The sequence below is a fragment of the Nonomuraea sp. NPDC049419 genome (assembly GCF_040676995.1).
Classification (GTDB): Bacteria; Actinomycetota; Actinomycetes; order Streptosporangiales; family Streptosporangiaceae; genus Nonomuraea; species Nonomuraea salmonea.
Window position 1 is genome coordinate 732,523 of sequence record NZ_JBFAQB010000001.1, and the last position, 115,343, is coordinate 847,865.

General features: G+C 71.8%; 89 protein-coding genes, 1 tRNA gene, 2 pseudogenes and 1 riboswitch (2 of these 93 only partly in view). Of the genes and pseudogenes, 53 read left to right on the top strand and 39 right to left on the bottom strand.

What is annotated here, in order from left to right:
- Positions 1-864: the start of a DNA polymerase III subunit alpha gene (gene dnaE / locus AB0K12_RS03480; protein WP_364555250.1), read on the bottom strand. 2,691 nt of this gene lie to the left of the window's left edge; the window shows 864 of its 3,555 coding nt (coding positions 1-864); the start codon lies at positions 862-864; its stop codon lies off the left edge, out of view.
- 283 nt (positions 865-1,147) lie between these two features.
- Between dnaE and AB0K12_RS03485 the strand changes: the two genes are divergently transcribed.
- Positions 1,148-1,297 carry an Arc family DNA-binding protein gene (locus tag AB0K12_RS03485; protein ID WP_364555251.1) on the top strand — a complete coding sequence of 50 codons (150 nt, stop codon included), beginning with the start codon at positions 1,148-1,150 and terminating at the stop codon, positions 1,295-1,297.
- A gap of 79 nt (positions 1,298-1,376) precedes the next feature.
- On the opposite strand, the gene sbnB is transcribed toward AB0K12_RS03485, so the two are convergent.
- Positions 1,377-2,402 carry a 2,3-diaminopropionate biosynthesis protein SbnB gene (sbnB, locus tag AB0K12_RS03490; RefSeq protein ID WP_364555252.1) on the bottom strand — a complete coding sequence of 342 codons (1,026 nt, stop codon included), beginning with the start codon at positions 2,400-2,402 and terminating at the stop codon, positions 1,377-1,379.
- Positions 2,403-2,513: 111 nt separating this feature from the next.
- On the opposite strand from sbnB, the gene AB0K12_RS03495 reads away from it, so the two are divergent.
- Positions 2,514-4,673: an MMPL family transporter gene (locus tag AB0K12_RS03495; RefSeq protein WP_364555253.1), complete on the top strand. Its 2,160-nt coding sequence runs from the start codon at positions 2,514-2,516 to the stop codon at positions 4,671-4,673.
- A 52-nt stretch (positions 4,674-4,725) separates the two neighbouring features.
- Here AB0K12_RS03495 and AB0K12_RS03500 read toward each other — a convergent pair whose 3' ends face one another.
- Entirely contained in the window at positions 4,726-6,312 is a 1,587-nt protein-coding gene (locus AB0K12_RS03500) for an MBL fold metallo-hydrolase (protein ID WP_364555254.1), read from the bottom strand.
- A gap of 30 nt (positions 6,313-6,342) precedes the next feature.
- On the bottom strand, positions 6,343-7,086 hold the full coding sequence (locus AB0K12_RS03505) for an AfsR/SARP family transcriptional regulator (protein ID WP_364555255.1): 744 nt from the start codon (positions 7,084-7,086) through the stop codon (positions 6,343-6,345).
- A 440-nt stretch (positions 7,087-7,526) separates the two neighbouring features.
- Between AB0K12_RS03505 and sbnA the strand changes: the two genes are divergently transcribed.
- From sbnA to AB0K12_RS03565, 12 genes and pseudogenes are all read left to right on the top strand, one after another.
- A complete protein-coding gene (gene sbnA, locus AB0K12_RS03510) occupies positions 7,527-8,564 on the top strand; it encodes a 2,3-diaminopropionate biosynthesis protein SbnA (RefSeq protein WP_364555256.1) in 1,038 nt (345 codons plus the stop codon).
- Positions 8,552-9,472, top strand: a complete 921-nt coding sequence (locus AB0K12_RS03515) for an ornithine carbamoyltransferase (RefSeq protein ID WP_364555257.1) — start codon at positions 8,552-8,554, stop codon at positions 9,470-9,472. Before sbnA ends, AB0K12_RS03515 begins: the two co-directional genes overlap by 13 nt.
- 77 nt (positions 9,473-9,549) lie before the next feature.
- Positions 9,550-10,632 (top strand): annotated as a pseudogene (locus AB0K12_RS03520) (MFS transporter); the annotation flags it as partial.
- Between the two features lie 64 nt (positions 10,633-10,696).
- Positions 10,697-11,920 carry an FAD-dependent monooxygenase gene (locus AB0K12_RS03525; protein WP_364555258.1) on the top strand — a complete coding sequence of 408 codons (1,224 nt, stop codon included), beginning with the start codon at positions 10,697-10,699 and terminating at the stop codon, positions 11,918-11,920.
- Positions 11,921-12,006: 86 nt separating this feature from the next.
- On the top strand, positions 12,007-12,690 hold the full coding sequence (locus AB0K12_RS03530) for a hypothetical protein (RefSeq protein ID WP_364555259.1): 684 nt from the start codon (positions 12,007-12,009) through the stop codon (positions 12,688-12,690).
- Positions 12,687-14,012, top strand: coding sequence for a hypothetical protein (locus AB0K12_RS03535; protein ID WP_364555260.1), 1,326 nt, complete (start codon positions 12,687-12,689; stop codon positions 14,010-14,012). The genes AB0K12_RS03530 and AB0K12_RS03535 overlap by 4 nt, the downstream gene beginning before the upstream one ends.
- Before the next feature lie 44 nt (positions 14,013-14,056).
- Entirely contained in the window at positions 14,057-14,887 is an 831-nt protein-coding gene (locus tag AB0K12_RS03540; protein WP_364555261.1) for a hypothetical protein, read from the top strand.
- A 189-nt stretch (positions 14,888-15,076) separates the two neighbouring features.
- Positions 15,077-16,354 carry a histidine kinase gene (locus AB0K12_RS03545; protein WP_364555262.1) on the top strand — a complete coding sequence of 426 codons (1,278 nt, stop codon included), beginning with the start codon at positions 15,077-15,079 and terminating at the stop codon, positions 16,352-16,354.
- Complete coding sequence (locus AB0K12_RS03550) at positions 16,339-16,983, top strand: response regulator transcription factor (protein WP_364555263.1); 645 nt, start codon at positions 16,339-16,341, stop codon at positions 16,981-16,983. Before AB0K12_RS03545 ends, AB0K12_RS03550 begins: the two co-directional genes overlap by 16 nt.
- Before the next feature lie 88 nt (positions 16,984-17,071).
- Positions 17,072-17,284, top strand: a complete 213-nt coding sequence (locus AB0K12_RS03555; RefSeq protein WP_355411624.1) for an MbtH family NRPS accessory protein — start codon at positions 17,072-17,074, stop codon at positions 17,282-17,284.
- The gene (locus AB0K12_RS03560) at positions 17,281-20,697 is read left to right on the top strand and encodes an amino acid adenylation domain-containing protein (RefSeq protein WP_364555264.1); all 3,417 of its coding nucleotides are present in this window, start codon (positions 17,281-17,283) and stop codon (positions 20,695-20,697) included. The genes AB0K12_RS03555 and AB0K12_RS03560 overlap by 4 nt, the downstream gene beginning before the upstream one ends.
- A complete protein-coding gene (locus AB0K12_RS03565; protein WP_364555265.1) occupies positions 20,694-32,366 on the top strand; it encodes an amino acid adenylation domain-containing protein in 11,673 nt (3,890 codons plus the stop codon). Before AB0K12_RS03560 ends, AB0K12_RS03565 begins: the two co-directional genes overlap by 4 nt.
- Before the next feature lie 43 nt (positions 32,367-32,409).
- On the opposite strand, the gene AB0K12_RS03570 is transcribed toward AB0K12_RS03565, so the two are convergent.
- Entirely contained in the window at positions 32,410-33,411 is a 1,002-nt protein-coding gene (locus AB0K12_RS03570) for a methyltransferase (protein WP_364555266.1), read from the bottom strand.
- 167 nt (positions 33,412-33,578) lie between these two features.
- Here AB0K12_RS03570 and AB0K12_RS03575 point away from each other — a divergent pair, with 167 nt between their 5' ends.
- The 8 genes from AB0K12_RS03575 to AB0K12_RS03610 all read left to right on the top strand — a co-directional run bounded on the left by AB0K12_RS03575 (position 33,579) and on the right by AB0K12_RS03610 (position 47,752).
- Positions 33,579-34,592 carry a 3-oxoacyl-[acyl-carrier-protein] synthase III C-terminal domain-containing protein gene (locus AB0K12_RS03575; RefSeq protein WP_364555267.1) on the top strand — a complete coding sequence of 338 codons (1,014 nt, stop codon included), beginning with the start codon at positions 33,579-33,581 and terminating at the stop codon, positions 34,590-34,592.
- 25 nt (positions 34,593-34,617) lie between these two features.
- The gene (locus AB0K12_RS03580; RefSeq protein ID WP_364555268.1) at positions 34,618-36,477 is read left to right on the top strand and encodes an HAD-IIIC family phosphatase; all 1,860 of its coding nucleotides are present in this window, start codon (positions 34,618-34,620) and stop codon (positions 36,475-36,477) included.
- Positions 36,470-36,709, top strand: coding sequence for an acyl carrier protein (locus AB0K12_RS03585; protein WP_345397000.1), 240 nt, complete (start codon positions 36,470-36,472; stop codon positions 36,707-36,709). Before AB0K12_RS03580 ends, AB0K12_RS03585 begins: the two co-directional genes overlap by 8 nt.
- Positions 36,706-37,134, top strand: coding sequence for a VOC family protein (locus AB0K12_RS03590; protein WP_364555269.1), 429 nt, complete (start codon positions 36,706-36,708; stop codon positions 37,132-37,134). The genes AB0K12_RS03585 and AB0K12_RS03590 overlap by 4 nt, the downstream gene beginning before the upstream one ends.
- A 66-nt stretch (positions 37,135-37,200) precedes the next feature.
- Positions 37,201-43,848: a type I polyketide synthase gene (locus AB0K12_RS03595; protein WP_364555270.1), complete on the top strand. Its 6,648-nt coding sequence runs from the start codon at positions 37,201-37,203 to the stop codon at positions 43,846-43,848.
- Positions 43,845-45,353 (top strand): condensation domain-containing protein, encoded by a 1,509-nt coding sequence (locus tag AB0K12_RS03600; protein ID WP_364555271.1) that lies wholly within the window; start codon positions 43,845-43,847, stop codon positions 45,351-45,353. Before AB0K12_RS03595 ends, AB0K12_RS03600 begins: the two co-directional genes overlap by 4 nt.
- Positions 45,354-45,727: 374 nt before the next feature.
- Positions 45,728-46,504, top strand: a complete 777-nt coding sequence (locus tag AB0K12_RS03605) for a BTAD domain-containing putative transcriptional regulator (protein WP_364555272.1) — start codon at positions 45,728-45,730, stop codon at positions 46,502-46,504.
- Positions 46,505-46,609: 105 nt separating this feature from the next.
- A complete protein-coding gene (locus AB0K12_RS03610) occupies positions 46,610-47,752 on the top strand; it encodes an inositol-3-phosphate synthase (protein WP_364555744.1) in 1,143 nt (380 codons plus the stop codon).
- On the opposite strand, the gene AB0K12_RS03615 is transcribed toward AB0K12_RS03610, so the two are convergent.
- Both AB0K12_RS03615 and AB0K12_RS03620 read right to left on the bottom strand, forming a co-directional pair.
- Positions 47,725-48,657: an aminoglycoside phosphotransferase family protein gene (locus AB0K12_RS03615; RefSeq protein ID WP_364555273.1), complete on the bottom strand. Its 933-nt coding sequence runs from the start codon at positions 48,655-48,657 to the stop codon at positions 47,725-47,727. The genes AB0K12_RS03610 and AB0K12_RS03615 overlap by 28 nt on opposite strands.
- A 9-nt stretch (positions 48,658-48,666) precedes the next feature.
- Entirely contained in the window at positions 48,667-49,143 is a 477-nt protein-coding gene (locus tag AB0K12_RS03620; RefSeq protein ID WP_364555274.1) for a carboxymuconolactone decarboxylase family protein, read from the bottom strand.
- A gap of 135 nt (positions 49,144-49,278) precedes the next feature.
- Between AB0K12_RS03620 and sigJ the strand changes: the two genes are divergently transcribed.
- Positions 49,279-50,169, top strand: coding sequence for an RNA polymerase sigma factor SigJ (gene sigJ, locus AB0K12_RS03625; protein WP_364555275.1), 891 nt, complete (start codon positions 49,279-49,281; stop codon positions 50,167-50,169).
- Here sigJ and AB0K12_RS03630 read toward each other — a convergent pair.
- Complete coding sequence (locus tag AB0K12_RS03630) at positions 50,158-50,718, bottom strand: helix-turn-helix domain-containing protein (RefSeq protein ID WP_364555276.1); 561 nt, start codon at positions 50,716-50,718, stop codon at positions 50,158-50,160. The genes sigJ and AB0K12_RS03630 overlap by 12 nt on opposite strands.
- 82 nt (positions 50,719-50,800) lie before the next feature.
- Between AB0K12_RS03630 and AB0K12_RS03635 the strand changes: the two genes are divergently transcribed.
- Both AB0K12_RS03635 and AB0K12_RS03640 read left to right on the top strand, forming a co-directional pair.
- On the top strand, positions 50,801-51,571 hold the full coding sequence (locus tag AB0K12_RS03635) for an oxidoreductase (RefSeq protein WP_364555277.1): 771 nt from the start codon (positions 50,801-50,803) through the stop codon (positions 51,569-51,571).
- Between the two features lie 2 nt (positions 51,572-51,573).
- Positions 51,574-51,909, top strand: coding sequence for a VOC family protein (locus AB0K12_RS03640; RefSeq protein WP_364555278.1), 336 nt, complete (start codon positions 51,574-51,576; stop codon positions 51,907-51,909).
- A gap of 109 nt (positions 51,910-52,018) precedes the next feature.
- Here AB0K12_RS03640 and AB0K12_RS03645 read toward each other — a convergent pair whose 3' ends face one another.
- Positions 52,019-52,411, bottom strand: coding sequence for a response regulator (locus tag AB0K12_RS03645; RefSeq protein WP_364555279.1), 393 nt, complete (start codon positions 52,409-52,411; stop codon positions 52,019-52,021).
- A gap of 116 nt (positions 52,412-52,527) precedes the next feature.
- Between AB0K12_RS03645 and AB0K12_RS03650 the strand changes: the two genes are divergently transcribed.
- Positions 52,528-52,599: transfer RNA gene (locus AB0K12_RS03650), tRNA-Arg, on the top strand.
- 328 nt (positions 52,600-52,927) lie between these two features.
- Here the strand turns inward: AB0K12_RS03650 and AB0K12_RS03655 are convergent.
- From AB0K12_RS03655 to AB0K12_RS03670, 4 genes are all read right to left on the bottom strand, one after another.
- Positions 52,928-53,320, bottom strand: coding sequence for a TraR/DksA C4-type zinc finger protein (locus tag AB0K12_RS03655; protein WP_364555280.1), 393 nt, complete (start codon positions 53,318-53,320; stop codon positions 52,928-52,930).
- 87 nt (positions 53,321-53,407) lie between these two features.
- Positions 53,408-54,520: a winged helix DNA-binding domain-containing protein gene (locus tag AB0K12_RS03660; protein ID WP_364555281.1), complete on the bottom strand. Its 1,113-nt coding sequence runs from the start codon at positions 54,518-54,520 to the stop codon at positions 53,408-53,410.
- A 167-nt stretch (positions 54,521-54,687) separates the two neighbouring features.
- Positions 54,688-54,975: a hypothetical protein gene (locus tag AB0K12_RS03665; protein WP_364555282.1), complete on the bottom strand. Its 288-nt coding sequence runs from the start codon at positions 54,973-54,975 to the stop codon at positions 54,688-54,690.
- 38 nt (positions 54,976-55,013) lie between these two features.
- Positions 55,014-55,193: a hypothetical protein gene (locus tag AB0K12_RS03670; RefSeq protein WP_364555283.1), complete on the bottom strand. Its 180-nt coding sequence runs from the start codon at positions 55,191-55,193 to the stop codon at positions 55,014-55,016.
- A gap of 449 nt (positions 55,194-55,642) precedes the next feature.
- Here AB0K12_RS03670 and AB0K12_RS03675 point away from each other — a divergent pair, with 449 nt between their 5' ends.
- From AB0K12_RS03675 to AB0K12_RS03690, 4 genes are all read left to right on the top strand, one after another.
- The gene (locus tag AB0K12_RS03675) at positions 55,643-55,963 is read left to right on the top strand and encodes a type II toxin-antitoxin system RelE/ParE family toxin (protein WP_364555745.1); all 321 of its coding nucleotides are present in this window, start codon (positions 55,643-55,645) and stop codon (positions 55,961-55,963) included.
- Between the two features lie 56 nt (positions 55,964-56,019).
- Entirely contained in the window at positions 56,020-57,135 is a 1,116-nt protein-coding gene (locus AB0K12_RS03680; protein ID WP_364555284.1) for a helix-turn-helix domain-containing protein, read from the top strand.
- Between the two features lie 93 nt (positions 57,136-57,228).
- Positions 57,229-58,467 carry a helix-turn-helix transcriptional regulator gene (locus AB0K12_RS03685; protein WP_364555285.1) on the top strand — a complete coding sequence of 413 codons (1,239 nt, stop codon included), beginning with the start codon at positions 57,229-57,231 and terminating at the stop codon, positions 58,465-58,467.
- A gap of 235 nt (positions 58,468-58,702) precedes the next feature.
- Positions 58,703-59,935, top strand: coding sequence for a transcriptional regulator (locus tag AB0K12_RS03690; protein WP_364555286.1), 1,233 nt, complete (start codon positions 58,703-58,705; stop codon positions 59,933-59,935).
- A 144-nt stretch (positions 59,936-60,079) separates the two neighbouring features.
- On the opposite strand, the pseudogene AB0K12_RS03695 reads toward AB0K12_RS03690, so the two are convergent.
- Positions 60,080-60,770 (bottom strand): annotated as a pseudogene (locus AB0K12_RS03695) (helix-turn-helix domain-containing protein); the annotation flags it as partial.
- On the opposite strand from AB0K12_RS03695, the gene AB0K12_RS03700 reads away from it, so the two are divergent.
- Entirely contained in the window at positions 60,721-60,993 is a 273-nt protein-coding gene (locus tag AB0K12_RS03700; protein ID WP_364555287.1) for a zinc-binding dehydrogenase, read from the top strand. The pseudogene AB0K12_RS03695 and the gene AB0K12_RS03700 sit on opposite strands and share 50 nt — an antisense overlap.
- Here the strand turns inward: AB0K12_RS03700 and AB0K12_RS03705 are convergent.
- A complete protein-coding gene (locus AB0K12_RS03705) occupies positions 60,983-62,488 on the bottom strand; it encodes a serine/threonine-protein kinase (protein WP_364555288.1) in 1,506 nt (501 codons plus the stop codon). The genes AB0K12_RS03700 and AB0K12_RS03705 overlap by 11 nt on opposite strands.
- Positions 62,478-63,767 carry a DUF4407 domain-containing protein gene (locus AB0K12_RS03710; RefSeq protein ID WP_364555289.1) on the bottom strand — a complete coding sequence of 430 codons (1,290 nt, stop codon included), beginning with the start codon at positions 63,765-63,767 and terminating at the stop codon, positions 62,478-62,480. The genes AB0K12_RS03705 and AB0K12_RS03710 overlap by 11 nt, the downstream gene beginning before the upstream one ends.
- Positions 63,768-63,944: 177 nt before the next feature.
- Between AB0K12_RS03710 and AB0K12_RS03715 the strand changes: the two genes are divergently transcribed.
- The 3 genes from AB0K12_RS03715 to AB0K12_RS03725 are packed head-to-tail and all read left to right on the top strand — an operon-like array spanning position 63,945 to position 68,349.
- A complete protein-coding gene (locus AB0K12_RS03715; RefSeq protein ID WP_364555290.1) occupies positions 63,945-65,294 on the top strand; it encodes a hypothetical protein in 1,350 nt (449 codons plus the stop codon).
- 14 nt (positions 65,295-65,308) lie between these two features.
- Entirely contained in the window at positions 65,309-66,265 is a 957-nt protein-coding gene (locus tag AB0K12_RS03720; RefSeq protein WP_364555291.1) for a hypothetical protein, read from the top strand.
- Positions 66,265-68,349 (top strand): hypothetical protein, encoded by a 2,085-nt coding sequence (locus AB0K12_RS03725; RefSeq protein ID WP_364555292.1) that lies wholly within the window; start codon positions 66,265-66,267, stop codon positions 68,347-68,349. The genes AB0K12_RS03720 and AB0K12_RS03725 overlap by 1 nt, the downstream gene beginning before the upstream one ends.
- A 4-nt stretch (positions 68,350-68,353) precedes the next feature.
- Here the strand turns inward: AB0K12_RS03725 and AB0K12_RS03730 are convergent, their stop codons facing one another.
- Genes AB0K12_RS03730 through AB0K12_RS03750 form a run of 5 tightly spaced genes read right to left on the bottom strand, consistent with a single transcriptional unit; the run spans position 68,354 to position 73,708 of the window.
- Positions 68,354-69,124, bottom strand: a complete 771-nt coding sequence (locus AB0K12_RS03730; protein ID WP_364555293.1) for an ABC transporter ATP-binding protein — start codon at positions 69,122-69,124, stop codon at positions 68,354-68,356.
- Complete coding sequence (locus tag AB0K12_RS03735; RefSeq protein ID WP_364555294.1) at positions 69,121-69,912, bottom strand: ABC transporter permease; 792 nt, start codon at positions 69,910-69,912, stop codon at positions 69,121-69,123. Before AB0K12_RS03735 ends, AB0K12_RS03730 begins: the two co-directional genes overlap by 4 nt.
- Before the next feature lie 39 nt (positions 69,913-69,951).
- The gene (locus AB0K12_RS03740; protein ID WP_364555295.1) at positions 69,952-71,139 is read right to left on the bottom strand and encodes an ROK family transcriptional regulator; all 1,188 of its coding nucleotides are present in this window, start codon (positions 71,137-71,139) and stop codon (positions 69,952-69,954) included.
- Positions 71,140-71,166: 27 nt separating this feature from the next.
- Positions 71,167-72,165 (bottom strand): aliphatic sulfonate ABC transporter substrate-binding protein, encoded by a 999-nt coding sequence (locus AB0K12_RS03745; RefSeq protein ID WP_364555296.1) that lies wholly within the window; start codon positions 72,163-72,165, stop codon positions 71,167-71,169.
- Positions 72,166-72,208: 43 nt separating this feature from the next.
- Entirely contained in the window at positions 72,209-73,708 is a 1,500-nt protein-coding gene (locus AB0K12_RS03750) for a sulfatase-like hydrolase/transferase (RefSeq protein ID WP_364555297.1), read from the bottom strand.
- A gap of 156 nt (positions 73,709-73,864) precedes the next feature.
- Here AB0K12_RS03750 and AB0K12_RS03755 point away from each other — a divergent pair, with 156 nt between their 5' ends.
- From AB0K12_RS03755 to AB0K12_RS03765, 3 genes are all read left to right on the top strand, one after another.
- Entirely contained in the window at positions 73,865-76,195 is a 2,331-nt protein-coding gene (locus tag AB0K12_RS03755; protein ID WP_364555298.1) for a family 20 glycosylhydrolase, read from the top strand.
- Positions 76,196-76,689: 494 nt separating this feature from the next.
- Positions 76,690-78,336 (top strand): DNA recombination protein RmuC, encoded by a 1,647-nt coding sequence (gene rmuC / locus AB0K12_RS03760; RefSeq protein ID WP_364555299.1) that lies wholly within the window; start codon positions 76,690-76,692, stop codon positions 78,334-78,336.
- A 211-nt stretch (positions 78,337-78,547) separates the two neighbouring features.
- On the top strand, positions 78,548-79,276 hold the full coding sequence (locus AB0K12_RS03765; RefSeq protein WP_364555300.1) for a phosphotransferase: 729 nt from the start codon (positions 78,548-78,550) through the stop codon (positions 79,274-79,276).
- Positions 79,277-79,323: 47 nt separating this feature from the next.
- Here the strand turns inward: AB0K12_RS03765 and AB0K12_RS03770 are convergent, their stop codons facing one another.
- Positions 79,324-79,956 (bottom strand): TetR/AcrR family transcriptional regulator, encoded by a 633-nt coding sequence (locus tag AB0K12_RS03770; RefSeq protein ID WP_364555301.1) that lies wholly within the window; start codon positions 79,954-79,956, stop codon positions 79,324-79,326.
- Positions 79,957-80,052: 96 nt separating this feature from the next.
- Here AB0K12_RS03770 and AB0K12_RS03775 point away from each other — a divergent pair, with 96 nt between their 5' ends.
- From AB0K12_RS03775 to AB0K12_RS03785, 3 genes are read left to right on the top strand one after another with little or no spacing between them, the layout of a single operon-like run.
- Entirely contained in the window at positions 80,053-81,450 is a 1,398-nt protein-coding gene (locus tag AB0K12_RS03775) for an MFS transporter (RefSeq protein WP_364555302.1), read from the top strand.
- Positions 81,434-82,678, top strand: coding sequence for an FAD-dependent monooxygenase (locus AB0K12_RS03780; protein WP_364555303.1), 1,245 nt, complete (start codon positions 81,434-81,436; stop codon positions 82,676-82,678). The genes AB0K12_RS03775 and AB0K12_RS03780 overlap by 17 nt, the downstream gene beginning before the upstream one ends.
- A 4-nt stretch (positions 82,679-82,682) precedes the next feature.
- A complete protein-coding gene (locus AB0K12_RS03785) occupies positions 82,683-83,348 on the top strand; it encodes an AIM24 family protein (protein ID WP_364555304.1) in 666 nt (221 codons plus the stop codon).
- On the opposite strand, the gene AB0K12_RS03790 is transcribed toward AB0K12_RS03785, so the two are convergent.
- From AB0K12_RS03790 to AB0K12_RS03800, 3 genes are all read right to left on the bottom strand, one after another.
- Positions 83,345-84,388 (bottom strand): cellulose binding domain-containing protein, encoded by a 1,044-nt coding sequence (locus tag AB0K12_RS03790; RefSeq protein ID WP_364555305.1) that lies wholly within the window; start codon positions 84,386-84,388, stop codon positions 83,345-83,347. The two genes, AB0K12_RS03785 and AB0K12_RS03790, sit on opposite strands and share 4 nt — an antisense overlap.
- A 108-nt stretch (positions 84,389-84,496) precedes the next feature.
- Positions 84,497-85,336, bottom strand: coding sequence for a universal stress protein (locus AB0K12_RS03795; RefSeq protein ID WP_364555306.1), 840 nt, complete (start codon positions 85,334-85,336; stop codon positions 84,497-84,499).
- Between the two features lie 9 nt (positions 85,337-85,345).
- The gene (locus tag AB0K12_RS03800; protein WP_355411727.1) at positions 85,346-85,696 is read right to left on the bottom strand and encodes a hypothetical protein; all 351 of its coding nucleotides are present in this window, start codon (positions 85,694-85,696) and stop codon (positions 85,346-85,348) included.
- A gap of 90 nt (positions 85,697-85,786) precedes the next feature.
- Positions 85,787-85,899: riboswitch (TPP riboswitch) on the top strand.
- Between AB0K12_RS03800 and thiC the strand changes: the two genes are divergently transcribed.
- Positions 85,892-87,436 carry a phosphomethylpyrimidine synthase ThiC gene (thiC, locus tag AB0K12_RS03805; RefSeq protein ID WP_364555307.1) on the top strand — a complete coding sequence of 515 codons (1,545 nt, stop codon included), beginning with the start codon at positions 85,892-85,894 and terminating at the stop codon, positions 87,434-87,436. (Overlaps the previous riboswitch by 8 nt.)
- 23 nt (positions 87,437-87,459) lie before the next feature.
- On the opposite strand, the gene AB0K12_RS03810 is transcribed toward thiC, so the two are convergent.
- From AB0K12_RS03810 to AB0K12_RS03830, 5 genes are read right to left on the bottom strand one after another with little or no spacing between them, the layout of a single operon-like run.
- Entirely contained in the window at positions 87,460-88,311 is an 852-nt protein-coding gene (locus AB0K12_RS03810) for an SDR family oxidoreductase (protein ID WP_364555308.1), read from the bottom strand.
- A gap of 40 nt (positions 88,312-88,351) precedes the next feature.
- Complete coding sequence (locus AB0K12_RS03815; RefSeq protein WP_364555309.1) at positions 88,352-89,311, bottom strand: glycine betaine ABC transporter substrate-binding protein; 960 nt, start codon at positions 89,309-89,311, stop codon at positions 88,352-88,354.
- On the bottom strand, positions 89,308-90,084 hold the full coding sequence (locus tag AB0K12_RS03820; RefSeq protein WP_364555310.1) for an ABC transporter permease: 777 nt from the start codon (positions 90,082-90,084) through the stop codon (positions 89,308-89,310). Before AB0K12_RS03820 ends, AB0K12_RS03815 begins: the two co-directional genes overlap by 4 nt.
- On the bottom strand, positions 90,081-91,268 hold the full coding sequence (locus AB0K12_RS03825) for an ABC transporter ATP-binding protein (protein WP_364555311.1): 1,188 nt from the start codon (positions 91,266-91,268) through the stop codon (positions 90,081-90,083). The genes AB0K12_RS03820 and AB0K12_RS03825 overlap by 4 nt, the downstream gene beginning before the upstream one ends.
- Entirely contained in the window at positions 91,261-91,926 is a 666-nt protein-coding gene (locus AB0K12_RS03830) for an ABC transporter permease (protein WP_364555312.1), read from the bottom strand. Before AB0K12_RS03830 ends, AB0K12_RS03825 begins: the two co-directional genes overlap by 8 nt.
- Positions 91,927-92,095: 169 nt before the next feature.
- Here AB0K12_RS03830 and AB0K12_RS03835 point away from each other — a divergent pair, with 169 nt between their 5' ends.
- The 7 genes from AB0K12_RS03835 to AB0K12_RS03865 all read left to right on the top strand — a co-directional run bounded on the left by AB0K12_RS03835 (position 92,096) and on the right by AB0K12_RS03865 (position 98,778).
- Positions 92,096-92,518 (top strand): hypothetical protein, encoded by a 423-nt coding sequence (locus tag AB0K12_RS03835; RefSeq protein ID WP_364555313.1) that lies wholly within the window; start codon positions 92,096-92,098, stop codon positions 92,516-92,518.
- A 12-nt stretch (positions 92,519-92,530) separates the two neighbouring features.
- Entirely contained in the window at positions 92,531-93,940 is a 1,410-nt protein-coding gene (locus tag AB0K12_RS03840) for an ATP-binding protein (RefSeq protein ID WP_364555314.1), read from the top strand.
- A complete protein-coding gene (locus AB0K12_RS03845; protein ID WP_364555315.1) occupies positions 93,937-94,599 on the top strand; it encodes a response regulator transcription factor in 663 nt (220 codons plus the stop codon). The genes AB0K12_RS03840 and AB0K12_RS03845 overlap by 4 nt, the downstream gene beginning before the upstream one ends.
- A gap of 172 nt (positions 94,600-94,771) precedes the next feature.
- Positions 94,772-95,317 carry a DUF4956 domain-containing protein gene (locus tag AB0K12_RS03850; RefSeq protein WP_364555746.1) on the top strand — a complete coding sequence of 182 codons (546 nt, stop codon included), beginning with the start codon at positions 94,772-94,774 and terminating at the stop codon, positions 95,315-95,317.
- Positions 95,318-95,350: 33 nt separating this feature from the next.
- The gene (locus AB0K12_RS03855; RefSeq protein WP_364555316.1) at positions 95,351-96,322 is read left to right on the top strand and encodes a polyphosphate polymerase domain-containing protein; all 972 of its coding nucleotides are present in this window, start codon (positions 95,351-95,353) and stop codon (positions 96,320-96,322) included.
- A gap of 322 nt (positions 96,323-96,644) precedes the next feature.
- Positions 96,645-97,580 carry an alpha/beta fold hydrolase gene (locus AB0K12_RS03860; RefSeq protein WP_364555317.1) on the top strand — a complete coding sequence of 312 codons (936 nt, stop codon included), beginning with the start codon at positions 96,645-96,647 and terminating at the stop codon, positions 97,578-97,580.
- Positions 97,581-98,148: 568 nt separating this feature from the next.
- On the top strand, positions 98,149-98,778 hold the full coding sequence (locus tag AB0K12_RS03865) for a DUF6879 family protein (RefSeq protein ID WP_345397155.1): 630 nt from the start codon (positions 98,149-98,151) through the stop codon (positions 98,776-98,778).
- A gap of 10 nt (positions 98,779-98,788) precedes the next feature.
- On the opposite strand, the gene AB0K12_RS03870 is transcribed toward AB0K12_RS03865, so the two are convergent.
- The 5 genes from AB0K12_RS03870 to AB0K12_RS03890 all read right to left on the bottom strand — a co-directional run bounded on the left by AB0K12_RS03870 (position 98,789) and on the right by AB0K12_RS03890 (position 105,536).
- A complete protein-coding gene (locus tag AB0K12_RS03870; RefSeq protein WP_364555318.1) occupies positions 98,789-100,012 on the bottom strand; it encodes an acyl-CoA dehydrogenase family protein in 1,224 nt (407 codons plus the stop codon).
- A gap of 51 nt (positions 100,013-100,063) precedes the next feature.
- Positions 100,064-101,035: an ABC transporter ATP-binding protein gene (locus tag AB0K12_RS03875; protein WP_364555319.1), complete on the bottom strand. Its 972-nt coding sequence runs from the start codon at positions 101,033-101,035 to the stop codon at positions 100,064-100,066.
- Between the two features lie 70 nt (positions 101,036-101,105).
- Entirely contained in the window at positions 101,106-102,983 is a 1,878-nt protein-coding gene (locus tag AB0K12_RS03880) for a dipeptide/oligopeptide/nickel ABC transporter permease/ATP-binding protein (RefSeq protein ID WP_364555320.1), read from the bottom strand.
- A complete protein-coding gene (locus AB0K12_RS03885) occupies positions 102,976-103,914 on the bottom strand; it encodes an ABC transporter permease (protein WP_364555321.1) in 939 nt (312 codons plus the stop codon). Before AB0K12_RS03885 ends, AB0K12_RS03880 begins: the two co-directional genes overlap by 8 nt.
- Positions 103,911-105,536, bottom strand: a complete 1,626-nt coding sequence (locus AB0K12_RS03890; protein ID WP_364555322.1) for an ABC transporter substrate-binding protein — start codon at positions 105,534-105,536, stop codon at positions 103,911-103,913. The genes AB0K12_RS03885 and AB0K12_RS03890 overlap by 4 nt, the downstream gene beginning before the upstream one ends.
- Positions 105,537-105,643: 107 nt before the next feature.
- On the opposite strand from AB0K12_RS03890, the gene AB0K12_RS03895 reads away from it, so the two are divergent.
- Positions 105,644-106,321 (top strand): TetR family transcriptional regulator, encoded by a 678-nt coding sequence (locus AB0K12_RS03895; protein ID WP_355411763.1) that lies wholly within the window; start codon positions 105,644-105,646, stop codon positions 106,319-106,321.
- 8 nt (positions 106,322-106,329) lie between these two features.
- Here the strand turns inward: AB0K12_RS03895 and AB0K12_RS03900 are convergent, their stop codons facing one another.
- Genes AB0K12_RS03900 through AB0K12_RS03915 form a run of 4 tightly spaced genes read right to left on the bottom strand, consistent with a single transcriptional unit; the run spans position 106,330 to position 111,081 of the window.
- Positions 106,330-108,270 (bottom strand): DUF6807 family protein, encoded by a 1,941-nt coding sequence (locus tag AB0K12_RS03900; RefSeq protein WP_364555323.1) that lies wholly within the window; start codon positions 108,268-108,270, stop codon positions 106,330-106,332.
- A complete protein-coding gene (locus AB0K12_RS03905; protein WP_364555324.1) occupies positions 108,270-109,322 on the bottom strand; it encodes a mandelate racemase/muconate lactonizing enzyme family protein in 1,053 nt (350 codons plus the stop codon). The genes AB0K12_RS03900 and AB0K12_RS03905 overlap by 1 nt, the downstream gene beginning before the upstream one ends.
- Entirely contained in the window at positions 109,319-110,191 is an 873-nt protein-coding gene (locus AB0K12_RS03910) for a 5-dehydro-4-deoxyglucarate dehydratase (RefSeq protein ID WP_364555325.1), read from the bottom strand. The genes AB0K12_RS03905 and AB0K12_RS03910 overlap by 4 nt, the downstream gene beginning before the upstream one ends.
- Positions 110,188-111,081 (bottom strand): NAD(P)-dependent oxidoreductase, encoded by an 894-nt coding sequence (locus AB0K12_RS03915; protein ID WP_364555326.1) that lies wholly within the window; start codon positions 111,079-111,081, stop codon positions 110,188-110,190. The genes AB0K12_RS03910 and AB0K12_RS03915 overlap by 4 nt, the downstream gene beginning before the upstream one ends.
- A 192-nt stretch (positions 111,082-111,273) precedes the next feature.
- On the opposite strand from AB0K12_RS03915, the gene AB0K12_RS03920 reads away from it, so the two are divergent.
- The 4 genes from AB0K12_RS03920 to AB0K12_RS03935 form a co-directional block, all read left to right on the top strand.
- Positions 111,274-112,227, top strand: a complete 954-nt coding sequence (locus AB0K12_RS03920) for a LacI family DNA-binding transcriptional regulator (RefSeq protein ID WP_364555327.1) — start codon at positions 111,274-111,276, stop codon at positions 112,225-112,227.
- A gap of 194 nt (positions 112,228-112,421) precedes the next feature.
- On the top strand, positions 112,422-113,384 hold the full coding sequence (locus AB0K12_RS03925; protein WP_364555328.1) for a sugar ABC transporter permease: 963 nt from the start codon (positions 112,422-112,424) through the stop codon (positions 113,382-113,384).
- Positions 113,368-114,234, top strand: coding sequence for a carbohydrate ABC transporter permease (locus AB0K12_RS03930; RefSeq protein WP_345397181.1), 867 nt, complete (start codon positions 113,368-113,370; stop codon positions 114,232-114,234). The genes AB0K12_RS03925 and AB0K12_RS03930 overlap by 17 nt, the downstream gene beginning before the upstream one ends.
- A 43-nt stretch (positions 114,235-114,277) precedes the next feature.
- Positions 114,278-115,343 carry the 5' portion of an extracellular solute-binding protein gene (locus AB0K12_RS03935; RefSeq protein WP_364555329.1) on the top strand. The gene runs 221 nt beyond the window's last position, so the window shows 1,066 of its 1,287 coding nt (coding positions 1-1,066); it begins with the start codon at positions 114,278-114,280; the stop codon falls past the right edge of the window.

Genomic DNA, 115,343 nt, shown 5'->3' on the forward strand with positions numbered 1-115,343 from the left:
CAGCAGCGTGTTGTCGCACGCCTCGGGCAGCTCGGGGAACAGGCGGTACATCTCGTCGGCCGGCTTGAGGTAGTAGCCGGAGCCGTTGAAGCGGAAGCGGTTGGGGTCGTCCTTGTTCTTGCCCACGCCGACGCACAGGAGGCTGTCGTGCGCGTCGGCCTGGTCCTCGGTGACGTAGTGGGAGTCGTTGGTGACCAGCAGCGGGATGTCGAGCTGCTTGGCCAGCCGCAGCAGGTCCTGGCGGACCTCGCGCTCGATGTCGATGCCGTGGTCCATCAGCTCAAGGAAGTAGTTCTCCTTGCCGAAGATCTCCTGGTATTCGCCGGCCACCCGCACGGCCTCGTCATATTGGCCGAGGCGGATGCGGGTCTGCACCGCTCCCGACGGGCAGCCGGTGGTGGCGACGATGCCCGAGGCGTACTGCGAGATGAGGTCTTTGTCCATGCGGGGCTTGGAGTAGTAGCCCTCGAAGCTCGCCAGCGACGACAACCGGAACAGATTGCGCAACCCGTCGGCGTCCTTGGCCCACATCGTCATGTGGGTGAACCGGCCGCCGCCCGAGACGTCTTTCCCGCCCTCGCCGTCGGCCACGCCGGTCTCGGCCCGCTGCCCCCAGAAGACCGGCTTCTTGACGAAGCGGTTCTCCGGCGCGACGTACGCCTCGATGCCGATGATCGGCTTGACCGGGGAGCCCGAGGCGACCTTCTGGAACTCGTACGCGCCGAACATGTTGCCGTGGTCGCTCATCGCGATCGCCGGCATCTCCAGCCGCTCGGCCTCCTTGAACAGCGGCTTCAGCTTCGCCGCGCCGTCGAGCATGCTGTATTCGGTGTGTACGTGCAGGTGCACGAAGGACTTGCTCACCCGGTCCCCTAACCTTCGCCCCGGCCAGACTTACCGCATGAGCCTATTCCGTCCCAGCGCTCACTCGGAGCGCCGGAGGGGTCTCCGGCGACGGCCGTGACCCGATCCGCTGAGGTCAGCCTTGACGCGCTCCCCGTTTTGAAGGCCGGGGATTCAGCCCGTGCCGCGTGTGCGGCACCTCTGTGGCGGGGCGTTGCGCTGCTGGCCCGGGGTCGGGTAGAGGCGGACGTTGTACCGGAGCTACACGCTCCGATCAAATCCAGCCTGGCACTACTATGGTGTCATGATCAGGATTACGCTCCGGCTTCCCGATGACGTGCACGCCCAGGTGGCCGCCCGCGCCGAGACCGAGCGGCGATCCCTGAATTCCCAGATCGTGCACCTGCTTGAGATCGCGCTCGCCGCCGACCAGGCACACGGTGAATCGCCTTGACAGCGATTCACCTCTCCCTGCCCCGCTACGCGGGACGGCCCGCTTCACCCCCGGCCTGAAGGCCGGAGCACTGCGGGCATCAGCCGTAGCGCGTCAGCTCGTGGAAGAAATCGGGGACGGTGGCCAGCTCCCGCGCGTCGCGGACGGTGTCGTAGACGTGCTTGGCGACGGCCAGGTCCAGCACGCCCAGACCGAACGGCGAGAAGATCACCGGCCGGTCGGCGGGCGGCCGCAGCGCGCCGGTGAGCACGTCGTACAGCGTGCCCGCGACGAAGTCCCGGTGCCCCGTCAGCTGCTCGGCCAGGTGCGGCGAGGTGCCGGCCTTCATGCAGTGCTCGACGTCGTCCACCACGTTCCACGCCGACAGGATGATCTCCGGCGACAGGTCGCGCAGCGAGACGTGCAGCACCAGCGGGTCGTGCGCCAGCCAGGCGGGGTCGGTGACGTGCGGCTCGCCGGCCACGGTGGCGAAGACGACCAGCTCGTACGAGCGGATGAGCTCCTCGGCCGTGTCGCAGACCCGGACCTTGCCGGCCCCGGCGCGCGCCAGATAGTCGCAGAACCCCCGCGCGTGCCTTGCCTCCAGATCGTGCACGCCCACCTCGTCGAAGGAGAACCCGCCCGCCACCAGATAGGTGTGGATGTACCGGGCGATCAGCCCCGTGCCCACGAACCCCACCCGGGCAGGGAGCCGTCCCCGCGCCGCGCTCAGCTCGGCCGCCGCCAGGGCCGCCGACGCCGCCGTACGCGAAGCGCTGATGATCGAGCTCTCCAGGCAGGCGAACGGATACCCGGTCTCCGCGTCGTTGAGCACCAGCACCGCCGACGCCCTGGGCAGCCCGGTGGCGACGTTGCCGGGGAAGCTGGAGATCCACTTGATGCCGTGCACGCCGACGTCGCCCGCCACCGACGCGGGCAGGCCGATGATGCGGGAGGAGGGACGGTCGGGGAAGCGCAGGAAGAAGGAGTCGGGGTTGACGGTGGCGCCGGCGCCGTGCAGCTCGTACGCGCGGCGCACCACGTCGATCACCACGGTCTCGTCGCCCGACAGCGCGCGGTGCACCTGCGCTCCCGGGATGACGGCGAAGGACGGTGACGCGTCCATGTGCGGGGCTCCTGTCATGAGAGGGGGATGAGAGGGAAATAGGTCTAGGCCCACCGGAAGTCAGGGCATCGCTCCACTGACGGCCCTGCCGGGCGCGGGCATCGTGGGTGCATGACGAGATCGATAGGGAAGTTCTGCTTCCAGCACCGCTGGAAAGTGGTCATCGCCTCCCTCCTGTTGATGGTGGCGGGCTTCGCCGCGGCCGGGTCGGTCGTCGGCGGGATGTCCGCGGTGCAGCAGCAGAACGTCCCCGAGTCGTTGCAGGCCAGGCAGCTGCTGGGCGAGGGAGGCTCGCAGGTCGTGCTGCTGGTCGAGGGCGTGGACCCGCAGGCGGAGGCGACCAGGGCCGCGCTGGCCCGTACGGCCGCCGCCGTCCGCGGCCTGGAGGGCGTCACCGGCGTGGACGAGCCGCGCACCGCCTCCGACGGCAGCGGCGTCATGCTGGCCGCCGGGATCTCCAAGACCGGGGAGGAGGCGACCGCCTTACGCGTCGCCGACGCCCTCAGGAGCGCCGGCGACGGCCTGCCGGGAGCGCGGGTGCGCATCGGCGGGGACGCCTGGCTGCGGTACCAGACCAAGATGGCCGCGCAGACCGACATGCGGGACGCCGAGTTCAAGGCGCTGCCGCTGACGTTCGTGGCCCTGGTGATCGTCTTCGGCGGGGTGGTCGCGGCCGGGCTGCCGCTGATCACCACCATCGTCAGCGTCGGCGCGGCCTTCGCGGTGCTGCTGGCCATCTCGCAGGTGATCCCGCTGGACGGCAACGTCACCACCGTGGTCACCCTGCTCGGGCTCGGCCTGTGCATCGACTACGGCCTCCTGCTCGTCGGGCGGTACCGCGAGGAGCTGGTGCGCCCGTACCGGCGGGCGGTGGCGGCCGGGGGCACGCGGATCAGCCTGGAGGAGCGGGCCAAGGCGGTCGAGCGGACCTGGGCCACGGCCGGGCGCACGGTGATGTTCAGCGCGCTGACGGTCGCGGCGGCGCTGACCGGGCTCATGGCGTTCAACGCCGTCGGCCTGCGCGCGGTCGCCGCGGGCGGCGCCGCCGTCTCGCTGGTCGCCATGCTGACCGCGCTGACCATGGTGGCCGCGCTGATGCGGCTGTTCGGCGGGCGCATCCACCCCTCGCGGCGGGCGCTGCGCGGCGAGGACCGCGTCGGCGGGTTCTTCGAGCGGCTGATCAGCCGGGTACAGCGCTTCCCCGTGCTGGTCGCGGTGGGCATCGTGGTCGTGCTGGTGGCGCTCGGGGCGCCGATGCTGAGCGCCAAGCTCGCCCTGTCAGGCACCAAGATCCTGCCGCCCGACCTGGAGTCGGTGCAGGTGACGAACGTGCTGGCGGCCACATACGGGCGTACCGACCGGCCGGCCGTGCTCGTGCTGGCGCGGACCGAGCCGGAGCGGCTGCAGCAGTGGGCGGAGCGCTGGAAGGGCGATCCGGCGGTCGTCCGCGTGGAGACCGCGCGGCCCGACGGCCCGGGACTGGCCTCTGTGGCGCTGGCCGTGCGCGGCGACACCCAGGGGCCGCCCGCCCGCGAGCTGGTCGAGCGGGTCCGCGCGGACCGGCCCGGGGACTTCCGCATCTGGGTCGCCGGCCAGGCCGCCGAGCTGGTGGACGTCAACGCGCTGCTGCGCGACGGCATGCCGGTGGCGCTGAGCGTCACCGCCGCCGCGATGCTGGTGCTGCTCTTCCTGCTCAGCGGGTCGATCCTGGTGCCGCTGACCGCGGTCGCCATGGCGGTGGTCTCGCTGGGCGCCACGTTCGGGGTGCTCGTGCTGGTCTTCCAGGACGGCTGGCTGTCCGGTGCGCTGGACACGCTGACCGTCGGAGGGCTGGATCCGTTCGCTCTCGCGGTCATCTTCGCCTTCGCGTTCGGTCTCTCGATCGACTACGAGGTGTTCCTGCTGGGCCGGATCAGGGAGCACGTGGACGAGGGTCTCGGCACCCCAGCGGCGGTCCGGGCCGGCGTGCGCGACACCGGGCGGATCATCACCTCGGCCGCGCTGCTGATGCTGGTGGTGTTCGGCACGTTCGGCATGGCCAGGATGGGCGACATCGAGCAGATCGGCATCGGGCTGTTCGTGGCCGTGCTGGTGGACGCCACCCTCGTCAGGTGCCTGCTGGTGCCGTCGGTGATGACGCTGATGGGCCGGGCCAACTGGTGGGCCCCGGCGCCGCTGCGCCGCCTGCACGCCCGGTTCGGGCTGCGGGAGGCGGAGCCTGCGCCGCGACCGCTCATCGAGGTCGGTCAGTCGGCGCGGACAGGGGACTGAGGTGGCCGCGCATGCGGGGCCCGCCGGCCGGACGGCCGGCGGACCACACCGGTCACCAGCGCCATTCGCGCTGGTCGAGCAGGTGCTCGGCGGTGACGCCGTGCGCCTTCGCCCAGCTCAGGAACTCGTCGATCTGCTGCAGCTGGTACGAGCTCTCGTCGTAGCTGGTCGCCATGACGTGCCCGAGCCAGCTCTCCTCGCCCATGGCGTAGATGTACGCCTCGCGGGTGCCCAGCTCGGTCACGATGTCGGCCGCCTGCGCGGCGTCGGAGCCGGAGAGCTTGCGCGAGTCGCTCATCCGCTTGGGCACCGGCCGGGTCAGCAGCGCCTGGTAGAGCCAGGTCAGCGGCGCGCCGTCGCACTCCATGCCGAGGAAGGCCATGTCGGCCGTCCCCAGGTGGGAGCGGACGTGCCGGTAGAGCGCCGGGTCCACACCGGAGGAGTCGGCCCCGACGAAGACGGACCGGTCGGCCAGGCGGATCCAGTAGGTGGACTTGGCGCGGATGTCGAGGCTGGCGTGCTCGCCGAGGAACGGCGCGGCCACCACCTCGCCGCCGGGGAAGGCCACCTCGTCGAAGGTGTCGACCTCGGTGACGTCCATGCCGAGCCGGCGCAGGTAGAGCGCGAGCGACGGGTCGGACAGGTTGCCGCCGGAGGAGCGCGGCACCACGACCGTGCCGATGCGGCCGCGCAGCTGCAGCAGCGACTCCAGCACGATGTGGTCCTGGTGGCCGTGCGTGATCAGCGCGAGGTCGATGTGGTCGGGCAGGTCGTCGTAGGTGTAGCGGCCGGACGCCGTGGAGTCGCCGCTGATGAACGGGTCGGTGATGATCGCCGCCTCCGGCGACTGCAGCACCAGGCAGGCGTGGCCGAAGTAGCGGACCCGGCCGCCCGACTCGATGTGCCGCTCCGGCCGCCCGGGAGGCTCGGGCGCGAGCAGCCGGGCGAGGCCCGCGGCGGTCTCGTCGTCGGAGATCTCCAGCGCCTCGCGCAGCGCGGCCAGCGTGGTGGGCCGCAGCCGGGCGTCGAACAGCGCGTCGAGGCCCCGGTGCCGGAACGGCAGCGGCAGGTCCACCACGCCCGGGTTCGGCAGGCGCGGCGTGCTGAGGATGAACGGCCGCTCGATCCCGGTCTCCAGCGACAGCTGCACCGACTGGCGCGCCTCGATGAAGGCCGGGCTGTGGTAGATCAGCGGCTCGAGGAAGCGCAGCGACGGCTGGTTGTAGGTGTCGTAGACCAGCTCGACCAGGCCCGACAGGGCGGGCGGCAGCTTGGCGTAGAGCGGGGTGAGGTCGAAGCCGGTGGCGTTCTCCTCCAGCAGCTGCTCGGCCTGCGCGATCGACTCGGCGAAGTCCAGCATCGCCGCGCGCTCCGACCTGATCGCCGCGACCAGCGCCTTCACCTCGTCCGCCCGGCTCTCCGGCACGTTGACGAAGTAGCCGCCGCGCAGCTCAGGGTTGGCGCAGGCGGCGACGTGCGCGGGAGGCGACTCCAGGTACGACTCCAGCAGCGGCACCTGGAGGAAGGCCAGGTTCATCGACGCCTGGACCGGCGTGAACGTGTGCATCCAGGCGTAGAAGCGGTCCACCAGCGGTTCGATGATGGCGTTGGCGTGCAGGTAGCGTAATTCGTGATCCATGTCGGCTCCTGGGTGACGTGTGATGATCCGTTAGGAGACTTCCGCGCCGGTGGGGACGGCGACCTTCGGGCTCTCCCCGGACAGCAGCGCCTGGTAGACCGAGCGCAGGGTGGGGCTCGGGTCCACGCCGAGCTCCTCGGCGAGCAGCCGCCGGCCCTCCTGATAGACCGACAGCGCCTCCTCGCGGCAGCCCTCCTGGTCGAGGGCCATCATGAGCTGGGCGCGGAAGCGTTCCTGCAGGGGGTGCTGGATGACCAGGTCGACGAGTTCGGGGATCAGCCGGGTGTGCCGGCCGAGCGCCAGCTCCGCGTCGATGAGGGAAGACAGCGCAGTCAGGCGGGCCTCTTCGAGGCGCGGACGTTCGATCTGGATGAGGTGTTCCGTGACGTTCGACAGCGCAGGGCCGTGCCACAGGCGCAACGCCGAGCGGAACCAGTTGACGCTCTCCTCGTAGCCGCCCAGGCGCAGCGCGCTGTGCCCGAACCTGACCCTGGACTCGAACAGCTCCAGATCGAGGTGACCGTGACAAACCTGCAGCAGATAGCCGGGGTGGTGCCGCCGGATCGTCACGGCGGGCGCGAGTTGCTTGCGCAGCCGCGACGCGTAGGTATGGATCTGGGCGCTGGCGGTGGCCGGCGGCCGGTCACCCCACAGCAGCTCACCGAGCCGCAGATCCGACACCACCTGGCCCCGCTGGAACAGCAGGGCCGCGAACATCGTGCGCTGCTTCGACCCCTGCAGCGCGATCTCGCGATCCCCTTGCCACGCGGTCACGGGACCGAGAACCCTGAACTCCAGTCGCGAATTTTCCATGTCATGCAACCCACGTCGATTCGTGAACATGGATCCCCCTTGTCGTGGGTGGATGTACGGGCGGCTGCCGGTCTTGCGCGCGGACTCTGTTACGGTCTGCAGACCGCGATCGCGGGTTGTTTTTGACCGGCGCGACGCCCGGGCACCGGCAGTCGCCCCCGTTCGCCGCCCATGGCTTCCGAGACTAGGTGTGCGGCTCTGGCCTGTCCAGGGTCGCCGCAAATATAGACGCCATATAGCGGCGTGTCACATAATGTCGCTGCCATTTATCGCATCCGATTCTTTCCGTATCCGCCGGTGACGCGTCACCCCAGCTCGGCGCGGGGACGGCGCCGGAGATATAAGCCGCGTATAGCTCGCCCCGGCACGATGGAAATGTGCTGAGAGAGCAGAGTCGCGGGGTGAACGGAATACTCGGAACCATCGGGAACACGCCGCTGATCAGACTGGACCGATTGTCCGCGGACACGGGGGTGAACCTGTTCGCCAAACTCGAACGGTTCAATCCGGGCGGCAGCATCAAGGACCGCACCGCACTCAACATGGTCGTCGGGAAGATATACAGCGGGGAAATCGTGCCGGGCCGGTCGGTGGTCGTCGAATCCAGTTCGGGAAATCTCGGCATCGGGCTGGCGCAGATCTGCCGCTATTTCGGCCTGCGTTTCGTGTGCGTGGTCGACCCGAAGACGACCCGGCAGAACATCGAGATACTCAAGGCGTACGAGGCGTGCGTCGAGGTGGTCACCGAGCGCGACCGCGAGACCGGCGAATACCTGCCCACGCGGCTGCGCAGGGTGCGCGAGATCATGGCCGCCGAGCAGCACGCCTTCTGGCCCAACCAGTACGCCAACCCGCTCAACCCGCAGGCCCACGCGACGACCATGCGGGAGATCGCCGACGCGCTGGACGGGCGGGTCGACTACCTGTTCTGCTCGGTCAGCACCTTCGGCACGCTGCGCGGCTGCGCCGAGTACGCCCGCGCCAACGCGCTGGGCACCACCGTCGTCGGCGTGGACGCGGTCGGCAGCGCCATCTTCGACGGCGAGCCTGAGCCCCGGCTGATCTCGGGCCATGGCGCATCCGTCGCGCCCGCGCTGCTGGACCGGCGGCTCGCCGACGAGGTCGTGCACGTCTCCGACCTCGAATGCGTGGTCGGCTGCCGGCGGCTGATCCTGCGGGAGGCGATCCTGGCCGGCGGCTCGTCGGGGGCGACGGTCGCGGCGCTGGAGAAGCGCGGCCCGCACCTGCCGCGCGGGGCCAACTGCGTGCTGATCTTCCCGGACGGCGGCGACCGCTACCTGGACACCGTCTATTCGGACGAATGGGTCACCGAGCACTTCGGCGAGGTGTCCCACCTGTGGAAGAGCCCAGACAGGGCGGCCCCCGGCGCGGACGACGCGGTCGCCCCCGAAGGAGGGGAGGCCGCATGCGGCATCTGATCTCGATCGACGACCTCACCGACGACCAGCTGCGGCACATCGTCGAGCGCGGCGTCGGCTTCGCGACCGGCCGCAACGGCGCCGCCAGGCCGCTGGCGGGCCAGGTGGTCGGCGTGTACTTCCGCCGCACCTCCACCAGGACCAGGACCGCGTTCTCCAGCGGCGCCCTGCGCCTCGGCGCGCACATCATCGCGTACGGGCCGGACGACCTGCAGACCAACACCGGCGAGACCACGCAGGACACCGGCAAGGTGTTCGCCCTGATGCTGGACGCCCTCGTGGCGCGCACGGCGGACGACCCGGCCGAGATGCGCGGCTGGGCCGACCAGGACCGCATGTCGGTGATCAACGCGATGAGCTCCGACGAGCACCCCACGCAGGCGCTGGCCGACCTGGTCACGCTGCAGCACCGCTTCGGCGCCGTGGACGGCCTGCGCGTGCTGTACGTCGGCGAGGGCAACAACACCGCCACCGCCCTGGCGCTCGCACTGGCCCGCTTCTCGGACGTCGAGCTGGAGTTCCGCACCCCGCCCGGCTACGGCCTGCCGGAGGAGCTGCTCGGCCGCGCGGCGCAGCGGGCGCGGCGCACCGGCTCGTCGGTGACCGAGCGGCACGACATGGACGAGGGCACCGCGAAGGGCTTCGACGTCGTCTACACCACGCGCTGGCAGACGACGGGGACCAGCAAGCCCGACCCCGACTGGCGGCGGATCTTCCAGCCGTTCCAGGTGACGGAACGCCTGTGGGAGGGCAACCCGGAGGCCGTCTTCATGCACGACCTGCCGGCGCACCGCGGCGAGGAGGTCACCGCCGAGGTGCTCGACGGTCCCGCCTCCATCGCCTTCGAGCAGGCCGCGGGCAAGCTGCACAGCGCGATGGCGGTGCTGGAGTGGTGTCGGGCGGGGTGAGCGCCCGCGGCGGCGTGCGCAACCCCGACTTCCTGAAGCTGTGGGCGGGGGCGGGCCTGAACCACCTCGCGGTCCGGGTGGGCGCCATCACGTACCCGCTGCTCGCGCTCTGGCACTCGGGCTCGCCCGGCGTGGCCGGGCTGGTGATGGCCGCCGTGCTGCTGCCCAACCTGGTCGTCCAGCTGCCCGCCGGGGTGCTGGTCGACCGGCTCGACCGGCGCCGGCTGATGCTCTGGTGCGACGTGGGCTGCGTCCTCGTGACCGGCTCCGTCGGCGGGGCGCTGCTGGCGGGCGCGTACTGGACGGCGCACCTCGCGGTGGCGGGTTTCCTGCACGGCGCGCTCTGCGTCGTCCACGCGCTGGCCGAGCAGGCGGCGGTGCGTCACGTGGTCAGCGCGGGCGAGCTGCCCGTCGCGCTCGGCAGGAACGAGGCCAGGTCACGCGGCGCCGCGCTGCTCGGCCAGCCCGTCGGCAGCGTGCTGCTCGCGGCCGGGCGCACGCTGCCGTTCCTGTTCGCCGCCGCCGCCCATCTGGTCTCGCTCCTGCTGCTGCTCATGATCAGAAGGGACCTCCAGGAGAGCCGCGGCCCGGCGGCCGAGCCGCCGCTGCGCGCGGTGCGGGCCGGCGCCGCGTGGCTGTTCGCCCGGCCGTTCCTGCGCACGCTGGTGCTGCTGCTGTCGGCGTCCAACGTCGTCTTCCAGGCCGTCACGCTGGCGCTGATGGAGATCGTGGTCAGCGGGCACGGCTCGGTCGCGCTCGTCGGCGTGATCACCGCGCTGAGCGGGCTCGGCGGCATGGCGGGCGCGCTCACCGGGAGCTGGTGGGCGCGCAGGGCGGGCCTGCGCCCGCTGGTGATCGGCGCCTTCGCGCTGTGGTCCCTGGTGATCGCCGCGCTCGCCGTCAGCACGTCGCCGCCCGTGCTCGCGCTGCTCTACACGCTCATCGGGTACGCGGGCGGCGCGATCAACGTCTCCGGTCACGTCCGGCTGGTCCAGGTCACCCCCGACGCGCTGCTCGGGCGGGTGACCAGCGTCGCCCTGCTGGTCGGGATGGGCCCGGCCGCCGCCGGCTCACTGGCGGCCGGCCTGCTCCTGGACGCGGCGGGGACCACGCGCACCGTGCTCGGCATGAGCGCGGTCATGGCGCTGCTCGCGGCGGTGGCCGCGCTGAGCCCTGCGCTACGCGGCGAGCCCACGGCTCGCGCACAGAACAGAAGGGAAAGTGATGTCGGTAAGAACACCACGCATAGCCGTCCTGGGGGCCGGGATCGGCGGGCTCACCGCCGCCGCGACCCTCCTGCGGCAGGGCTTCGACGTGGACGTCTACGAGCAGGCGCCCACGCTGCGGGAGGCGGGCGTGGGCCTGCACCTGGGCTCCAACGGCAGCCGCATCCTGCACAGGCTCGGCCTGGCCGCCGGGCTGGACGCGGTCGCGGTGCGGCCCGCCGCGCTGGAGGTGCGCGGCTTCGACGACGGCCGGGTCTTCGCCAGGCAGCCGATGGGGGCGGCGTGGGCGGACGAGCACGGGGCCCCGTACTACACCGTCCAGCGCTCCGACCTGCTCGGGCTGCTCGCGGGGCTCGTCCCCGAGCGGCACCTGCACCTCGGGCGGCGCTGCACCGGCTTCGCCGAGGACGCGGACGGCGTGCGGCTGAGCTTCGAGCGGGGGCCGGCCGCCGAGGCGGACGTGCTCATCGGCGCGGACGGCGTGCACTCGGTGGTCAGGCGCACCGTCGCCGGGCCCGAGACGCCGGTCTCGTCGGGCTCCGTCGCCTATCGCGGGGTCGTGCCGTTCGACGCGCTGCCCGGGCTGGCCCGCGACACCATGTTCGTCTGGCTCGGGCCGTCCTCGCGGCTGCTCGGCTATCCCGTGGCCGGCGGGCGGCTGCTCACGTTCGTCTCGATCGTGCCCGAGGACGGGGACGGCGAGGCCGAGTCGTGGAGCGCGCACGGCGACGCGCGGGCCGTGGCCCGGGCGTTGACCGGCTGGGAGCCCGACGTGCGGCGCATCGTGAGCGCGATCGACGCGGTGGGGCGGTGGGTGCTGCGCGACAGGGCGCCGCTGGAGCGGTGGAGCACGGCGCGTACGACGCTGCTCGGCGACGCCGCCCACCCGATGCTGCCGCACCACGGGCAGGGCGCCAATCAGGCCATCGAGGACGCCGCCGCGCTCGCGCTCTGTCTCGGCCAGGCGCCGCGCGGTCCCGGCTGGCCCGAGCCGGCCCTGCGCCGCTACGAGCAGGTACGCCGCCCGCACACGACCCGGGTGCAGCTCGGCTCGCGCGGCGGCGGTTCGTTGAGGCTGCACGCGCCGGAACCGGCCAGGGTGCCCTGCTCCACCCCGGTGCCCAGGCCCGCCGCGCCGCGCGGCGGCGGGCTCGGCTCGATGGTCGAGGACGTCGGCTGGATCCAGAGCTATGACGTCGAGGCCGCGCTGACCGGGTCCTGACGAGATCCGGGCGTATAGGGCAGGTATGGGGGTCCTTCCTATCGTTCCTGCGAGATTGACGGATCGGCTGTCGGAGGGCGGGAGACGTGGAAGAGCCGTGGGCAGCGCAGTCAGCGCAGTCAGCGCAGCCGGCACGTAACGGCGACGGTGACCCTGGGCAGCCGCCGGCCGCGCACCAGCGGCGCTTCCTGGTGCGGGCCGACCCAGGCGCCCGCGCGCTGGCCGGGCACTGCGCCCGGTGGCAGGAGGCGTACATCGGCGCGGTGTTCGTGTCGGTGGGGGCGAAAGGGGAGCCGGCCGAGCTGGTCGAGATGTTCCTCGCGGCCGGATGCGTCGGGCGGCTGGTCACCTTCTACCAGCCGCACCTGGTGCCGGAGCTGGCCGAGCTGGCCAGGCTCGCCGAGACGACCTGGCGCACCGCCCGCCCGGACGGCGCCGCCTCGGAGGCGTACTGGATGGAGGTGGCGGAGGTGCTCGCGGTGGGGGCGACCGAGACGGCCGGGTTCGGCCAGGACGTCATCGAGCGGGCCGCCGCGACCGCGACACTGCTGAACGGCGCGCTGGGCCGCGGCGAGCTGCCCACCCCGAGACCGCTGCCCGCCCCGCCCGCGAACGGCGCCCCCGCGGGGCCGCCGCCCGCAGGGGGGACGGCCGCGCGGCTGCTGCGCGAGGGGGCCCGGCTGGTGTCGCTCGAATGTGAGCAGCGTGTCGAGGCCTTCCACGACCTCGGCGACACCCACCCCGCTTCTCCTGCTCCGGAGGCTTCGTGAAGACTTCCACGATCGTCAAGACCGTCCTCGACTTCGACGTGGCCGAGTACGTCACCGCCGCCCGCGTCGCGGGACGCCGCCACCTGGACCCGGCGCTGCGCGGCCGGATGGCCGACCTGTACGTCGACCTGCACGCCCTGCTGAGCGGCTCGCCGGCCACGCTGGACCGCCGGGAGCTGCGCGTGCTCAGGCTCGCCGAGCTGGCCCTGCAGAGCGAGTGGAAGCTGGCCGCGCGGACGGGCGAAGGCGTCGAGCCGGGCGGACCCGAGGGCCCCAGGGGCACCCGCTACCAGCCGTACAGCAACGTCAGGCTGCTCAACCACGCGCTCGGCACCCGCAGGCACGCCAGCGACGCGGTGGTGGAGCGGCACTGCCGCCAGGCGCTGAAGTACCTGGTGGACTCCTGGCTCGGCTACGAGCGCCGCACGGTGCGCGGCGAGGAGACGTGGGGGCAGCTCGACCTGCCGACGCCACGCGAGTCGGAGGAGCGGCTGCGCCGGCTGGAGGCGCTGCGCGCTGCCATGCGGCCGTGGCCCGCGCTGCTCGACCCCGGGCCCGCGCCGCCGTCGCGCTGGGAGGACTATCTGGGCGAGGCGGGCCGGGCGCGGATCCTCGAATACCTCATCAACCTGCCGCAGAGCAGCAAGCACGAGGAGAACGTCTTCCTGCGCGTCATCCACCTCACGGAGGCGGCCACGTCGGGCATCCTCGCGCGTACGGTCGCCGCCAACACCTGGCTGGAGTCCGGCGGCTACGGCGCCGCCGTGCGCTGCCTGGCGCTCGCGACGGAGCTGGCCCTGCTGCAGATCGACATCATGCTGGTGCTGCGGCGCACGATGTCGGTGGAGAGCTTCCTCGGCTTCCGCAAGGACACCGAGAACGCCAGCGCCATCCAGATGGCCTCCGCCCAGACGCTGCAGATCCACCTGCTCGGCGTGCATCCGCGCAAGGTCGAGGCGCTCGGCGGCATCGAGGAGAACGCCTTCCTGCTGCTCTACCTCAACCGCCACTTCCAGCCGCTCAGGTCGCTGCTGCAGCGGCTGGAGGAGACGGAGGAGACGCGGCCGGTGTTCGCCGCCGCGTGGGAGCTCGACGAGGCGTTGTTCCGGTGGCGGCGGCTGCACCTCGGGCTGGCGCACCGCTATCTCCCCAAGGACGTGATGGGGTCCGGCGGCACGGTGGGGGCGCCGTACCTGTCGGGGTTTTACCACGATCGGATCTTCGACGCGGAGGGCCGGCTGTTTCCGCACCCCGTGCCGCTCGCGATGCCGCCGATCGACGAGCGGGTCAGGGCCCGCTCCGTCTTCTCCCCGCTCAACTGAGCGATCAGACGGCCCACGGGCCGACATACCGAAAGGAAACCTCCATGGCAGGCATGATGGACAGGCGGCGCATGCTGGGCGTGTCGGCGGGCGCGGCGGCGGCCACCGTGATCGGCGCGGCGACCGCCGGGCAGGCGGCGGCCACCCCCGGGCACCGGCTGCCGCCGGTCCCCGGGATGAAGGGCGACCGGTGGGCCAACGAGTTCTGGTACGCCTTCGACCAGGCCACCTGGCACGAGGCGAGCCAGGAGTTCAAGGACGCCTGGGCGGCGGTGAAGGCGTACTTCGACGGCGGTGACGCCGAGCTGGCCATGGTGCTGGCGTGGATGGAGGACATGCAGTCCCCGTCGTACCCGGCCGGCTACGTCGACCTCGTCAAGCCCATCAAGGAGCCGCTGCGCGTCGTCTCCCGCATCCAGCTCGAGGTCTTCGACCGCTTCTACCCGCTGCACCACCCGCACAGCCGCGACCGGCTGGCGAGGGCGTTCGCCGACTTCGGCCAGGGCGTCCTGTACGACCCGCGCATCGAGGGCGTGCACTCCATGAACGGCCAGCCCGCGCCGGCCGGCTACCACATCTGGCACGCGATCCTGCGGGCGCAGACGTTCCTCGGCATCGACGCGTGGAAGTGGCAGATCATCGACCCCATGGTGGGGCTCGGCTGGGGGCTGCAGTCGATCGCGAAGCCGTCCCAGAAGGAGTGGAACCCGCCGCTGCCGCGCCACGTCGTGCGCGAGCAGAGCCGCAAGTGGCTCAGGCGGAGCCCGGCGGAGCTCGACCGGGCCTTCCTGTCGCAGCCGTACCCGGAGGACAACCCGGGCGGCAACCCGGCGGAGACGCAGGCGCAGCTCTTCACCGGGAAGACCGTGCGGTAGGTCTGGGCGGTAGGTCTGGGCGGTGGGTCCGGGCGGTGGGTCCGGGCGGTAGGACTGGGCGGTAGGGCTGGACCCACCGGGAAAAGGGGCCTGCCCGGCCTGTGCGCCGCGCGCCCGCCGCGCAGACTGGTGTCAGGACGGCTACGGCCGTCGTGCGACACGGAACACGCGGGAACACACGGGAACGGGGTGAGCGCCGTGCGGGAGGCGTTACGTCACCGGTGGATCGAGGTGCGGCGGGCCGGGGTCCGCGCGCTGGCAGGACTGTCGGGGCTCATCCTGGCCGGCCTGTGCGTGGGCGCGTTCGCGGCCATCCTGGCGGGCGGGCTCGGGCTGCTGCTCGTCCCGCTCGTCATGATCGCCGTACGCGCGCTCGCCGGGTTCTTCCGCAGGTCCGCGGCCGAGCGGCTCGGGGTCGCGGTGGAGAGCCCGTACCTGCCGCGTCCCGGCACGACCGGTGAGTTCTGGCCGCTGCGCCAGGTCAGGCTGTTCGGCTGGATCGTCACCGACCGGGCGACGTGGCGCGACCTGGCGTGGCTGCCGCTGAACGTGCTGCTCGGCGTGCCGCTGGCCGCCCTGTCGCCGCTGCTCGTCCTCTACGGCCTGTACGGCGTCCTGCTGCCCATCACCTACCCCCTGATCGACCAGCAGGTCGGCGCCGGGCCCGCGCACTTCCTGCTGCTGACCGTGGCCGACGTGCCGAGCGCGTTCCTCGCCGTCCCGCTCGGCCTGGCCGTGCTCGGAGCCGGGCTCTGGGCCGCCCCCTCAACGCTCGACGCGCACGCCCGCCTGACCGCCGCGCTGCTCGGACCCACCCGCGGGCAGCTGGAGCGGCGGCTGGCCGCGGTGACCGAGTCGCGCAGCGAGGCCGTCGACTTCAACGCCGCCGACCTGCGCCGCATCGAGCGCGACCTGCACGACGGCGTCCAGGTCAGGCTGCTCGCCCTGGGCATGAACCTGACCGCGATCCAGCGGCTCATCCGCGAGGACCCGGAGGCCGCCGAGGCGCTGCTGATGGAGACCCGCGAGAGCTCCGGCAAGGCGCTCACCGAGCTGCGCGACCTCGTCCGCGGCATCCACCCGCCGGTGCTGGCCGACCGCGGGCTCGCCGACGCCGTCCGCGCGCTCGCCATGGACCTGCCGCTGCGCGCCGAGACCGACGTCGAGCTGCCCGGCCGCGCCCCCGCGCCGGTCGAGTCGGCCGTCTACTTCGCGGTCTCCGAGGCGCTCACCAACGTGATCAAACATGCCGTGGCGAGCCGGGTCGCCGTTCGGATACGGTACGACCGCGGCGTGTTGCGCGCCGAGATCACCGATGACGGCATCGGCGGGGCCGACGCCTCGGCGGGGTCGGGGCTGCGCGGGGTGGAGAGACGGCTGTCGGCGTTCGACGGCATCGTGGTCGTGAGCAGCCCCCCGGGTGGTCCCACGATCGTGGTGCTGGAGGTTCCGTGCGTGTTGTCGTAGCCGAGGATCAGTTCCTGTTACGCGACGGCCTGACCCGGCTGCTGACGGCCCACGGCTTCGACGTCGTCGAGGTCGTCGACAACGGCCCCGGCACCCTCAGAGCGCTGACCGAGCTGCGGCCCGACGTCGCCATCGTCGACGTGCGGCTGCCGCCGTCCTTCACCGACGAGGGGCTGCGCGCCGCCATCGAGGCCAGGCGGCGGGTGCCGGGCCTGCCCGTCCTCGTCCTGTCCCAGTACGTCGAGCAGCTCTACGCCCGCGAACTGCTCGCCGACCAGGCGGGCGGCGTCGGCTACCTGCTCAAGGACCAGGTGTTCGACGAGGACCAGTTCGTCGAGGCCATCCGCAGGGTCGCCGCCGGCGGCACCGCGCTCGACCCCGAGGTGGTCGCCAAGCTGCTCGGCGGCAGGGGCGCCGACACGCCCGTCGCCCGGCTGACCGCCCGCGAGCGCGAGATCCTCTCTCTGATGGCCGAGGGCCGCTCCAACAGCGCGATCGCGCAGCGGCTGTTCATCAGCGAGAAGGCCATCAGCAAATACACCACCAGCATCTTCGCCAAGCTGGACCTGCCGGTGTCGGAGGACGACAACCGCCGGGTGCTGGCCGTGCTCGCCTACCTCAACGCCTGAGCCGCCCCGCGTATAGGGCAGATATTGGGTCGTACCCGATCGTGACGCCATTGGGCTGACATCCGTCACGATCGGAAGAGGTGAGCCGGTGTCCGGCGAGCAGAACGACACCTACCTCGTCGTCGTCAACGACGAGGAGCAGTACTCGATCTGGTGGGCCGACCGTGAGGTGCCCGCCGGGTGGCGTCAGGAAGGCACGCGGGGGCCCCGCGAGGAGTGCCTGGCCCACATCGAGCGCGTATGGACCGACATGCGCCCGCTCAGCCTGCGTACCCGCATGGACGAGGCCGAGGTGAGATGAGCGACGTCGAGCCGGGCCTGTTCCCGGGCCTGCTTCCCGGCCTGTTCGCCGCCCAGGCGGCGCGGACCCCCGGGGCCGTGGCCGTCGTGGACGGCGGGCGGGAGCTGGACTACGCGACGCTTGAACGCCGCGCCAACCAGGTCGCCAACGGGCTGCTGGCCAGGGGCGTGCGGCCGGAGACGCCGGTCGGCGTCTGCCTGCGGCGCGGCGCCGGCCTGGTGGCCGCCCTGCTCGGCGTGTGGAAGGCGGGAGCGGCGTACGTCCCCCTCGACCCCGACCACCCCGCCGACCGCACGCACTGGATCCTGACCGACACCGCCGCCCCGCTCGTCCTGACCGACCCTGCGTTTCAGGGGGAAGGGGCGCTGCCGGACGGTGCGGTGCGGGTCGCCATGGACGTCTTCGACGGCGAGCCCGGCACGGCGCCGGACGTCGCCGCCGACCCCGACCGGCTCGCCTACGTGATCTACACCTCCGGCTCGACCGGCCGGCCCAAGGGGGTGCTGATCGGGCACGGCGCCATCGCCAACCGGGTCAGGTGGACCGTGCGCGAGCACGGGCTCGGCCCGGCCGACCGGGTGTTGCAGAAGACGACGCTGACGTTCGACGCGGCCGGATGGGAGATCTTCGCGCCGCTCATCAGCGGCGGCGCCGTGGTGCTCGCCCCGCACGGCGCCGAGCGCGACCCGGCGGCGCTGCTGCGCGCGGTCGCCGCGTACGACGTGTCCGTGCTCCAGGTCGTGCCCTCGCTGCTGCGGCTGCTGGTGGACGAGCCGGGCTGGCGGGAGTGCGGGTCGCTGCGGCTGCTGTTCTCGGCCGGCGAGCCGCTGGACGCCGAGCTGTGCGAGCTCGTACGCAAGCGGCTCCCCGTGACGATCTGGAACACCTACGGCCCCACCGAGTGCGCCATCGACGTGACCGCCCAGCCGGCCGACCCGGGGCAGAGCGCGGGCCGGGTGCCGATCGGGCGGCCGATCGACGGCATCAGGCTGCGCGTGCTCGACGAGGGCGGCGCGCTCGCGCCACTCGGAGCCCCCGGCGAGCTGTACGCGGGCGGCGTCGGCCTGGCCCGCGGCTACCTGGGCAGGCCCGCCCTGACCGCCGAGCGTTTCCTGCCCGACCCGTACGGCCCGCCCGGCAGCCGCATGTACCGCACCGGAGACCTGGTCAGATGGCGTCCCGATGGAACGCTCGACTACGACGGCCGCATCGACGCGCAGGTCAAGGTCAACGGCGTGCGGATCGAGCCGGGCGAGGTGGAGTCGGTCCTGCTGACGCATCCCGGGCTGCGCGGGGCCGCCGTGACGGCCGGTCCCGGGGCCGACGGCGCGGCCCGGCTGGTCGCGTACGTCGTGGGCCGGGACGGCGAACCGCCGCAGGCCGCCGCGCTGCGCGCGTACCTGCGTGACCGGCTGCCCGACGCGCTGGTGCCGTCCCTGTTCGTGCCGCTCGCCGCGCTGCCGCTGACGACCAGCGGCAAGGTGGACAGGGCCGCGCTGCCCGCGCCTGACTTCGACGCGACGTCCGAAGGCCCGGCCAGGCCGCTCACGAACGCCGAGCAGACCGTCGCCCGCGTCTGGCAGGACCTGCTCGGCGTCACCGGCGTGCGCGCCGACGACGACTTCTTCCAGCGCGGCGGCTCCTCGCTGCTGCTGGCCAGGCTGGCGGCCAGGCTGAGCGCCGCCGTGGGCCGCGAGGTGGCCGTGCACCGGCTGTTCGCCGCCGGCACGGTGGCCGAGCAGGCGCGGCTCGTCGAGGAGGCCGCCGAGCCGGTCGCCACGGTGCCGCGCGCGCCCAGGGACCGGCCGCTGCCGCTCTCCGTCGAGCAGCACCAGCTCTGGTTCCTCGACAGGATGGACCCGGGCAACCCCGAGTGGGTGACGCCGCTGCTGGTCCCGCTGCCCGGCGACCTCGGCACGGCGACGGTCGAACGCGCCATGACGGCGCTCGTCGCCCGGCACGAAGTGCTGCGCACCCGCTACCGCATGGAGGGCGGCGAGCCCCGGCAGGTCGTCGACGACCCCGCCCCGGTCACCCTCCCCGTGGCCGACCGCCCAGACGACCCCGCCGCGCTGGCCGAGCTGCTCGCCGGCACCTTCCGCGAGGGCTTCGACCTGGTCCGCGGCCCCGTCTGGCGCGCCCTGCTGGTCCGCGGCCAGGCCGCCCCGGCCGGAGAGGCCGCATCGCTGGGGGACCAGGGCAGCGGGGGCCACGTGCTGGCGCTGGCCGTGCATCACATCGCCTCGGACGGACAGTCGTCGGTGCTGCTCGGCGCCGAGATCAGGGAGCTGTGCGCCGCACTCGCGGCCGGCCGGGAGCCCGAGCTGGCGCCGCTGCCCGTCCAGTACGCCGACTACGCCGTCTGGCAGCGTGACCGCATGACGGAGGCGTTCCTGGAGCCGCGGCTCGCCTTCTGGCGGGAGGAGCTGGCCGGCCTGCCCAGGCTCGACCTGCCCGCCGATCACCCGCGCCCGGCCGTCCGCGACCCGCGCGGCGCCACGCTCACCTTCGAGGTGCCGCGCGCCTGCTCGGACGGCCTCGCGGAGCTGAGCCGCCGCAGAGGCACGACCCCGCTGGCGGCGTACCTGACGGCGTTCTGCACGCTGCTGGCCCGCTGGAGCGGCCAGTGGGACGTGCCGCTCGGCGTGCCCACGGCGGGCAGGACCAGGCCGGAGCTGGCCGGGGTGGCGGGCCCGTTCCACAACACGCTCGTCGTGCGGTGCGCGCTGGAGCCCGAGATGGGCTTCGAGTCCGCGATGGACGCCGTGTGGGAGCGCAACAGGCGCGCGCTGGCCCACCGCGACGTGCCGTTCGAGCGGGTCGTGGAGGCGCTGGCCCCGGCGCGCGACCTGTCGCGGACCCCGCTCTACCAGGTGATGTTCAACTTCATGGAGGAGGGCGTCACCGTCTCGGGCGGCGGCGACCTCGACCCGCTGCGGGACGTCTGGGGGGTCGCCAAGACCGACCTGACCCTGTTCCTGCACACGGCTCCCGACGGGAGCGTGAAGGGCATCATCGAGTACGCCACCTCCCTGTTCGACGAGCCCACGATCGCCAGGATGGCCGAGCACTACCTGCGCGTGCTGGCGGCGGCACCGGGCGGAGCGACGCTGCGCGAGCTGGGCTCGCACGCCGACGCGCCGCGCGGCCCCATCGAGCGGCTGCTCGCCGAGCGCTGCTCGGAGCTGCTCGGCCGCGAGGTCGGCGTGATGCAGAACTTCTTCCACCTGGGCGGCACGTCCCGGCTGGCGCTCACGCTGATGGCGCAGGTGCAGGAGGACTTCGATCTCGACCTGCCGGTCCGGCTGATCTTCGAGCGCCCCTCGGTCGCGCGGCTGGCCGAGGCCGTCCGCGCGCTCGCCGGCGCGGGTCCGGACCAGCAACCGACGGTAGTAGAGGAGCAGCGGGCATGACGCAGATCGACATCGAGCGCGAGGAGGCCCTGCTGCGCCGCCGGGCCGGCGGCCGGTCGCGGATCCCGCGGGCCGACCGCGGGGCGCCGCTGCCGCTGTCGTACGGGCAGCAGCAGATGTGGTTCCTCAACCGCCTCGAACCGGACAGTCCCGAGTACCTCGTCCCCATGATCCTGCGGCTGACCGGCCCGGTGGACGTGGCGGCGCTGCGCCGCGCGATCGACGAGATCGCCGCCCGGCACGAGATCCTGCGCACCCGCTACGCGGTGGCGGGGGCCGAGCCGGTGCAGCTCGTGGACCCGCCGGGCGAGGTCCCCTTCCGGGTGGACGACCTGCGCGGCGGCGACGAGGAACGGGCCCTGCGGATCGCCGAGGACGAGGTGGCCCGTGGCATGGACCTGGCCGAGGAGTGGCCGGTCAGGGTCCGCCTGGTGCGCGTCGCCGACGAGCTGAGCCTGCTGGTGGTGGTCTTCCACCACATCGCGTGCGACGAGTGGTCGCTGCGCCTGTTCGAGGAGGAGCTGAGCGCGCTCTACCGCGCTCCCGGCTCGTTGCCGCGGCCGCCGCTCCAGTACGCCGACTACGCCGCCCACCAGCGGGCCAGGGCCGCCGACGGCGCCTTCGACGGCACCTTGAGCTACTGGCGCGAGCAGCTGGCCGACCTCGTCCCGACCGAGCCGCCCGCCGACCGGCCGCGCCCCGACGTACGGGACTGGCGCGGCGCGGCGGTCCCCATCGAGGTGGACGCCCGGCTCGGCGCGGCGCTGCGCGAGATCGCCAGGGGCCGCGAGACGACGCTGTTCACCGTCCTGCTGGCCGGCTTCCAGGCGCTGCTCGCCCGCTACACCGGCAGGACCGACGTCACCGTCGGCACCGTGGTCTCCGACCGCAACAGGCCCGAGCTGCAGGGCATGTTCGGCTACGGCATCAACAGCCTCGTCATGCGCGGCCGGTGGCGGCCGGGCGAGACGTTCGCGGGCCTGCTGGCCGGCACGCAGGCGGCGGTGCTCGACGCGCTCGACCACCAGGACATGCCGTTCTCCCGGCTCGTGGACGAGCTGGAGCCGGCCCGCGACCGCTCGCGTACGCCGCTGTTCCGGGTGGCGTTCACCATGCACGAGCCCAAGGCCGCCGCGCTCGACCTGCCGGGCGTGCGGGCCGAGTCGCTGGAGGCGCCCTGGCGGATCTCCAAGTTCGACCTCACGCTCCAGCTCCAGGAGGCGCCCGACGGGTCGCTGATCGGGCAGGTCGAGTACTCCACCGCGCTGTTCGACCGGGAGACGATCGAGCGCACCGCCGCGAACCTGGTGCGCCTGCTGGCCGGCATCGCCGCCGCGCCCGACACCCCGGTCGATCGCCTGGACCTGCTCGGTCCTGACGAGCTGGCGGTCGCCGCGGGCCCCGTGCGGCCTCGGCCCGCCGACCCGCGTACGCTGCCCGAGGCGTTCCTTGAGCAGGTCAGAGCCACGCCGGGCGCGGTCGCGGTCACCGACGGCGGCCGTCACCTGACCTACGCCGAGCTGAACGCGCGGGCCAACCGTCTGGCGCACCGGCTGCGCGGCGCCGGCGTCGGCGCGGGGTCGCTCGTGGGCGTCTGCCTCGACCGCAGCGCCGAGCTGGTGGTGACGCTGCTGGCGGTGCTGAAGGCGGGCGGGGCGTACCTGCCGCTGGATCCGGCGTACCCGGCGGACCGGCTGGCGTTCATGGTGTCGGACGCGGGCGCGCCCGTCGTCGTCACCCGCTCGGAGCACCTGGAGCTGGTCGAGCGGGTGCACGGCGGCGAGGTGATCGTCCTCGACCGGGACGCCGCCGCCATCCGGAGCCGTCCGGACACCGACCTCGGCCCCGCCTCCGTCCCGGGCGACCTCATCTACGTGATCTACACCTCGGGGTCCACGGGCCGGCCGAAGGGCATGTGCCTGACGCACGCCAACGTGCTGCGCCTGCTGACGGCCACCCGCGAGCGGTTCGGGTTCGGCCCTGACGACGTGTGGCCGATGTTCCACTCCTACGCCTTCGACGTGTCGGTGTGGGAGCTGTGGGGCGCGCTGCTGCACGGCGGCCGGCTGGTGATCGTGCCGTTCGACACGGCGAGATCGCCGGACGACCTGATGGACCTGCTGGTCGAGCAGCGGGTGACGGTGCTGAACCAGACTCCTGGCGCCTTCTACCGGCTGGTGCGGCTGGCCGCGCAGGGCGACCCCCGCGTGGACCGGCTCGCGCTGCGCCTGGTGATCTTCGCCGGCGAGCGGCTGGAGATGCCCGACCTGCGCCCGTGGACCGACCGGCGCGGCCTCACCGCGCCCGCCCTGGTCAACATGTACGGCATCACCGAGACGACCGTGCACGTCACCCACTACGAGGTGACGGAACGGGACCTGGAACCCGCCGAGGCGTCCCCCGTCGGGCGGCCCATCGACGACCTGTGGGTGGTGCTGCTCGACGAGCGCGGCAACGTCGTGCCGCTCGGCGCGACCGGCGAGATCTGCGTGGGCGGCGCGGGCGTCGGCCGTGGCTACCTCGACCGGCCGGGGCTGACCGCGCAGCGGTTCGTGCCCGACCCGTACGGCCCGCCCGGCTCGCGGCTCTACCGCAGCGGCGACCTCGCGCGGCGGCGGCCGGACGGCGGCCTCGAGTACCTGGGCCGCATCGACGACCAGGTCAAGATCCGCGGCTACCGGGTCGAGCCGGGCGAGGTCCAGGCCCGGCTGCGGGCCGACGACCGGCTGCGCGACGCCGTGGTCGTGGCTCGCGAGGACGTGCCGGGCGCCGCCAGGCTCATCGCGTACGTCGTGCCGGCCGACCCCGCCGCCTTCGACCCGGGTGAGCTGCGCGCGACGCTGGCCGGGTCGCTGCCCGACTACATGGTGCCCGCCGCGTTCGTGCCGGTGGCCGAGATCCCGCTGACCGCGCAGGGCAAGGTGGACCGCCGCGCCCTGCCCGCGCCGGGCGACGCGGCGCTGCCCGCCGGAGCCGGGTACGTGGCGCCGCGCACCGCGATCGAGGAGCTCATCGCCACCGTGTGGACGGAGACGCTGCCCACCGGCCGCGTCGGCGTGCACGACGACTTCTTCGAGCTCGGCGGCGACTCCATCCTGGCCGTCGTGCTGGCGGGCGGCCTGCGCGACGCGGGCCTGGACGTCCGGGTCGCCGACCTGTTCGAGACGCGGACCGTGGCCACGCTGGCGGCCCGGCTGGACGAGCGCGGCGGTGAGGAGGAGAGCCGGTCCGGCGGCCTGACGCCGGTGCGGCCGTTCGCGCTGCTCACGGAGCAGGACCGCGTCAAGGTGCCCGGCGGGGTGCTGGACGCCTACCCGATGTCGCGGCTGCAGACCGGCATGGTCGTCGAGATGCTCTCCGACGGCGACCTGAACCTCTATCTCAACGCCACCGCCTTCCGCGTGCTCGACGACCGTCCCCTGGAGCCCGACCTGCTGCGCGAGGCGACCCGCACGGTCGTCGGCCGGCACGAGGCGCTGCGCACGTCGCTCGCGCTCACCGGCTACTCGGCTCCGATGCAGCTCGTGCACCGCCCGGAGGACGTGGAGGTGAGCGTGCCGGTCGCCGACCTCGGCGACCTCGACCTGGACGGGCAGCGCGCGGCCGTGCGCGCGTTCGTCACCAAGGAGCGCACCCGGCTGTTCGACCTGGCGAAACCGCCGCTGATCCGGGTCTCCGCGCACCGCTGCGCCGCCGAGGGCTGGTGGATCACCATCACCGAGTGCCACGCCGTCCTGGAGGGCTGGAGCTACCACTCGCTGCTCATGGAGATCCTCACCGTCTACCGGGCGCTGCGCGACGGGACCGAGGCGACGCTCGCCGGCCTGCCCGCCATCAGGTACGCCGACTTCATCGCCGCCGAGCAGGCCGTGCTCGCCGACGACGCGGAACGGGCGTACTGGCGCTCGATCGTCACCTCCGTCCCCAAGTTCGCGCTGCCCGCCGGGCTCGGCGCGGGCCAGGACGCGCCCAGGCGGGAGTACCGCATCCGCATCCCGCTGGCCGGCTACGAGGAGGGGCTGCGGGCGGCGGCGAGCGCGGCGGGCGTCCCGCTGAAGAGCATGCTGCTCGCCGCGCACATGAAGGTCATGAGCACGCTCACCGACCAGCGCGCGTTCTTCACCGGCCTGGTCTTCCACGCCAGGCTGGAGGCGCCGGGCGCGGACCGGGTGCACGGCCTCTACCTCAACACGCTGCCCTTCCCGTACGAGCGGGGCGCCCGCACCTGGGGCGAGCTGGCGCGCCGGCTGTTCGAGCAGGAGACCGAGCTCTGGTCGCACCAGCGCTTCCCCATGCCGGAGATCCAGCGCGACGCGGGCCCCGAGCGGCTGATCGACACCCGCTTCGTCTACCTGGACTTCCACCAGGTGGACACCGACCTGTTCGACGGCGACTCGGTCATCGACGACAGCCCGACGGAGTTCGGCCTGGGCGTGCACATCCTGGCCGGCCACCTCATGGTCACCGCCAACGTGCAGCACGTCTCGGAGGAGGCGGTGGACCGGCTGGGCGCGATGTACCGGGCCGCGCTGGAGTCCATCGTCGAGGGCCCCGACGGGGACGCCGACGCGGTGCTGCTGCCGCCCGGCGAGTACGACCGGCTCGTCACCGAGCTGAACGTCACCCGCAGCCGCCCCGTGGACGCGAGCGTGCTCGACCTGTTCGAGCGGCAGGCGGCCCGCAACCCGGGCGCGGTGGCGGCGGCCTTCGACGGCGGCTCGTGGACGTACGCGGAGCTGGACGCCAGGGCCAACCGCGTCGCGCACCGGCTGCGCGCGCTCGGCGCCGGGCCGGAGAGCGCGGTCGGCGTGCTCGCCGCCCGCGGCCCCGACCTGCTGGCCAGCCTCATCGGGGTGTGGAAGTCGGGCGCCGCGTTCGTGCCGCTCGACCCGTCGTTCCCGGCGGGGCGCATGGCGACGATGCTGGCCGACGCTGGCGCGCGGGCGGTCGTCACCGACACGCCCGACGCGTTCACCGGGGTCGAGGTCGTGGACCTCGCCGACGCGAGCCTCGGCGGGCTGCCCGCCACCTCGCCCGGGGTCCGCACGGACCTGGACGGCGTCGCGCAGATCATCTTCACCTCGGGCTCGACCGGCCGGCCCAAGGGCGTGCTCGTCACCCACCGCGGCCTGGCCAACCACGTCCGCTGGGCGGCCGAGGAGTTGGCCGCGCAGGGCACCACGGGCGCGCCGCTGTTCTCCTCAGTGGCCTTCGACCTCGTCGTCCCGAACGTCTGGGCGCCGCTCGCCACCGGCCAGCCGGTCCGGCTGCTGCCCGCCGACCTCGACCTGTCCAGGCTCGGCCGCGAGCTGGCCGAGCACGGCCCCTACAGCTTCATCAAGCTGACGCCAGGCCACCTCGACGTGCTCGCCGGCCAGCTCAAGGGCGCCCAGGCGGCCAGGCTGGCCGAGATGATCGTGGTGGCGGGCGAGGCGCTGCCGGGCAGCACCGCCCAGCACTGGCTGCGCGTGCTCGGTCCCGGCGGCCTGGTCAACGAGTACGGGCCCACCGAGGCGACGGTCGGCACCTGCACCTACCCGATCATGAAGCGGGAGCGGGACGAGGTCGTGCCCATCGGCCGCCCGCTGCCCGGCATGACGATGTACGTCCTGGACGAGCACATGCGGCCGATGCCCTTCGGCGTCACCGGCGAGCTGTACGTCGGCGGCACCGGCGTCGCCCGCGGCTACGCGGGGCGTCCTGGGCTGACCGCCGACAGGTTCGTGCCCGACCCGTTCGGGCCGCCGGGGGGCCGCCTCTACCGCACCGGCGACCGGGCCTGGGTGCGCGGCGACGGCGCGGTCTGCTTCGCCGGGCGGGTGGACGACCAGGTCAAGGTGCGCGGCTACCGGGTCGAGCCGGGCGAGATCCGCGTCGTGCTGCTCGACCATCCCGGCGTCAGGGACGCCGTGGTCGTCGTACGCGCGGGCGAGGCGGGGGACCGGTCGCTGGTCGCGTACTGCGTGCCCGCCGGCGCCGCCCTGCCGCCCGCCGCCGAGCTGGCCGCGCACTGCGGCACCCGGCTGCCCGACTACATGGTGCCCGCGCTGTTCGTGCCGCTCGACCGCATCCCGCTCAACGCCAACGGCAAGGTGGACAGGACCGCGCTGCCCGACCCCGACCCGCGCGCACAGAGCGGCTCTGCCCACGTCGAGCCGCGCAACGAGCTGGAGACGCTGATCGCCGAGGTGTGGCGCACGGTGCTCGGGCACGAGCGCATCGGCGTGCACGACAACTTCTTCGAGCGCGGCGGCCACTCCATCAGGGCCGTCACCGTGGTGGGCGCGCTGCAGGAGGAGGGCCTGGACGTCTCCGTCCAGGACGTCTTCGAGCACCGCACGGTCGCCGAGCTGGCCGCCGCGCTGGCCGGGCGCGAGAAGGCCGGCGAGGAGCGGCGCGCGGTCGAGCCGTTCGCGCTGGTGCCCGCCGCGGACCTGGCCACGCTCCCCGGCGGCCTCACCGACGCCTACCCGCTGTCCGAGGTGCAGCGCGGCATGATCGTGGAGATGCTGGCCGGGCAGGAGCACGGCTACTACCACAACACCATGTCGTTCCTCGTCCGCGACCCGCACCCGTTCTCGCTCGACGCGCTGCGCGCCGCCGCCGGGATCGCCGCCGCCCGCCACGAGGCGCTGCGGACCTCCATCCGGCTGTCCGGGCACTCCGTGCCCATGCAGCTCGTCCACGAGAGCGCCGAGATCCCGGTCCGCGTGCTCGACCTGCGCGGCCTCGACGACGGCGGTCGCGAGCTGGCCATGCGGAACTTCCGCGCCCAGGAGCGCGCCCACCGCTTCGACCTGGAACGGCCACCGCTGATCAGGATCACCGCGCTGCTCAAGGACGACGCGTCGTGGTGGCTGTCGTTCACCGTGCTGCACGCGGTCAGCGAGGGCTGGAGCTTCCACGGCCTGCTCATGGAGCTGCTCGACGACTACCGCGCGCTCAGGGACGGCGCCGGGCCGCCCCGCGTCGAGCCGCCGTCCGTCCGCTACGCCGACTTCATCGCCGCCGAGCTGCGCGCGCTGGAATCGGCCGAGGACCGCGCCTACTGGCGCGAGGTCGTCACCGGCAGGCCCGGCTTCGCGCTGCCCGCCGCCTGGGGCGAGCCGCACCTGCCGCGCGAGGACTACCACGTCGTCCTCATGTACGCCGACCTCGAGGAACGCCTGCGCGCCCTGGCGGCCCGGGCCGGCGCGTCGCTGAAGAGCGTGCTGCTCGCCGCCCACCTCAAGGTGCTCGGCACGCTCACCTCGGAGCCCGAGTTCGTCACCGGCCTGGTGTGCAACGGGCGGCTGGAGGCCCAGGGCGGCGAACGTGTCTACGGCATGCACCTCAACACGCTGCCGTTCGCGTACGACAGGGGCGCCAGGACCTGGCTCGACCTCATCCGGCGGACCTTCGACGGCGAGCTGGCCCTGTGGCCGCACCGCAGGTTCCCCATGCCGGTCATTCAGCGGGAGCTGGGCGACGGGCGCAGGCTCATCGGCACGGCGTTCAGCTATCAGGACTTCGACCAGGTCGACACCGGTCTGATCGACGTCACCGCCACCGAGGGCGAGGACCCGACGGAGTTCGCGCTCGGGGTGCCGGCCACGCCGACGTACCTCATCCTGCGCTCCAACACGCACGCCATGAGCCGGCGCAACGCCGACCGGCTGGCCGCGATGCACCGTGCGGTGCTGGAGGCCATGGTGGCCGACCCGGACGGCGACGCCCGCGCCACCTGCCTGCCGGCGTCCGAGCGCACCTCGCGCGAGAGCGTCCCGGCGGTCGAGCACCCGCTGCCCCGCAGCCTGCACGAGGTGTTCGAGCGGCGCGCCCGCGAGACCCCGGACGCCGTCGCGGTCGTGCACCGTGGAGACCCGGCGGACGCGGGTGCCGGCGGGCGGCTGGCCTATGGGGAGCTGGACGTGCGGGCCAACCGGCTCGCGCACCGGCTGCGTGAGCTGGGCGCGGGCCCGGAGACGCTGGTCGGCGTCTGCCTCGAACCCGGCACCGACCTGGTGGTCGCGCTGCTGGCCGTGCTCAAGGCCGGCGCCGCGTACCTGCCGCTGCCGCCCACGTCGCCGGCCGACCGGCTGCGGTTCATGCTGGCCGACTCCGGGGCGGCCGTGGCCGTCACCACCGCCGGCCTCGCGCCGTCGGTGACCGCAGAGGGCGTCGGGCAGGTGCTGCTCGACACCGATGCCGCCCGCATCGCCGCTCTCCCCGGGACATCCCCGGAGAGCGGGACCGAGCCTGGCCACCTGGCGTACGTGTGCTACACCTCGGGCTCGACCGGCCGCCCCAAGGGCGTCGCCGTCACCCACGCCAACGTGCTGCGCCTCTACGCGGCCCTGTCGGGGCAGGTCGCCCTCGGCTCCGACAGGACCTGGGCGCTGCTGCACTCCTACGCCTTCGACGTGTCGGTGTGGGAGCTGTGGGGCGCGCTGCTGCACGGCGGCCGGCTGGTGATCGTGCCGACCGAGACCGCCCGCTCGCCCCGCGACCTGCTCGACCTGCTCATCGCCGAGCGGGTGACGACGCTGTCGCTGTCGCCGGTGGCGTTCCGCTCGATGATCGGGGCGGCGGACGGCGACGAGGCCACGCTGGCGCGGCTGTCGCTGCGCGAGGTGGTGTTCGGCGGGGACCGGCTCGAACCGTCCGACCTCGACGCCTGGGGGCTCGACCGGTGCGACCTGGCGCACGCGTACGGGCCGACCGAGTGCACGATCCACGTCACCTACCAGCCGCTCAGCCCTGCTGACCTGGGCGCCGGCCTGGGCGCCGGCTTGGGCACGGTGGACGGGGTGCCGATCGGCCGGCCGCTCGACGACGTCCGCACGTACGTGCTGGACCCGTACGGTCACGAGGTCCCGGAAGGGGCTCCGGGCGAGCTGTACGTCGGCGGCGCCGGCGTGGCCCGCGGCTACCTCGGCCGTCCCGGCCTGACCGCGGAGCGCTTCGTGCCCGACCCGTTCGGGCCGCCCGGCGCCCGCTGCTACCGCACCGGCGACCTCGTACGCCGCAGGGCCGACGGCGCGCTGCACTTCCTCGGCCGGGTGGACGACCAGGTCAAGGTACGCGGGCACCGCATCGAGCCCGGGGAGATCCAGGCCGTGCTGGCCGCCCATCCCGCCGTGCGGGAGAGCGTGGTCGTGGCGCGCGGCGACGGGCCCGCGCGGCGGCTGGTGGCGTACTGCGTGCCCGACGGCGGGAAGCTGCCGCCGGCCGCCGACCTGGCCGCGTACTGCGGGGAGCGGCTGCCCGACTACATGGTGCCGGCCGCGTTCGTGCCGCTGGAGGCGGTCCCGCTGACCGTCAACGGCAAGCTCGACCAGCGCGCGCTGCCCGCCCCCGACCGGGCCGCCCTGTGGTCGTCGGAGCGGGACTTCGTGGCGCCGCGCACCCCGGCCGAGCGCACGCTGGCCGGGATCTGGTCGCGGCTGCTGGGCGTGGACCCCGTGGGGGCGCACGACCGGTTCTTCGACCTCGGCGGCGACTCGCTGACGATACTCAAGGCCATGACCCAGGCCAGGGAGGCCGGCCTGCCGGTGACGCTGCGCCTGCTCTACCAGCACGGCTCCATCGCCGAGCTGGCCGCCGCCCTCGACGGCGCCGGTGAGCCGGGGGCAGGACCTGCCCTGACACCGGCACAGCGCCGGGTCCTGGCCAGGCCGGGCGGGCACCGCTACGACCACTGGCAGCTCCGCGTCCCCGTCCCCGAGCAGATCGACGCGGCGACGCTGGCGGACGCCCTGCACGCCGTCGCCGCCCACCACGCGATCTCGGTGTCGTTCCGCCGGGTCGAGGGCGACGACCGGGCGGCGGCGGCCGCGTACGAGCGGCTCGACCCGGAGCACGGGCCGCTGCTCAGCGCCGTGCTCGCCACGACGGGCGCGGACCGGCCGGTGCTGATCCTCGCCGTGCACGAGCTCGCCGCCGACCGCGCCTCCCTGCCCATCCTCCTGCGCGACCTGGAGACCGCCTGCCGCGGCTGCGCGCTGCCGGAAGGGGACGGCGGGACGCTGCGGCGGTGGGCCGCCGCGCTGCCGGAGCCGGACGACCTGATGGCCCAGGCCCACCACTGGCTCACCAGGACGCCCGCGCCCCCGCTCCCGCTGGACCACCCGTCCGGCACGGGGACCGTGCAATCGCTGAGCGTGCCGCTGCCCGAGCCGGTGCCGTCGCGGGACGAGGTGCTGGCCGCGCTGGCGGTCGTGCTCGCCCGCTGGAGCGGTGGCGACCGCGTGCTGCTCGACGTGGAGACCAGGGCGGGGCACGCGCCGCAGGACGCGGCGGGGCCGTTCGCGCACCGGTTCCCGGTGAGCCTGTGGGTGCCGCCGCAGCGCGCGTCGGTGCTCGCCTCGGTGGCGGGCCAGCTCGCCGCCGTCCCGGACGAGGGCTTGGGGTACGAGCTGCTGCGCCAGGCGGGCCCCGTCGCCGACGCGCTCGCCGCACTGCCCGCGCCGCAGATCAGGTTCGGGTACGAGCCGGGCACACCGGGCGTCTTCGTCCCGGAGCGGATCACGGCGGTCCGCGACCCGCTCGCCCCCCGCGAGTACGTCCTGGAGGTGGACGTCACCGGCCCCCGGCTGACGTGGACGTACGCGCTCCATGACGAGGCGACGATCCGCTCCCTGGCCGAGCAGGTCGTCGCGGAGCTCGGCGGGGTGGCGATCCCGTCGCCGGTGCCGACCATGGAGCGGCATCACGTGCCCGGTGTCAGCCTGGCCGTGATCAGGGACGGCAGGATCGCCGGGATCAGCGCGTACGGCCGCCTCGACGCGAGGCGCGGCGACCCCGTGACGCCTGACACGGTGTTCCGGGTGGCGTCGGTGAGCAAGCAGGTGACGTCGCTGGTCACGCTCACGCTGGCCGCGCGCGGCCGGCTGGACCTGGACGCCGATGTCAACGACCTCCTCACCTCCTGGCGGGTGCCGGGGACGGAGGGCGCGCCGATCACCGTACGACACCTGCTGGCCAACACCTCGGGCCTGGCCAGGGACCCCGAGTACCCGCCGTACCGCGACGGCGAGCCGGTCCCCGCGGTGCTGGACGCGCTGCTGGGCCGCGCGCCGGCGCGCACCCCGGCGGTCCGCCGGAGCCGCCCGGTGGGGACGTTCGAGAAGAACGTGGTCAACTACCTGGTGCTGGAGCAGCTCCTGACGGACGTCACCGGCGCCGACTTCCCGGCCCTGGCACGGGAGACGGTGCTCGACCCGCTGGGCATGACGGGCAGCGGCTACGAGGCCGGCTTCCCGCACGGCTCAGGACGCCCGATCGCGCACGGCCACGACGCGTTCGGCACGCCGATCGACGGCTTCGGCCTGATCCACCCGGCGACGGCCGCGGGCGGGCTGTGGACGACGGCGGCGGACCTGGCCCGGGTGCAGCTGGAGATCCGGCGCGCGTACCTGGGCGAGCCGGCCCTGATCACGCCGGAGCTGGCCGGGCAGATGCTCACGGCCACGCCGGGCAGCCTCTACGGCCTGTCCATGGTGGTGGACCGGTCGGAGGAGGAGCTGGACTTCGGCGCGGTGGGCGAGTTCACCGGCTACTGGGCGATGACGATGTGCCGGGTCACCGGCGGCGACGGCTTCGTCCTGCTGGCGAACGGTGACGGCGGTCGCGGGGTGGCGACGTTCATCACCGAGCTGTCCGGCACCCAGCGCTTCGGCGCCGAGTAGCCCTCGGTGGGAGCGGCCGGCCCCGAAGGGCCGGCCGCTCCTGTTATTTGCGGTGGCCGATGACGAGGTGTTTCTCGCCGCCGGTCCTGTGCACCTCGCAGTTGGTGAAGCCGGCCGCCTCCAGCAGCGCGCAGTACTCGGCGGCGGTGCGGTGCCGGCCCTCGGTCTCGACGTGCATGGTCAGGTTCATGACGGACGTGGGCAGCGGCCCCGTGCGGGCGTCGTCGAAGAGCCGTTCCATGATGAGCACCCGCCCAGGCGGCGTGCACGCCCGGTACGCCTTCTCCAGCAGCATCGCGCACGTCGCGTCCGTCCAGTCCGACAGCACGTACCCGAAGGCGATGCAGTCGCCCTGGGGCAGCTCGTCGGCGAAGAAGTCACCCCCCTTGAACGCCAGCCGCCCGACCAATCCATGCCGCTGAGCGGATTCGCGCAGGTACGGCTCCACCTGGGGCAGGTCGAAGATCACGGCACGCAGCGCGGGCGCGTGCTGCAGCGCCGCCGTGGCGAACGGCCCCGTCGCGCCGCCCACGTCCACCAGCCGCGTGACGTCACCCAGCCCGGCCAGGGCGGCGATCTCCTGCGAGGGCGCGTAGCTGAGGTCCCACATGGCCCGCAGGAAGTCGCGGGTGGCGGCCTCGTCGCGGTAGAGGGTCTCGAACGGCGACGGCAGGTCCCGATCGACCGCCGCCTTGCCCTCGCGCAGGTAGGCGTCGAGCCGCCCCATCCGCTCCACGGTCTCCGTGGCCAGGTGCTCCACGAACCCGCCGAGACAGCGCGGGTCGTCCCTGTCGAGGTACGGCCGCATCGGCTCGGGCACGACGTACTGCTCGTCCTGCGTCCTGCCGAGGACGCCGAAGGCCACGAGGACCAGCAGCACCCGTTCGAGGGTGTCGGCGTCGACGCCCAGGGCGGCGGCCAGTTCCGTGGCCGTGGCCTCGCCCTGGCGGATCAGGTGGGTGAAGACGCCGTGCCGGTCGGCCACGTGGAGGGCCGGGGTCGCGACGACCCCGTATACGGCGCGTTCGAGCTCGCTCGGCAACATGATGCCATCCGTTTCCCGGTGTCGAAAAAAAGAATTCCGGCTGGAAAGCCTAACTTCGTTCCCGGAAATCGTCAGGGTGCGGTGACCGCGTAGGGCGCCGATTTATCGGAGATGTATAGACGCATTTTCCATAATCGGCGGCGACGGCACGAGCGCGCGGGAGGAAGATGTTCGGGATCGCCGGTTTCGGTTACGCGTTCGGAGCGGACGAGGACGTGCGGGAGGTCGCCGCCGACTACGTGCCCGACCCCGAGCGCATTCTGCGCATGGGTTACCGCACCTTCCACCGGGCCGAGGACGGCGTCACGGGCACCGAGCTCGCCGCGCGGGCCGGCCGGGCGGCGCTCGACCGGGTCGGGCTCGCCCCCGCCGACCTCGACCTGCTGGTGGTGGCGGTGTCGGAGCTGCCCGAGTACCTGCACTGGGACTCCTCGGCGGCGCTGGCCAGGGAGCTGAAGATCGACCGCGTCCAGACGCTGCTGCTCACCGAGGGCTGCGCGTGCGGCGTGACCGGCCTCGGCACGGTCGCGGGCACGCTGGCCGTCCAGCCGGAGGTCGAGACCGTGCTGTTCGTCGCGGTGAACCGGGTGAGCGAGTTCCACCGCAACCGGATGACGGTCAACACGGCCGTGCACAGCGACGGGGCGGTCGCGGCGGTGCTGCGGCGCGGCCATCCCCGTAACCGGTGGCTGGCCACCCACCAGTTCACCGACCCGGAGTTCTGCGACTGGTTCCGTACGGACTATGGCGGCGCGGTCGCCCCCGTGCCGCCGCCCGGCTGGTCGGCCGCCACGGCGCCGGCCGGCACCGAGCGGGTGCACGCCCACTTCGACAAGAGCCCGCGCCGGCTGCGCGCCTTCGTGGACGCGCTGGCCGCCCGCTCGGCCGAGGTGATCGAGCGGGCCTGCGAGCGGGCCGGCGTGGACCCAGGCGAGCTGACGCACGTCTTCGCGCTGAACGAGAGCGCGGACGCCATCGCCGACGTCGCCCGCCCGTTCGGCATCCCGCCGGAGCGCACCAACGCCGGCCTGGCCGCCGCGCACGGGCACATGGGGGCCGCCGACCAGCTCCTCGCCCTGGGGCGGTGCTGGGACGCGGGCGAGCTGGCGCCAGGCGACCTCGCCGCGCTGACCGGCACCTCGATCGGCATGCGCTGGTACTGCAGCCTCATCAGGGTCTGACCGGACGTTCGGGGAAAGGCTGATCATGGACGCACTGCTGCAGGAGCTGCGGACGGCCGTCGCCGAGCGCCGCATGCCGCCGCCGCGCACCCGCCTGGCGCTGCTGGAGACGGCCGACCCCGCACTGGCCCGCCGCGCGGGACGCCTGCTGGCGGCACTGCCCTCGACACCGGCCTCGCCGCAGCAGGGCGCCGAGGACGCGCCCGTCGTGCCGGTGACCGTGCTGGCGACCGCCACGATCGGCCCGTACGAGCAGATCCTGCGGGCCCAGCTCGTGGCCGCCGGCGTGCTGCCCGAGCTGACCGTGGGGCAGCACGGCTCGCTGGACAGGGAGCTCGCCACGGGCGCGTTCGCCCGCTCGTCGCCGCGGTTCGTCAGCGCGCTCATGGACGAGTCCCTCTTCCTGCCCCGCGACTGGTCGGCCGCCGGCGTCACGGCCCTGGAGGAGCACGTACGCGCCAGGCTGGCCGCCCTCACCCGGCACCTGCCCACCGGCGGCCCGACACTGATCCTGCACACCGTCCCCATGCCCGCCGAGCTGCGCGACGGCCTGGTGAGCCGCCAGGCCCGCACCCAGGTCACGAGGCTCTGGTACGAGCTGAACGCCGCCCTCCTCGCCCTCGCCGAGCAGCACGCCGCCGTCGAGGTCGTGGACCTGGCCGGGCTGCTGGCCGAGGAGCCGTACGCGGCCCGCGACGACCGCATGCACCGCTACGGCGACCTGCCCTACACCGACGGCGCGCTGCTGGTGCTGGCCCGCGAGGTGCGCCGCGTCGTCCAGGCGAGCCTCGGCCTGTCGCGCAAGGTGCTCGCCCTCGACCTGGACGGCACGCTGTGGGGCGGCGTGCTCGGCGAGGCCGGCGCCGGCGGCGTGCAGCTGGGCGGCCTCTACCCGGGCAACTGCTACAGCGCGTTCCAGCGGGCCGTGCTACGGCTGCGCGAGCAGGGCGTCATCCTCGTCCTGGCCAGCAAGAACGACGCCGAGCCTGTCGACGAGGCGCTGAGCGGGCACCCCGAGATGCTGCTGCGCGCCGACGCGTTCGCGGCGCGGGCGGTCAACTGGTCGTCGAAGGCGGAGAACCTGAGCAGGGTGGCCGACGCTCTCGGCCTGCCGCCGTCCGCGTTCGTCTTCGTGGACGACACCGAGGTCGAACGCGCCGAGGTGGCCGACCGCTTTCCCGAGATCGGCGTCGTCTCGGCCGCCGGCGACCCCGCCCACCTGGTCAGGAGGCTGCTGCGGACCGGCTGGTTCGACGCGCCGTCGCTCACCGAGGCCGACCTGCGGCGCGCCGACCTCTACCGGGCGCGGGCGGAGCGGGCCGAGTTCTCCGACGGGTTCGAGGCGGCCGCCGACTACCTGCGGGCGCTGAAGATCGAGGTGGAGATCGCGCCGGTCACGCCGTACACGGTGGCGCGGGCGGCGCAGCTCGCCGCGCGGACGAACCAGTTCAACCTCACCGGCGTCAGGTTCGGCGAGGCCGAGACGGCAGAGCTGGCCGCGCGCCCCGACCACCTGGTGGCGACCGTGACGGTGTCCGACAGGTTCGGCTCCGACGGCGTCGTGGGCGCGCTGTGGGCCGAGCGCGGCGCGGTTACGTGGCGGGTGCTCAACCTGGTGCTGAGCTGCCGGGTGCTGGGACGCGGCATCGAGACGGCGATCGCCGCCTGGCTGTCCGAGCAGGCCGCCGAAAGCGGCGCGCGGACCCTGATCGGCCGGTACGTCCCCACGAAACGCAACCGGGTCGCCGCCGCCTTCTGGACGCAGGCCGGCTTCACCAGGGACGGGGACAGGGACGGGGACGGCTCGTTCGTCCTCGACCTGACCACCGGCACGGTGGACCTGCCCGGCTGGATCACGATGAGCGAGCGGAGCGGACATGAGTGAGCAGGTCAGCAGGGTCGTGACCGAGGTGCTCGCCGAGATACTCGGCGAGGACGCCGGGCGGCTGCGCCACGAGGACGTCCTGGCCGAGCGCGACTGGGACAGCATCAGCTCCCTGGAGGCGCTGGCCCAGCTCGAAAGCCGGCTGCGGGTCACGCTCGACCTGCGCGAGTTCCACGCCGTACGGACCGTCGGCGACCTCACCGAGCTGGTCGGCCGGACGACGGCCGCATGATCCTCGGCATCGACCACATCGGCCTGGCCACCCCGGAACCGCTGCGGACCGGAGCGTTCCTGGAGGCGCTCGGCCTGTCCCCGGTGGACGGCGGCGTCGCCGACGACTACGGCGTCACCTGTGAGTTCTGGCGCCTGCCCGGCCAGGGCCCCGACATCGAGCTGGTCTCACCGGCCCGCCCGAACTCGGCGATCGAGGGCAGGCTCGCCGGTCAGGGCCCAGGGCTCTACCACGTCGCGTTCGTCGTGGACGACGTCGAGGCCGAGCTGCGCCGGCTGCGCGGGAGCGGGCTGTCCCCGGTGGACGCCTCCCCGTGCAGGGGCGCCCGCCCTGGAATGACCGTGGCCTTCATGTACGTCCCCCGCCCCGCCGCGTTCCTCGTCGAGCTGGTGGCGTACCAGGAAAGCGCGGAACGGCGCGTATAGGCGGCATATTGCGGGCCCGCACAGAATGCCGAGCGGACCTCGATAACGACGGAAAAGGGGCACCCGGTGCGTTCCAACGAAGAATTCGTCGCGATCATCGGAATCGGCTGCAGGCTTCCCGGCGCGCGCGGACCGGAGGAGTTCTGGCGGCTGCTCCGCGACGGCCGCGACGCCATCGGCGAGGTGCCCGCCGACCGCTGGGACGCCGGCGCCTACTACGACCCGACGCCCGCCACGCCGGGCCGGATCAACAACCGGCTGGGCGGCTTCATCGACGGCGTGGACGAGTTCGACGCCGAGTTTTTCCGGCACTCGCCGCGCGAGGCCGCGCGTACCGACCCGCAGCAGCGCGTCCTGCTGGAGGTCGCATGGGAGGCGCTCGAAGACGCGGGGCTGCCCGCGCACCTGCTGGCCGGCTCGCGTACGGGCGTCTTCGCGGGCGTGCACTTCAGCGACTACGAGTGCATGGAGTCGGCCGACTCCCACGACAACGACCTCTACTCGATGCGCGGCACCGCCCGCAGCGTCATCGCCGGCCGCCTGTCGCACGCGCTGGCCCTCCAGGGCCCCAGCATGGTCATCGACGCCGCCTGCTGCTCCTCCCTGGTGGCGCTGCACCTCGCCTGCCAGAGCATCCGGCGCGGCGAGGCCGACCTGGCGCTGGCCGCCGGCGCGAACGTGCTGCTCGACCCCGGCATCAGCGTGTCGTTCTCGCGGGGCAACATGCTGGCGCCCGACGGGCGCTGCAAGGCGTTCGACGCCTCGGCCAACGGGTTCGTGCGCAGCGACGGGTTCGGCGTGGTCGTGCTCAAGCCGCTGTCGGCGGCCCTGGCCGACCGCGACCGCGTCTACGCCGTGGTACGCGGCGGCGCGGTCAACAACGACGGCCAGACCGGCGCCTCCGCCGGCACGCCCAGCCGGTCGGGGCAGGAGCAGGTGCTGCGCGCCGCGTACGCCGACGCCGGCCTGACCCCCGACCGGGTGCACTACGTGGAGGCGCACGGCACCGGCACGGCCGTCGGCGACCCGGTCGAGCTGTCCGCCATCGCGGCGGTCTTCGCGGCGGGCCGCCCGGCGGACCGGCCGGTCAAGGTCGGCTCGGTCAAGACCAACATCGGGCACACCGAGGGCACCGCGGGCATCGCCGGCGTCATCAAGGCCGCGCTCAGCCTGCACCACAGGACGCTGCCGCCGTCGCTGCACTGCGCCGAGCCCACGCCCGCCTTCGCCTGGGACCGGCACGCCGTCCGGGTGCAGCGGGAGCTGGAGCCGTGGCCGGCGGACGCGCCCACCGCGGTCGGGGTCAGCTCGTTCGGCATCACCGGCACGAACGCCCACGTCGTCCTGGAGGCCGCCCCCACCCCCGAACCCGCCGCCGAACCCGCCGCCGAACCCGCCGCCCGCGCCGCCGCTTCCGCTACGGGGTCCGCCGCGGTCGCGTCCGAGCCGGCGGTCGCCTCGCGCGGGCTGCTGCTCGCCCTGTCCACGCGGTCCAAGCAGGCGCTGGCCGACGCGGCGGGCGCGTACGAGGAGCTGCTGGCCAGGCCGGACGGCCCCGCCGCGCTGGACGTGTGCCGGGCGGCGGCCACCCGCCGCAGCCACGAGCCGCACCGGCTGGTCGTGCACGCCGGGTCGGCCGCCGAGATGCGCGAGGCGCTGACCGCGTTCAAGGAAGGCCGGGCCAAGGCGGGCACGGTCACCGGCCGGGTGCCCGCGCGGCCTGGCAAGGTGGCGTTCGTCTTCCCCGGGCAGGGCTCGGAGTGGCCCGGCATGGGCGCGGAGCTGCTCGCGTCCGAGCCGGTCTTCCGCGGCGCGATCGAGCGGTGCGACGCGGCCGTGCGCCGGTGGAGCGGCTGGTCGGTGCTGGAGCTGCTGTCCGGCCCGCCGGAGCGGATGACGGCGCTGCCGATCGACGTGGTGCAGCCGGTGCTGTTCTCCGTGCAGGTGGCGCTGGCCGCGCTCTGGCGGTCGTGGGGCATCGTGCCCGACACCGTGATCGGGCACAGCATGGGCGAGCTGGCGGCGGCCTGCGCGGCCGGCCGGCTCTCCCTGGACGACGGCGCCCGTGTCATCTGCGCCCGCAGCCGGCTGATGGCGACCACGGCGGGCCGGGGCGGCATGGCCGTGGTGGGCCTGGCCCACGAGGAGGCCCGCGCGCTGGTGGGGCCGTACGCGGGGCAGGTCTCGGTGGCGGCGCTCAACGGCCCGTCCACCACGGTCGTCTCCGGTGACCGGGCCGCGATCGACAAGATCGTGGGCGAGCTGGAGGGCGGCGAGGTCTTCTGCCGTCGCATCGACATCGACGTCGCCGCCCACAGCCCCCACATGGACGCCCTGCGCGACCTGTTGCGCACGGAGATCGCCGGCGTCGGCGGCGAGGCCGCCGCGGATGGGCCGGCGTTCCACTCGACCGCCGACCCTGAGGCGGAGCGGCTGGACGCCGCCTACTGGGTGCGGAACCTGCGCGAGCCGGTGCGGTTCTGGCCGGCCGTCGAGCGGCTGGTGGCCGAGGGGCACGACACGTTCGTGGAGATCAGTCCGCACCCGGTGGTGCTCGGCGCGATCGGCCGCGGCATCGAGGCCGACCTGCTCCTGTTGCCGTCGATGCGGCGCGACGAGGGTGTGGAGGTGGCGCTCGGCTCGCTCGCCCACCTGTACGTGGCGGGCCACGAGCCCGACTGGCCCGCCCTCTTCCCCGGCCGGGGCGCGCACGTGGACCTGCCGCGCTATCCGTGGCAGCACACCAGCTTCCCGTGGAAGGACTCGGCCAAGGCCGGGCGTCCCCGGCACGGCACGGCGGGCCACCCGCTCCTCGGCGCCCGGATGCAGCTCGCCGCGCATCCCGGCACCGAGTTCTGGGAGTCGTGGCAGGACGTCCGCACCACGCCGTACCTGGCCGAGCACCGCGTGGACGACATGGCCGTCTTCCCCGCGGCCGGCTACGCGGAGATGGCCCTCGCGGCATCGGGCGGCGAGCCGGTGGAGCTGGCCGGCCTGATCTTCGCCGCCGCCCTGACCCTGCCCGACCAGCGCACCACCCAGGTCCAGCTGGCGCTGGCCGGCACGGGGGAGCAGCGCGCCTTCCAGATCTACAGCGACCAGGGCGACGGCGCCTGGACCCTGCACGCGAAGGGCCGCCTCCGCCCAGCCCCGGCCACAGCCCCGGCCACAGAACCGGCCACAGAACCGGCCCCAGCCCCGGCCACAGAACCGGGCACGGAAGCGGCCACGGGGGCGATCGCGCAGGCGCCGGCGGTGCCCGAGGGCTGTGCGGTCATCGGCGCGGACGACTTCTACCGGGAGTGCGCCGCGCGCGGCCTGCGCTACGGGCCGCGGTTCCAGCGGATCCAGCGCGTGCACCGTACGGGTGACGAGGCGTGGGCGGAGCTGTCCGGCTTCGACACGGTGACCGCCCCCGGCGACCCGCACGTGGTGCACCCGGCGATCCTCGACGCCTGCCTGCAGACCGTCCTCGCCACGCTGCCGGACGGCACGGACACGTACCTGCCGGTCAGCCTCACACGGCTGCGCCTGCACGGCGCGCCCGCCGACGGCTGCCTCGCCCACGCGAGCCTCAGCGCCGACGGCCGCGCCGACCTCAAGGTGTGGAACCCGGACGGCACGCTCGTCCTGGAGGTGGACGGCCTGGCGATGCGCCGCCTGGGCGGCACGGACGAGGCCACGGAGAAGATGACCGAGGCCCGCTACGAGATCGCCTGGCAGCCGCTGCCCGCCCCGCCCCGCAAGGAGACCACCCGCCGCCTCCTGCTCCTCGACGCCCCCGGCGGCACGCTGCACGAGACGCTGACCGCCCGCGGCCACACCTGCGTCAGGGTCCACCCCGGCCAGACGTACGAGCGCGTAGCCCCCGACCATTACGTCATCGACCCGGCCGCCCCCGCCGACTTCGCCCGCCTGCTCACCGACACCGCCGCCGACTTCGACCTGGACGGCGTCATCCACGCCTGGGCCCTGCTCCCCGGCGACACGGGCCGGACGGGGGAGCGGGACCGCGCCCCGTCCACGGGAGCGGCCACCGCCCAGGACGCGGCGACGTCGGACGCGGACGTGCTGGCCGGGGCGCTCGCCCTGGCCTGCGGCGGTGCGCTGCACCTGGTGCAGGCCCTGGCCGGCACATCGACCCGGCTGTGGATCGTCACCACGGGAGCCGTCGCGGTCAGGCAGGGCGAGCTGCCCGACATCGTGCCGGCGTCCCTGTGGGGATTCGGCAGGACCGTCGCCCACGAGCACCCCGAGCTGCGCTGCACCCTCGTGGACCTCGAACAGGGCAGCCCCGGCGCGCTCGCCGACGAGCTGGCGGCCGAGGACGAGGACCAGGTGGCCTGGCGGCACGGCGAGCGGTACGCGGCCAGGATGCGCCGCCTGCCCTACCCCGTACAGGAGGACGACGAGACCGTGCGCGGCGCCGAGCTGCTGCGCGGCGGCGGCAGGTTCCGGCTGGAGATGCCCGCGCCGGGCCCGCTCGACCGGCTCCGCCTCACCCCCGCGGAGGCGGAGCCGGCCGCGCCCGGCGAGGTCGAGGTCGAGGTGGCGGTGGCGGCGCTGAACTTCAAGGACGTGCTGCGGGCGATGGGCGTGCTGCCCGCCGCCACGACGGCCGCCCTGCCGCTCGGCATCGAGTGCGCGGGCCGCGTCACCGCACTCGGCCAGGGCGTCGAAGGGCTGTCGGTGGGGCAGCGGGTGGTCGCCATCACCGACTCCTCGCGCGGCTGCGTGGCCTCCCACGTGCACGCCGACGCCCGCGTGGTCGTGCCGCTGCCCGACGCGCTGAGCTTCGAGGACGCCGTGACGGCGCCGATCGTCTTCCTGACCGCGTACTTCGGGCTGGAACGGCTGGCCGGCATGGGCGCGGGCGACAGGGTGCTGATCCACTCGGCCAGTGGCGGCGTGGGCCTCGCGGCCGTGCAGCTCGCCCGCGCGGCGGGCGCCGAGGTGTTCGCCACCGCCGGGAGCGAGGAGAAGCGCGCCTACCTGCGCGACGAGCTGGGCATCGAGCACGTCATGGACTCCCGTTCCGTGGACTTCGCCGCGCAGGTGCGGGAGCTGACCGGCGGCGAGGGTGTGGACATCGTGCTGAACTCGCTGTCCGGCGACGCCATCGAGGCGGGCCTGGCGGCGCTGCGCCCCGGCGGCCGGTTCGTCGAGCTGGGCAAGCGCGACATCGAGGAGAACACCCAGCTCGGGCTCGCCCACTTCGGCAGGGGCCTGTCGTTCTGCTCGCTCGACGTCGAGGCGCTGTTCCTGCACCGGCCCGAGCAGGTCGGCGCGGCGCTGTGGGAGCTCATGGGCCGCCTCGCGGACGGCCGGCTGAGCCCGCTGCCCAGGGAGGTGCACCCCGTACGGACGGCCGGCGCCGCCTTCCGCCGCCTCGCCAGGGCCAGGCACGTCGGCAAGGTGCTGGTGTCCATGGAGCCGGAGCCGTCGGGTGATCTGCCGGTCCGCGCGGACGGCAGCTACCTGGTCACCGGCGGCCTGGGCGCGCTCGGCCTCGGCACCGCGCGGGCCCTGGCCCGCGAGGGCGCGGGACACCTGATCCTGCTCGGCAGGCGCGCGCCGAGCCCGGAGACGGCCGCCGAGCTGGACGCGCTGCGCGCGGCCGGCACCGCCGTCACCGTGATACGCGCCGACGTCGCCAGGCACGCCGACCTGGCCCGCGCCGTCACCTCGGCCCTGGCGGGCGCGCCCCCGCTGCGCGGCGTCGTGCACGCGGCCGGCGTGCTGGCCGACCGCACGCTGGCCCAGCTCACCTGGGAGGACTTCACGACCGTGCTCGGCCCGAAGGCGCTCGGCTCCTGGAACCTGCACCGGCTCGCGGCCGGCGCGCCGCTCGACTTCTTCGTGCTGTTCTCCTCCGTCGCGGCCCTGCTCGGCAACCCGGGCCAGGCCAACTACGCGGCGGGCAACACCGCCATGGACGCGCTCGCCCACCACCGGCGCGCCCACGGCATGCCCGCCACCACGATCAACTGGGGCCCCTGGTCGGACATCGGGCTCGCGGCCCGCCCCGACCGCGGCGGCCGGCTGGAGGACCGCGGCCTGCCGAGCTGCACCCCCGACGAGGGCTTCGACGCGCTCATGCGGGAGCTGGCGGCGGGCGGGCCCGCGCAGGTGGCGATCACCCGGTTCGAGCCGGGCCGCTGGGCGGAGCTGCTGCCCTCGGCCGGGCGCGGCTCGCTGCTGCGCGACCTGCTGGCCGTCCCCGACGACTCCGGCGCGGACCGGGCCGGCCACGACGGCAAGGGGCTCAAGGACGAGCTGCTCGCCGCCGCGCCGGACCGCCGCGCCGGCCTGCTCGTCGAGCACGTCACCCGGCAGATCGCCAAGATCACCAGGACGGATCCCGCGCTGCTGGATCCGGAGGCGTCGGCCACGTCGCTGGGCGTGGACTCGCTCATGGCGATGGAGCTGCGCCAGGCCATCGAGTCCAGCACGGGCGTGGTCGTCTCGACGGCCCGGCTGCTCGGCGGCGCGACCATCGTGGAGATCGCGAGGTACGTCGAGTCCGGCCTCACCGAGGCGCACGCTCCCGCCCAGGCCGCCGCGTCCGGTCGTGCCGAGGCGCACGCCCCGGCCCAGGCCGCCCAGCCGGTGGCCGTGCCGGAGCTGCGCCCCGAGCAGGTCGACGAGCTGTCGGACGGCGACCTCGACGCCGTGCTCGGTCAGTTGCTGGCCGGTGGGGAGAGCACCGCGTGACGGGCATCGCCGACCTGCTCGACCGGCTCGCGCCGGAGGAGAAACGCGCGCTCGTACGCGACCTGCTGCTGCGCCGTGCGAAGGGCGACGAGCTGTTCCCGCTCTCGCACGGCCAGCAGGCCATGTGGTTCTTGCACCACGTCGATCCCGGCAATCCCGCCTACAACGTCCCGTCCGCGTGGCGGGTGCTGACCCGGCTGGACCGGGCGGCCTTCGACGGCGCGCTCGCCGACCTGGCCGCCCGGCACCCGATGCTGCGGACGACGTACGTGGCGCTGGAGGGCATCCCGTTCCAGCGCGTGCACCCGCCGGCCGGGCAGGTGCGGCTGGAGTCGTACGACGCCCGCGACCTCGACGAGGACGCCTTCGCCGCGCTGCTCACCCGCGAGGCGATGCGCCCGTTCGACCTCGCGGAGGGCCCGGTGCTGCGCTGGCACCTGTACGACCGCGGCGACGGCGGGCAGGTCCTGCTGCTCAACGGCCACCACATCGCCCTGGACGCCTGGTCGGCCTTCCAGTGCCTGGACGAGCTGGGTGTGCTCTACACCGCCAGGCTGCGGGGCGAGCCGCCGGACCTGCCGGAGGTGGGCGCCCGCTACACCGACTACGTCCGCCGGCAGGCGGCCCTGCTGAGCGGGCCCGAGGGCGCGCGGCTGGCCGGGTACTGGCGTAAGAGGCTCGCCGGGCCGCTGCCCGACCTGGGGCTGCGTACGGACCGGCCGCGTCCCCGCGTCCGCCGCCGGCGCGGCGACCGGTGCCCGGTGTCGTTCGACGCCGAGCTGTCGGCCGCGCTGCGCCGCCTGGCCGACGCCGAGGCGGCGACGCTGTTCGTGGTGCTGCTGGCCGGCTTCTACACCCTGCTCTACCGGCACACCGGGCAGGCCGACCTGCGGGTGGCGACTCCGACCGCGCACCGGGAGCAGGCCGCCTTCAGCGAGGTCGTCGGCTATTTCGCGGACTCGGTGGTGCTGCGCGCCGACCTCGCGGGGCCGCCGTCGTTCCGCCTGCTCGTGCGGCGCGTACGCGACGGCGTGCTCGACGCGCTCGACCACCAGGACCTGCCGTTCGCGGTGCTGGTGGACCTGCTCAACCCCGAGCGCGACCCGAGCCGCCCGCCGCTGTGCGAGGTCAGCTTCGGCATGCAGAAGTCGCACCGCGTCCGGTTCCGGCAGGCGCGCGGGCCGGAAGGGGTGTCGCTGTTCGGGCTGCGCTCGGCGGACGCGCTCGTGCTCGACCTGGGCGGCCTCGTGCTGGCGCCGCACCCGCTGTCGCACCCGACCTCCCGCTACGACCTCGACCTGCAACTGCACGAGACGGACGGGACGATCGCGGGCGCGCTGACGTACGACACCGATCTGTTCGACCGGGCGACCGTCGAACGCCTGGTGAGCAACCTGCGGGTGCTGCTGGCCGCGGCCGTCGCCGACCCCGACGCGCCGCTGTCCCGGCTGCCCATGCTGACCGAGGAGGAGCAGCGGCTCATGCTCGGGTGGGGCGCCGGCTGAGCGGGCCCTGGCGCGCGGAAGGGGGGCCTAGACCTACCCCCGGCGTAGGCCGATGCCCCCGAATTCGGGTGGCGGTTTCACCACCGTCGCCCTCCTGACTTCACGTGTCAGAAAGCCGCGGGCCATCGCCGGAGATGAGTCAACGTCATATTCTCCGATGGCCTGCGGTTTCACCGCCCCTGCCGGAACATAATTCCGGTATATTTCAAGAATGCCGGTCACGCTTATCCGATGAGTCGTCGCTCCGTGTGATGACGGCCTTTTTTCGTGATTTTCAGTTGTCAAGTAAAAGGTTGTCCGCGATTACAGCTTTCTTTATCAGAAGATGGCAATCTTGGAGTGTTCGAGCATTCGGGTAAACAAGGGGGTGCCACATGGAGTTCCGGCTCCTGGGGCCGGTCGAGGCCTGGAGTGGCAGGCGTGCCGTTCCGCTGGACGGGGCCAAGTTACGCACCGTGCTGGCTGCGTTGCTGTTCGCCGAGGGCAGGCCGCTTTCTGATCAGAGAATGAGCTACCTGCTGTGGGGTGAACAGCCGCCCACGACACCGGGCGCGCAGATCTGCACGTACGTGTCGCGGCTCCGGCACCGGCTGCGGAAAGGCAGCCTGGAAATCTCTCGCGAAGGAAGTGGTTATCAGCTGGTCACCGGACAATGGGAAGTGGACCACCGCAAATTCCAGGCCCTGGCCGACCAGGGCGCCCGCCAGCTCGGCGCCGGAGAATTCATCCAGGCGGAGAGCACGCTCAGGAGGGCGCTCGCGCTGTGGCGCGGCCCCGCCCTCTGCGACGTGACCGGGCAGCTGTCGGCCGCGGAGCTCCCCGGCCTGGAGGAGAGCCGCAGGACGGTGCTGGAGCGGCACATCGACGCCAGGCTGGCCCTGGGCATGCACGTGGAGCTCGTACCCGAGCTGACCGGCCTCGTGAGCGAGGACGCGCTCAGGGAGGGGCTCAGGACCCAGCTCATGATCGCGCTCTACCGCTGCGGCCGGCCGGCCGACGCGCTCCAGGTCTACCAGCAGGGACGGGAGATCCTCGCCGAGCACCTGGGCATCGCGCCGGGGGAGGAGCTGCAGCGCGTGCACCAGGCGATCCTGACCGGAGACTCCGGGCTCGACCACCCGGACGTGCTCAACCTGCGAGGCGCCGCCTGACGGGGGCGGAGCCGCTGGAAGATATAGCTGAGGTATGGCCGCGCCGCCTAGGTTCCCCCTGACCAAGCCACACGGGGGGACGGGAGACGGACGGTGCGGACGGGGATGTGGCTCATAGGAGCACGGGGGTCGGTGGGCACGACGGCGACGCTGGGAGCCGCCGCCATGCGCGCGGGTCTGGTGGCGCCCACGGGGTGCGTCACCGCGCGGCCCGACTTCGCCTCCGTGCCCCTCACGGAATTCGGCGACCTGGTGTTCGGCGGGCACGAGCTGGTGGACACTCCGCTGCTCAAGCGCGCCGAACAGCTGGTCGACGCCCGCGTGGTGCCCGCGGGGCTGCCCGCGCTCGTCGAGCGCGACCTGCGGGCGGCGGAGGAGGAGATCCGGCCCAGCCCGCTCGCCACCGCGCCCGACCAGCGCACCGCCGTCGAGGAGGCGGCCGCCCACCTGGCCGGATTCCGCACCAGGAACGGACTGGACACCGTCGTCGTGGTCAACGTCTCCTCGACCGAGGCGCCGCTGCCGTACGAGCTGCCGCAGCACGCCACCCTCGACGCGCTGCGCCACGCGCTCGCCACGGACACCGCGGAGCTGCCGCCCAGCTCGCTGTACGCCATGGCGGCGTTCACGGCCGGCTGCCCCTACGTCGACTTCACGCCCTCCACGGGAGCCAGGCTGCCCGCCCTGGCCGAGCTCGCCGAGGAGCGGCGGGTGCCGTACGCGGGCCACGACGGCAAGACCGGCGAGACCCTGGTGAAGTCGGTGCTCGCGCCGATGTTCGCCAGGCGGGCGCTGCGCCCGCTGTCCTGGTCGGGCACCAACCTGCTCGGCGGCGGCGACGGCGCCACCCTGGCCGAGCCCGACCGCGCCGACAGCAAGATCCGCTCCAAGCGCCGCATGCTCGCCGAGACCCTCGGCGAGGACGTCCACGACGCCGTGCACATTCACCACGTGCCCGACCTCGGCGACTGGAAGACCGCCTGGGACCACGTCACGTTCGAGGGCTTCCTGGGCGTGCGGATGACCCTGCAGTTCACCTGGCAGGGCTGCGACTCCGCGCTGGCCGCCCCGCTGGTGCTCGACCTCGCCCGCCTCGCCGCCGCCGCCCACCGCGCCGGCCTGCGCGGGCCGCTCCCGGAGCTGGCGTTCTTCTTCAAGGACCCGCTGGGGACGCGCGAGCACGGCCTGGAACGCCAGTACGACACCCTGGTGACCTGGGCTCAGTCCATGAGCAGCGCCGCCAGCTGATCGGCCAGATCGAGGAGCGGCGCCAGGTCGTCCACCTCGCCCGCCCTGGACACCCTGAAGCCGTGCCTGCGCCCGTGGAAGGCGCCCTGCACCGCGTGGAACTGGGCCCACCGGCGCACCCGCTCGCGATCCAGCTCGGCCGTCTCGGCGAAGACGTCCAGCGTACGCAGCAGCGCCTTGCCCAGGTCGCCCGCCTCAAGCAGCTTCAGCACCAGCGACTTGACCAGCGGCCCCACGTCATAGGCGGGGTCACCGGCGTAGCCCTTGGGATCGACGGCCAGCCACGGCTCCCGCTCGGCCCGCAGGATGTTGCCGGGATGCAGGTCACCGTGGATGAGGATGCCGGGCTGCGCCGCCCCCACCTCGCGGACGGTGGCCACGGCGGCGTCCACCACGTACGCCGGCATGGTGTGCGGCAGCTCGGCCGCGTCCCTGCGCAGCTCCTCCTCCCAGGCGCCGGCCCGGTCGTGCAGGCGCGGCAGGTGGTCCGGCGCGGGGACGGCGAGGCGGCGGCTCAGCAGGCCCGCCACCGTCACCATCTCCTCCACGTCCCCGGCCGTCGCCAGGGTCCGGGTGTCGGCACGTTCGAGCAGCATGGCGTAGCGGTCGTCGGCCCGCTCGTACAGCATGACCGCGCCCCGCCCGCCCCACGCCGCGAACGCGTCCGGCTCGTGCACGTTGCCCGGATGCGGGAACGACACTTTGATCACCGCGGGCCCGCCGCCGGGGCGCCGCACGGGCACGATCACACCGACCCCGCCGTGCAGCACCTCACCGTCCGGCACACACCCCCACCGCTTCGTCAGCTCGGTCACGATCGCCGGCAGCTCGGCGATCCACGCCGCCCCAGCCTCACCCTCACGCGCGACGGTGCCCTGCGCCAACCCCTCCGGAATGCGGATCATCCGGGCACACTATCGCGTGTAGTTCTGCCCCAAGGGCTTTCCTGGCACCGGCTTGGCGATGAGCGCGACCGGGATGAAGAAGCACATCTGGGCGATCGCCATGGTCAGCGTCCACAGCGCCTTCTCGTCGTAGTGGACGGCCGCCCTGGCGAACAGCTCGTCGGGGACGCGCTCCCCGTACGGGTTCGGGGTCAGCACGGCCTCCACCAGCTCCAGCGCGACCCGTTCCGCGTCCGTGAAACGGGGGGCGTCCCGCCACGACGCCACCGCCGTGATCCGCTCCTCCGTCTCCCCGGCCGCCCGCAGCTCGCCGGTCTGCCGCACCGTGTGGTACGTGTTGCCGACCAGCTGCCCGGCGCGCAGCTGCACCAGGTGCACGGTGGTCTGGGGAATCGTCCCGTTCATGACGGCCTTCGCCATCGCGCCGGCGATCTCGCCCACCTCGGGGATGAACCGGGCGGGATCGGGCAGTCGCGACTCGGACATCACAGCATTCCTCTCCTCGGATGTTCGTACGGGACTCCGACGACGCAGCCGGGCGAAATGTGAGCCTCACATCTCCGCCCCCTACGTCGTCATCCTTGGTGAAGACCCGCGGCACACGAGGGGACCGGCCACGACATGACCACGCCCGACCCGAGCCTGATCGGCGAACGACGCCAGCTCATCAGCCTCGCCTACCGCCTGCTCGGCTCCCTGGCCGACGCCGAGGACGTCGTCCAGGAGACCTACGCCCGCTGGTACGCCATGCCGGACGAGGAACGGCAGGCCATCGAGGTGCCGGCCGCGTGGCTCACCAAGGTCGCCGGCCGCATCTGCCTCGACCTGCTCGGCTCGGCCAGGGCCAGGCGCGAGCGCTACGTGGGGGAGTGGATCCCGGAGCCGCTGCCCGAACGTACGGACTGGATCACCGCCGACCCCGCCGACCCAGCTGATCGCGTCACCCTCGACGAGTCGCTCAGCATGGCCTTCCTCGTCGTGGTCGAGTCGATGACCCCGGCGGAGCGCGTGGCGTTCATCCTGCACGACGTCTTCCGCTACCCCTTCGCCGAGGTGGCCGAGATCGTCGGCCGCACGCCCGCCGCCTGCCGCCAGCTCGCCTCCTCCGCCCGCCGCCGCATCACCGCCGCCCAGCCACCCGAGACCACGAACGCGCAGCGCGCCGGCGTCGTCAGGACCTTCAAGCGGGCCTGGGAGTCCCAGGACATCGCCGCCCTCATCGGCCTCCTCGACCCCGCCGCCACGCTCACCGCCGACGGCGGCGGCCTGGTGCCCGCCGCCCTCGAACCGATCCGCGGCGCCGCCGCGATCGCCCGCTACGCGCTGGAGATCACGGAGATGATCCCCGCGCTCTCGCTCACGGAACGGATGGTCAACGGCCGGCCCGGGCTGGTGGCCGAGCAGGAGGGGCGGACGGCGGCGGTGATGGCGTTCGAGGTGGCGGGGGACCGCATCACGAACATCTGGGCCGTACGCAACCCCCACAAACTCCGCGCCTGGTCAGCGTCGTAGGCCGTCGAAGAAGATCGTCGTGATGCGTACGGCCTCGTCCTTCCACCCCGCGGTGGCCCGCATCCCGCAGACCCCGCCGAGCGCGCGCAACACCGTACGCCCGCCGACCCCCTCACGCAGCGTCCCCGCCGCCACCCCCGCCTCAAGCAGCCGATCGAGAGCCTGCGCCATCTGCGTACGAGCGTCCTCGAAGACCGGCGAATCGGTCGCCATGATGCTCTCCAGCGCCACGGCCATGCCCTTGCTCACCGCCGCGTGCTCCACGAGCAGCAGCAGGAACCGCCGCAGGGCCTCCTCGGGGGCGTACCGGCCGAGGTGCTCATCGGCCGCGCCGCACAACGTGGCGACCTCGTCGCGATAGACCTCCTCCACCAGGGCCTCGCGGGTCTCGAAGTGGCGGTAGAGCGTACCGACCGCCACGCCGGCCCGCCGCGCGATCTCCTCGACCTGGATCTCGGCCTCCCCACCGAGGAACGCCTCGCGCGCCGCGGCCAGGAGCGCCTCGCGGTTGCGCCGCGCATCCGCGCGCATCGGACGTGAGGACGTCACCAGCACCTCCCTAAGGTGAATCGGACTCCGCTTGCTGTAGTGTTACCGGAGTCCGATTCACATTAGCCGAGGAGCAACCCCCATGACCGTCGACGAGGGCCTGAACGGCCTGCGCGTCCTGATCACCGGCGGCAGCCGCGGCCTGGGCGCCGCCACCGCCCGCCGCTTCGCCGCCGCCGGCGCGACCGTGCTCACCGCCTCCCGCGGCGAACCCCCCGAGGACCTGCCCGCCACCTTCATCCGCGCAGACCTCGCCACGGAGCAGGGCGTGACCGCCCTCGCCCAGCAGGTCATCGACACCGTGGGCGGCGTGGACGTCCTGGTGAACAACGCCGGCGCCACCACCCCGCTGACACCCACGTTGGAGCGCCCCGACGAGTACTGGCGCAGAGACCTGGACATCAACCTGCTGAGCGCCGTCCGCCTCGACCGCGCCCTCGTCCCGGGCATGGCAGAACGCGGCTCAGGCGTCGTGGTGCACGTCTCCTCCATCGCCAGCCGCACGCCGCAGAACGGCGACATCTCGTACGCGGCCGCGAAGGCCGCACTGAACGCCTACAGCCGCGGCCTCGCCGCCGAGGTGGGCCGGAGCGGCGTACGGGTGGTGTGCGTCCTCCCCGGCTTCATCGCCACAGAAGGCGCCATCGCGCACCACCAGGAGATCGCCGACACACAAGGCATCACCCTGAAGCAGGTACAGCAACAGACAGCCGACCACCTCAACATCCCCATGGGCCACTTCGGCCACCCCGAGGACGCCGCCGAACTGATCGCCTTCCTCGCTTCCCGCCGCGCGAAATGGCTGACGGGCGCCCAGTTCCGCGTCGACGGCGGCATCATCCCGGTGGTGTGACCATGCTCTTCACCCTGGCCTCGATCATCATCGACACGGCGGACCTGGAGGGGGAGAGCACGTTCTGGCACCACCTGCTGGGCGGCACCCTCACCCGCACCCCCACCCACCACTTCCTCCAGGCGGAGGGCTTCCCGGTCATAGTGCTCCAGCTGGCCCCCGACCACGCACCACCGACCTGGCCGACCCCGGCGATCCCCCAGCAACTGCACCTGGACCTGAGGACAGACGACCTGACCACAGCCACCCGGCAAGCCCTGAACGCCGGTGCCCACCACGTGACGTCCAACGTCTACACCAGCCCCTCCGGCCACCCCTTCTGCCTACGCGAGGGCTGACAAGGAAGACGGCCGGCCCCTGCACAGCTCAGAGGAAGACCAGCGACCCAGGCGATCGCCGGGGGACCGCCGGGGGATCGCCGGGGGATCGGGGGACCAGTCACCTTGCTCAGAACGTCCTAGCCGCCCCACCCGCCAAATCCCGCACCACCTCAATCAGCTCAGCCGGATCAAACGGCTTGGTCAGGTAGGCATCCACCCCGATCCCCCGACCCCGCGCCTTGTCATCATCCTGAGCCCGAGCCGTGATGAGCACCACCTTGATATGCCGGGTGGCGTCATCCGTCCGCAGCCGCTGCGCCGTCGTCCACCCGTCCAGGAACGGCATCATCACATCGAGCGTGATGACATCGGGCATGACATCCAGCACCCGATCAAGGCAGTCCTGCCCGTCGGTGGCGGTCACCACCTCGAACCCCTCCAGGTCGAGGTTGACCGCGATCAGCTGCCTGATGACCTCGTCATCGTCTACGACCAGTACTTTCCCAAGAGCCTCACCCACGGCCGCCAAGCTAACCCGTAGCTGGGCGGTCACGGGTGGTTTTCGCGGGATGCGTTCATGGAGTGTTATCTGGTGCGTAGTGGTCCCCGGGTACTGGTAGCCTTGTCACCTGTTGAGCCCCCTTAGCTCAGGGGATAGAGCACCGGCCTCCGGAGCCGGGTGCGCAGGTTCGAATCCTGCAGGGGGCACTCACGATCTCCAGTAAGGACCTGCGGAAACGCAGGTCCTTCTGCGTTCTTGGGTGTGGTGGAGGCTCGTCACCGGCATTGGAGAGTACTTTCCGGACGGGGATTCCCACGCTCACCGTCCAGCAGAGGCCGTCGATGCGCGCCACGCTACCCTTAACGCCCCGGGCTGTCCGTATTCTGCGGCACCTGGTCTACGCCGGAGGCACGACCGGGGCCGAGCCGTACCGGATCACTCGCTCCGAGATCACCGTCCACGCCCATGTCCTGGACTTGGACCAGGAGCACGACGAACTGCAGCGCGCCGAGCACGGAGTCGACACCCGTGGCCTTATCGGGAGCGGCGGCGGGAGGCGCAGTTCACGCAGGTCTTGATGGCCGGGAGGACCTTCAAGCGCTCGATGGGGATGCGTCGCCCGCACCTCGCGCAGATCCCGTAGGTGCCATCGCGTAGCCGCTCGGAAGCGAGGTCCAGTTCGGCGAGGTGTGTCAGGGCCTGATCGAGAAGGGCCTGAACGTGGGCCCGCTCGAACGCTGTGGATGTGCCTTCGGGGTCATGCTCGTCGTCGGAGGCCGTCAGCGCCGACGATGTGACGATCTCGTCCCGGTCGCGGCTCAGCAGGGCGATGCGGTCCGTGGTGCTGCGGCGGTCGGCGTCGAGTAGTTCTCGTATGGTCGCCTGCTCGGAGGGGGAGAGCGCGGCGTCCCGATGATGTTCGGTCATCACGGCTCCTCACCTTCTCCATCAGATTAGTCGCCGCCCTCCCCAGCCGCCCTCCCCAGCCGCTCGCCGCAGAGCTCGGCCGCCGGGTCACGGCCAGCGCACGTCCGGGGTGCGTTCCAGGAACTGCGCGTACCGCTCGAACGCCCGCTCGACCTCCGCCCGGTCGCTGCTGTGGAGTGGTGTGAGCGGCTGCACGGTGATCCGTACCTGGCTCTTCGTGAGAGTGCGTTTCCAGATGGCCACGACCCGGCCGGCGCGTACCACGGTGGACTGGAAGATCCCGTTGTTGCCGGGGATGATGGCCGCTTTGTGCTCGTCGGCGACCATGAGTGAGCGGTCTTTGTAGCCCAGCAGGTATTCGTCGAATCCGGGCAGCACGAGCAGCTCGTCGTCGCCGGCCGGGGGAGGGGTGGCGTCGAGGAGCGTGGCGTCGAGGTAGGTCTCCACGCCGTGGACGGTAACCCTGGCCAGCGCGTCGCCGGCCACGGCGATGCCGCGTTTGGCGTCGGCCGCGGTCAGGCCGGTCCAGCCCGCGAAGTCTTGCCTTGTGGTCGGTCCACGGCCGCGGAAGTAACGCAGCGCGATGGTGCCCAGCGCCTCGTCGCGCTCCGGCCGGTGCGGGTCGGGAACCCACTCGTCGAGCAGCACGAAGCTCTGCTCGTTGCCGATGTTGGGGGCGATGCACAGCAGGCCGCGCTGGCTGGCGTACCACAGCAGGTGGTAGCCGCGCTGGCCGCCGGTGTCGATGCCCTTGTCAGCCAGCACGGCCAGGCACTCCGACCGGCTCAGCCGCCCGCCGCCGGCCAGGGCCTCGCCCAGCACCTCCATGGCCTGAACGGCGGCCTCCTCCGAGAGGCCCAGTTGCTCGCGCCGCCTCGCCGCACCGTTCAGCACCCGGACGCCCATCAGTTCGACCATCCAGCGGGCGTCGCGGGACGGGACGAAATGGATGGTGCCGCGCATCGGCCACGTGCGCAGCGCCTCACGCCGCTCCAGCGCGTCGGTGACGTCGGCGGCGGTGAGTCCGGGCAGGCGCACGCCGAACGACCACAGACCGCTGGCCAGGTCTTGCGCCTGCATCGCCCCGAGCCAGGTCACCACCTCGGCCACGCTCGTCGCCCGCCTGGCATCGCCGGACGACGCTCGGAGCAGCAGGCTGGACATCCGCAGGCCGAGCACCTGTTGGGGGGAGAGTTCCACCGGTCAACCGTATCTTTCGCCACCGACAATCCCGCCGATGTAGTCGCCTGCCGTCCCGCCCGGGAGTGCGGGCGGATCTTATGAGCGGGCGGCCTGAACCCCTGGGTGTACGTCAGGCCACCCCGGGGCCCCGCCGACCCGGCTCGACGTCAGGTCGGCGGGGCGGTTCATCGGGCCTGTCCGGCGAACAGGCGGCGCCACCACTCGTGCGCCTCCCCACGGCGCCACGACTCAGCCGTCCAGGACACGGGCGGCACGCCCAGGCGGGGAAGGGTCCGGCGGTGGATCTGGTAGACGCCGGCGCAGGAGACCAGCTCGTAGGCGGTCATCTGGCAGGAGCAGGTGTACGCGACGACCCGGCCGGGCCCGAGGCCCTGCCCGATCCACCGCAGCGCCGTACATCCGGAGCGCGGCACGGCCGGATGCGGCGAAGTTCCCGGGCAGTCCTCGTCCATGGGGACATCAGGCGGAGCGAGAACGACGGCGGGCGCAGTCACCGCGTCGTCCGTACGATCCGGCACTTCCGCTCGGCGATGCCCTCCTGCTCCGCGATGACCTGGCACAACCCCACCAGGTCGTCGGCGTCGACCGTGCGGTGCGCGCCCGCGTCCTCGACGGCTCGGGGAAACGGACGCTCGCGGGTCGCCCAGAACCGCCCGGCGTCGCTGCGCATGATCCGCCACCCGGCGAACACCGGACTTGCGGCGGCTACAGCCCTATCGTGTGTCATGGGTCAGGACCACCATCCTGATCAAGGGGTCCGTACGGCGGTGCAAGCGCCTACGGACCCCGGATTCGATCGCGTCACCTCCGATTACAACAGTGAGTAATCCTTCGATCGCAGGTGCGATCGGGGGACGCTAAGGGTGGTCAGAGCGTCCCCGGGTCTGACGGCGAGGTGCTCACGATGGTGACCGGACTTCCGGCATGGGCCGTACGACTGTGCCGGCGTGATGCCAGGTCACTTACTACCGGCCTCCGCCAAGGACTTCCCTCTCATTGTTCGCCAAGAGTAATCAATCAGACACTTGTTGTGTGCAAATCTATGGTGCTTCCGGTACGGTGATGCCATCTTTACCTACTAGGTAAATCTCGCAGGTGGGAGGCGCGGGTAGGTTGGAGGTGTACTACGAGGATGCGAAGTTCAGGAAGAGGTGTGAGTCCGACAAGGAGCGGCGCCGACACTTCGGTCATGACCGGGCCAACGCCTTGGCGAGGCGCATTCAGCACTTTCAGCAGGCCGAGACGCTCGATGAAGTGCGTCATCTCGGCGGCCGTTGTGAGGAGCTGGCAGGAGACCGTAAGGGCCAGCTATCTGTCCGGATCGACGCCAACTACCGGCTCATTTTCGAACCTGAGGAGTGGATCGCAAACGATCAGGGCTCGCTCGATTGGACGGCCATCACTTCGGTCGTGCTCATCGAGATCGTGGACTACCACTGACGCCGGCACCAGCGGGCTGAACGACAAGCGGTACAACACCGTGGGGAGGGAGAGCAATGGCCAGGGCCAAGACCACGCGCACGCTGTACGCGGCTGGAGATCTCGACTACGCGGTGCCGCCGGGGGAGACCCTGCGGGAGCTTCTCGAAGAGAAGGGGATGACTCAGCGTGAGCTGGCCGAGCGGGTCGGTTTGTCTCCGAAGCATGTCAATCAGTTGATCCACGGACTCGTACGCCTTACCCCCGAGGTGGCGGAATCGCTGGAACGAGTAGTCGGGACGCCGGCGAAGCTTTGGAACCGGCTTGAGGCGGACTACCAGTCCACACGGGCACGGCTGCGCTACGCCAGAGATCTGGAGCGACACGCCGGATGGCTCAAGGAACTTCCGGTGTCCGAGCTGGTCAAGCGCAAGATCCTCCCTGAAGAGCCGAGCGACAAGATTTCGCGTATCGATCAGCTTCTCGCATTCTTCTCCGTCGCCTCGGTCGATGTGTGGCGAGACCTGTACGAGCAACCGGCGGCGTACGCGTTCAGAAAGTCGAAGGTCCAGGACTCGAAGCTCGGCCCCTTGGCCACGTGGCTGCGCCTCGGCGAGATCGAGGCGCAGGAGATGCTATGCGGCTCGTTCGACGCGACCGCTCTTCGGGCCTCGCTCCCTGAGCTGCGGGCCCTTACCGTGCTGCCCGCTCAGGAGTTCCGGCCGCGGCTGCAGAAGATCTGCTCTGCTAGCGGGGTCGCTGTCGTCTTCATCGAGGAAGTCAAGGGTGCGCGCGTGAGCGGTGTCACGCGCAAGGTCGGAACCAAGCGCGTAATCCAGCTCAGCCAGCGCTACCGCACCGATGATCAGCTCTGGTTCAGCTTCTTCCACGAGATCCACCATGTTCTGAACGGTGACGACGAGATGCGTATCGAGATCGCGGGGAAAACCGACATCGAAGACCCTAAAGAGCTGGAAGCGGACCGGTTCTCAGCGGACACCCTCATACCGCCTCAGTACGCTTTCCGACTGGCCGGGCTGACTTCGAAAGCGGCGGTGCGAGCCTTCGCCGAGGAGATCGGTATCGCTCCGGGGATAGTCATTGGACGCCTGCAACGAGAACACCCCCGGCGGTGGCCCTACAGGAACGGGAACGACCTCAAGCGCAAGCTGGATCTGCTCGAAACTGAGTAACAGCCGGCACGAGCCGGGACTGGCTGACCGCGCCTCTCCGTTCCCGGTAGCACGACCATGACGCCCCCCACGTCTGACAGCGAGGTGCTCACGATGGTCACCGAACTCCCCGCATGGGCCGTACGGCTGCGCGCCGAACGCCGCAGCCGATTCTGGAGCCAGAAGGACATGGCCCGACGCCTGGTCGAGGCCGCCGACGACGACGTACGAGCCCGGCTCCCTTCCCGGGAGAGCATCGTGCGCCGGATCAAAGCGTACGAAGCCGGACACAACCAGCCCGACGACCCCTACCGCCTCCTGTACGCCCGCGCCTTCGACCTCACCGAGGACGAGCTGTTCGAGCACAGCCCTGGAAACCTTGGGTGTGACGGTGACGACGAGTGGGACGCTCTGGAACTTGCTCGTCGCGCCGCAGCAACCGAGGTCGGGCAGGAGACACTCGAACGGCTGGAGCTGGCGGTCGATGACCTGGCCGTGGCCTACGCCGGAACGCCGCCCCGTGAGTTGCTGACTCGGGTGCGCCGTCACCTCTACTACGTGTCCCAGCTGCTGGACTCCAAGAAGACGCTCACCGAGCATCGGCGGCTCCTGGTGGCCGGCGGCTGGCTCTCGCTTCTGGCCGCGACCTGTCTCATCGACCTGCGCTGGTTTCCGGCCGCCGCCGCGCGGCTTCGGACAGCTGCCCAACTCGCCAAGGAAACAGAGCATCGTGAGATCGCCGCCTGGTGTCTGGAGACGGAGGCGTGGCAGGTCCTCACCGAAGGCGACTTCGGGCGGGCCCTCACCCTTGCCCAGGCAGCGCAACGAGTCGCGCCCGGCGGAAGCTCGGCGTACATCCAGGCGACCGCGCAGGAGGGCCGGGCCTGGGCACGCCTCGGCGAGGCCCGGGAGACGCACGAGACGCTGAACCGGGTGATGCGGCTCGTCGCGCCTCTGCATGTCCCCGACCGGCCCGAACATCACTACCGCTACGATCCCGCCAAGTCCGACGCCTACATCGCGACCACCTTGTGCTGGCTCGGTGATCCATCGGCCGAGCCGTACTCCCGAGGAGTGCTCGCCCGATTGGAGTCGACGACCGACGGCCCGCCCCGGCCACGCAGGGCCGTGGCCGCGCGGCTCGACCTGGCTCTCGCGCTCCTGGCCGCCGACCAACCCGACGAGGCGGGACACCTGACTCTCACCGCGATGACCAGCGGACTCCTCGTTCCCTCCAACTACTGGCGGGCAGCCGAGGTGATAAGAGGCATGGAAACAATGCGGGCACCAGAGACCGCCGAGTTGCGCGAGGCGTACCGCGAGCTCTGCGCGCCTGCCGTCCAGCCTTCATGACGAAGTCGCAGATCATCCTGCCCTATGACACCTATGACCTGCGCTACTTCTCCTCGCCGAGGGCATCAAGGTTCATCCCGTCGTGCACTTGGACGCCTGCAACGGACGCACCCCGAAGCCCGGATCCGCTCGAAACTGAGTAACAGCCGGCACGAGCCGGGACTGGCTGACCGCGCCTCTCCGGTCCCGGCAGCGCGACCACGACGCCCCCACGTCTGACAGCGAGGTGCTCACGATGGTCACCGAACTCCCCGCATGGGCCGTACGGCTGCGCGCCGAGCGCCGCAACCGGTTCTGGAGCCAAAAAGAGATGGCCCGCCGTCTCGTCGCCGCCGCTGACGAGGAGACGCGCAAGTGTCTCCCCGCTCGGGAGACGATCGTCCGCCGAATCAAGGCGTACGAAGCCGGACACAACCAGCCGCGTGATCCCTACCGCCTGCTGTATACCCGGGCATTCGGGACCAGCGAAGGCGAATTGTTCGACATCCCGCATGCTCCGTGCCGCCCGACCCTTGACGATGTCCCCGCCAAGTTGCCTGGCAGCGATGCCCTCACCCCGCTCCCCACCCGCACTGGGCGGCGCATCGGAATGAGCACCATCGCTGATCTGTCCGCGAGAGTCCATCGTCTGCGCCTGGCTGACGATGTGCTGGCCGGCGGCGATCTCCTGCAGCCCGCGTTCCGCGAACTCGACGCCGTCACACGGCTCTACCGCGAGGCCACCTGCACTGAGCGCACAAGCCGCGCCCTGCTCGCGGTGATCGGGGAACTCGCGCAGATCACCGGATGGATCGCCAGTGACGCCGGGCGACACGAACAAGCAGCCAACGTCTATCTTCTCGGTATCCGCGCCGCCCGCGAGGCCGGGGACGAGACCTTGGAATCGAATCTCCTCGGCTCCCTGGCCTACCAAACCGCCAGTCTCGGCGACCCTCAAGAGGGGGTGACGCTCGCCCGCGCGGCACTCGACGCGGCCGGGCCACACGCGCCGGCGCGAGCACGCGCCCTCGCCTGGGACCGCCTCGCCTGGGCATATGTCCAAGTCGAGGAATCCGAGCCTGCCATGCGAGCGCTGGAAGAGGCCAGGGCCGCCCTCGAACAGCGCAGCGGCGAGGACGAGCCCCCGTACTTGTACTGGGTGGACGCGAGCGAGCTGCGGATCATGGAGGCCCGTGCCTACACCGAACTGCGTCGGCCGCTTCGCGCGGTGCCGCTGCTCACCGACGTACTGGACCGTTACGACGCCACTCACGCCCGCGAGCTCGCCCTGTACCTCTCTTGGCTCGTCGTCGCGCTCGCGGACGCCAACGAGCCGGAGGAAGCGGCTCGCGCCGCCTGGCGGATGTTCGACCTTTCGAAGGACGTGGCCAGCGACAGAACAGCGCGTCGTCATCGTGTCGTCCTCGACCGGCTCACGCCGTACCGGGACGTGCCACAGGTACGGGAAGTGATGAACCGCGCTCGATGAGGAGTTCGATGGCTAGGTGAAGGAGGGACCTCGAACTGCTTGGCTGCTTGGGCGTTCACATATCTCCGCTGTCGACGCATTCAAGGCATGGCGTCCAGCCGCCGGCCCGCGCTTCTGCTGAGCTGCGCTGACGTCGCTCGCGGTCGGATCTGAGGCGCGGAAGGTGCGGCGGTAGGTCGAGGGGGCGACGCCTGTTTCTGCTGCCAGGTGGCGGCGTAGGGACGTGGCGGTGGCGAAGCCGACCTCGTGGGCGACTCGTTCCACGGGCAGGTCGGTGGATTCCAGCAGGTGGCGGGCTCGTCTCAGGCGTTGCTGGGTGAGCCAGCGGCCGGGGCTCATGCCGGTCTCCTGCTGGAAGCGGCGGGCGAAGGTGCGGGGGCTCATGGCGGCGTGGGTGGCCAGCTCCTCCAATGACAGGGGCAGGTTCAGGCGCTGTAGGGCCCAGTCGCGGGTTGGGCCCGTGCCGGATTCACCCCCCCGGTGGGAGCGGGCGTTCGATGTACTGGGCCTGGCCGCCGTCCCGGTACGGGGGTACGACGCAGCGGCGGGCGACCTGGTTGGCGACCTCGCTGCCGTGGTCCTGGCGTATCAGGTGGAGGCAGATGTCGACGCCGCTCGCCGCCCCCGCCGAGGTCAGGACGTCGCCGTGGTCGACGAAGAGTACGCCGGCGTCCAGCTCCACCCGGGGGAACAGGGCCTGGAAGATGTCGGTGAGTGCCCAATGGGTGGTGGCGCGGCGTCCGTCCAGGAGGCCGGCGGCGGCCAGCAGGAAGGCGCCGGTGCAGATGGACACCAGGCGGGTTCCGGGGCGGACGCGGGACAGGGCGGCCAGGGCCGGCGGGTCGGGGGCGGCGGCCGAGAAGGCGCAGGTCCGCGCCGTCACGCTGATCGTCGAGCACGACCAGGCCGGGATGCGCGCCATCGCCGACCTCGCTGACCGGGGCAGGCTCCGCGCCCACGTCTCCGCCACCTTCCCCCTCGCCGAGGGCGCGCGGGCCCACGCTCTGGGGGAGGCGGGCCGCACCACGGGCAAGCTGGTGATCACCGTCAGTTCGTGAGCCTGCTCCGGACGGCGGCGCGGGTGCTGCCGGGCAGGCGGGAGAGCAGGTGGTCGCGGGTGGAGCCGGGGCAGTGCGCGAGGACGTCCGCGATGGTGGCGGGCAGGAGCCGGTTCAGGGCGCGTACGGCGGGATCCTCCGGCATGGCGGCGACCACGAGACCCGTCTGGCGGGGATCGGCGGCGGCCATCGCGCCGATGGCGGCGGCGGAGTTCCTGTCGTGCATGCCGCCGAGCATGCGCCCGCGGTGCCGGGCGTCCATGGCCAGGATGACGCCCGCGACCAGGGCGGGGTCGCGGACCTGATCCAGCAGCCGGCACGCGCGGCGGGGGAGCAGCATCTGCAGGATCTTGGCGCCCTTGGCCGCCTGCCGGCACATCTCCTCCACGGCGTCGGCCGTGAGATCCTGCCACCGTTCGCCGAGCATCGCCGCGGCCTCGGCGGCGGGGAGCGCGAGCAGTTGCTCCCCCTGGTGCGCCATCGGCGGCCGGGCCTTCCGCACGACGGGACCCTCGCGATCGCGCCTGATCGCTCCGCCTTCGGGCGGTTTCCGCGGGTGAGGCGGCTTCTGAGGCGGCTTCTGAGGGTGAGGCGGCTTCTGAAGGCGGGGCGGTTCCTGAGGGCGGGGCGGTTCCTGAGGGCGGGGCGGTTCCTGAGGGCGGGGCGGTTCCTGAGGACGGGGCGGTTTTCGTGGGCGGGGCGGTTGGAGGACGCGGTTGAGGTCGTGGGCCAGTTCGGCGGCTCTCATGCGGGTGCCCGGCTTCTTGTCCAGCAGGCGGCTGATCGTCGGGCCGAGCCTGCCGGGCTCGCGCAGGGGGTCGGGCTCGGCGGTGAGTATCGCGAACTTGACCGCCTCGGCGTTGCTCCTGCGGAACGGCGGCCGGCCCTGCAGCGCCGTGTAGAGCGTGGCGCCGAGCGACCACAGGTCGGCGGCCTCTCCGGCCGGGTCGCCGTGCAGCCGCTCGGGCGCCATGAAGTCGAGCGTTCCGACGAGCTGCCCGAGCCTGGTGATCGAGGAGCGGCCCTCGATGGCGGCGATTCCGAAGTCCACCAGCACCACCTCGCCGGAGGCGGTGATGAGGATGTTGTCCGGCTTCACGTCGCGGTGGTACACCCCGGCCGCGTGCGCCGCCGTCAGCGCGTCGAGGACCCGGGCCCCGATCCTGGCCGTTTCGAGCTCCGGCAGCGGCGCCCGGTCGATCAGCGTGCCGAGCGGGTCGCCGCGTACGTGGTCCATCACGATCCACGGCCCGTCCTGGGTGTCCAGGATGTCGTGCACCCTGACGATGCCGGGATGGATGACCCTGGCCAGTGCCTGCGCCTCCCGCCTGGCGCGCGCCGCCAGTTCGGGCGCGGGTCCCATGTCGGGGCGGATCTGTTTGAGCGCCACCGTGCGGTCGAGCGCGCTGTCCCTGGCCCGCCAGACTCGTCCCATGCCGCCCCTGCCCAGGGGCGCCTCGATGACGAACCGGCCGGCGACGCGGTCACCAATCATCGTTCAGCCGCCCGGCGTGCTCGTAGCGCCCGCCGCCGGATCGGGTGTCGCGCAGGCCGCGCAGCGCGTCGTCCTCGAAACTGCGCGTCCCGTGGCTCTCCGTGGGGTACGAGCCGGAGTCGTCGCGTTCGGGCGGCTCGTAGGAGGAGGTGGTGGAGGAGTAACGCCGGGTCTCGGCGGGCTCGTCGCGGATGTCGTCCAGCGCGTCGCGCAGCCGCTTCGCGTCCAGCTTCTCTTCGATCTTGTCGTACGACCCGGGCCGCTGCATCAGCTTGACCAGCACCGGCAGGCACTCGATGACGAGGATGAACAGGAAGAGCAGCAGCCGCGCCATGGTGAGTGAGGCGTTGTCCTGGGAGACCCGGCCGAGCGCCTCCAGCCGGAGCAGCAGGCCGTCGGAGTCGAGGTTCTCCTCGACGAACCGGCCCCGGAGCTCGGCCTGCTGGGCGTTCAGGCGATCCAGCTCGGCCCGCACCTTCGGCAGCTCCTCCTCCGCCGCCTGCAGCCGCCTGGCCCGTCCGGTGGCCTGGGTGTTGCCGAGCTGCTCGCGGCGCTGCTCGATCTGCCGCTCGATGTCGCCGACCCGGGTGGCGGCGCGCCGGTAGGCCCGTTCGGCCGCCCGCGCCAGCGGTCCCGCGCCCTTCTTCGCGCATTTCGGCGGGCCCACGTAAAGCTGGCACTGCCATTCGTCGTAGAAGGTGTCCCGCTGTTTCACCGCCTCTTTGCGGGATTTCTCCAGCTCCTGGATCCGCTGGTCGGAGGCGGGGTCGAGGGTTGTCTCCCCTCGGGAGGCGATGACGGCTTCGAGGTCCGTCACCGTCGTCTCCAGGGTGGCCACGCGCCTGCCCGTCTCGCCGGTCTGCTGGGCGCGGGTGAAGGCGTCGAGGCGCTCCTGCTTGATGTCGAGGATGGTGGCGTCGATCTCCGGTTTGAAGATCTGCAGCACCAGCGGCGTGGAGATGACCGCGCCGAGGAGGAGCGCCAGGAGGACGCGGGGCAGCGCGAGCCAGAACCGCCGCCGGCCCCTGACCGGGAGCGAGGTGGCGAGCCAGCGGTCGAGGCCCAGGATGATCACGCCCCAGACCAGGCCGATGGCGATGGCGAGCGGCAGGAAGACCTTGAGCGCCGAGGAGAGCGCGAACGTCATGGCGAGCGCGGCTAAGCAGGCGGTGGTGAGGATGGCGCCGCCGAGGCCGATGAACCTGGCGCGTTCGCCGTCGTATCTCTCCAGCACGTCCTGGCGGGCGCCGGACAGAATGATCAACCATCTACCGATCACACGCCGCTCCCTCGTGTCCCGCCGCTACCCTCTCGGCAGAGTACTTATTAGCATCAACAATCGGCAACGACGGGGTAACCAACCGCGTCTGACACTTTGACCGGGCACCGCCACCCTCGAATAACCAGAAACGGGCGCAATATTGACAAATTCCCTCAAACTTCACATTTCCGCACTATGAGCGCGTCCATTCACGACCTCATCGCGTCGTTCGCGGAGCAGCTCACCGTCGTGGAGATCGACGTCGCCGGCATCAGGTTCTTCGAGGTCCGCGCGGACGAGATCGGCACCCCGTACGTCATCCGCAGGGCCGCCGCCAAGTGGTCCACCCTCACCGCCACCGGGGACGAGGTGGCGGACGCGGTGGGCGACGTCGCCCGCGAGCTGATCTCCCCTGAGGGCCGGGACGCGGTCGTCGTGCTGCCCGCCGCCGACGGCCCCGAGCAGGAGGCGAGCCTGCGCGCGATCACCGCGTGGTGCCCCGCCGCCCAGGTCATGCGGCCGCTCGGGGTCAAGGCGGCCGACCTGCTGCGCGACCTGGCCGCCCAGGCTCCGTTGCGGCAGTCGTACGACCTGGTCGTGGTCAGGGAACGGGCCGCGGACGGGCGGCTGGAGCTGGCCGGGCAGCCGCTCTTCGCCGCGGGCACGCTGCCGGGGCAGGACGTCCACGTCGCCGTGACCTGCACCGGCCCCGGCGGCATGCTCCTGGCGGTCTCGGCATGGGCGGGCCCGCTCGAACCCTCGGGCCTGGTCTCGGTCGACCACGCGCCGCTGCCCCCTGGCCGCCACACCCTCAGGGCGGTGCTGGAGGCCCCGGGCCGGGTCGGCTTCCCCGGCGTCGCGGACCTGCGGCCGCACACCGGCTCCTGGGCGGAGGTGGTCGCCGGGCTGCCCGCGCGGCTGCGTCCCCCTTCCTCCCGGCCCGCCCACCTGATCTGCGCGATCGAGACCACCGGCGCCCAGGACGAGCTGGAGGCCCGCTGCCACTGGCCCGCGTACCTCATCGACCTGCTGGCCGACAGCCCCACCCAGTTCTCGGTCATCAGTTACGGCACCCATGTCTTCGGCGAGCGCCACCCCACCCACGTCCCGCCCCGCGTGGCCCTCTGGGCCGGCTCGGCGGCCCAGGCCAGGCTGGCGCTCGACTCGCTGCGTCCCACTCCGCCGACGTACCCGAACGCCGCCCAGGTGGAGGACGTCCTGGCCGAGCTGCGCGGCCTGCTGCCGCAGGACCGCGCCCGTACCGCGCTGCTCACGATCGGCGCGCGCCCGCCGCACCCCCGCAGGGTCGGCAGGGACCGCGTGCCGCCCTGCCCGCACCGGCACGACTGGCAGGCGCTGCTGCAGGAGCTGGAGCGGCGCCACGGCACCAGGTTCGCGGCGATCTGCGACGCCGCCTCGCCGGCCTGGGAGCGGCTCGGCTCGGCGGCGCTGTACCAGGTGGACGCGGTGGACGTCGAGGAGCTCGCCGCCCGCCTCGACCTGACGTCCGCCGGGGGCTCGCTCACCCTTCCCTTCGTCAGCTGAAATGAGGACCCCGCGTGACCGAGTCAGAACCCGCGCCCGACATCGCGATGTGGGGCGCCTCGGGTAGCGGCAAGACCGCCTTCCTCGCGGCGCTGAGCATCGCGCTGAACAGGGCCGGGACGAGCTGGAGGCTGGTCGGCGAGAACCAGGCGTCGGGCGCCGAGCTGATCAAGCTCCGCAACAGGCTGCTGGACGATCGCATGTTCCCCGACTCGACCGAGTCCCTGACGTACTACAACTGGCTGCTGATCGGCGCGGCCGAGAGCCGGCGGCAGTGGTGGCGGCCGTGGCGGACCCTGCCGGGCAGGGCGCCGCGGATCAGGCTCGACTTCCTGGATCCGCGCGGCGGCCTGTACGCCGAAGAGCAGGCGAGCGTCGACAAGGAGGCCCTGGTGGCCAGCCTGGTCAGGAGCCGCGGGCTGATCTACATGTTCGACCCCGACAGGGAGAGCCGGGTCGGCGACGCCTTCAAGCACCTCGACCAGGCCCTGAACGAGGTCGCCGGGCAGATGCTGGTGGGGGACGAGTTCGCCGACGGCAAGCTGCCCCACTACATAGCCGTCTGCATCACGAAATATGACGACCCGCGGGTGCTGATGCTGGCCGACCGGTGGAAGCTCGCCGAGCCCGACGTCAACGACGAGCTGCGCATCCCGCGCGTGGACGAGGACCGGGCCAGGGAGTTCTTCCACCGGCTCTGCCGGCACGGGCGCAGCCACAACGCGGAGATGATCGTCGATCTGATCGAGACCTACTTCCACAAGGACCGCGTGCGGTTCTTCGTGACCTCGTCGGTGGGGATGTACATCGACGAGCGCCGCCGCCGGTTCGACCCGGACGACTTCCTCAACGTCATCGACGATCCGCACAAGGGCCTCATGATCCGCGGCGCCGTCCGTCCCATCAACGTCATGGAGCCGGTGATCTGGCTCGGCGACATGCTGAGCTCGCGTTCGATGAGGAGCGGGTGATGGCGGTACGGCCGACCGCTCACTGGGCGGTCCTCGGCAAGACGCCGCAGAGCCTGGACGACTACGACGTGATCGGCTCCAGTACGGGAGCGCTGAGCAGGGCCGAGTTCTCCGACTGGCTCAAGTCGTTCGCCTCGGGCACCGTGGAGCCCAAGGCGCTGCCGCGGGTGGCGGCCAGCCCCTTCGACCGGGGCGGCGAGTCCTGGCTCGGCCTGTCGCTGCAGACGAGGCCGGAGTCCCAGGACGGCTTCCACCGGCCGTACACGATGACCTGGCACGTCTGCCTGCGCTGGGAGCAGGTCGCGAAGATCCCGCTCTCCTACCGCGCGCTGTACGAGGCGCTGCAGCGCAAGGACTTCTCCGGGGAGAGCCCGTTCCGGCTCAGCCTGCACGATTACGACCCGCCCAGGCTGGCCGGCGCGGCCAACGCCACCGCGTGCCGGGCGGCGGCGCTCCTGCTCACCGGCCGGCCCGTCTGCGTGGTCCGCGCCGAGCTCCCGCTGGAGCAGCGGCTCGACTTCCTCGACTGCGTCGCGGCGCTCCTCCCGTACGGCATGCGCAGCCGGCTCGCCGTCTCCACCTGGACCAACAGCGCCTCCAGGCATCGCATCCGGCTCTCCTTCGCCGAGGTCGCGCCCGCCCACGGCGCCTGGGAGCTGCCGTGGGAGCGGGACGTTCCGCACGATCTCCCCGCCGAGGCCGGCCACTACGAGCAGGAGCTCGCGCAGTACGACGCCGACGGCCTCACCGGTCTGATCAGCCGCCTGGCCGGCCTCGATCGCCCGCTCGACCTCGACAGCGCGGCCGACCGCGCCGAGGCCCTCATGCGCGTACGCGAGCACGCCGCGATCAGGCTGGCCTCCTCCGTGCGGCAGCTGCTTCCCGAGTCGCTGGCCGGTCTCGCCCGCGCCGACGAGGCGCGGCTGCACGAGCTCAACGGCCGGCTGTCGCAGGCTCTCGACCGCGTCACCGACGCCGACCGCCGGGCCTACCGCGTCATCGTCCAGCGGAACCTGACCCCGCTGCCCGACCGGCTGTCCGGCTCTCCTGCCGCGGAGACCTTCTTCCGCACCCTCCTGAGTCTCCTGTACGGCCCCGTCCTCCACCCTCAGGACATCGACGACCTCCGGGGCGACTTCGGCCCGCTCGGAGCCCTTCCCGGCCCGCTCGCCAAGGCGCTCAAGGCGGTGTCCGCCCGCTGCGATCCCCTGGTCAAACTGCGGATCGCCTTCCTCACGGGCGACGGCGGGATGGTTCGGCGGGTCCTGTCGGGCCTGCCCGTCGAGGAGTTGCTGAACCTGATCGAGCGCTCCCGCGAGCGCCACGTGCTGGACGGCGTCCTGCGCGAGCTGGACGGCCGCGGCGGCGGGAAGGACGTCGGCGAGCAGCTCCACCGCCGCCGCTACCTGGTCAGGCCGATCTCCGCCTGCTTCCACGACGACAGCCTGGAGCGTCACCGCCACATCCTGCGGCTCAGCCGGGGCCGCCTGCTCCTGCCCGGGGACGTCAAGGAGATCCTTGAAGCCCTGGACGAGGCCCCGCCGCAGGCGTTCCTGCTCGCGATCATGGCGGAGAGCGGCTGGGGCACGAGTGCGGCCCTGCTGTCCGGGCTGGCCGCGCACGCGCTGCGCGAGCTGGGGCTGGACGGCCCGATCAAACGGGACATCGAGGACGGACTCACCAGGATGACCGCCCCCGCGCTCGTCCGCGCGCTGCGCAGCCCGCGCAGGCTCTTCGGCGGCCGGCTCCCGGAGACGGCGTCCTCCTCCATCGGCACGATCCAGTCGGTCCGGGAGGGGCTCCGCCGGCGCTTTCCCACCCCGCTCACCGAGCACGAGGTCAATGCGGCGCTCAACGGGCTCGGCCGCCCCCTCCGGCTGGAGGAACTGCTCGCGATCATGGCGGAGAGCGGCCCGGGAACGGCACGGGAGCTGCTCTACTGGCTCGCCCAGCGCGCGGCCGACCAGCTGGGCTCGGGCGTCACCGAGAAGGCGGCCGCCGACATCGGCCAGGGCCTGGAGCGGATGACCGGCCCCCGCCGCGCCCTGCCCTTCGTCCGACGCTCCCCTGGAGGTCAGGCCTGAGACATCACGCAGCGGCCGGCTGGTGGTAGACCGCGTGCCAGACCTCGTTGCGGATGCGGCCGAACTCCGGGGACAGGCGCACCTCCTCCGTACGCGGATATGGCAGGTCCACGTCCACGACCCGGTGGATGCGGCCGGGCCGGGCGGCCATCACCACGACGCGGTTGGCCAGGTAGACGGCCTCGTCCACGTCGTGGGTGATGAACATGACCGTGCGCCGGTCCCGGCTCCACGTGTCCAGGAGCTGGTCCTGCAGCTGCACGCGGGTGAGCGCGTCCAGCGCGCCGAACGGCTCGTCCATGAGCAGGACCTGCGGGCCGACCGCGTACGCGCGGGCGATCGCGCAGCGCTGTTTCATCCCGCCGGACAGCGTCTTCGGGAGGGCGTCGGCGAAGTCGGTCAATCCGACCAGATCGATCGCGTGCTGGGCGCGCCGGCGGCGCTCCTCCGGGGGGATCGGCTGGAGCTTCAGCCCGAACTCGACGTTCTTGCGTACGGTCAGCCACGGGAACAGCGCGTACTGCTGGAAGATCACGCCGCGGTCGGGGCCAGGGCCGGTCACCGGGGCGCCGTCCAGCAGGATCTGGCCCGTGCCCGGCTCCAGCAGGCCCGCGGCCATGCTCATCAGCGTGCTCTTGCCGCAGCCTGACGGGCCCACGACGGTGACGAACTCGCAGTCGGCGATGTCGAGGTCCACGTGATCGAGGGCGAGGAAGTCCCCGCTGGCGAGGGTGAACGTCTTCGAGACGTTCCTGAAGGAGATCTTGGGGGTCATCGGCGCTCCTGCCATCCGGTGAGCCGGCGCTCGGCCAGCAGGAGGAGCCGGTCCATGACCAGGCCGAGCACTCCGATGCTGATCAGGCCGACGAAGATCGTGGGAAGGTCGTAGTAGAGCTGGGCCTGCTGCATGCGGTAGCCCAGCCCCTCCTGGGCGGCGATCAGCTCGGCCGCCACCAGAGTGCCCCAGGCGGCGCCGAGGCCGATGCGCATGCCGACGATGATGAACGGCGTCGAGGCGGGCACCACCACCTTGACGAAGATCGTCCGGTCGGACGCGCCCAGCACGCGGGCGGCGTTGATGAGGGTTCTGTCCACGTCCAGCACGCCCTGGAAGGTGGAGACCACGCTCGACAGGAACGCGGCCAGGAAGATCACGAACACCTTGGGCGTCTCGCCGATGCCCATCAGCAGGATGGCCAGCGGGATGATCGCCAGGGGCGGGATCGTCCTGAAGAACTGGACGTACGGCTCGATCAGGGCGCGGGCGGTCGCGTACCAGCCCATGAGGAAGCCGATCGGGATCGCTAGGACCGTGCCCAGCGCGAACCCGATGAAGACGCGGCGCAGGCTGGCCAGGATGTCGCCGGTGAGGGTGCCGTCGGTGACGAGTTCGGCGCCGCGGCCGATCACCTCGACCGGGCCGGGCAGACTCTGGACGCCGAGGCGGGACAGCGCGGTCCAGATTCCGAGCCCGGCGATCACGGCCGTCACGTTGAGCACGGTGGTGCGGCTGGGGCGTCGTCTGGGGGATGCGGAGGGCTTGGTCATGGTCGTCGCGGTCATGGGTGCGGGCCGTTCATGGTGGGGCGGGCCTCTCGGCGGCTAGGGGACGGCGGGGCGGAGGTGGGCGGGGATCGAGGGCTCCTCGTGCAGGAGGAGAGCGATCGCGCCCATCGCGGACGCGTTCACCCCGAGGTCGGCGGGCACCACCGCGATCTCGCGTGGGGAGCGCGGCAGCGCCTGCCGGGCGATGGCGTCGCGGATCGGGTCGAGGACGAGACTGCCCAGCCCGGCCAGCTCGCCCCCGATCACGACCAGCGCGGGGTCGAGCTGGGTGACGGTGCCCGCCAGCACGCGCCCGAGGTCGGCGGCGGCCGAGGCCACGACGTCGCACACGACGGGTACGCGGTCCTGCGCCGCGGCGACCAGCGCGTCCAGGGCGGGCAGGGAGACGCCGCGCGCGGCGCACGCCTCCAGCAGACCCCGGCCGCCGGCGCGCCCTTCCAGGCAGCCGCGCGAGCCGCAGTGGCAGGGCGGTCCTTCCGGGTCGAGCGAGACGTGTCCGACCTCGCCGCCGGCGCCGTGCGCGCCGCGCAGCAGCCGTCCGCCGGTGATGAAGCCGCCGCCGACGCCGATCGACCAGCGTACGTACACCATGTCGCGCACCGACCTGCCGACGCCCCAGGTCGCCTCGGCGAGCGCCGCGAGGCGAGCGTTGTTGTCGACCGCGAGCCGTACGCCGAACTCGTCCTCCAGCCTGCGGGCGAGCGGCTCGTAGCGCGCGGGAACGGCCGCCACCTGCGGCGGCGGGTCGTCGACCACGCCGACGAGGCCGAGCCCGATCGCCTCCAGGGCGCCCAGGCTCAGGCCGCGCCCGGCGGCGCCCTCAAGGACCAGGCGTACCGCGGTCTCCGCCTCCTCCTCGGGGCCGGCGTCGCCGGGCAGGTCGGCGGAGGCGGTGGCGACCACCTGGTGCGCGGCGTTGGCCACCGCGAGGCGTACGCGGTTACGTCCCAGGTCCAGGCCCAGGAGCAGACCCGCGTCGGGGTTGAGCGAGACCAGGGCCGCCGGCCTGCCGCGCCCGCGCGGCTCGGCCGCCGAGCCCTCGGTCTCGATCAGCACGCCCCGCTCCAGGAGACCGGAGACGATCGCGAACATGGTGGTACGGGACAGGCCGGTGCGCTCGGTGAGCTGAGCGCGGCTCAATGCGCCCGCGGCGCGCAACGTGGACAGGACGGCGTCCTCGTGCACGCGACGCAGCCGCTGCAGGGCGTCAGTCGGACTCGACATGGCTACATGATGGTGGGACGAAGGTGGTCATCCGGCCGCCGCCTGGTACAGATCGGCCGCCAGATAGGTGGCGGGATCGGGGGACGTGGGCAGTTTGCCCATGGTGACGAAGAGGTCGGCCAGGCCCTTGTACCAGCCGGCCACCGAGCCGTCCGCGACGAGCTGCTTCAGCTCGCTCGTCGGCACGACCTTCGTGACGGCGGAGGCGCCCTTGAACTGCTCGGCGGGCACCTTCAGGAACGTCGCCGTCAGCGTCTCGGCCTCGCCCCGGTGCGCGGCGACCCAGTCGTTGCCCTCCTGCAGCACCTTGAGCACCTTGGTGACCGTCTCAGGGTCCTCCGCGACCAGCTCGTTGCGGGCCACGAACGAGCTGGGGAAGCTCAGCTTGGGGTAGTAGTCCTCGCTCTTGGTCAGCTCGACCGTGTCGGGGACGTTCTTCTTGATGGTGTCGATCAGCGGGTACCAGATGGCCGCCGCGTCGATCTGCTTGCCGCTGAAGGCCGTGACGACCGTGCTCGGGTCCATGTTGACCTTCTGCACGTCCTTGCCGGACAGGCCGGCCTCCTTCAGCGCCAGCTCCAGGATCATGTCGCCGGACGTCCCCTCGGGCACCCCCACCTTCTTGCCCTTGAGGTCGGCGATGGAGGAGATGCCGGTGCCAGGATGGGTGATCACGCGGTCGGCCTGGCCCAGCATGTTGGGCGCGATGATCTTGGCCTTGCCGCTCGCGGCCAGCCACGTGGCGCCTGAGCCGATGTAGCCGAAGTCGATGTCGCCCGCGCCCAGCGCCTGGATCTGCACGGGACCGTTCGTGAACACCTTCAGCTCGGGCTCCAGCCCGTGCTTGGCCCACAGGTCCTGCTGGTCGGCGGCGGCGAGCACGGCCGCGCCGGCGAAGTCGGCGATGTAGCCGAAGCGCACCTTCTTCGCCCCGTCGCCGTCGCCGTCGGATGTGCCGCACCCGGCGGCGAGCGGGAGGACGGCCAGCGCCACGAGCGCGGAGGCCAGGATGCGGGGACGCCTCATCGGCGGATCCTTTCTCGTTCTGAAGGGGGGTGACGGGTGGCCTTCATGCCACGTCGTCCGCGACGCCGTCCACGTCGGGAGCGCGTCCTTCGCCGATGTCGGCCATGTAGCTCATCCAGGTGTACGCGGGGTCGCCGCGGCGCAGCAGCTCGCGGTAGAGCCGTACGGTGAGGTCCCTGCGGACCTCCGCATAGGCGGGCACGGCGTAGAGGTTGCGCAGCTCGTGCGGGTCGCTGTCCAGGTCGTACAGCTCGTGGACGCCTTCGGGGTTGAACACCAGCTTGTGGCGGCGGTCCCTGATCATGCGCTGGGAGTAGGGGAAGTGGTGGCCGTGGAACTCGGTGACCACCTCGTCGAGGCCCTCGTCGCGGCCCTCGGAGGGGGCGCCGGAGAGCAGCGGCAGCAGGCTCGTGCCGTCGCACGGCTCCTGGGGCGGCAGGCCGGCCAGCTCCAGGATCGTGGGGTTGAGGTCGATGAGGGTGGCGAAGGCGTCCACGGTGCGCGGCGGTGCGCCCGGCACGCGGACGATGCCGGGGATGCGGTAGATGTCCTCGTACATCGCCGGGCCCTTGTCGTTGAGCCGGTGGGCGCCGGTGAACTCGCCGTGGTCGGCCGTGAAGATCACCGCCGTGTCGTCCCACAGGTCCAGCTCGCGCAGCGCGGACAGCAGCCGCCCGATCTGTACGTCGATCATGGTCACGTAGCCCCAGTAGGCGGCGATCAGCCGGCGCCACGCGTCGGCGTCGAAGTGGTCGGCCGACCAGTACTCGGAGTAGCGGCGCTGCACCTCCGGTTTGCCGTCGAAGGTCTCGGCCATGGATTCCGGCAGCGGGATCTGCTCCGGGTCGTACAAGCCGTAGTACTCGTCCGGGATGAGGTACGGCAGGTGGGGGCCGTACCAGTGGCAGGACAGCATGAACGGGCGGCCGGCGTCGTGGAAGTCGCGGGCGTACCGGTCCAGCAACTCCAGTGTCCGGTCGGCGAGGAAGGTCTCGATCGTGGCCTCCGGCGGCTGCTTGAGGCGGCCGGCGATGAGGTGACCGCGGCCGGTGCCGTTCGGGGCCTTGCCGAAGACGGGGCGCTCCACCGCGAAGGGCGGATGGCCCTGTTCCTTGAGCCACTGCTGGTAGGTGGGGTGGTGGAAGGGGTTCAGGGCGCCGGGGAGATGCTCGCCGTCGATGCCGTAGTGCTCGGGGCCGCGCTCGCGGCCGATGTGCCATTTGCCGACATGTCCCATGTTGTAGCCCGCCCCCTTTAGGGGCGCGGACAGCACGGGGTGGTGTTCGGCGACCTCGTCGCGGCCGCCGCCGTTGCGCTCGGGGTTGACGAGCAGGCCGTGCCTGAACGGGTGGAGGCCGGTGAACAGCGAGGCCCGCGCCGGGGTGCAGATGGCCGTCGGTGTGTAGAACCGGTCGAAGCGCGCGCCCTCCGCCGCGAGGCCGTCCAGCGCTGGGGTGCGTATCACCGGGTTGCCGTAGCAGCCGAGGGTGTCCACCCGATGCTGGTCGGTCATCAGGAACAGGACGTTGCGTGGACTGGTCACTCATACTCCGATCGCCATTAAGTCCAGAGCCTTTACGTTAAAGGGCTCATCGCCGCTTCGACAAGAGCTGTGGGCGGGGTTTTTAGTCCCATCTCTTGACCTTAATCGGCGGCTGCGATCACACTGAGCGCCTGACGCCCCTAGAGAAGGAGTTCGATGCGCCGCCCCCTCACGGCCTTCGCGGCTGCCGCGCTCACGGCCATGTTCCTGGCCCCGGCCCCCGCCGCCAGGGCCGCCGATCCGCCCGTCAACCTCGCCCTGACCGGCACGGCCACCGCCTCCAGCGTCGAGCTGGACCGCGCCGGCTTCGTGGCCGCTCACGTGAACGACGGCGACACCGCCACCCGCTGGTCGTCCAAGTACGAGGACGACAACTGGGTGCAGGTCCAGCTCGCCCGGCCGGCCACGGTCGACCACGTGACCCTCCACTGGCCGAACGCCTGCGCCCGCGACTTCGTGCTGCAGACCTCGGTCGACGGCGCCACCTGGACCGACGTCGCCTCACTGCAGCGCGACACCTGCCCGCGTACCGACGACATCGCCCTGGGCTCCGACGAGCCGGTCGGGTACGTGCGCATGCAGGGCCGCAAGCGCTGGGCCGCGTACGGCTACTCCATCGCGGAGTTCGAGATCTGGGACGGGCCGCCCGCCGCGCCCGAGCCGACGCTGGGGCTGATCCCGCGGCCGGTGTCCGTCACGGAGACCGGCGCGGCGCCGTTCACCCTGCACAAGAACACCCGCGTCCTGGCCGAGGGCGACGGCGCCCAGGCCGCGGCCGGCTTCCTGGGCCGGCTCCTGAGCCGCTCCACCGCCGCTCACGGACGTGGCCCCGCGCCCATCGTCATCGAGGTCGACCCTGGCAAGGGTCCGCGGGGCCACGAGGAGGAGGGCTACACCCTGTCGGTGACGGCCGCCGAGATCCGCCTCAGGGCATCCACCTCGAACGGGGCTTGGAACGGCGCACAGACGCTCCGCCAGCTCTTCCCGCAGTGGGTCGAGTCGGACGACGTCGCCGACGCCGCATGGACCGTGCCGGCCGTGCGGATCACCGACTACCCCCGCTTCGCGCACCGCGGCATGATGCTCGACGTCGCCCGCAGCTTCTACCCGGTGGACGAGGTCAAGCGGTACATCGACGCCGCCGCCCAGTTCAAGATCAACCGGTTGCACCTTCACCTGACCGATGACCAGGGCTGGCGCATCGTCATCGACGACCCCGCCACGAACCCGTCCGGCATCGACTACGGCCTGCTCACCAGGGTCGGCGGCGGCACCGCGATGACCGAGCGGGGCACCGAGCCCGGCGTCACCGGCTACTACACCAAGGCCGACTACGCGGAGATCGTCCGCTATGCCGGGGAGAACGGCATGACCGTGATCCCCGAGATCGACATGCCCGGCCACGTCAACTCGGCGCTGCACTCCGTACCGCAGCTCAACACCCCGGGCGCGCAGCCCAAGCCCGCACCGGGCGAGACCACCGTCCCGCACAACGGCACCGGCGCCGTCGGCTACTCCTCCTTCGACGCGGACAGCGCGGTCACGTACGAGTTCGTCGAGCACGTGCTGGCCGAGCTCGCCGCCATGACGCCCGGCCCGTACCTGCACATCGGCGGCGACGAGGCGCACGTCACCGGCCACGACGACTACGTGCGCATGGTGGACGCCTTCACCGCTCACGTGAACGCTCTCGGCAAGACCGTCGTCGGCTGGAACGAGTACGCGGGCACCGCCCTGCCCCAGGACAACGCCGTGGTCCAGTTCTGGAACGGCTCCACCGCCGCCGTGGCCGACGCCGTGAACGGTCGCGGCGCCAAGGTCGTGCTGTCGCCGGCGCCGCACGCGTACGTGCCGCAGAAGCAGGACCCGCGCCAGCCGGAGGGCGGCACCTGGGCGTGCGGCGGGGTCTGCGGCCTCGACCGCCACTACAACTGGGATCCGGGACGCTTCGTCCCCGGCATCCAGGAGCGCAGCGTGCTGGGGGTGGAGTCGGCGCTGTGGGGCGAGTTCATCCGCCGCGTCAGCCAGGCCGAGTACTACTCCTACCCCAGGCTCATCGCCACCGCCGAGGTCGGCTGGACGCCGCAGGACCAGCGCGACTACGACGACTTCAAGAACCGGCTGTCGAAGGTGGGTGGCCGGTTGACCGTCCAGGGCACGAACTTCTTCCCCACCGCCGACGTGCCCTGGCGCCTGGAGGCCCTGGGCATCGCCCACCCCGCCGCCGCCACCTGGACCGTCACCGCCCCCGGCCAGTCCGCAACCGGCCTCTCCACGGTCATCACGTGGAACGACGGCACCGAGGAGCACCCGACCCCGGCCACGGACCAGGAGGGCAGCATCCCGGACATGCGCCTCAACGGCGCCTTCACGGTCACCTCCAGGAGATCGTTCAACGAACCGGGAACGTACACCGGCACCCTGACAGCCCGCGCCCCCGGCCGCTCCCCAGCGACCAGCACCTTGACGGTCACCGTACGCGACTGATTCTCGCGACGCCGGCCGGCGAACACCGGACTGGCGGCCACAGGCCCATCGTCTGCCATGAGGTCAGGACCACCATCCTGATCAAGGGGTCCGCACGGCGGTTCCAGCACCTGCGGACCCCTGCTTCGATCACGTCACCTCCGATCACACGACATGGCCGACGGAGTGGGACGTCCTGGAACCCGCTCGCCGAGAGAAGGCCGACCAGAATCACGCAGAACAACGTCTTCATACGGCTCAAGCGGTTGGACCGCGGCAAGCCGCTCGCAATGCTGGCCACGAAAAATGTCGATATATGGGGTTATCGGCTTGAATTCAGCGGGCAGCAAGGCGCTCGGATCACAGTTCTCTCGCCAACCCCATGGGGCTCAGCAGCCCGACCGCGAGAGGACTTGATGTGACCAGCCACAACTTCGGCGCGGATGGCGACGCCGGAACCTCGGCCTCTCCGCGCCCCACCAGTGGGTGCCGGGACTGGAAGCGGGTGGCCTGAGATGACCCTGTTCCCTGTCGTACTGGCGATCCTGCTCATGCTGCTCAGCGCCACGATCGCCTATCTGATCGCCCGTAGCCGCGTGGCGGACGAGCGCCTCGCGTTGAAGCTGGCCGAGGAGCAGCGAACCCAGGCGGCCGAGCAGTCGGCCGCGCTGCGCGCCGAACGGGACAAGCTCCAGAGACAACTGGCCGACTTCAACCAGGCGTACACCACCGCGCTGACCGAGCGCAGGACGCTGGACGAGCGACTCGGCCGGCTCACCGCCGAGCTGGACGCGACTCGGAACAGCCTCCAACGCAAGGCGGCCGATGCGGAGCGTCTGCGAGCGGAACTCCAGGCGGAGCAGGCGCGAGGAGCGGAAGCGGGCACTCGTCTGCGCGGCAGCGAACTCGCGATCACCGAGTTGCGGGCGAAGGAGTCGGTTCTCCGCTCGGAGATCCAAGACCTGAAGACGCAGCTCGCCGAGTCGGCCATGCAGAAGCAAGCGCTGCTGGAGCAGGCCGCGACGGTGCAGGCGGTCCGCGCGGAGCTCGACCAGACTCGCCTGGACAACAACCGCCTCCTGGAGGAGACGCTGCGCGCGGCGACCAAGGAGATGCTGAAGCAGTCTCAGGCCGAACTGGTTACCAAGGCCGAGGCGACCCTCAGCGCGGCCAGCAGGCCGGTCCACGAACAGCTGGCTGAGATGGACCGGCAGCTCAAGGAGTTCTCCACGAGCCGTGTCGCCGCCGAAGCCTCGCTGAGCCGGCAACTGCTCACCCTGACCGAGGAAGGACAGCGGACCCGCAAGGAGACCCGGGCGCTCGTCGAGGCGCTCAAGAAACCGCAGGTGCGCGGGTCCTGGGGCGAGATGCATCTCAAGAGGGCCGTGGAACAGGCGGGTCTGGTCGAGCGGTGCGACTTCGACACCCAGGTCCACTTCGCCGACAGCGAGGGCGCACTCCGGCCCGACATGCTGATTCATCTGTCAGGGGGCAAACATGTCGTGGTGGACTCCAAGGTGCCGATGGCCGCGTTCATGTCGGCGATCGAGGCCGTGGACGACACTGAGGCGGAAAAGCACTGGGCCGATCATGCCCGGCAGTTGCGCCAGCACGTGGATGCGCTCGGAGGCAAGGAGTATTTCCGGAAGGTCCTCTCGCCGGAGTTCGTCGTGCTGTTCGTACCCAGCGACGCCTTCCTCCAGCCGGCGCTGGAGAAGGAGCCGACGCTGCTCGAGTACGCGAGCGCCAAGAACGTCCTGATCGCGACGCCGACCTCGCTCATCGCCCTGCTCCGCACCGTGGCGTTCGCGTGGACGCAGGCTGCGCTCCAGGACAATCTCAAGCAGGTCTACGAGCTTGGGCGCGAACTGTACGAGCGGCTCTCGACCATGGGTGATCACCTCAACAGCTTGGGCAGATCCCTCGACCGATCGGTCAAGGCATACAACGACACGGTCGGATCCATGGAGAGGAGGGTCATGGTGACCGCGCGGAAATTCCACACACTCAAGGTCGTGGAAGGCCGGCTGGTCGAGCTCAAGGCAGTCGAGCAGAGCACGCGCCCGCTCGGCACCCCCGAGCTCGGGGAATCGGCCGGTGCGGTGGCGGATGTCCGAGCCATCCCGCCGGCGCCGGACGCAGCGGACGGGCTCGCAGGTTGAGCGTCCCGCCGTGGCGCCGCTCGCGAGGCTTCGCCACGTGATCGCTGGTCGACGTCCCTCATGGAAGAGGGCCGTCATGCACGACCCCGACGCCAGTTCCACGCGTTGACCTTCAGCGAGGTGCCGTCCGGGGTTTCGAGGGTCCAGGACACCGGCTCAGCCTACGAAAAACCTGGCGACGTGACGTCGATCTCGTGGTGATAATGCCCGCGTGGACGGGATCGAGGTTGTCGTCGCTCATCGGGAGCGGGCGACCTTGCGCGTCGGGGACGTGTTCCTGAAGGTCGATGCCGATCAGGAGCGGGCCGAGGTCGAGGTCGCGGCGATGGCTTGGGCGCCCGTTCCCACTCCGGAGATTCTGTGGCGGCGGCCGCCCGTGCTCGCGCTCGCCGCGCTGCCCGGGAGAGCGCTTGGACGGCTCAGCGAGCCGTCCACGGCGTCGTCGGCGGCTTGGGTCGCGGCGGGGGCCGCCGTACGGAAGGTGCACGAGGCGCCGCTGCCGCCGTGGGGTGGGCGGAGCCTCGACGACGTCGTGCGGGAGCTCGACGCCGAGTGCGCGTGGCTGGTCGCGAACGGGGTGGTCGGTGCCGATGTGGTCGCGCGCAACCGCCGCGTCGCCGAGGCCGCGTTGCGGCCGTCGACGCCGGTGTTCGTCCACGGCGATCTGCAGATCTCCCACGTGTTCGTCGAGGACGACGAGGTCACGGGCGTGATCGACTGGTCGGAGGCGGGTCCGGGGGACGCGATGTTCGACCTCGCCATCTTGACGCTCAACCACGAGGACCGGCTCGCCGACGTCATCGCCGGTTACGGCGCTGAGGTCGATGTCGAGGCGATCCGCGGGTGGTGGTCGGTGCGCAGCCTGCAGGCGGTGCATTGGCTGATCGAGCACGGCTTCGACCCCGCCCCAGAGCTCGCGGTGCTGCATTCCCGCAGGTGAGGGCGGGCTCGTGCCTCTGCGGCGCGGGCAGTCCCGCAGGTGAGCCCTCAGGTGGGGCGGTAGGCGCGGAGGAAGGTGCGGACGCCTTCCTCGATCAGGGGACGGACGCGGGTGTCCTCCGCCGCGTTCGCCGAGCCCAGCCGGCTCAGTGCGACCCCGAACGTCAGCGCGATCAAGTGGTCGGCGGCGAGCCGGGCGTCGGGGACGGACAGGAGGCCGGCGCGACCCAGGGCCGCGAGGCGTTCGCCCAGCGCCTCGTCGGGGGCGTAGGAGATGGGCTGGTCGGCGCGGTCGGGCAGGTGGCCGGACTCGGTCACGACGAGGCGCTGCAGGGTGGTGTACTCGGCGGAGCCGAGCATGTCGGTCGCTATCCGCATGGCGAACGCCACCAACGCGTCCTCCAGCTCGTCCGGCCGGGTGAGGCCGGTGAGGGTGGCGTCGAGGGTGTGCTGGACGGCGGTCACGAGTGACTGGCCGATGGCCTCGACGACGGCCCGCAGCAGGGTCTGCTTGTCGCCGAAGTAGTCGTAGACCGTGCGGGTGGACACGCCGGCCTTGGCGGCGATGGCCCCGATGCTGGAACGGTCGAAGCCGTCGGTGAGGAACAGCTCCCTGGCCGCCGCGAGGATGGCGGCCCGCTTGTGCGGGGAGCCCTCACGCAGGGTCTTCGTGGTCTGCATGGTGCCGATCGTAGCCGAACTACACTGGCCGTTGTAGCAATGACTACACTGCACGTTGTAGTGTAGTTCTCGCACATCCACGGGGGAAGGACGTTCATGACGCAGACCTTGGCACCGCCCATCCGCATCGGAAGACCCGCGATCGCCGCGCTCGGCACGCTGGCCGTCGCGACCAGCGTGCTGGAGTCGGTGATGGCGCCGGCGCTCCCGCTCCTCCAGCGCGAGCTGGACGTCAGCCCCGCCGTCGCGGCCCTGCTGCCCATCACCACGCTCATCGCCGGCGCGCTCATCGCCCCGGTCGCCGGCAAGCTGGGCGACCGCTACGGCGCGAAGCCGGTGCTGATGCGGCTGATGGCGGTGGTCGCCGCGGGCGGGCTGGTCTCCGCGCTCGCGCCGAACCTGCCGGTGTTGCTGGTGGGGCAGGTGCTACAGGGCGCGATGATGGGCGTGCTGCCGCTGTCGTTCATCCTCGTCCGCAAATACCTGCCGCCGGGGGACGCGCAGGTGGCGATCGGGCTGGTCACGGGGCTGTTCATCGGCGGCGGCATGGTCGGGACGCTCATCGCCGGGCCGCTGGCGGAGGGGTTGTCCCGGCATGCGATGTTCGGGCTGCCGACGCTGGTGATCATCGCGGCCACGGTGGCCGTGGCCAGGATGATGCCGCGTGACCCGGCGGGACGGCCCGGCGCGGGCGTCGACTGGCCCGGCCTCGCCCTGCTGAGCGGCACCATGCTCTCCCTGATGGCCGGTCTGGCGATCCTGCCCGAGATCGGGGCGCGGCCGGTCGTCATCGTCGCGGTGGTGACCGTCACGATCGCGTTCGGGACGGCGTTCGTGCTGGTCGAGCGCAGGGCGGCGGCGCCGATGGTGGACCTCGCGATGCTGACCGCGCCCGGCATGTGGACCTCCTGCGTGATGACGCTGGTCGTGGGCGTGGGGTCGGGGTCCGCGACGTACCTCGTCCCGCAGCTCTTCGGGGTGTCGGGCGACGGTTACGGCTTCGGCGTGAGCGCCACCGCGACCGGCCTGCTCCTGCTGCCCAGCCTCATCACCTCGGCCGCGAGCGGCCCGATCGCCGGGTTCGCGGTGCGGCGGTACGGCTCGCGTCCCGTGGCGGTCGCCGGGATCGCCGTCATGGCGGCCACGCTGCTCGTCCTCGCCGCCGCGCACGCCGAGCTCTGGCAGCTCGTCGTCGGCAAGGCGGTGATCGCGCTGGCCGCGGGCGTCTGCGTCACGGCCCTGCTCACCGGTACGACCGGCGCCGTCGCCCAGGCGGACACCGGCATCGCCACCGGCCTTGTCCTGGTGGCCAGGGTCGTCGGGTCGGCGGTCGGCATCCAGGCGAGCGCCGGGCTGCTCACCGCGGGCGCCCACCCGGTGTCCGGCGTGCCGGGGGAGTCGGGCTTCGTGCTCGGGTTCGTCCTGGCCGGCGTCATCACGGCCACGTCCCTGCTCGTCCATAGAGGAAGGAAGTCCAATGACCGCGAAGCGTGAGGTACTGATCTCCGGCGGCGGCATCGCGGGCCCGGCGCTCGCGTACTGGCTCGGCCGCTACGGCTTCGCCGTCACCCTCGTCGAGAAGGCCGGCGGGCTGCGCGGCGGCGGTTACCCGATCGACGTGCGCGGCACCGCGCTTGAGGTGGTGCGCCGCATGGGGATCCTGCATCGGCTGCGCGCGGCGCACGTGGACATGCACAAGTTCACCTTCCTCGACGTCGCGGGCGACGAGGTGGCCGTGATCGATCCGCGGCTCATCGACGGCAGCGTGGCGGGCCAGGACCTCGAGGTACGCCGCGGCGACCTCGCCGAGGCGCTGCACGCGGCCGTCGGCGACGACGTGGAGTTCGTGTTCGGCGACTCCATCGCGACCATGACCGAGACCCGGCAGGGCGTGGACGTCACGTTCGCGAGCGGCAGGCGGCGGACGTACGAGGTGGTGATCGGCGCGGACGGGCTGCACTCGCGCACCAGGGAGTCCGTGTTCGGCCCCGAGGACCGCTTCCACCACTACCTCGGCCACTGCTTCGCCGGGTTCACCATGCCGAACATCCTCGGGCTCGCCCACGAGGGGGTGCTGTGGAGCACGCCGGGCCGGGCCGCCGTCCTCTACGCGGCGGGTGACGGCGACGAGGTGCACGGGTTCCTCACCTTCGCGCGTACGGACCCGCCGTTCGGCGCCTTCCGCGACCCCGCCGCGCAGCGTGACCTGGTGGCCGCGGCCTTCGCGGACGCGGCCTGGCGGGTGCCCGACCTGGTGGCGGCCATGCGGGAGGCGGACGACCTGTTCTTCGACGCGGTCAGCCAGATCCGCATGCCGGCCTGGTCGAGCGGGCGGGTGGCGCTGGTGGGCGACGCGGCGTACGCGCCGTCGTTCCTGACCGGGCAGGGCACCAGCCTCGCGCTGGTCGGGGCGTACATGCTGGCCCGTTCGCTGGCCGTGCACCCGGGGCACGAGGAGGCGTTCGCCGCGTACGAGCGGGACACCCGCGAGTTCGTCACCCTCAACCAGGCGCACGTGGACGGCGGCGGCAGCGTGCTCTTCCCCGCGACGCAGGAGGCGCTGGACCGGCGCGACGCGATGCTGCGCGACCTCACCCGCGACCCCGTCCCGATGGAGCGGCCGGCCCACTCGGCGCTCACCCTGCCCGACGCCGCGGGGGAACCGGCGGACGGCGGCGGGCGTTGGTCCTTCCATACGGTGCCCGCAGGCGAAAGGTCATGAGGACGTGCGCAGTTCGGTGTTCGGCAATCTCGACTCCCAGCAGCTGCCTCCGGGGTTCGCCCTGGAGAACGGCAAGATGCTGCGCGTCCAGCTCCCCGACGACGTGCTGGCCAAGCAGGGGTCGATGGTCGCCTTCCAGGGGGAGATGGACTTCGACTACGAGGGCGGCGGGCTCGGGAAGCTGTTCAAGAAGGCCGTCACGGGCGAGGGCGCCGCGCTGATGCGCGTACGCGGCCAGGGCCTGCTCTACCTCGCCGACAATGCCGACGACATCCACCTGTTCTACCTGGAGAACGAGGGCATCACGGTCAACGGCCGCAACCTGCTGGCCTTCCAGCCGCAGCTGTCCTGGGACATCAAGCGGGTCCAGGGCGCGGGCATGGCGGCCGGCGGGCTGTTCAACACGACGATCACCGGCACGGGGTGGGTGGCGGTGACCACCCACGGCACGCCGGTGCTGCTCGACGCGGCGCGCATGCCGACGTTCGCGGACGGGCAGTCGGCCGTGTGCTGGAGCACCTCCCTGCAGGTCGGGGTCAACCGGACGATGAAGGTGGGCGCGCTGATCGGCCGGGGGAGCGGTGAGGCGATGCAGCTCGCGTTCAGGGGTCAGGGGTTCGTGCTGGTGCAGGCCAGCGAGGGCGCCCCGGTGATCAAGGCCCAGTCCTAGATCGCGCAGGTGGGCGTCGGGGCGGTGCCGGCCCCGGTGGACGAGCCGAGGAAGCCGAACGTGGTGGACGCCCCCGGCGCCAGCGAGCCGTTCCACGGCGCGTTCCGCACGGTCACCGACGAGCCGTTCGCGCTCAGCGTGCCGCCCCAGAGCTGGGTGACGCGCTGACCGTCGGCGTACGTCCAGCTCACGGTCCAGCCGCGCATCGGCGCGGTGCCGGTGTTGGTGACGGTCACCTCGCCCTGGAAGCCGCCCTGCCACTGCCCGGTCGTCCTGTACGCGGCCGCGCAGTCACCGGCCGGCACGGTGGGCGTGACGGTGGGCGTGACGGTGGGGGTCGGGGTGCCCGCGAGCGCCTCGACCAGGGCCGGGTACCACTTGTCGGACATCTTCTGGTCACCGGCCGCGTTCGGGTGCACCCCGTCGTAGGTGTCGGTGGCGGTGCTGAAGCCCGTCCACTGGTCGACCACGGTGATCGGCGACTGGTCGGTGGAGGTCGCGGCGGCCCAGGCGGGGATGGCGTCGTTGAAGGCCACGGTGCGCCGGCCGCAGTCGGGGCAGGTGGCCGGGTTCATCGGGATGATCTCAGCGACCAGGATCCGCATGTTCGGGTTGCTGGCCCGCATCTGGTTCACCAGCGTGGTGAACGCGCCGAGGATCGTCGCGGGCGCGACGTTGCTCCACACGTCGTTGGTGCCCAGGTGCATGAGCACGACGTCGGGCCGGGTGGCCGAGAGCCAGCCGGGCAGCATGTTCTGGTTCGCGATGTTGGTGGCGAGATAGCCGCCGTGGCCCTCGTTGTCGCCGTCGTGCGCCACCCCGCAGCCCTGCGGCGGCAGCGTGCCGACGAAGTCGATGTTCGTGTGGCCGGCGCTCTGCAGCCGGTTCCACAGCAGGGCCCGCCAGCAGCCGGGGGAGCCGGTGATCGAGTCGCCGAGCGGCATGATGCGTACGGCCGCCGCCTCGGCCGGCGTGGTCGCGAACAGCACGGCCGCGATCACGGTCACCATTCCCGCCAGCACGGCGCCGATTGCGCGCATCGTCCGATCTCCCGTCGTCAGCCTGCGCAGATCGTAAGGAGCGGCAGGCGGAACGGGGAAGGAGGCGATGAGGACAGCGGGCGCCAGCTGCGGGGACGCATGTAACTTTCAGGCGGCGGCGCGCACCACCGCCAGCGGGCAGGGCGCATGGTGCAGCATGGCCTGGCTGATGGATCCGATGAGCATGCCGGCGAGCTGCCCGTGCCCGCGCGAGCCCACCACCAGCAGCTCGGCCCCGGCCGCCGCCTCCTTCAGCACGTCCACGGGATGCCCGTGCACGATCTCGGCGACCGCCTCGACGCGGGGATGCCGGGCGCGGTACGGCGACAGCGCCTCGTGCAGCGCCCGCAGATGGCCCTGCTCGCTCTCGGGGTCGGCCGGGCCGAAGCCGCCCGGCTGGGGCCAGGCCCACGCCTGGACCACCCGCAGCCGCGCCCCGCGCAGCTCGGCCTCGGCGAAGGCGAACTCCAGGGCCCGCTCGGCGCATTCGGACAGGTCGGTGCCCGCCACCACCTCGCCGGGCGTGGCGGGGCGGTCGCGGACGAGGACGACGTTCGTCTCGGCGTGCGCGACGACCCCGTACGCGACCGAGCCGACCAGCAGCCCGCGCACGCCGCCGATGCCGCTGCTGCCGACGACCAGCAGCTCGGCCTCGGCGGCGGCCTTGACCAGGGCCGCGCGGGGATCGCCGGGGAGCAGGACGGTCTCCACGCGCACCTGGGGCCGCTCGCGCAGCGCGCGGTCCTTCGCTGAGGTGAGCACGGTGCGCGCTTCCTCGCGCATCCAGCGCGCCACCTCGGCGTAACGGACGGGCTGGTCCTCCCCGCACACCCACTTGGGCACGACGTGCGCGACGGTCAGCGGCACCTGGCGCAGCACGGCCTCGGTGGCGGCCCAGCCGGCCGCCTCCAGGCCGGCGCGGGAGCCGTCCACACCTGCGATGATCAATTCGGCTCCTCAGGACGCGGTATAGCACTCCACCTCGGCGCGGCGGAACGACAGTCCCTTGGCCTCGGAGTCGCGGACGCACGCGCGCTCCGCCTTGCTGAGCTTGAGCGTGCCGCACACGGTCACGCCGGAGTAGGTACGGCAGTCGAGCGACGGATCGGTACGGCCGACGCGATAGAGCTCTCTGACGTTCGCGCGGCACTTGGCCTTACCGGTATCGGAGTAGCGGCACTGGGCCAGCAGGGTGTCGAACTGCTCCTGGCTGACCTCGTGCTGTTGCATGCCGTCCCCGGCGGCGGCGGTGGCGCCGGATGCGGCCATCACGACGAGTAGTCCTGCGACAGCGGCGATTCTCATCATGTTTCCCCTGATGGGGTCCGTACCGCTGAGAAGACCCGCCAAACCTTTTCGCCCTGGTTTGGGATCGCGCCTCGCGTGGGTACGATCACCGCCGTCCAACGCGGGAGCCCGGTGGAGACCGGGCTGAGAGGACGGCTGCCAGCCGCCGACCGCCAGAACCTGCTCCGGGTAATGCCGGCGAAGGGAGTTTGCGCGATGACCGACGCGCGCTTTTCCAAGATCTACAGCGGCGAGCTGCGGGTGCCGATGCGGCGGGTGAACCTGTCGAACGGCACGGCGGTGACGCTGTACGACACCTCGGGCCCGTACACCGACCCCTCCTACGAGCCCGACCTGCGGCGGGGCCTGCCGCGCCGCCGGGCCGAGTGGATCGAGGAGCGGCGGGCCGCCGGGCACCCGGTCACCCAGGTCGGCTGCGCGCGGCGCGGGCTGGTGACCAAGGAGATGGAGTTCGTCGCGGTCCGCGAGGGCGTCACGCCGGAGTTCGTACGGGACGAGGTCGCGGCCGGCCGGGCCATCATCCCGGCGAACGTCAACCACCCCGAGACCGAGCCCATGATCATCGGCCGCGACTTCCTCGTGAAGATCAACGCCAACATCGGCAACTCCGCGGTCACCTCCTCCATCGAGGAGGAGGTGGAGAAGATGACCTGGGCCACTCGCTGGGGCGCCGACACGATCATGGACCTGTCCACCGGCGACGACATCCACGAGACCCGCGAGTGGATCCTGCGCAACTCCCCGGTCCCGGTCGGCACCGTGCCGATCTACCAGGCGCTGGAGAAGGTCAAGGGCCGGCCTGAGGAGCTGTCGTGGGAGGTCTTCCGCGACACCCTGATCGAGCAGTGCGAGCAGGGCGTGGACTACGTGACCGTGCACGCGGGCGTGCGGCTCGCGCACGTGCCGCTCACCGTGCGCCGCAAGACCGGCATCGTCTCGCGCGGGGGCTCGATCATGGCCGCCTGGTGCCTCGCGCACCACCGCGAGAGCTTCCTGTACGAGAATTTCGCCGAGATGTGCGAGATCCTGGCCCGCTACGACGTGTCGTTCTCGCTCGGCGACGGCCTGCGGCCCGGCTCCATCGCCGACGCCAACGACGAGGCCCAGTTCGCCGAGCTGCGCACGCTGGGCGAGCTGACCGTGATCGCGCGCGAGCACGACGTGCAGGTCATGATCGAGGGCCCTGGACACGTGCCCATGCACAAGATCAAGGAGAACGTCGACCTGCAGCGCGAGCTGTGCGACGACGCCCCCTTCTACACCCTCGGCCCGCTCGTCACCGACGTCGCGCCCGGCTACGACCACATCACCTCGGGCATCGGGGCCGCCATGATCGGCTGGTTCGGCACCGCCATGCTCTGCTACGTCACGCCGAAGGAGCACCTCGGCCTGCCGGACAAGGACGACGTGAAAACCGGCGTGATCACGTACAAGATCGCCGCACACGCCGCCGACCTGGCCAAGGGGCACCCGAAGGCGCAGGAGTGGGACGACGCGCTGTCCGACGCGCGCTTCGAGTTCCGCTGGGAGGACCAGTTCGACCTCTCGCTCGACCCCGACACGGCCCGCGCCTTCCACGACGAGACGCTGCCCGCCGCGCCCGCCAAGACCGCGCACTTCTGCTCGATGTGCGGCCCCAAGTTCTGCTCGATGCGTATCAGCCACGACATCAGGCAGGCTGGTTTCGAGGAGAAGGCCGCCGAGTTCCGGCGTCTCGGCGGCACGATCTACGTGGAGTGACGCCACCAAGGGCCAGGCCGCGTCTAGCCCGGCAGCGTCTCGCCGCCGATCGGGGCCAGCACCTCGCCCGTGTAGTACGAGGACAGCCGGTCGGAGGCGAAGAACACGTACGAGGGGGCGATCTCGTCCGGATGGGCGGGTCGCCCCATCGGCACCTGCTGGCCGAACTTCTCCACCTTCTCCTCCGGCATCGTGGCCGGGATGAGCGGCGTCCACACCGGGCCAGGCGCCACCGCGTTGACCCGGATGCCCCGCTCGACCAGGTTCTGGGCCATGGAGTAGGTGAAGGCGTTGATCGCACCCTTCGTGGCGGCGTAGTCGATGAGCGACTTGTTGCCGCGCAGGCCGTTGATCGACGAGGTGTTGATGATGGCCGCGCCCTCGCGCAGGTGCGGGAGCGCGGCCTTCATGACGCGGAAGTAGCTGTGGATGTTGACGGCGAACGTGTGCTCCCACTGCTCGTCGTCCAGCTCCTCGAGGCCGCCCACCGGCTGCTGGTAGGCCACGTTGTTGACCAGCACGTCCAGGCCGCCCAGCTCGGAGACGGCCTGCTCGACGACCGACGCGCAGTGCGCCCGGTCGGCCAGGTCGCCGGGCAGCGTCACGCAGCGCCGCCCGGTCTCCTCGACCAGCTTGCGGGTGTGCGCGGCGTCCTCGTGCTCGCTCAGGTACGCGATCGCGACGTCCGCGCCCTCCTTGGCGAACGCCACGGCGACCGCCCGGCCGATGCCCGAGTCGCCGCCCGTGATCAGGGCCTTCTTGCCGGCGAGCAGGTCGCGGCCGACGTAGTCGCGCATCTCGTCGCGCGGCTCAGGGGCCATCTCGCCGGTGCTGCCCGGGTACGGCTGGTTCTGCGGTGGTGGTGTGTGCGACATGCCTTGCGGGCTGCCCGTGGTCAGGTGGGGTTAACGCCCGTCATCGGACGAATCCCTCCGACCTGAGCCAGCCGCGGGCCACCAGCGCGGGCATGCCGCCGTCCACGTCCACCTGCGCGTTCAGGTCCCGCATGACGTCGTCGGTCAGCTTCGCGCTGATCGGCGCGAAGATCTTCGCGATCTCCGGATGCGCGTCGGCGAGCTGCCTGCGCATCGTCACCGCCGCGTTGTACTGCGGGAAGAAGTGCCGGTCGTCCTCCAGCAGCACCAGGTCGAGCGCCTTGACCCGGCCGTCGGTGGTGGTCATCATGCCGAGCGTGCACTGGCCACTGGCCACCGAGTTGTAGAGCACGCCGACCGACACCCTGCGCACGTTCGCCCTCGGCACCTCCTTGCCGTACGTCAGGCCGTAGCCCTTGAGCATGCCGAGGAAGCCGTCGTCGCGGCCGAACGTCTCGTGATCCACGCAGAACGTGCGCTGCGCCATCGGCACCTTGGGGATGTCGGAGATCTTCGACAGGCCCCACTTCTCGGCCGACGCCCGGGTGACGCCGATGGCGTAGCTGTTGTTCAGCGGGGCGGGCGGCAGCCACACGATGCCGTTCTCGCGCAGGTCGAGGTCGCGTACGGCCTCGTACTGGGCCTCCGCGCCCTGGACGGGCTTCTGCTGCCCCAGGTAGGTGATCCAGCCGGTGCCGGTGTACTCCCACATCAGGTCGGTGCCGCCGCGGATGAGCGAGGCGCGGGCGTTCACGCTGCCCTGGACGTTCGTCCTGTCCTCCACGTCCGCGCCCGCCGCGGTGAGGGCGAGCACGGCGATCTTGCCGAGCACGAGCTGCTCGGTGAACTCCTTCGACGTCACCCGTACGCGCTGCCCTTCGAGCCCCGGCACCGGGCGGATGCTGCCCGGCTCCACCGGCGGCACGAACGACGACGCCGGCCGCAGCCCGCAGGCCACGACGCAGACCAGGACCGCAACGGTCACCAGGAACGCCCTCATGAGAGCCCCTTCGGCGACAGCAGCCGCTGCGCCAGGCCCGCCGCCCAGTCGATGAGCAGCGCCAGCACCGCGATCAGCACGCAGCCGGTGACCAGGATCAGGCTGCGCTGCGTGCTCACCCCCGCGGTGATCAGGTCGCCCAGGCCGCCCGAGCCGATGAACGCCGCGATGCCCGCCGTGCCCACGTTCAGCACCAGCGTCGTACGGATGCCCGACAGGATCACCGGCACCGCCATCGGCAGCTCGACCTTGAACAGAACCCCCGACGCCGACATGCCGATGCCGCGCCCCGCGTCCACCAGGCGCGGGTCCACCTGCTCCAGGCCCACCATCGTGTTGCGCAGCGTCGGCAGCAGGCTGTAGGCGAACAGCGCCGCCACCGCCGTCCAGAACCCGATCTGGAACACCACCGCGAGCAGCACCACCAGGCCCACCGCCGGGGTGGCCTGGCCCAGGTTCACCAGCGACAGCACCACCGGCGTGGCCCTGCGCAGCCCGCGCCTGGTCAGCAGCACGCCCAGCGGCAGCGCCACCAGCAGCACCAGCACGGTCGAGAAGAACACCAGCTGGATGTGCTCCCACGTGCGGCGCATCAGGAACGTCAGGTTGAGCGAGCCGCGCTCGATGCTGTCCAGCGGCGCGACCTGCGTGTAAATGATCATCGCGGCGGCTATGGCGAGGTAGCACAGCGGGGGCAGGATCGCGTGCCACGACCGCCCGATGCGCGGCTCAGGAGTGGTCGCCTCCCTGTCGGCGGCGCTTTCGACCGTCATCGGGCGCCGCTCCTGCGGTGGCGGCGCTCGCGTTCGCGCGCCTTGATCGTCTGGATCGCGTTCTGCACCGTGCCCAGCGACAGCGCCCCCGCGTACGAGCGCCGCCTGCCCTCCACCGGCACCACGTCGGTGTCGGCGTTGAGCAGCGCCTCCAGGGCGTCCTGCAAGGTCATGCGGTGGTGGATGGTGCCGGTGACCGGGTCGCCCGCCGTACCGACCGGGCCCGTGCGGCCTTCGAGGTCGGCCTGGCTCACCCAGCGCAGCGGGCGGCGCATCCCGTCGGTGATCAGCGCGTAGCCGCGGCCGTCGCGCTCGATCTCGCGCAGCAGCTCCGCGCAGTCGCGGTCCTCCGAGAAGTACGGCACCTGGTCCAGCTCGATGTCGCCCACCTTCGTCAGCCGCAGCAGGCGCATCGACGAGCCGGCGCCCAGGAACTGCTCGACGTAGTCGCTGGCCGGGTTCGTGAGGATCTCGGCAGGGCGGGCGTACTGCACGATGTGGCCGGGGCGCTGCATGATCGCGATGTGGTCGCCGATCTTGAGCGCCTCGTCCACGTCGTGCGTGACGAAGACGATGGTCTTGGCCAGGTCGTCCTGGAGGCGGAGCAGCTCGTCCTGGAGGCGTTCGCGGGTGATGGGGTCGAGCGCGCCGAACGGCTCGTCCATCAGCAGCACCGGCGGGTCGGCGGCCAGCGCCCGCGCGACCCCCACCCGCTGCTGCTGGCCGCCCGACAGGCGGCGCGGATAGCTGTCGCGGAACGCCTCGGGCTCCAGCCCCACCAGCGTGAGCAGCTCGTCCACCCGCTCGGCGATGCGCGCGCGGTCCCAGCCGAGCATCTTCGGCACCTGGGCGATGTTCGCCGCCACCGTCATGTGGGGGAACAGGCCGGCCTGCTGGATCACGTACCCGATGTGGCGGCGCAGCCGGTCGGGGTCGATCTCGCGGGAGTTCTGGCCGTTGATGATGATGTCGCCCGAAGTGGGCTCGATCAGCCGGTTGATCATGCGCATCGTGGTCGTCTTGCCGCAGCCCGACGGGCCCAGCAGGACCACGATCTCGCCCGCCTGGATGTCGAGGTCCAGCTCCTGTACGGCGGCCTCGCCGCCGCCGGGGAACGACTTGGTCACCTTGCGCAGCTCGATCGGCACGCCGCCGGTCGTCGCGGGCCGCCGCAGGTCAGCCACGGGCACCTCCGGTCGCGGGCCGCCGGCTCGGCGTGGTCAGCCGGCCGATGAGCACGAAGACGCCGTCGAAGATCAGCGCCAGGATCGCCACGCCGATCGTGCCCGTCAGCGTGGCGTTGACCGCGTTCGCGCCGCCGAGCCTGGCCAGGCCGGAGAAGATCTGCTCGCCGAGCCCCGGGCCCGACACGAACGCGGCGACCGCGCCGATGCCCATCGCGAGCTGCGTGGCCACCCGGATGCCGGTCAGGATCACCGGCCAGGCCAGCGGCAGCTCCACCCTGGCCAGCGACCTGCGGCGGCTCATCCCGATGCCGCGGGCGGCGTCGACCAGCAGGGGGTCCACGCCCTGCAGGCCGACGACGGTGTTACGGACGATGGGCAGCAGCGCGTACAGGACGATCGCCGTCACGGCGGGGGCCACGCCCAGGCCGAGCGGCGGGATCAGCAGGCCCAGCATGGCCAGCGACGGCACCGTGAACAGCACCCCCGCCGCCGCCATCGCGAAGGCCGACGGCCTGGCGCGGCGGTAGGTGGCCACCCCGATGAGCACGCCGAGCACGGCCGCCACCAGGACACACTGGGCGACCATGCTGGCGTGCTGCAGCGTCTCGAAGGCGATGAGATCCCATCGGTCTTCGACGTACTCCCACAAGGTCATCGCCTACCCCGTAACCGGGGAGCCCTGCCTCAAACGCCCCATCTGTCACTTTGTTCCCAACAATGGGGCGGGGAGGGTTGCGTCTTGACCCGGCGCTTGCCCCCTTTAGATGAGAGGTTTCTCATCTGGGCCTCAGCGTGGTCTCCTCGAAGGGCGGCAGGGTCGGGGCATGAGACATCGGGGAACGGTGATCCTCCTCGTTCTGGGGGCCGCGGCGGTGGCGTTCATGTCGGTGGGGCTGGTGCGGGCCGCCGATCAGGGGGCCGACCTGGGCGGGCCCATCGTCGTCACGCCCGAGCCCTCGGGGTCGCTGACCTCGTCGACGCGGGCCTCCACACCGTCGCCGTCGCCTTCCTCCTCGTCCTCGCCGTCGGGCTCCTCGCCGTCCACGGCCTCCCCGTCCGCGGAGTCTCCGTCCGCCAGAGACGGCACGCCCGATGCGGAGCCGCGGGCGAGCGAGCAGGCCGCCGCCGAGCGCAGGTCCAGGGCCGAGCCGGTCGCGCCGCCTCCACCGCGGCGCGGAGGCGGCGGTTTCGCCGATGACGACGACGGGGGCGATGATGACGACGGTGACGACGCCGGTGACGACTGACGAGGAGGCCACATGCGGGTGAGCGCCCGTGCCCGGATCGTGGGCTGGATGCTCGCCGTCGTCGGCCTCGCACTCTCCGTCGCGATCTTCGCCACCTGGACCATCCTGCTCGCCCGGCTCGACGACCGCATGACCCACGAGCTCGGCAACGAGGTCGACAAGCTGCGCCGCTACGCCGCCACCGCCCTCGACCAGCAGACCGGGCGCAAGGTCACCGACGTGCGCGACCTGCTGACCGGCTACCTCGCGGTCAACGCGCCCGACCGCTGGGAGACGTTCTTCAGCATCGTCGACGGCCGCGCCGACCGCGCCACCTCCGTGCCGCCGCCAGTCCCGCTCGACGGCGACGCGGAGCTGGTCGCCGACATGGCCGAGGCCACGCGCGTCGAGCGCGACGAGGTCGAGACCAGCCGGGGAACGGTCCAATACGCGGTCATCCCGGTCACCGTGGCGGGCGACGCCCGCCAGGGGCACCTCGTCGTGGCCATCTTCTACGACCTGCACCGCGACGAGATCGTCGACGCCGTACGCGTGCTCGGGCTGTCCGCGCTCGCGGCGATGGCGCTGGCCGGGGCGGCCGGCTGGCTCGTGGCCGGGCAGGTGCTCGCGCCCCTCCGGCTGGTCAGGCAGACCGCCGAGCAGATCAGCGACTCCACCGACCTGACCCGCAGGCTCGACGTGCCCGGCGACGACGACGTTGCGGCGGTCGCGGCGACGTTCAACCACATGCTCGACCGGCTGGAGCAGGCGTTCGTGGTCCAGCGGCACTTCATGGACGACGCCGGCCACGAGCTGCGCACCCCCATCACCGTCATCCGCGGCCACCTCGAGCTGATGGGCGACGACCCCGCCGACCGCGCCGAGACCCTCGCCCTCGTCACCGACGAGCTCGACCGCATGAACCGCATCGTCGACGACCTGCTCACCCTCGCCAAGGCCGAGCAGCCCGGCTTCCTCGCGCTCGACAACGTCGAGCTGGCCGACCTCACGGTCAGCGTGGTCGCCAAGGCCCGCGCGCTCGGCGCCCGCACCTGGCGGGTCGACGAGGTGGCCGAGGCCAAGCTGCCCGCCGACCGGCAGCGGCTCACCCAGGCGCTCATGCAGCTCGTCGCCAACGCCGTGCGCCACACCGCCGACGGCGACCTCATCGCCGTCGGCTCCGCCGTCCGCGACGGCCGCGTCGAGCTCTGGGTACGCGACAGCGGGCCCGGCGTCCCGACCGCCGAGCGCGAGCGCATCTTCGGCCGGTTCGTCCGCGGGGCCGGCCGCACCGGCGCGCACGACGGCGCCGGGCTGGGCCTCGCCATCGTGCGCTCCATCGCCCAGGCCCACGGCGGCCACGTCCGGGTGACCGACGCCCCCGGCGGTGGCGCCTGCTTTGTCATGTCCCTGCCGATGTGGGAGTTGTGGAGGCTCGGGTGAACCGCATCTTGATCGCCGAGGACGAAGCCAGGATCGCCGCCTTCGTGGAGAAGGGGCTGCGGGCCAACGGCTTCGTGACGGCCGTGGTGGGCGACGGGGTGGCGGCGTACGATCTGGCCGCCGCGGGCGGATTCGACCTGCTCATCCTCGACATCGGGCTGCCGCGCAGCGACGGGTTCACCGTGCTGCGGCGTCTGCGCGAGGCCATGGTCACCATTCCCGTGATCATCCTGACCGCGCGCGACAGCGTCAGCGACACCGTGGCCGGGCTGGAGGGCGGGGCCGACGACTACATCGCCAAGCCCTTCGCCTTCGAGGAACTCCTGGCCCGGGTGCGGCTGCGGCTGCGCGCCGACCGTACACCTGAGGTGACCGTGCTGCGGGTGTCGGACTTGTCGCTCGATCTGCGGACGCGGCGGGCGTACGTGGGGGATCGGGCGGTCGATCTGTCCACCCGCGAGTTCGCGCTGGCCGAGATCTTCTGCCGCCACCCCGACCAGGTCCTCACCCGTGAGCAGCTGCTGAGCCACGTGTGGGGCTTCGACTTCGACCCCGGCTCCAACGTCGTGGACGTCTACGTCCGCTACCTCCGCCGCAAGATCGGCCCCGAACGCATCGAAACGGTCCGCGGCACCGGCTACCGCATGCGAGTCGCCTGACCGCAGCACGGCTGGATGAGAGTCGCCTGACCGCACGGCTGGATGAGAGTCGCCTGACCGCACGGCTGGATGAGAGTCGCCTCATCATCGCCTCACTTCCACCTCACCCCCGCCTACCAAGCTGTTCACCAGGAAGCCAACGAAAGGAGCAGCCTTGGCAGCCGGACTGGCGATGGACCTCGTGGCGATCCTCGTGCTCGCCTATGGGCTCTACTACCGCCGACACCACCGCCGCGATCTGCTGTTCGCCTACATCGCCCTCAATGTGGGCATCTTCGCCGTCGTGTCCCTGCTGCTGGTCCAGCGGGTCGACATCGCCGTCGGGTTCGGCCTGTTCGGGGTGCTGTCCATCATCCGCCTGCGGTCGAGCGAGATCACCCAGCAGGAGATCGCCTACTACTTCATCGCGATCGTGCTGGGCCTGGTCAACGGCATCGCCGGCGCGTCATGGCCGTTGACCGCCCTCCTGCTCAACGCCGTGCTCCTCACCGTCATCTACGTCGGCGACCACCCCCAGGTCCTCGGCCGCACCCGCCATCAGGTCATCACCCTCGACGTCGTCCACACCGACCCCGACCTGCTCCGTGCCGACCTGGAGAGCCGGCTGCGGGCGAAGGTGCTGCAGTGGGAGGTGACGCAGGTGGACTACGTACGCGACGTGACGGTGGTCGACGTCCGCTTCGCCTCCACCCCGCCCGTCCGCGTAGGAGCCCGCTGATGCCGACCCGCCCGTCCGCGTAGGAGCCCGCTGATGCCGATCATCCACCGAGCGCCCCTCATCGCCTGCGGTCCCACCGTCAACCTGCCGTCCACCGGGTGCCGTATACCTGCGGTCCGTGGCCTGTCGCCCGGCGATCGGGGCCTGCCGTTCGCGAGCCTCGCATCCGCGTCGGAGCACGGCCGGTCCGCCGACGACACGCAGGTCCACGTACGGCGGGGGGAGGGGTTCGTCGGGCGGCCCTACGCCGACGCGTTGCTCGCCGGGGTCGCGGCCCGGTTGCCGGGCATGGAGCTGGACGACGTCCCCCAGCTCATGAGCCGGGTCGACCGCAAATACATCGTGACGGCCGCCACCATGTCCCACTTGGCCGCCGAGCTGGGCGACCGATTCCAGGTGCTGCGCATCGACGGCCGCCGCCAGTTCCGCTACACCTCCACCTACTACGACACCCCCGACCTGCTCACCTACCACCACCACCGGCAGGATCGCCGACGCCGGTTCAAGCTCCGCACCAGGACCTACCTCGACGGTGGCGGCCAGTGGCTGGAGCTCAAGCTGAGCGGCGCCAGGGGCAGCACCGACAAACACCGCATCCCGTACGACGGCGCTCCCGGGCAGCCGCTCACCGAGGAGGCGCTCGACTTCGCCCGCGACACGCTGCTCAAAGAGCTGCACCTCGTCGCACCCGAGCCGATGCAACCGGTGCTGGCCACCGACTACAGACGGGTCACCCTCATCGACCAGTCGGGTGGCGCCCGCCTCACCTGCGACACCGGCCTGGTGTGCCGTGACGGCCACCGCCGCGCCCCCGCTCGTGGCGACATGGTCCTGCTGGAGTCGAAGTCGGCGGACGGCCGCGCGCTGGCCGACAAGGTGCTGCGCGGCCTCGGGGTGCGCCCGGTCAGCGTGAGCAAATACTGCCTGGCCGTCGCCGCCCTCCGCGCCCAACCCGCCAACCGCTGGCACCCCATCCTCCACCGCTACCTGCTCCCCGCCGGATGACGGTGAGGGCGGGTGGGTGCGTCACCCGCCAGAGGGGTTGTGGCGGTGGGGGGCTGGTCAGGGCGGGCGTTGGGGGCGCGGGCTCAGGGCATGGGTTCAGGGCGTGGGGCTGGGGTGTTGGGGGGTGGTTGTTCGGTGGGTTTCTTGGGGTGGTCGGGGCTTGTCCCCCTTGCGAGCTACGTGCAGGTGTCCACCGTGTGGTGACGACCGGCAGGGGGTCGGATCCATAGCGTTTGGGGTGTCGGGGGCGAGCCGGACTAAGCGGCCGCCGGCACCGTCGGCCGGTCAGGTCGGCGGACTGAGACTCGCTTGGGAGGATGACATGATCCGGACGTTCAAGGCAGCCGCTGTGATCACCCTGTGCACCGCCGTCGGCATGGGGGTCGCCGCGGGGCCGGCCGCCGCTGCCGAGGAGTGGGACCCGTTCGCGAACACCAACGTGGCGAGCTGGGATCCGTTCTCCGGAGGGAAGCGCGTCGCGGACCCGTTCGTCGGCACCAAGAAGATCAAGGTCGCGGGCAAGTCGGTGAACGTGTCGTGCTCGGGGCGGCCGGCCAAGGGGCGCGAGCCGGTCATCGTGCTGCTGGCGGGCATGGGTGACGGGCTGGACAAGCTGGCCAAGCTGCAGAAGACGCTGAGCAAGAAGAACCGGGTCTGCTCGTACGACCGGCTTGGCGAGGGCGCGAGCGACAAGCCGTCTGGGAAGCAGAGCTTCGCCGGCACGGGCAAGATCCTGACCGGGGTGCTCGACCGGGTCGCGGGCCGGCAGCCGGTCGTGCTGGCCGGACACTCGCTGGGCGGGCTCATCGCCGCTCGCTACGCCCCCGAGCACCGCGACCGGGTCAAGGGCCTGGTGCTGCTGGACGCCACCCCCTCCACCATGCTGCGCGACGTCAAGAAGGCGATCCCGGCGTCGGCCAAGGGCCCGGCGGCCGAGCTGCGGGCGCAGAACCTCGCGGTCTTCCAGGGGCAGAACCCCGAGATGCTGGTCGTCCCCGACGGCAAGGTGCGTTACGCCGGGAACATCCCGGTCGAGGTGATCAAGCACGGTAAGCCGTACCTCGCGGCGCTCCCGACGTACGGGCCGAAGCTGGAGCGGGCGTGGACCGCCGGCCAGCGCAAGTGGCTCGCCCTGTCCCGGCAGAGCCGTCTGACCGTGGCCAGGAAGAGCGAGCACTACATCTACGTCGACCAGCCCGAGGTCGCCGTCAAGGCCATCCAGACCGTCGCCACCAAGGCCGCCCGCCACGGCCGCTGACCGGGCCGGAGGCTGTGGCGCCTGGGGGATACAAAGCACGGCCGCTGCCGGGGGTGGGCACCTGCCCGGCAGCGGCCGGCAAGTTTCCGTGCCCCGGCCGAATCCCAGGTCCAGATTTTTGGGGAAATGCGGCTTTCCAGTTGATTAGTGGTCATCGCGGACGGTCGGATGGGCTTCGGGAGTTTGCCTTCCTGGAAAAAGTCCGCAGAGCTCGCCGGGTGCACCTGGAGAAGGGCTGCGGGGGTTCCCCGGGTGCATCTGGAGAGGGGCGTGGGGGTTCGCCGGATGCATCTGGAGAAGGGCCGCGAGGGGTTCGCCGGGGTTGCACATGGGGAAAGGCCGAGGGCTTGCCGGGCGGACTTCGAGAAAGGCCGCGGGGTGCCTGGAGGCAGGGGCTCGGACTTGCCGGGGGTGGGTGGGGGAAGCTCGACAAGGGGGGCTTCGTGGTGATAGGCAGGGACTTGACCTGCGGATATGAGCGGATGCCTGCGAGAGTGGTGACCGGGTCCTGGCGTGATGTCCGGTTGTTCGGTGGGCAGGCCGCTTGCGTAACAAGGGATATTTTCTCATGCTTGAGCGCATTCATGAGATACCGGGCGTCTTGCTGAGTGCGGATGAATATCTCGACGACTTCTGGCCCAATTTCCGGAAAATTGATGATGTGTTCTGGAAGTTGGAGCGCATTCAGAGCTTCCGGGAGGCTGGGGAGCCGAGTTGGGTCGCGATGATGGAGGGCGACTGGGATCGTTCGCTCAAGCTCATCGACGACAAGCCCATCGGGGTGTTCGACAGCCGGGGCGGGTTGATGCGGGAGTGCGAGCGCCCGGCCGAGAACTTCCTGCGCCGCCGCATCAGGATCGTGGAGCAGCCGGTCACGCCGTACCTGCAGTGGGAGATGCACGTGCTGGCGCTGCGGGTGGCGACCGTCGAGCAGGTGCGGGTGCTCGACGCGGGCGAGGTGGCCGAGCTGGAGGGCGGGCGGCGGCTGCCGGAGCTGGTGGTGCTGGGGACCGTGGTGATGTACGAGGTGACGTACGACGAGGCTGGGACGCACAGCGGGGCGCGGCGGATCGACGACCGGGAAGTGATCGAGGCCTGCCACGGCGAGCTGGACAAGCTGTTCGCGGCGGGTGAGGACTTCCGGGCCTATTACGACCGGGAGATCGTGCCGTTGCCGGCGCCCCGGGTGAGCGTCTGAAGCGGCGGGCCTACAGCGGCAGGTCTCCGGTGGCGGCCGAGGTGGAGCCGGTGGCCTGGTAGGCGGCGATGGTGCGCTCGGCGATGCGCATCTGGTGGATCTCGTCGGCACCGTCGGCGAAACGGGCCCACCGGGCGTGCTGGAACATGTGGGCAAGCGGCGTGTCCGTGGAGTAGCCGAGCGCGCCGTGCACCTGGATCGCGCGGTCGATGATGCGGTTGAGGCTGTTGGCGACGAAGTGCTTGGCCATGGAGACCTCCGTACGGAAGTCCTCGCCCTTGTCGATCTTCGAAGCGGCGTGCAGGACCATGAGCTTGCACTGATACAGCTCCATCGCCGAGTCGGCGATCATCCACTGGATGCCCTGCTTCTCGGCCAGCAGCGAGCCGTGGCTGTAGCGGTTGAGCGCGCGGTCCACCATCATGTCGAGGGCCGTCTCGGCCTGCGAGATCCAGCGCATGCAGTGGGCCAGCCGGGCCGGGCCGAGCCGGTACTGCCCCAGCCGGTGCCCGTTGCCCCGCCCGCCGAGGATGGCGCTGGACGGGACGCGCAGGTCCTTGATGACGATCTCGCTGTGACCGGTGGAGCCGTGCATGGTCTCCACCTCGCGGACGTCGTTCCAGCCCGGGCTGGGCAGGTCGATGAGGAACGCGGTGTTGGCGCCCCGCGACCCCTCCGGGACGTCCTTCTCGGTACGGGCGATGAGGATCGCGAAGTTGGCCCGCCGTGCGTTCGAGATGAACCACTTGTGGCCGTTGATGAGCCATTCGTCCCCGTCCTGCACGGCCTCCGTACGGATCAGCGTGGGGTCGGAACCGGCCACCTCCGGCTCGGTCATGGCGAAGCAGGACATCTGCCTGCCTTCCAGGAGCGGCCGGAGGTACTTCTCTTTCTGGTCGTCATTCGCCCAGTGCAGGAGGGTGTGCATGTTGCCCTCATCGGGGGCCTGGCAGTTGAGCACCCACGGGCCGATGCGGGTCTTGGCCGCCTCGGACTGCACCATGGCCAGCTCGACGTGCCCGAGCCCCATGCCGCCCCACTCCTTGGGCATGTGCGGCAGCCACAGCCCCTGCTCCTGGGCGAGCGAGCGCAGGTGGAAGATGGCGCGCAGGTACGCGTCGCGGTCGCCCTCCTGCACCTCGTCCATGGCGGGGATGACCGTGCCCTGGATGAACGCGCGGACCCGCTTGCGGATCTCCTCGTGCTCGGGGGCGAGGGTGAAGTCGATGGCCATGCGGTCGTACCTCTCAGTGTTCTCGGTGTTCTCAGCGTTCTCGGTGTGTGATCAGTCGGGGAAGTGGCAGGCGAGCCAGTGGTCCTCGCCGATCCGCCGGATCTGGGGCTCCTCCTGCGCGCACCGCGCCGCCGCGCGCGGGCAGCGGGTACGGAAGCGGCACCCCGTCGGCGGGCTGACCGGCGACGGCGGCTCGCCGCTGATCAACGTGTCGGCGGGCGGCAGGTCGAGGCCGCCGCCCGGGATGGAGGCGATCAGGGCTTTCGTGTACGGGTGCGCCGGACGGCCGATCAGGTCGGCGCTGGGCGCCAGCTCGCACACCTTGCCCAGGTACATCACCAGGATCCGGTCGCTGACGTTCTTCACCACGGCCAGGTCGTGGGCGATGAAGACGAGCGTGAGCCGGAAACGCTCCTTGAGGTCCTCCAGGAGTCCCAGGATCTGCGCCTGCACGGAGACGTCGAGCGCCGACACCGGCTCGTCGCAGATCACCACCTCGGGGTCGAGGACGAGCGCCCTGGCGATCGAGACGCGCTGGCACTGCCCGCCGGAGAACTCGTGCGGCCTGCGGACCGCCGCCGTCTCCGGGTCCAGCCCGACGGCCTCCAGCACCTCGTCCACGCGGTCGCCCGGCAGGTTCCAGACGCGGGGGCCCTCGCCGACGATGTCGCGGACGCGGCGGCGCGGGTTGAGCGAGGAGATCGGGTCCTGGAAGATCATCTGGAGGCGCCTGCGGGTCCTGCGGAGGGCCTCGCCGCGCAGCTCGGTCAGCTCCACCCCGTCGAGCCGTACGGAGCCCGAGCGCGGCGGCGGGAGCTGGACGAGCGCGCGGGCGGCGCTGGACTTGCCGCAGCCCGACTCGCCCACGATGCCCAGGGTCTCGCCGCGCGCCAGGTCGAAGCTCACACCGGAGACGGCGCGCACGGTGCGACCTCGGCCGGCGGGGAACTCCACCACCAAATCCTCCACCCGCAACAACACGTCGTCACGGGCCCGAAGGTGGGCGTTTCCACTACCGGCCATCGGGGGCTCGCCTCTTTTCGGGGGGAGGGGGAGCGACACGTCGTTGCGGGCCCGAAGGTGCGTGTTTCCACTACCGGCCACTGGGCTTGACCCTTTCTGTGAGTTCGGTGGTCTCCTGGGGGCGGGGGTGCCAGCAGGCGTAGGCGTGGTGGTGGTCGGTGAGGAGTGGGGGTGGTTCCTCGGCGCAGCGGGCGGTTGCGTACGGGCAGCGGGCGCGGAAGGCGCAGCCCTGTGGCAGGTCGACCAGATCGGGTGGGCGGCCGGGGATCACGCGGAGGCGGTGGTGGACGGGGTCCGTCAGGCGGGGCGCGGCCTGGAGGAGGGCCTCGGTGTACGGCATGCGGGGCCGCGCGAACACCTCGGCGGCGGGCCCGCGCTCGACGATCCGCCCCGCGTACATGACGATGACCTCGTCGGCCCACCGGGCGACGACGGACAGGTCGTGGCTGACCAGCACCACCGCCATGTCCCGCTCCTCGCGCAGCCGGTGCAGCAGCCGCAGCACCTGGTCCTGGATGGTGACGTCGAGCGCGGTGGTGGGCTCGTCGGCGAACAGCACGTCGGGCCGGCACGACAGCGCCATCGCGATCGTGACCCGCTGCCGCATGCCGCCCGAGAGCTGGTGGGGGTAGCGGCGCAGCATGCGGGCCGGGTCGGGGATGCCGACGGAGGCGAGCAGGCGGACGGCCTCGTCGCGGGCCTCGCGCCGGCTCATCCGCAGATGCACCCGGAGCGGCTCGGTGACCTGGGTGCCGATCGTGCGGACGGGGTTGAGCGCGGTCATCGGGTCCTGGAACACGGTGCCGAGCCGCAGCCCGAGCACGGAGCGCATCTCGGCGGGCCCGTACGCGGTGAGGTCGTCGCCGGACAGCAGGACGTGGCCGCCGCGTACGGCGGTGCCCGGGAGCAGGCCGAGGATCGACCGGATCAGCATGGACTTCCCCGACCCCGACTCGCCGACGATGGCCAGCGTCCTGCCACGGTCGAGGGCGAAGGAGACGCCGTCCACGGCCTTGACGAGGCCGCGCGGGGTGACGAGGTCGGTGTGCAGCTCCTCGACCTGGAGCAGCGCGTCACCCATGGGAGCGATGGGGGCGGGGGCGGCGATCTCGGGAGCCTGGCGCACCGGCTCCAGGCCGCTCTCGCGGACGTCCGTCAGCGACCGCAACCGGTCCCCGACCAGGTTGAACGAGAGCACGGTCAGGAACATCACGACGGAGGGAGCCAGCACCACGTGCGGCGCGGTCTCCATCAGCGTGCGGCCCTCGTTGATGAGCCCGCCCCAGGTGGGCGTGGGCGCCTGGACGGACAGGCCGAGGAAGGCCAGGCTGCCTTCCGCGACGACGACCACGGCCATGCCGATGAACGCGTACGAGGCGGCGGGCACGGCCACGTTCGGCACGATCTCCCGCCACAGGATGCGCCGGTCGCGGGTGCCGAGCACGCGCGCGGCCAGCACGAACTCCCGCTCCGCGAACGTCAGCGTGGCCCCCCTGATGAGCCGCACCCACGAGGGGATGCCCAGCACGCCGAGCACGATGAGCACGTTCCGCAGGCTCGCTCCGGCGAAGGCGACCACGGCCAGTGCGAACACCAGGGCGGGGAACGCCTGCGCGACGTCGTTGACCGCCATGATGACCGCGTCGGCGGCCTTGCGGCGGTAGCCGGCCAGGATGCCGAGCGGCGCGCCGATGCCGAGGCCGAGCAGGACGGCGCCGACGCCCACGCCGAGCGAGACGCGGGCGCCGTACACGACCCTGCTGAGCACGTCGCGGCCGAGGCCGTCGGTGCCGAACGGGTGCGCCGCGCTGGGCCCCGACTGCGGCGGCCCGGCCAGCGTCTCGTCGTAGCGGGCGAGCGGCAGCAGGTCGGCGAGCACGGCGGCGAGCAGCACGAGCCCGATCCAGCAGGCCGCCAGCCAGAAGGCGGGCCCGAGCCGCCTACGCACGCCGGATCCTGGGGTCGACGGCGGCGTACACCAGGTCCACCGCGAAGTTGACGACCACGTAGCCGACCGAGATCAGCACGACGCCTCCCTGAACCGTCAGGTAGTCGCGGGAAAAGATGGAGTCGACGATGAGCCGCCCGACGCCGGGCAGGCCGAACAGGGTCTCGATGATCACCGTGCCGCCGATGAGCGCGCCCAGGTTGAGCCCGACGGCGGTGATGAGGGTGATCGCGGAGGGGCGCAGCGCGTGCCGCCACAGGATGCGGCGCGGCGACAGGCCGCGGGCCCGCGCGAGCGTGATGTAGTCCTCCTGGAGGGTGGCGATCAGGTCCGTACGCAGCAGCCGCGCATAGACGGCCATCTGCCCGCAGCCGAGCGTCACCGCGGGCAGGATCACGGAGGTGAGGTTCCACCCGAGGTCGAGCGAGATCGGCGTCCACCCGGTCGCGGGCAGCACCTGCCAGGTGACCGCGAAGAGCAGGATCAGCAGCACCCCGAGCACGAACACGGGCGTGGACAGCAGCGCGAAGCTGAGCGCGGTGAGCGCCTGGTCGAGGGCGCGACCGGCGCGGCGGGCGGCGGCCACGCCGACGGGGACGGCGAGGCCGAGCGCGATGAGCTGCGCGGCGACGAGCAGCTCCAGCGTGACGGGCAGCCGCTCGGCCAGCTCGGCGGCGACGGGCATCCTGGTGATGTACGAGGTGCCGAAGTCGCCGGTGGCGAGCCCGCCCAGCCAGTCGGCGTAGCGCACCAGCAGCGGCTGGTCGAGCCCGAGCTCCTGGCGGAGCTGGGCGCGGGCCTCCTCGGTCGCCGACAGGCCCAGGATCTGCGTGACCGGGTCCCCGGGCAGCAGGTTGAGCAGCACGAACGACAGGAAGGTCACCACGACCAGCACCACCGCGAGCCGGACCAACCGGTGGAGGACGATCACCGCTCGCTGACCCAGAGCTGGCCGAACGGGTGGTACGGGATGGGCGAGCCGGTCAGCGGCAGACCCTTCTCACCGTCGGGCAGCAGGTGCTCGCCGATGCCGCGCACCTTGTTCCGCGCCACGATGGCGCCGGTGTCGAGGTGGTCGATGAACACGTACGGCACCAGCTCGCGCAGGCGTTCCTGGACGGTGGCGTACGCCTGCTTGCGCACGGCCTCGTCGGCGACGGCCCTGCCCCGGTCGAAGGCGGCGCTCAGCTTGTCGTCCTTGAGCCTGGTCATGTTGAGCGAGACCTCGCCGACGGGCTTGGCGTAGCCCTGGTGCATCCAGATGTACTCGCCGTCGGGGTCCTGGGCGGAGAACTGGGTCCAGACGGTGGCCGCGAAGTTGCCGGTGATGGCCCGGTTGATCAGGTCGGCCTGGTCGGCCTGCTTGATCGTGACGTCGATGCCGGCCTTGCGCCACATGTCCTGGGCCAGCTCGACGCCCTGCATGGTGTTGGGGTCGGGGGTGGAGATCAGCTCGAAGCGGATCGGGCCTTTCTCCGCCTCGACCTCCTTGACCAGGGCGGCGGCCTTGGCGGGGTCGTAGCCGGGGTAGCCGCCCTCGGTGTACCACTTGGAGTCCTTCGACCAGGGGCCGTCGGCGGGCTGGGTCAGGCCGCCGCGCAGGGTGGAGATGACGGTCTCGCGGTCGGTGGCGTGGGCCAGCGCCCTGCGCACCCGTACGTCGTCGAGCGGCGCGACGGCGGTGTTGAGCAGGAACATGTACTCGGCCACCGCCATGCCCTGCGCCCGGTGCACGGTGTAGGTGTCCTTCATGGCGCCGAACTTGGTGAGGTCCTCGTCGCGAGAGGTGCCCATGGCGTCCACGCCGCCCGCTTCGAGGGTCTGCGCGCGGGTCTGCGTGTCGGGCAGGATGCGGAACTCGATCTCGTCGAGGTACGGCAGGCCCTGCCGCCAGTAGCGGGGGTTGCGGGTGACGACCATGCGGTTGTCCGGGACGTACTCCTTGAAGATGAACGGCCCGGTGCCCACCGGTTTGAGGCTGGCCGCCTTGGGGTCGCTGAGCGAGGCGGGCGGGACCATCATGCCGGTCTGGGTGGACAGGTAGTAGGGGAAGGCCACCCAGGGCTGGTTCAGCACCACATTGACGGTCATGGGGTCGGCCAGCTCGAACGACTTGATCGGCACGAACACCGCGGCCGTCAGCGGGGACGCCTTCTGCGCCTCCAGGTTGGTCTTGACGATGTCACCGGTCAGCGACATGCCGTCGGAGAACGAGATGCCCGATCTCACCTTGATCGTCCACTCGTCGTACGTCTTGTTCGGCGTGACCGATTCGGCCAGGTACGGCTTCCAGTCGCCGTCCTCGGCCACGCTCACCAGCGGCTCGATGATGGTGCCGACCATGCTGTAGCTCTGCGCCGCGAACTGGTCGGTGACCGGGTTGAACCCGTTGGCGTCGGCGCTGAGCGCGTAGACCAGGCGTCCGCCCTGGGTCGGCCCGGTCGCGGCGGGCTCCCCTCCGGGTGGTCCTCCTGCGACCGGTCGTTGCCCGCTGCAGGCCATGAGCAGCGTCGCGGCCAGCAGCAGTGCGGCCGGCGTCCTCCAGCGTCTCATCCACGCCTCCTCCCGGCTGATCCCCCGAGAGCAATTTCACCGATAGTACTATCGGTGAAATTCCGCACAAGACCCGCGAGACAATCGTTACTGGAGGGAGGGGATCGATGACGAGCACGCCGCTCACCAGGAGCGAGGCCAAAGACCTGACCAGGCGCAAGCTCATCCGCGCCGCCTTGACCATCCTCGACGAGGAGGGCGAGGCGGGCCTGACCACGGTCAAGGTCGCCAAGGCCGCCGGCATCGCGCAGTCCAGCTTCTACGTGCACTTCAAGGACATGCAGGAGTTGCTCAGGGTGCTGGCGGAAGAGGGCGGCGAGCGGTTGCGCGCCTCCATGCGCGAGGCCCGCCGCAGGGCCCGCGAGGCTCCCGGCGATCTCGAACGTCACCGCGAGACGTTCCGCATCCCGCTCGAGGCCATCTGCCGCCATCCCGAGCTGCTGCGCATCCAGCTGCGGGCCCGCCACGACCCCTCGTCATCGCTGCGCGACTTCGCCCGCGAGACGGCGGCCGCCTACCGCGACCATCACGCCGCCGACCTGGCCGCGCTCGGCTACACCGCCGACGACGAGCGCGACAGGCGGCGGCTCGAGATGATCGCCGAGGGCATCAACGCGGCCACCAACGCCCTGGCCATGGGCCACCTGGAGGGCCGCTACCCCGACCTCGACGAGGCCGCCGACATCCTGACGGCCCTGTCCCGCGGCGCCCTCCGCCTCCTCCGCCACACCTCCGGCAGGACTGCGCCGGGTGGGGGCTCCGGCGAGGTGCCGCCGGAGCCCTGAGGCGGTCGTCAGAAGGTGACGGCGGACGCCAGCTCCCCAGCCTCGTCCGCCGTCAGCCGGCCGTCCGCCACGACCGTGACCACCCGCCGCGACAGCGTGTGCTCGAAGGTCAGCGGCGTGTCCCAGGCCAGCGCCTGACCCACCCCCGGATAATCCGCCACCCGGACGAACCACGGGTCCCCGTCGGCCTGCACGAAGACCAGCGTCCAGTCGCGCCCGCCGGGCGTGGTGCCCGACATGGCCACCCACGGTTGCCGGCTGCCGTGCACGGCCTGCTCGTCGCCGGGCAGCGTGACCCGGTCGACGGAGGTGCCGGGCGCCCGCCAGAAGAAGCCGCCGTACCCGGCGCCGGCCCGGCCCTTGGTGGCCGAGCTCTCGATCTGCAGCGGCGTCCCGGTGAGGTTGGTGAGCGTGAACGCGAAGTCCAGAGCCCATGCCTCAAAACGCGCCTCGCCCAGCGGCCGGGCGGCCACCGTGCGCTCCTCGCGGACCAGCGGCCCGCCGGGCCCCGCCCACTCCAGCAGCTCGGTGAAGCCGCCGTCGTCGAGCCGGGTGAAGGCCAGGTGCCGCTGGGTGCCGTGGTTGTCCAGCCAGGTCGGCCCCTGGTCCCTGACGTACGTGCGCCCGCCCCAGAAGTTGGCACCGCCGAGGTCGGAGATCGCCACCCCGGCCCCCAGGTGGTGCACGTGGTCGTCGGGCCTGACCTGGGTGACCTCCACGCCGCCGAGCGTACGGACGCCGTGCAGGTAGGGGCGTGGCGAGTCGGTGGCGGGCAGGTCGGGACGCCAGTCGTAGGCGGCCACCTCGGCGCCCGACACCAGCAGCGCCACCCGCGTCCACGGCGCGTCCAGCTCGGAGTAGAGCGCCAGCTCGTCGGCGCTGCGCCGGGTCAGCTCGACCACGCCGGGCAGGACCCGGCCGGCCACCTCGCCGTCGGCGTCCCTCAGGACGAGCTGGTGCCTTTCGGGGATCGGCACCGGCTCGGGCGAGAGCCTGATCGCGTCCACCACCTGGGTGAACCGCTCGGTCACGGCCAGCGGCGCGAGCAGCTCGGCGCCGGTGCGGACGTGGTCGACGAGGTTCTCCAGCAGCCCCGTGCGGCCGTGCACGGTCGTGGTGACCGAGCCGTCGGCCAGCTCCACCTTGAGCCGGTCGTTGGTGTACGTCAGCGTCGCCCGCCCCCGGTCACCGTGCACCACCAGGTAAGGCTCGTGCCGCGGCACCGACTCGGGCGCGCACAGCGTGACCGCGATGGTGATCACGAGCCCGTCCGCCAGCCGGATCCGTACGCAGGAGGTGTCATCCGACTCGATGGGGTGGGCGTGGTAGAGCTCGGTCTCGATCCCGGCGATGGGAGCGTCCACGAGGGCCAGCGCGGTGGCGGTGGCGTGCGCGAACGGGTTGGTCAGCGCGCCGTCCATCACGTCCACGCCGTTCAGCCGGCGCCGCCCCGACCAGGGAGCGCGGGTGAAGTACGTGGAGGGCCGCTCCCACGCGCCGGACCCGCCGATGCCGCGCACCCGGCCGAGCGAGCCGCCCGCGATCAGCCGCCGCAGGGCGGGCACGGCGGCCGAGCCGAGCGACTGGAAGCCGACCTGGCAGGCCAGCCCGGTCTCCGCCACGACCTCGGCGATCCTGCGCTGCTCCTCGATGCTCGGCGCGGGCGGCTTCTCCAGCAGCACGTGCGAGCCGCCGCGCAGCGCGGTGATCGCTAGGTCGGCGTGGGTGTTGATGGGCGTGCAGATGATCGTGAACTCCGCGCCGGTCTTGGCGATCAGCTCGCCCAGGTCGGACGACTGGAGCGGGGTGCAGAAGTCCACCTCGACGGGCTGCAGGTCGCACACGCCCGCCAGCTCGACCAGCCCCCGCGCGGTCAGGTCGCGCAGGATGCCGAGGTGGTGGCGGCCGTGCCCGTTGGCTCCCGCGAGGACGACCTTGGCCGGCGCCATCACGACCACCTCAGCCCGAGCCCGGCGTGCCCGCCCGCGCGCAGCACGCCGTCCGACACCGCCACCGGGTACGGCTCCGCCAGCAGCCCCAGCCGGGAGAAGGAGGCGTCCTCGACGTCCTCCACCATGACCGGCAGCGGCAGTGCCAGCGCGAGCTGCCCCGACACCTCGCTCAGCAGGTGCGGATAGACCGGCACGTCGTAGGTGCGGGCCAGCTCGGCGATCCGCAGGAACGGCGTGATGCCTCCGACCCGCACCACGTTCGGCTGCACCACGTCGCACGCCCCGGCGGCCAGCAGGTCGCGGAAGCCGTAGGTGGTGTAGACGTTCTCGCCGACGGCGATCGGCACGTCGATCGAGCGGCGCAGCTCCACGTGGGCGGCCACGTCGTCGGCGGGCAGCGGCTCCTCGATCCAGTGCGGGCCGAACTCGCGCAGCGCGGCCATCGCGCGCCGGGCCCTGTGCAGGTCCCAGCGCTGGTTGGCGTCGATCATCAGCAGCCGGTCCGGGCCGATCACCTCGCGGACGGCGGCCACCCTGGCGACGTCCTCGGCCAGGTCGGGGCGGCCCACCTTGATCTTGACGCCGCGGAAGCCGGCCGCCACCCAGCGCCTGGCCTGCTCGACCAGCTCCTCTATCGGATAGTGCAGGTTGACGCCGCTGCCGTAGACCGGCACCTCATCGCGCCGCCGCCCGAGCACGTCGGGCAGCGCCGCCTCGCCGCAGCGCAGGTCCCAGAGCGCGAGGTCCACGCCGGCCAGCGCGATCGTGGTGATCCCGCCCGGCCCGGCCTCGCGCAGGTGCCGCCAGAGCAGGTCCCACACCACCTCGGGGTGGGCGGGCGCACCGATCAGCGCCTCCCGGATGTCGTGGTCGAGCAGCGCCTTGACGGCGTGCGCGCCGATCTGCGGCGTCCACGAGAACCCGGTGCCGGTGCGCCCGTCCTTGAGCGTCACGTGGGTGACGATCACATGGTTGTACGGCACGTCCGCGCCCCAGGGGCGGGGCAGGGGAGCCGTGCGCAGCTCGGTACGCAGCTCCGCGATCGTCATGACGCCACCCGGTCCAGCCCGATCTTGATCAGCTCGGCCAGCTCGGCGAGGTGCTCGCCGGTCACGTCGACCAGCGGCGGGCGTACGCCGCCGACGTCGAGGCCGCGCAGCCGTACGCCGGCCTTGACCAGCGACACCGGGTAGCCGGGCACCTTGCCGCGCAGCCGGACGAGCGGCGCGTAGAACGCGGTGAGCAGCCGCTCGTCGCCGTTCAGGTACGCCAGCGCGATCTCGGGCGCGAACGCGAACACCGCGCTGGAGTACAGGTGCACGCCGATGCCCCGGTAGGCGGGCATGGTCAGCTCGGCCGTCGGCAGCCCGTTGAAGAACAGGAAGCCGGGGTGGCTCTCGCGGACCGCGAGCACGATGCGCTGCATGCGGTCGATGTCGCCGACGCCGTCCTTGAGCCCGATCACGCCGGGGATCTCCGCCAGCCTGACCACGGTCTCGGGTTCCAGCACGACCGAGCCGCGCTGGTAGATGATCACCGGCAGCACCTCGGCCACGGCCCGCACGTACGCCTCGAAGCCGTGCCCCGGGCCCTGCGCCAGGTAGGGCGGCATGAGCAGCAGTCCGTCCGCGCCCGCGTCACGAGCCGCCCGCGCCTGGTTCAGCGCCGCGCCGATCGGCCCGCCCGCGCCCGCGAACACCGGCGCGCGGCCCGCCACGACCTCGGTGCTCACCCGCACCACCCGGGCGTGCTCGTCCTCAGACAGCGCGGAGAACTCGCCGGTGCCGCAGGCCGCGAACACACCGCCGGGGCCGTGCTCCATGCCCTTGCGCACGTGCTCGGCCAGCACGTCCTCGGCCAGCGCGCCGCCGGCGTCGAAGGGGGTCACGGGGAAGAACAGCACACCGCTGAGTTTCATTCGGTCTCATCCTTGAGTTCGGTACGCCAGCTGCGCTTGGGCTGCCAGCCGAGCAGGCGCTCTGCCTTGGCGGTCGAGAAGGCGGGGGTGGTGCCGGTGAGCCCGTCGGCGAAGCCCTCGGTGCCGGGCACCACCTGGGGGAGCAGGTCGGCCAGCGGCTTCCTGGCCAGCGCGTCGGCGGCGCCGGCGAAGAACACCTCGCCGTTCGGCAGTCCGGGCAGCGCCTCGGCGAGCACGGCGATCATCTCGGCGGCGTCGCGGGAGTCGATGTAGTTGAACAGCGACACCCCGCCCAGTTCGGGCCGGTCGAGCCGCTCGCGTACGGTGTGGCCGGACTGCGTGGGCGCGCCCGCCCACTCCTCGGGCGGGATCACGAAGCACGGGCGCACGGCGGCCATCTTGGTGGTGCCCGCCGCCGCGAACGCCTTCATCGTCTGCTCGGCGGTCACCTTGGACAGGTTGTAGGCGTTCCAGGGCAGGACCGGATGCTCCTCGTCGATGGGGAGGTAGCGGGGCGCCCAGCCGCCTGGGGCGCCGTACCCCATGACGGTGGGGCTGCTGGCCACCACCACGCCCGCCACGCCGAGGGCGACCGACGCCTCGCACACGTTGAACGCGAGCTGCGTGTTGACCTTGAAGATCACCGACTCGGGATGGCTGAACGGCGTGGCGATGGCGGCCAAATGGATCACCGTCTCAGGACGGAACCGCGCCATCACCTCGAACGTCTCTCCCGTGTCGGTGAGGTCGGCGGGTAACGTGGCGGCTGCCTCCGCGGGTGTCCCTGGGATCCTGTCGACCCCGATGACCTCGTGCCCGGCCGCCGCGAGCGTGGTGACCACGCTGCGGCCGAGGCGTCCTGCGCTTCCGGTGACGAGGACTCTGCTCACCGTGTGGGGCTCCTTCAAGACTGCAAACAGTTGCACTAAACCTTTGTGTCAGGAAGGGTGGGGCGTCAAGAGGGGATTTCGTCACCGGGCGTCTAGCTGCGGCTTCCTTCGGGCGTTGCCGTACCCGCCGCGCGGCAAGCGCTTTCACCGGTCTAGCGGGCCCTGCAAGCGGTTGCGTTAGGGTGAGCGACTGTGACAGTGACGATTCGCGATGTGGCCCGGGCGTCCGGCGTCCACGTGTCGACGGTCTCCCGGACGTTCTCCGCGCCGCACATGGTCAACGCGGCCACCCGCACCAGGGTGCTGACGGTGGCCGAGGAGCTGGGCTACCGGCCCAACCGGGCGGCCAGGGCGCTGACGACCGGGCGTACGCACAACCTCGGGCTGATCGTGGCCGACATCGCCAACCCGTTCTTCCCTCCGCTGATCAAGGCCGCGCACGCGGCGGCCAGGCAGCGCGACTACCACCTGTTCGTGGCCGACACCGACGAGGAGCCGGCCGTGGAGGAGGAGCTGGTCCAGGCGTTCTCCAAGCAGGTGGACGGCGTGGTGCTGTGCAGCCCGCGCTCGTCGAACAAGGCGCTCGAACGCTTGGCGGAGCGGGTGCCGTTCGTGGTGATCAACCGGCGGCTGCGCGGCGCGGCCACCGTGCTCATGGACGTCGGCCACGGCGCAAGGCTGGCGGTCGAGCACCTCGCCGGGCTCGGGCACCGCAGGGTCGCGCTGGTGTCGGGTCCCGCGGGGTCGTGGACGAGCGCGGAGATCCGTACGGCGGCCGAGCAGGTGCCGGACGTCGAGCTGATCGTCATCGGCCCCAACGCGCCCACCGAGCGGGGCGGGTTCGCGGCGGCGGCGCGGGTGCGTGACTCTGGCGTGACGGGCGTGCTGGCCTACAACGACCTGGTGGCCATCGGGCTCATCGAGGGTCTCGGCGACCTCGGGCTGTCCGTGCCGCAGGACGTCAGCGTGGTGGGGATTGACGATATCGTGCCGGGGCGGCTCAACCGGCCGAAGCTCACCACGGTGGCCATGCCGACGGCCGCGGCCGGGCGGCTCGCGGTCGATCTGCTCATCCAGGAGGTGAGCGCCACGACCTCGCTGGAGACCCGGCTCGTGATCAGGGACTCCACCGCGGCTCCCCGGTGACGTGGGGTCTGCAAACGGTTGTACTAAACCGTAACGAAATTCATCAGACTTCTGCGATGGACGAGCGTGTTACCTGCGAAAACATCGAAAAGATATATCGGTAACGGCTATGTAACGCCTGCAAAGGGTTGACGTAACTTTCCCGCCAGCTATAGGAAAGCGCTATCCGTTCACTACTCGCCGGAAGGTCCGTGATGACTGAAGTTTCGGTGGCGGTGAAACCCCGGCGGGCGGCGCCTGATGCCCCTCGCGGTGGACACCGCTCCACGAAACGGTCCCGTCGGGAGGCACGGGCCGCCTACCTCTTCCTGGCCCCCTGGTTCGCCGGCCTGCTCGTCATCACGGTCGGCCCGATCCTCGCCTCCCTGTACCTGTCGTTCACCGACTACAACCTCCTCGAAGAGGCCAAGTGGGTCGGGTTCGACAACTACGTCAAGATGTTCACCCAGGACCCGAGGTTCCTGAACTCGCTGAAGGTGACCACCATCTACGTGGTCGTCTCGGTCCCGCTGCAACTGGCCTTCGCCCTCGCGCTGGCCCTCGTGCTCGACCGCGGCCTGCGCGGCCTGTCGATCTACCGCTCGATCTTCTACCTGCCCTCGCTGCTCGGCGGCAGCGTCGCGATCGCGATCCTGTGGCGCAAGGTGTTCGGCGCCGACGGCCTGGTGAACGCGGTGCTCGCGCTCTTCGGCATCGAGGGTCCCGGCTGGGTGGGCGACCCGGACACGGCCCTGTCGACGCTGATCCTCCTGCACGTGTGGACCTTCGGCGCCCCGATGATCATCTTCCTGGCCGGTCTGCGGCAGATCCCGAGCAGCTATTACGAGGCCGCCGCCGTGGACGGTGCCGGGCCGCTGCGCCAGTTCAAGTCGATCACGGTGCCGCTGCTGACGCCCATCATCTTCTTCAACCTGGTGCTGGAGCTCATCAAGTCGTTCCAGTCGTTCACGCAGGCGTTCATCGTCAGCGGCGGCAGGGGCGGCCCCGCCGACTCCACCCTGTTCTACACGCTCTACCTCTACCTCAACGGCTTCAAGAACTACGACATGGGCTACGCCGCCGCGATGGCCTGGGTCCTGCTGCTGATCATCGCCGGGCTGACCGGGGTGAACTTCCTCGCTTCCAAGTATTGGGTCTTCTATGGCGACACCAAGTAGGCCGACCCCGGTCCTGTTCCGCCCCTTCCGCGGCGGGCCGGTCGTCAAGCACATCCTGCTGATCGGCTTCGGCCTGATCATGCTCTATCCGCTGTTCTGGATGATCTCCAGCTCGCTCAAGCCGGAGGAGCTGATCTTCCGGGAGCCCGGCCTGTGGCCGAGCACGGTCACGCTGGAGAACTACACCGAGGGCTGGTACGCGCTCAAGCACCCCTTCGGCTATTACCTGTGGAACTCCGCGGTGGTCACCGTGCTGTCGGTGGTGGCGAACCTGGTGGCCTGCTCGCTGGCCGCCTACGCCTTCGCCCGGCTGAACTTCCCGCTGAAGAAGCTCTGGTTCGCGCTCATGCTGGGCACGATCATGCTGCCGGCGCACGTGACGATCGTGCCGCAGTACATCATGTTCTCGAAGCTCGACATGATCAACACGATCTGGCCGCTGATCATGCCGAAGGTGCTGGCCACCGACGCGTTCTTCATCTTCCTGATGGTGCAGTTCATCCGCACGCTGCCGAGGGAGCTGGACGAGGCGGCGGAGATCGACGGGGCCGGCTATTGGCGCATCTTCATCAGGGTCGTCATGCCGCTCTGCATGCCCGCGCTGGCCACGACGGCGATCTTCACCTTCATCTGGACATGGAACGATTTCCTCAGTCAACTCTTGTATCTCAACAACCCCGACAACTTCACCGTACCGGTAGCGTTGCGCACGTTCCTGGACGCCAGTAGCGACTCGTCGTGGGGCCCGATGTTCGCCATGTCGATCATCGCCCTCGGTCCTATCTTCGGGTTCTTCCTGGCGGGCCAGAAATACCTGATCCGTGGTGTCGCCACCACGGGACTGAAGTAGTTCCTCCACCCCCCAACAGCGAACACCCATAGGAGGTAGAGCCGTGAGCTCTGGCAAGAAGATGTGGTCGGCGGCGCTGCTCGCCACCGCTGTGCTGGCGGTCACCGCGGCCTGCGGCAGCGGAAGCGGCGGCGGTGAGGCCGCCGATGGCAAGGTCAAGCTGCGCTTCTCCTATTGGGGCAGTGACGCGCGGCAGAAGATGACCGAAGAGGCGATCAAGAAGTTCGAGGCGAAGAACCCGACCATTGACGTGGAGGGCGAGTTCTCCGACTGGGCCTCCTATTACGAGACGCTGTCGACCAAGGTCGCCGGCAGCGACGCCCCCGACGTCATCAGCCTGGAGATCCGCGGCCTGCGCGAGTACGCCGATCGCGGCACGCTCGCCGACCTCGCCAGCAAGGTCAACACCGCCGACATCGACGGCAAGGTGCTGGCCACCGGCGCGATCGACGGCAAGCAGTTCGCCATCCCCACCGGTGTGAACGCCTTCTCCCTCCTGGTCAACCCCGGCCTGGTCAAGGAGGCCAAGGCCGAGATGCCCGACGACACCAAGTGGACCTGGCAGGACTACGTCGACCTATCCGCCAAGATCACCTCGGGCAGCGGCGGCAAGATCACCGGTACGCAGCTGAGCTGGAACCCCGCGTACCTGCAGATCTACGCCGCGCAGAAGGGTGAGCCCTTCTACCAGGGCAACAAGCTCGGCCTGTCGCCCCAGACCATCAAGGACTGGTGGAAGATCATGCAGGACCTGATCTCCACGAAGGGCGCGCCCGAGGCGGCCAAGAGCTCCGAGATCGGCGCCACCAGCATCGACCAGTCGCTGCTCGGCACCAACACCGGCGCGATGGGCATGTGGTGGAGCAACCAGCTCGGCGCGGCGGCGAAGGCGTCCGGCCAGGAGCTGGAGCTGCTGCGGATGCCGAAGCTGGAGGGCGCGCCGACCGGCGGCATGTTCCTGCAGCCCGCCATGTTCTACGCCGCCTCCGCCAAGTCCGAGCACGCCGCCGAGGCCGCCAAGTTCATCGACTTCATGGTCAACGACCCCGAGGCGGGCGCGATCATCCTCAGCGATCGCGGCCTACCGGCCAGCTCGAAGGTGCTGGCCG

Bases quoted from the DNA above. Each gene is read 5' to 3' on its own strand.
- AB0K12_RS03665 (WP_364555282.1), bottom strand. From the start codon at position 54,975: ATGGACGAGGACTGCCCGGGAACTTCGCCGCATCCGGCCGTGCCGCGC.
- AB0K12_RS03690 (WP_364555286.1), top strand. From the start codon at position 58,703: ATGGTCACCGAACTCCCCGCATGGGCCGTACGGCTGCGCGCCGAGCGC.
- AB0K12_RS03745 (WP_364555296.1), bottom strand. From the start codon at position 72,165: ATGAGGCGTCCCCGCATCCTGGCCTCCGCGCTCGTGGCGCTGGCCGTC.
- AB0K12_RS03730 (WP_364555293.1), bottom strand. From the start codon at position 69,124: ATGACCCCCAAGATCTCCTTCAGGAACGTCTCGAAGACGTTCACCCTC.
- AB0K12_RS03840 (WP_364555314.1), top strand. From the start codon at position 92,531: ATGCGGGTGAGCGCCCGTGCCCGGATCGTGGGCTGGATGCTCGCCGTC.
- AB0K12_RS03870 (WP_364555318.1), bottom strand. From the start codon at position 100,012: ATGGCCATCGACTTCACCCTCGCCCCCGAGCACGAGGAGATCCGCAAG.
- AB0K12_RS03525 (WP_364555258.1), top strand. From the start codon at position 10,697: ATGTCGGTAAGAACACCACGCATAGCCGTCCTGGGGGCCGGGATCGGC.
- AB0K12_RS03680 (WP_364555284.1), top strand. From the start codon at position 56,020: ATGGCCAGGGCCAAGACCACGCGCACGCTGTACGCGGCTGGAGATCTC.
- AB0K12_RS03605 (WP_364555272.1), top strand. From the start codon at position 45,728: ATGGAGTTCCGGCTCCTGGGGCCGGTCGAGGCCTGGAGTGGCAGGCGT.
- AB0K12_RS03615 (WP_364555273.1), bottom strand. From the start codon at position 48,657: ATGATCCGCATTCCGGAGGGGTTGGCGCAGGGCACCGTCGCGCGTGAG.
- AB0K12_RS03590 (WP_364555269.1), top strand. From the start codon at position 36,706: ATGATCCTCGGCATCGACCACATCGGCCTGGCCACCCCGGAACCGCTG.
- AB0K12_RS03820 (WP_364555310.1), bottom strand. From the start codon at position 90,084: ATGACGGTCGAAAGCGCCGCCGACAGGGAGGCGACCACTCCTGAGCCG.
- AB0K12_RS03895 (WP_355411763.1), top strand. From the start codon at position 105,644: ATGACGAGCACGCCGCTCACCAGGAGCGAGGCCAAAGACCTGACCAGG.
- AB0K12_RS03815 (WP_364555309.1), bottom strand. From the start codon at position 89,311: ATGAGGGCGTTCCTGGTGACCGTTGCGGTCCTGGTCTGCGTCGTGGCC.
- AB0K12_RS03655 (WP_364555280.1), bottom strand. From the start codon at position 53,320: ATGACCGAACATCATCGGGACGCCGCGCTCTCCCCCTCCGAGCAGGCG.
- AB0K12_RS03700 (WP_364555287.1), top strand. From the start codon at position 60,721: ATGGACACCAGGCGGGTTCCGGGGCGGACGCGGGACAGGGCGGCCAGG.
- AB0K12_RS03770 (WP_364555301.1), bottom strand. From the start codon at position 79,956: ATGCAGACCACGAAGACCCTGCGTGAGGGCTCCCCGCACAAGCGGGCC.
- AB0K12_RS03875 (WP_364555319.1), bottom strand. From the start codon at position 101,035: ATGGCCGGTAGTGGAAACGCCCACCTTCGGGCCCGTGACGACGTGTTG.
- AB0K12_RS03580 (WP_364555268.1), top strand. From the start codon at position 34,618: ATGGACGCACTGCTGCAGGAGCTGCGGACGGCCGTCGCCGAGCGCCGC.
- AB0K12_RS03540 (WP_364555261.1), top strand. From the start codon at position 14,057: ATGGCAGGCATGATGGACAGGCGGCGCATGCTGGGCGTGTCGGCGGGC.
- AB0K12_RS03775 (WP_364555302.1), top strand. From the start codon at position 80,053: ATGACGCAGACCTTGGCACCGCCCATCCGCATCGGAAGACCCGCGATC.
- AB0K12_RS03635 (WP_364555277.1), top strand. From the start codon at position 50,801: ATGACCGTCGACGAGGGCCTGAACGGCCTGCGCGTCCTGATCACCGGC.
- AB0K12_RS03865 (WP_345397155.1), top strand. From the start codon at position 98,149: ATGCTTGAGCGCATTCATGAGATACCGGGCGTCTTGCTGAGTGCGGAT.
- AB0K12_RS03620 (WP_364555274.1), bottom strand. From the start codon at position 49,143: ATGTCCGAGTCGCGACTGCCCGATCCCGCCCGGTTCATCCCCGAGGTG.
- rmuC (WP_364555299.1), top strand. From the start codon at position 76,690: ATGACCCTGTTCCCTGTCGTACTGGCGATCCTGCTCATGCTGCTCAGC.
- AB0K12_RS03685 (WP_364555285.1), top strand. From the start codon at position 57,229: ATGGTCACCGAACTCCCCGCATGGGCCGTACGGCTGCGCGCCGAACGC.
- AB0K12_RS03790 (WP_364555305.1), bottom strand. From the start codon at position 84,388: ATGCGCGCAATCGGCGCCGTGCTGGCGGGAATGGTGACCGTGATCGCG.
- AB0K12_RS03780 (WP_364555303.1), top strand. From the start codon at position 81,434: ATGACCGCGAAGCGTGAGGTACTGATCTCCGGCGGCGGCATCGCGGGC.
- AB0K12_RS03585 (WP_345397000.1), top strand. From the start codon at position 36,470: ATGAGTGAGCAGGTCAGCAGGGTCGTGACCGAGGTGCTCGCCGAGATA.
- AB0K12_RS03925 (WP_364555328.1), top strand. From the start codon at position 112,422: ATGACTGAAGTTTCGGTGGCGGTGAAACCCCGGCGGGCGGCGCCTGAT.
- AB0K12_RS03850 (WP_364555746.1), top strand. From the start codon at position 94,772: ATGGACCTCGTGGCGATCCTCGTGCTCGCCTATGGGCTCTACTACCGC.
- AB0K12_RS03640 (WP_364555278.1), top strand. From the start codon at position 51,574: ATGCTCTTCACCCTGGCCTCGATCATCATCGACACGGCGGACCTGGAG.
- AB0K12_RS03830 (WP_364555312.1), bottom strand. From the start codon at position 91,926: ATGACCTTGTGGGAGTACGTCGAAGACCGATGGGATCTCATCGCCTTC.
- sigJ (WP_364555275.1), top strand. From the start codon at position 49,279: ATGACCACGCCCGACCCGAGCCTGATCGGCGAACGACGCCAGCTCATC.
- AB0K12_RS03905 (WP_364555324.1), bottom strand. From the start codon at position 109,322: ATGACGATCGCGGAGCTGCGTACCGAGCTGCGCACGGCTCCCCTGCCC.
- AB0K12_RS03670 (WP_364555283.1), bottom strand. From the start codon at position 55,193: ATGCGCAGCGACGCCGGGCGGTTCTGGGCGACCCGCGAGCGTCCGTTT.
- AB0K12_RS03500 (WP_364555254.1), bottom strand. From the start codon at position 6,312: ATGGATCACGAATTACGCTACCTGCACGCCAACGCCATCATCGAACCG.
- AB0K12_RS03725 (WP_364555292.1), top strand. From the start codon at position 66,265: ATGGCGGTACGGCCGACCGCTCACTGGGCGGTCCTCGGCAAGACGCCG.
- AB0K12_RS03755 (WP_364555298.1), top strand. From the start codon at position 73,865: ATGCGCCGCCCCCTCACGGCCTTCGCGGCTGCCGCGCTCACGGCCATG.
- AB0K12_RS03735 (WP_364555294.1), bottom strand. From the start codon at position 69,912: ATGACCGCGACGACCATGACCAAGCCCTCCGCATCCCCCAGACGACGC.
- AB0K12_RS03570 (WP_364555266.1), bottom strand. From the start codon at position 33,411: ATGTTGCCGAGCGAGCTCGAACGCGCCGTATACGGGGTCGTCGCGACC.
- thiC (WP_364555307.1), top strand. From the start codon at position 85,892: ATGACCGACGCGCGCTTTTCCAAGATCTACAGCGGCGAGCTGCGGGTG.
- AB0K12_RS03560 (WP_364555264.1), top strand. From the start codon at position 17,281: ATGAGCGACGTCGAGCCGGGCCTGTTCCCGGGCCTGCTTCCCGGCCTG.
- AB0K12_RS03610 (WP_364555744.1), top strand. From the start codon at position 46,610: ATGTGGCTCATAGGAGCACGGGGGTCGGTGGGCACGACGGCGACGCTG.
- AB0K12_RS03715 (WP_364555290.1), top strand. From the start codon at position 63,945: ATGAGCGCGTCCATTCACGACCTCATCGCGTCGTTCGCGGAGCAGCTC.
- AB0K12_RS03930 (WP_345397181.1), top strand. From the start codon at position 113,368: ATGGCGACACCAAGTAGGCCGACCCCGGTCCTGTTCCGCCCCTTCCGC.
- AB0K12_RS03495 (WP_364555253.1), top strand. From the start codon at position 2,514: ATGACGAGATCGATAGGGAAGTTCTGCTTCCAGCACCGCTGGAAAGTG.
- AB0K12_RS03515 (WP_364555257.1), top strand. From the start codon at position 8,552: ATGCGGCATCTGATCTCGATCGACGACCTCACCGACGACCAGCTGCGG.
- AB0K12_RS03900 (WP_364555323.1), bottom strand. From the start codon at position 108,270: ATGGCGCCGGCCAAGGTCGTCCTCGCGGGAGCCAACGGGCACGGCCGC.
- AB0K12_RS03705 (WP_364555288.1), bottom strand. From the start codon at position 62,488: ATGATTGGTGACCGCGTCGCCGGCCGGTTCGTCATCGAGGCGCCCCTG.
- AB0K12_RS03740 (WP_364555295.1), bottom strand. From the start codon at position 71,139: ATGTCGAGTCCGACTGACGCCCTGCAGCGGCTGCGTCGCGTGCACGAG.
- AB0K12_RS03910 (WP_364555325.1), bottom strand. From the start codon at position 110,191: ATGAAACTCAGCGGTGTGCTGTTCTTCCCCGTGACCCCCTTCGACGCC.
- AB0K12_RS03835 (WP_364555313.1), top strand. From the start codon at position 92,096: ATGAGACATCGGGGAACGGTGATCCTCCTCGTTCTGGGGGCCGCGGCG.
- AB0K12_RS03810 (WP_364555308.1), bottom strand. From the start codon at position 88,311: ATGTCGCACACACCACCACCGCAGAACCAGCCGTACCCGGGCAGCACC.
- AB0K12_RS03860 (WP_364555317.1), top strand. From the start codon at position 96,645: ATGATCCGGACGTTCAAGGCAGCCGCTGTGATCACCCTGTGCACCGCC.
- sbnB (WP_364555252.1), bottom strand. From the start codon at position 2,402: ATGGACGCGTCACCGTCCTTCGCCGTCATCCCGGGAGCGCAGGTGCAC.
- AB0K12_RS03485 (WP_364555251.1), top strand. From the start codon at position 1,148: ATGATCAGGATTACGCTCCGGCTTCCCGATGACGTGCACGCCCAGGTG.
- AB0K12_RS03575 (WP_364555267.1), top strand. From the start codon at position 33,579: ATGTTCGGGATCGCCGGTTTCGGTTACGCGTTCGGAGCGGACGAGGAC.
- AB0K12_RS03855 (WP_364555316.1), top strand. From the start codon at position 95,351: ATGCCGATCATCCACCGAGCGCCCCTCATCGCCTGCGGTCCCACCGTC.
- AB0K12_RS03800 (WP_355411727.1), bottom strand. From the start codon at position 85,696: ATGATGAGAATCGCCGCTGTCGCAGGACTACTCGTCGTGATGGCCGCA.
- AB0K12_RS03890 (WP_364555322.1), bottom strand. From the start codon at position 105,536: ATGAGACGCTGGAGGACGCCGGCCGCACTGCTGCTGGCCGCGACGCTG.
- AB0K12_RS03565 (WP_364555265.1), top strand. From the start codon at position 20,694: ATGACGCAGATCGACATCGAGCGCGAGGAGGCCCTGCTGCGCCGCCGG.